The sequence below is a fragment of the Streptomyces sp. AB3(2024) genome (assembly GCF_041862025.1).
Taxonomy (GTDB): Bacteria; Actinomycetota; Actinomycetes; order Streptomycetales; family Streptomycetaceae; genus Streptomyces.
Genome location: NZ_JBGWAB010000020.1, coordinates 1 through 88,886 on the forward strand (window position 1 = coordinate 1; position 88,886 = coordinate 88,886).

Here is an 88,886-nt window from a genome sequence, read left to right on the forward strand (position 1 = left end):
GCGGCCGCGCCGGGGGGGGGGGGGGGTGTGGGGGGGGGGGGGGGGCGGGGGGCGGGGGGCGGGGCGCGCCCCCCCCCCCCCCCCCCCCCCCCCCCCCCCCCCTCCTCCCGTTTAAGGTGAAGATCACCCGATACGACCGCGCGGACCCTGTAAAGTAAAGGAAGCGTCAACATTTGACGTTCAAAGAGTCTCAGGGTGCGCCGGGAAGTCTGGTCGGCAACTGCATTTGTCATGCCGTCGCCCACCCGGAGGTTCCCCACCGTGGCCACGCCCCCGCCCAGCACCCGCCGCAAGTTCCTCGGCAGGCTCTCCCTCCCCGAGCGCCGCTTCGTCGCCGACGCACTGCGCACCGAGACCGTCGGCGGGGTCCTGCTCCTGGCGGCCGCCATCGCCGCCCTCATGTGGGCGAACATCCCGGCGATATCCGCGAGCTATGACAGCGTCAGGTCCTTCCACATCGGCCCCGCCGCCCTGGGCCTGGACCTCTCGCTCCAGCACTGGGCGGCCGACGGCCTGCTCGCGATCTTCTTCTTCGTCGCCGGCATCGAACTCAAGCGCGAGCTGGTCGCGGGCGACCTGAGCGACCCCAAGGCCGCCGCCCTCCCCGTGATCGCCGCCCTCTGCGGCATGGCCGTGCCCGCGGTGGTCTACGCCCTGGTCAACACCCTCGGCAACGGATCGCTCGACGGCTGGGCGGTCCCGACCGCCACCGACATCGCCTTCGCCCTCGCCGTCCTCGCGGTCATCGGCACCTCACTGCCGTCCGCGCTGCGCGCCTTCCTGCTGACCCTGGCGGTCGTCGACGACCTCTTCGCCATCCTGATCATCGCGGTGTTCTTCACCAGCGAGATCGACTTCCTCGCCCTCGGCGGGGCCGTCGCGGGGCTGGTCCTCTTCTGGTTCCTGCTGCGCGTCGGCGTCCGCGGCTGGTACGTGTACGTCCCGCTCGCCCTGGTCATCTGGGGCCTGATGTACAACAGCGGCGTCCACGCCACCATCGCCGGCGTCGCGATGGGCCTGATGCTGCGCTGCACCCGCAGGGACGGCGAGGAGCACTCCCCCGGCGAGCACATCGAGCACTTGGTCCGCCCCATCTCGGCCGGCCTGGCCGTACCCCTCTTCGCCCTGCTCTCCGCCGGGGTCTCGCTCTCCGACAAGGCCATCGCACAGGTCTTCACCCGCCCCGAGACCCTCGGCGTGGTGCTCGGACTCGTCGTCGGCAAGACGGTCGGCATCTTCGGCGGCACCTGGCTCGCCGCCCGCTTCACCAAGGCCGAGCTGAACGAGGACCTCGCCTGGCCCGACGTACTGGCCGTGGCCTCCCTCGCCGGCATCGGCTTCACCGTCTCCCTGCTGATCGGCGAGCTGGCGTTCACCACGGACCCCGTCCTGACCGACGAGATCAAGGCGGCCGTCCTGCTCGGCTCCCTGATCGCGGCGGTCATCGCGTGCGTGATGCTCAAGCTGCGCAACCGCCGCTACCGGTCGCTGACCGAGGCCGAGGAGCGCGATGAGGACGCCGACGGGATCCCGGACATCTACGAGCAGGACAACCCGGCGTACCACCTGCGGATGGCAAAGATCTACGAGGAGAAGGCCGCCGAACACCGCCGCAGGGCCGAGGCCGCCGCCCCGGCCGGGCACGGTCCCGCGGGTGGATCCACCCGGGAAGCGCCGGGCGGGTCCAGCAGCGGCGCCGACCGTCCGGCATGATCTGACTGACGACGGAGGACAGCCGCCGACAGCAGACGACAGAGGGAGTCAGAGATGAGCGCAGTGGACCAAGGGGCTCCGGGAGTCGAACGCACGCTCGGCCAGCTGGTCGCCTCGGCCACCGCCGAGATGTCGGCCCTGGTGCACGACGAGATCGCACTCGCCAAGGTCGAGCTCAAGCAGGACGTCAGGCGCGCGGGCATCGGCAGCGGTGCCGCGATCGTGGCGGGCGTGCTGCTGCTCTTCTCCCTCCCCGTACTGAGTTTCGCCGCGGCCTACGGCATCCACAACCTCGGGCTCGGCCTGGCCTGGTCCTTCCTCATCGTCGGCGTCGCGTTCTGGCTGCTCGCGGGCCTGACCGGGCTGCTGGCCAGGATGAAGTTCAATCAGCTCAAGCCGCCGGTGAAGACGATCGAGTCCGTCAAGGAGACCGCCGCGCTCGTCGGAACCGTCAAGCCGCATCCGCGGCCGGTGAGTGACCAGGCCGTGGGTGTGGCACGCTCGTCTTCATGACAGCCCCCTCACCCGACTCCAGCCCCGCGCCCACCGCCGCTTCGGCGGTCCGGATCGACGTGCCGGGCGGGAGAAAGGTGACCCACCGGGACGTCGCCGCCAACGGCGCGCGCTTCCACGTCGCGGAGTGCGGCGACGGCCCGCTCGTCCTCCTGCTGCACGGATTCCCGCAGTTCTGGTGGACCTGGCGGCACCAGCTGACCGCGCTCGCGGACGCCGGGTACCGCGCGGTGGCGATGGACCTGCGCGGGGTGGGCGGCAGCGACCGCACCCCGCGGGGCTACGACCCGGCCAACCTCGCCCTGGACATCACCGGAGTGGTGCGGTCCCTCGGCGAGCCGGACGCCGCGCTCGTCGGGCACGACCTGGGCGGCTACCTCGCCTGGACGGCGGCCGTGATGCGGCCCAAGCTGGTGCGCCGGCTGGTCGTCTCCTCGATGCCGCACCCGCGCCGCTGGCGCTCGGCGATGCTGGCGGACTTCGGTCAGACCCGGGCCAGCTCCCACGTGTGGGGCTTCCAGAGGCCGTTCGTCCCCGAGCGGCAGCTGGTCGCCGACGACGGGGCCCTCGTGGGGGAGATGATCCGGGAGTGGTCCGGGCCGCGGCTGCAGGCGGACGGCGCCGACGAGGAGGCCCTCGCCGTGTACCGGCGGGCCATGTGCATCCCGTCCACGGCGCACTGCTCCATCGAGCCGTACCGCTGGATGATGCGCTCGATGGCCCGGCCGGACGGGCTCCAGTTCTACCGGCGGATGAAGCGGCCCGTACGGGTGCCGACGCTGCACCTGCACGGCTCGCTGGACCCGGTGATGCGCACCCGCAGCGCCGCCGGTTCCGGGGAGTACGTCGAAGCCCCTTACCGCTGGCGGCTCTTCGACGGACTGGGGCACTTCCCCCACGAGGAGGACCCGGTGGCCTTCTCCACCGAGCTGGTGAACTGGCTGAAGGACCCGGAACCCGACCGCTGACGGGCCGCCGGCGGGCCATCCCCGGGACCCTGGAGGGCAGCTGACGGAGCGGCAGCCACTTCGTACGACTGTCTTACGGTCGTTCAATTGCCCGGCGCATAGGCCAATTGGCCGCCCCCCGGGGGGTTACGGACCCTGGGCCCCGGGCACAGCTCGTTGTATGGGCTGGACGCACGACCACGGTGACACCGCACGCGAACGCCGCTCGGCCACAGCGCCGGGCACGCACGACAGGGCCGGCCGGGACGGTCACGACCCCCGGCTGGGGATCCCACGCATCCTGCGCCGCCGCGCCCGCTGGGTCTCGGCGCGGCTGCGCCATCCACGCATGTAGGACACCGCCCCGGGCCCCGGCAGGGGCCCGGAGAGGGTGTCAGAGGGCGCAGCCCTGGGTGTCGACCCGGCGGCTGGAGGTCTTGCCGAGGCGGATGTCGTCCCGGATCTCGTCCGCCGTCAGGGCGTAACCGGTGTTCGGGTCGTCGAGCGACTTGGCGAAGACGACCCCGTACACCCGGCCCTCGGGAGTCAGCAGCGGGCCGCCGGAGTTGCCCTGGCGGACGGTCGCATAGAGCGAGTAGACGTCGCGGCGGACGGTGCCCCGGTGGTAGATGTCCGGGCCGTTGGCGTTGATCCGGCCGCGGACCCGGGCCGCTCGGACGTCGTAGGCGCCGTTCTCCGGGAAGCCGGCGACGATCGCGTCACTGCTGCTCGTGGCGTCCTTCTCGGTGAACTCCAGGGCCGGGGCGCGCAGCTTGGGCACGTCCAGGACGGCGATGTCGCGCTCCCAGTCGTAGAGCACGACCTTGCCGTCGTAGAGCTTGCCCTCACCGCCGACCTGCACGGTGGGCTCCAGGACGCCGCCGACGACGTGGGCGTTGGTCATCACCTTGCCCGGCGCGAAGACGAAGCCGGTGCCCTCCAGGACCTTGCTGCAACTGGGCGCCGTACCGACGACCTTCACGATGGAGAGCTTCGCCTGTTCGGCCACGCCGCTGCGGGCGAGGGCCGGGTCGGGCGCCTTCACCTCGGTGATCGGCTCGTTGGAGAACGGGCTGAAGACCTGGGGGAAGCCGTTGCGGGCGAGGGTGGAACTGAAGTCCGAGAACCAGGTGTTGGCCTGCGCGGGGAGCACGCGCGACACGCCGAGGAGCACCTTGGAGTTGCGGACCTCCTTGCCGAGCGTGGGCAGCGAGGTCCCGGCGAGTGCGGAGCCGATCAGCCATGCCACCAGCAGCATCGCGACGACGTTCACCAGGGCCCCGCCGGTCGCGTCGAGCGCGCGGGCGGGCGACCAGGTGATGTGGCGTCGCAGGCGGCTGCCCAGATGGGTGGTCAGGGCCTGGCCGATCGAGGCGCAGATGATGATCACGACGACGGCGATCACGACGACGGTGGTGGTCACCTGGGTGCCGTTGTCGGTCACCCGGTCCCAGATCAGGGGCAGCAGGGACACGGCGACGAGACCACCGCCGAGGAAGCCGATCACCGACAGGATGCCGACGACGAACCCCTGGCGGTAGCCCACGATCGCGAACCACACGGCGGCGACCAGCAACAGGATGTCCAGCACGTTCACGAGGGTCACCGTCTCATGCGTGCCAGTCGAGTGGGACCTGACGTGAGCGGTCCCACGGGCGCTCCCAGCCCGCGAAGTGCAGGATGCGGTCGATCACCCCTGCCGTGAACCCCCAGACCAGGGCCGATTCGACGGTGAAGGCGGGCCCCTGGTGGCCTCTGGGGTGGACCACGGTCACCCGGTGGGCGGGGTCCGTGAGATCCACCACGGGCACCGTGAAGACCCGGGCCGTCTCCGCGGGGTCCACCGGGCCGACCGGGGAGGGTTCGCGCCACCAGCCGAGCACCGGGGTCACGACGAACTCGCTGACCGGGATGTAGAGCCGGGGCAGCACCCCGAAGAGCTGGACGCCGGCCGGGTCGAGACCGGTCTCCTCCTCGGCCTCGCGCAGTGCGGCGCGCAGCGGGCCGCTGGTGTGCGGATCGCCGTCCTCCGGGTCGAGGGCGCCGCCGGGGAAGGAGGGCTGGCCGGCGTGCGAGCGCAGGGTGCCGGCGCGCTCCTGGAGCAGCAGCTCCGGGCCGCGCGGGCCCTCGCCGAAGAGGATCAGCACGGCGGACTGGCGGCCCCCGCCGTCCTCGGGGGGCAGGAAGCGGCTGAGCTGGCGCGGCCGGACGGTGCGGGCCGCCGCCACGACCGGATCGAGCCAGGCGGGCAGCCCCTCGGTGCTGAGGACCAGGCCGTCGCCCTCGCGGGTGGTGGCCGTGGTCTCGTCCTGTGTACCGCGCGTCATAGGCACCCCTGTCCGTGTTCTTCCGTGAACACCCTCTCCCACACCGCTGAACGCGGTCCGGGTACCGATTCGTTCCGGCGGGGGGGGGGGGGGGGGGGGGGGGGGGGGGCGCCCCCGCCGCGGGGCCGCGGCGCCGGCGCCGCGCCCCCCCCCCCCCCCCCCCCCCCCCCCCCCCCCCCCCCCCCCCCCCCCCCCCGCCGGTGGGCCCGGCCCGTCCGGCCGTACGCCCCCGGTCGCGCTCAGGGCTCCGTACGGGCTCCCGACGGGGAGGCGGGGAGGCCCGGGTAGTCCGGGGGCGGGGACAGGCGCTGGCCCGGGTAGCCGCCCTTCTCGTACTTCAGCAGCTTCTTCGCCTTCTCCGGATCCGTCTCGCCCTCCCCGTAGGCAGGGCAGAGCGGGGCGATGGGGCAGGCGCCGCAGGCGGGGTTGCGGGCGTGGCAGATGCGGCGGCCGTGGAAGACGACGCGGTGCGAGAGCATCGTCCACTCGCTCTTGGGGAAGATCGCGCAGATCTCCGCCTCGACCTTCTCGGGGTCCTCCTGCTCGGTCCACTTGAACCGGCGGGCGAGGCGCCCGAAGTGGGTGTCGACGGTGATCCCGGGGACCCCGAAGACGTTGCCGAGGACCACGTTCGCCGTTTTGCGGCCCACGCCGGGCAGGGTGACCAGGTCTTCGAGCCGGCCGGGGACCTCGCCGCCGAAGCGGTCGCGCAGGGCCTGCGAAAGCCCGAGGAGGGACTTGGCCTTCATCCGGAAGAACCCGGTCGGCCGGATCAGCTCCTCCAGTTCCTCCGGTACGGCCTCGGCCATGTCCTCGGGCGTCGGGTAGGCGGCGAAGAGGGCGGGGGTCGTCTGGTTCACGCGGAGGTCGGTGGTCTGCGCGGACAGGACGGTGGCGACCAGGAGCTCGAAGGGATCGCGGAAATCCAGCTCCGGATGGGCGTACGGGTACACGTCGGCCAGTTCCCGGTTGATGCGGCGGGCCCGCCGGACCATCGCCAGGCGGGATTCGGCCTTGCCCATCCCGGTGCTCCGAGCGGGGGCGGGCACCCGGGAGGCCGCCGGGGTCCCGTTCACGGCCGTCGACGCGGTCCTCGGCGCGGCCCCCGGCGCCGTCTTGTCCGCGGTCGCGCGCGCCGCCGCGCCCGGCGATTTCTTGGCCGAAGCTTTGCCCTGAGGGGCGGGCCGGGACCCGCCGGACGCCTCCCCGGGGGCTTGTTCGCCCACGGCTGAATTTTGGGCCGCCGTCACTCCTGCGGACCCCTTGGCCTGTGCTCTCACCGGCTTATTGGACACCCGGCCAGCCTAAGGCCGGGCGCCGACACCCGCCCGGACCTCAGGTAACACCACCCCGATCGGCCGCTCACCACACAGCACGGGCGTCCGTCCGGCATCCTTGGTAGTGATTGATCGCACTGTTTGAGCCGTCCGGCAAAATGGGAGACCGGTCCCCTGAGCTGGTCGACATAGGAGAGAGACTCGTGGACGACGTTCTGCGGCGCGCCCCGCTGTTCGCGGCGCTCGATGACGAGCAGGCCGCGGAGCTCCGCGCCTCCATGGGCGAGGTGACGCTCGCACGCGGTGACGCCCTGTTCCACGAGGGCGACCCCGGCGACCGGCTCTACGTCGTGACCGAGGGCAAGGTGAAGCTCCACCGCACCTCCCCCGACGGTCGCGAGAACATGCTGGCCGTCCTCGGCCCCGGCGAGCTGATCGGCGAGCTGTCGCTCTTCGACCCGGGTCCGCGCACCGCCACCGCCACCGCGCTGACCGAGGTCAAGCTCCTCGGCCTCGGCCACGGTGACCTGCAGCCGTGGCTGAACGCCCGGCCCGAGGTCGCGACCGCGCTGCTGCGCGCCGTCGCCCGGCGCCTGCGCAAGACCAACGACCAGATGTCCGACCTGGTCTTCTCCGACGTTCCGGGCCGTGTGGCCCGGGCGCTCCTCGACCTGTCGCGCCGCTTCGGCGTGCAGTCGGAGGAGGGCATCCACGTCGTCCACGACCTGACGCAGGAGGAGCTCGCCCAGCTCGTCGGCGCCTCCCGCGAGACCGTGAACAAGGCCCTGGCCGACTTCGCGGGCCGCGGCTGGCTGCGCCTGGAGGCGCGCGCCGTGATCCTGCTGGACGTGGAGCGGCTCGCCAAGCGCTCGCGCTGACGCCACCGGCGTCGGCCGCCGCGCTCCGGCGCGGTCGTGGAGGGGTCCTGTCCGGAAGCCGGGCGGGGCCCCTCCGCGCGTCCGGCCCGCCCCGGAAAACGGCTCCGCGGCGACCCCCGGGAAGGGGCACAGTAGGGATCATGGAAAACCGGGGTCTGGACGCGTACGGGTACTTCGAGCGGGAGGGGTCCCTGGGGCGGATCCAGCCCGCGTTCACGGGCCTCGTCGCCGCCGCGCGCGGCCGGATCGCCGAGGCCTACGGGAGCCGGCTCCACAGCGCCTACCTCTACGGGTCCGTGCCGCGCGGCACGGCCCGCCCCGGCCGCTCCGACCTCGACCTGCTGATCGCCCTGCACGACGAGCCCGCCCACGACGACCGCGACATCGCGGAGGTGCTGGGCCAGGGACTCGACCAGGACTTCCCGGAGATCGACGGGGTCGGCGTCCTGCTGTACGGCAAGGACCGGCTGCTGAGTGAGCGGGAACGTCACGACCTGGGCTGGTTCCTGGCCTGCCTGTGCACGCCGCTGCTCGGGGACGACCTGGCCGAGCACCTGCCCCGGTACCGGCCGGACAGCGTCCTGGCCCGGGAGACCAACGGCGACCTGGCCCGCGTACTGCCCCGCTGGCGCGAACGCTTCGAGGCCGCCTCGGAACCGGCCGACTACCGCCGGCTGAGCCGGGCCTTCGCCCGGCACCTCGTGCGCACGGGGTTCACCCTGGTCATGCCCCGCTGGGGCGGCTGGACCAGCGACCTCACCGAGTCCGCGGAGGTCTTCGCCCGGTACTACCCGCAGCGGGCCGACCAGATGCGGGCGGCGGCCGTCGTGGCGCTGGCCCCGGTCGAGGACCCTGCCGTGGTGCGCCGGTACGTCGAGGACCTCGGGCCGTGGCTCGCCGACGAGTACACCGCCCGGCACGGTACGAAGGCGCTGCGCCGGCAGGCCGCGGCGGAGCCCGTTACGCGCTCCGCGCCGGGGCCAGGGCGTCGACGGCCCGCTTCGCCTCCGCCAGACCGGCGCCGGTGATCTCGCGGTACCGCTTGATCGCCGAGACGTCGCGGCCGTCGCGCGCCAGCGCGCGCACCTCGTCCATCCCGGCCGGCTCCGGCTCCTCGATGCCCAGGTGGTCCAGCACCAGGCCCAGGCGGCGCTCCAGCCGGTCCGCCCTGTCCGCAAGGGCGCGCATGCGCAGGGTCACCGTCGAAGTGATCCAGCCGGCCGCGGCGAGCAGCGCGAGCAGTACGTACAGGGTGTTCATTCAGGTCCCCCCGGGATCAGTCCGTGATCACGAAGGTACTCCAGCTGTGCCTGTACGGACCACGTGGCCGCGGGCCAGAGCGAGCGGTCCACGTCGGCGTAGACCTGCGCGACGACCGCCTCGGGGGTGACGAAGCCGTTCTCCACGGCCGTCTCGACCTGTGCGAGCCGGTGGGCGCGGTGCGCCAGGTAGTACTCGACGGCGCCCTGGGCGTCCTCCAGGACCGGCCCGTGCCCCGGGAGCACCGTGGTCACCCCGTCGTCGACGGTGAGGGAGCGCAGGCGGCGCAGGGAGTCCAGGTAGTCCCCCAGGCGGCCGTCGGGGTGCGCGACCACGGTCGTCCCGCGGCCCAGGATGGTGTCACCGGTGATGACGGCCCGGTCGGCGGGCAGGTGGAAGCAGAGCGAGTCGGCGGTGTGGCCGGGCGTCGCCACGACTCGCAGCTCCAGGCCACCGGTGCGGATCACGTTCCCGGCGGCCAGGCCCTCGTCGCCGAGCCTCAGCGCGGGGTCGAGGGCGCGGACCTTCGTCCCGGTCAGCTCCGCGAAGCGGCCGGCCCCCTCGGCGTGGTCGGGGTGGCCGTGGGTCAGGAGGGTCAGCGCGACGCGCTTGCCGGCCTGTTCGGCGGTGGCGATGACGGCCCGCAGGTGGACCTCGTCCAGCGGGCCGGGGTCGATGACGACGGCCAGCTCGGAGTCCGGCTCGGAGACCAGCCAGGTGTTGGTGCCGTCCAGGGTCATCGCGGAGGCATTGGGCGCCAGGACGTTGACGGCACGGACGGTCGCCGGCCCGGAGGAGACCATTCCGCGGGGCTGGCCGGGGAGTACGGCGGCGTCGGTCATGCGGTGCCTCCCGGGCGGACGCGCTTGGTGAACTCGTCGTGCCCCGGCCAACTGAGCACCAGCTCACCGTCCACGAGGGCGGCCTGCGCCAGTACGGGCGTCAGGTCCTGCGCGGCGGCCGCCGTCAGCGCGGCGGCGGCGCTGGCGTGGGGCTCCAGGGAGCGCAGGGTGGAGATGGTGGGCGGCATCATCAGCAGCTCGCCCCCGTCGTAGCGGGCGGCCGCCTCGGCAGGGCGGATCCAGACGGTCCGGTCGGCCTCGGTGGAGGCGTTGCGGGTGCGCTGGCCCTCCGGGAGGGCCGCGACGAAGAACCACGTGTCGTAGCGGCGGGGCTCGAACTCCGGGGTGATCCACCGGGCCCACGCCCCGAGCAGGTCGGAGCGCAGCAGCAGGCCGCGCCGGTCCAGGAACTCGGCGAAGGACAGCTCGCGCGCCACGAGGGCCTCGCGGTCTGCCTCCCAGTCGTCACCGGTGGTGTCGCCGACGACGGTGGCGGGCGTCTCCCCGGCGAGCAGTACGCCGGCCTCCTCGAAGGTCTCGCGGACGGCCCCGCAGACGATGGCCTGGGCGGTGGCGGCGTCGGTGCCGAGGCGGTCCGCCCAGGCGTCCAGGCCGGGGCCGGCCCAGCCGATGCGGCGGTCCTCGTCACGCGGGTCGACCCCGCCGCCGGGGTAGGCGTAGGCGCCTCCGGCGAAGGCCATGGAGGCACGGCGGCGCAGCATGTGCACGGCCGGGCCGGCGGGGGTGTCGCGGAGCAGCATCACGGTGGCGGCGCGTTTGGGCGGGACCGGGGTGAGCGCGCCGTCCGCGAGCGCGCGGATGCGGTCGGGCCACTCCGGGGGGTACCACTGGCCTCCGGCGGGCTGGCTGGACGACGGACCGTGCTGACCATTCGGCATGGCCGGATGCTACGGCCATCCGGCCCGATGTTCGAGGCCCACCCGGCCGCACCGCCGCACGGACCGGGTACGGGGTCACTGCGCGGACCCGGCACAGGGTCACCGCACGCGCACGGACCCGGCACGGGCTCGCCGCGCGGGCCCGCCGCCCCCTCGCCCCTCCGCCGGCCCCCACCGCGGCCGGACACGCCACCGGCCCCGCACCGGCCCCGCCGGACGGAGTCCGGTGGGGCGGCGCGGGGCCGGGGAGGCCCCTCGGGGCCGAGCGGTCGGTGCGAGCGGCGCTTCCCGCAGGGAGCGGCGCGTCAGGCCGAAGCGGTCAGCTCGACCTGGATCTCGACCTCGACCGGGGCGTCCAGCGGGAGGACGGCGACGCCGACCGCGCTGCGCGCGTGGACGCCCTTCTCGCCGAGAATCTCGCCCAGCAGCTCGCTCGCGCCGTTCAGCACGCCCGGCTGGGCCGTGAAGTCGGGGGCCGAGGCGACGAAGCCGACGACCTTGACGACACGGGCGATCTTGTCCAGGTCACCGACCACGGACTTGACGGCGGCCAGCGCGTTCAGCGCGCAGGTCGCGGCCAGCTCCTTGGCCTGCTCCGCGGAGACCTCCGCGCCGACCTTGCCGGTCAGTGGCAGCTTGCCCTGCACCATCGGGAGCTGGCCGGCGGTGTACACGTAGGCACCCGACCGCACGGCCGGCTGGTACGTGGCCAGCGGCGGAACGACCTCGGGGAGGGTCAGGCCGAGCTCGGCGATCCTCGCTTCGACGACGCCGCTCATGCCTTCTCCCGCTTGAGGTAGGCCACGAGCTGCTCGGGGTTGTTCGGGCCGGGCACGACCTGGACGAGCTCCCAGCCGTCCTCGCCCCAGGTGTCGAGGATCTGCTTGGTGGCGTGCACCAGCAGGGGCACCGTCGCGTATTCGAACTTCTTGGTCATGGGCCCGAGCGTAATGCCTGGGCGGGAGTGGTTAGGCTCGGACGCTGTGAGCAGGCTCCAGGTGGTCAGCGGCAAGGGCGGCACCGGCAAGACCACGGTCGCCGCGGCACTCGCGCTTGCCCTCGCACGCGAGGGCAAGCGGACTCTTCTCGTGGAGGTCGAGGGCAGGCAGGGGATCGCACAGCTTTTCGGCACGGAGGCGCTCCCCTACGAGGAGCGGAAGATCGCCGTCGCGCCCGGCGGGGGCGGGGGTGAGGTGTACGCGCTCGCCATCGACGCGGAACGGGCGCTGCTGGACTACCTCCAGATGTTCTACAAGCTCGGCTCCGCCGGCCGGGCGCTCAAGAAGCTCGGGGCGATCGATTTCGCCACGACCATCGCGCCCGGTCTGCGGGACGTCCTGCTGACCGGCAAGGCGTGCGAGGCGGTCCGGCGCAAGGACAAGGCGGGGCGGTTCGTCTACGACCACGTGATCATGGACGCGCCTCCGACCGGGCGGATCACCCGCTTCCTGAACGTCAACGACGAGGTGGCGGGGCTGGCCCGGTTCGGGCCCATCCACAACCAGGCGCAGGCCGTGATGAAGGTGCTCAAGTCACCCGACACGGCGGTGCACCTGGTGACCCTGCTGGAGGAGATGCCCGTCCAGGAGACCGCGGACGGCATCGCGGAACTGCTGGAGGCAGGGCTTCCGGTGGGCCGGGTCTTCGTCAACATGGTGCGCCCGCACCATGTTGACGAGGGCACCCTGCGCGAGGCCGCCGAGGGTCACCGGGCCGACATCGCCCGGGCCCTGTCCCGGGTCGGGCTCGGGGGCGCGCGGCGCGGCGGGCTGGCCGAGCGGCTGGTGGAGCCGCTGCTGGCGCAGGCCGCGGAGCACGCGAGCCGGGTGGAGCTGGAGCGGGAGCAACGCCAGGTGCTGGCGGGGCTGGACGTGCCGACGTACGAACTCCCCCTGCTCGGCTCGGGGATGGAGCTGGCCGGGCTGTACGAGCTGGCGACCGAGCTCCGCAAGCAGGCGGACGCCGATGAGTGAGGGTGGGAACACAGTGGGCCTGGACACTCCCGCGCGACTGGCGGTCGACGCGCTGCTGGACGATCCGAAGACCCGGATCATCGTGTGCTGCGGGGCGGGCGGGGTCGGCAAGACCACGACGGCCGCGGCGCTCGGCGTCCGGGCGGCCGAACGCGGGCGGAAGGTGGTCGTGCTGACCATCGACCCGGCGCGTCGGCTGGCCCAGTCGATGGGCATCGATTCGCTGGACAACACCCCGCGCAAGGTCGCGGGCGTGTCCGGCGGGGGCGGCGAACTGCACGCCATGATGCTGGACATGAAGCGGACCTTCGACGAGATCGTCGAATCGCACGCGGACGCCGAGCGGGCGCGGGCCATCCTCGCGAACCCCTTCTACCAGTCCCTGTCGGCCGGTTTCGCGGGCACGCAGGAGTACATGGCGATGGAGAAGCTGGGGCAGCTGCGGTCCAAGGACGACTGGGACCTGATCGTGGTGGACACCCCGCCGAGCCGGTCCGCGCTGGACTTCCTCGACGCGCCGAAGCGGCTCGGGTCCTTCCTGGACGGGAAGTTCATCCGGGTGCTGATGGCTCCGGCGAAGGTCGGCGGGCGGGCCGGCATGAAGTTCCTGAACGTCGGCATGTCGATGATGACCGGCACGCTGAGCAAGCTGATGGGCGCCTCGCTGCTGAAGGACGTGCAGACCTTCGTGGCCGCGATGGACACGATGTTCGGCGGGTTCCGCACCCGCGCGGACGCGACCTTCCGGCTGCTCCAGGCTCCCGGTACGGCCTTCCTCGTGGTCGCCGCCCCCGAGCCGGACGCGCTGCGCGAGGCCGCGTACTTCGTCGAACGGCTGGCCGCGGAGCGGATGCCGCTGGCCGGCCTGGTGCTGAACCGGGTGCACGGGAGCGATGCCGCACGGCTGTCCGCCGAGCGGGCCCTGGCCGCCGCAGAGAATCTTGAAGAAGGCGGCATTGTCGATCAGGAGTCCGGGAAAGCTGGACTTCGTGACGCCGCCGACGACGGCTCCCCCGGCGTGGACGACGCACCGAAGACCTCCGGAGAACCGGAAGCACCTGACGCACACAACACGGACGACGCGTGCGCCGTCACCGAGGTGGACGAGATCACGGCAGGGTTGTTGCGCCTGCACGCCGAACGCATGCAGGTGATCGGGCGCGAACAGCGCACCCGCGACCGTTTCACTTCACTGCACCCCGAAGTGGCGGTGGCCCAAGTGGCCGCCCTGCCCGGCGATGTACACGACCTCGCCGGGCTGCGGGCCATCGGAGAGCGACTCGCGGCCGGTGTTCCGGCCGGAGCATAGGCGTTCGTACGACGTGGCGCCCGGGTGGTTACCCGGCTGCCGCGTACGTCTCGTACGCCACGTCGATCTCCGCGTCGACATCCACGGTCAGGATGCCCGTACTGCGCTCGTACTCCGTGCGGGCGGTTTCGAGCAACCGTCGCCACGAGGTGACGGTGGGACGCCTGCGCAACAAGGCGCGTCGTTCCCGCTCGGTCATTCCGCCCCACACTCCGAACTCGACACGATTGTCGAGCGCGTCGGCCAGGCATTCGGTCCGCACCGGACATCCGGTGCACACCGCCTTGGCCCTGTTCTGTGCCGCTCCTTGAACGAACAGTTCATCCGGATCGGTAGTGCGGCAGGCTGCCTGCGCACTCCAGTCGGTAACCCAGCCCATCCCGGCGCCGTCCTCTCCCGAATCGAGGCTCCCCCACGGCGGTAGCGGCATATTCACCGCTGCCAGTTGAGGACGTTACGGAAGGCGGGCACAGTGCAACACCCCCGACGGGCCCAATCTTGAATGGTCCGAACGGACTATGGGTAAGCGGCAGATCACCCGACGGAGTGATCCGGCGACATGCCCGACCATTCCGGCGATTCGGGTGAAATCGGGAAAGGGCCGGTGCGGGTCCGTCAGCGGGAAGGGCGGGATTCGGACATGCGTCCACCCCATTCGGGAAGGGTGAAAATCAAGCCGGGGGGTTGATGTGGCACCGCGCTCCTGTGACAGTTGGGGTCAGCTTAGGCCAAGGCATTCGCGTGTGTCCGGCGAATGAGAACGTAGGCTGCCCTCCATGGGAAAGAAGCGCTCGGGCGGCGGGCTCACGGGGCCACAGCAGGCCGCCAAGTTCCTCGGGGTGTCCGTTCTCTCAGGAGTCGTACTCGCCGGCATCGCGATCCCGGGCGCAGGCGCGCTGGGACTCGCGGCCAAGGGGACCGTCGAGGGTTTCGACGAGATCCCGGCCAATCTGAAGACCCCTCCGTTGAGCCAGCGCACCACGATTCTGGACGCGGAAGGTGGCCTGATCGCCACCGTCTATTCACGGGACCGGCAAGTGGTCCCGCTCACGGCCATCTCGCCGTACATGCAGAAGGCGATCGTCGCGATCGAGGACTCGCGTTTCTACGAACACGGCGCGGTCGACCTCAAGGGCATCCTGCGCGCGGTGAACCGCAACGCGCAGGAGGGCGGCGCCGCGCAGGGCGCCTCCACGCTCACGCAGCAGTACGTCAAGAACGTCTTCGTCGAGGAGGCGGGTGACGACGAGTCGAAGGTCCGCGAGGCCCAGGAGAAGAGCCTCGGACGCAAGATCCGCGAGCTGAAGTACTCGATCCAGGTCGAGGAAGAGCTCGGGAAGAAGAAGATCCTCGAGAACTACCTCAACATCACGTACTTCGGCCAGCAGGCGTACGGGATCGAGTCCGCGGCGCAGCGCTACTTCAGCAAGCCCGCCAAGGACCTGACCCTGGAGGAGTCGGCGCTGCTCGCGGGCGTCGTCCAGTCGCCGAGCCGGTTCGACCCGGTGAACGACGCGCAGGAGGCGATGAAGCGCCGCAACACCGTCCTCCAGCGGATGGCCGACATGAAGGACATCTCGCAGGCGGAGGCGGACGAGGCGAAGAAGAAGCCGGTGACCCTGAAGGTGACCCGGCCGAAGAACGGCTGCATCACCGCGGTCAAGGGCGCGGGCTTCTTCTGCGACTACGTGCGCGCCACCTTCCTGTCGGATCCGGTCTTCGGCAAGACCCGGGAGGAGCGCGCGAAGATCTGGAACCAGGGCGGTCTGACGGTCCGTACGACGCTGGACCCGCAGTCGCAGGACGCCGCCAACGCATCGATCAAGGACCACGTCCACGAGGACGACTCGATCGCGACGGCCGTGACCATGGTCCAGCCGGGCACCGGACGGGTGCTGGCGATGGGCCAGTCGAAGCCGTACGGCTTCGGGAAGAACGAGACGCAGATCAACTACTCCGTGGACAAGCGGATGGGCGGCTCCAACTTCGGCTTCCAGGTCGGCTCCACGTTCAAGCCGTTCATCGCCGCCGCCGCCATAGAGCGGGGCATGGAGCCGACGAAGGTGTACTCGGCGCCGAACAAGATGGAGTACCCGAGCCCGGTGTCCCGGTGCGACGGGTCGAACTGGCAGAATCTGCCGCTCGCCAACGGCAAGCTGCAGACGGCGGAGAACGAGACCCCGGAGGAGCAGGGTCCGTACGCGCTGAAGACGGCGATGGAGAAGTCCATCAACACGTACTTCGTGCAGATGATCTCGGAGATCGGGCTGTGCCCGGTCACGGAGATGACGCAGAAGCTGGGCGTGGTCCCGGCCAGCGGCGTGAAGCTGCCCGAGGAGCCGTCCATCGCGCTCGGCGCCGCCGAGATGTCCCCGCTGACGATGGCCAACGCCTACGCCACCTTCGCCAACCGGGGCATCTACTGCACCCCGATCGCGCTGGAGTCGATCACCGACGCCCACGGCAAGGCCCTCGCGGTGCCGAAGACCAAGTGCGACCGGGCGATGTCCCAGGACACCGCCGACACGATCAACACGCTGCTGCGCGGAGTGGTCGACTCCGGTACGGGTGAGCGGGCCGGTCTGACCGACCGCGACAACGCCGGCAAGACCGGTACCACGGACAACCGCTACAACGCCTGGTTCGTCGGCTACACGCCGAACCTGTCCGGCGCCGTGTGGGTCGGTTCGGGTGGCGCGAAGAAGATCACGATGGAGGACATCACCATCGGCGGTCAGTACTACCCGAAGGTCTTCGGCGGTGGCCTGCCCGGCCCGATCTGGAAGGACGCGGTCTCCGGCTCGCTGTCCGGCCGCGAGGCCCCCGGATTCGTCACGGTCAACATCCCGGAGCCCTCGGTTCCGGGCGGTGGCGGCGGCAATGGCGGCAACAACGGCACCGGTGGCAACAACGGCGGCCGGAACAACCCGACCCAGCCGACCACCCCGCGCAAGCCCGGGAAGCCGGGCAAGCCCGGCGGCGACAACAAGCCGGGGGACAACCGCCCCGGCGGCGCGACGGCGGCCGGACCCACCGGAGGCCTCTTCGGCGGCGCCACGGGAGGCGGCGCGACCGACCCCGTCACCGGCGGCACCGCGGCGGGCGCGGCCGGCCTGATCGGCGGCCCGGAGCCGCAGTAGCGGGAGAAGCGAAGAAGAAGGGGAGGGCCCCGGCGGGCGGTTCCGCCGGGGCCCTCCCCTTCTTCCTGTACTCCCGGTCGGGTCCGCCGCTACGAGAGCTGCTGCTTGACGACGGCGGCGACGCGGCCGCCCTCGGCCAGACCGGCCACCTTCGGGTTCACGATCTTCATGACGGCGCCCATGGCCCGCGGCCCCTCGGCACCCGCCGCCTTGGCCTCCTCCACCGCCTGCGCGACGATCGCCACGAGCTCGTCGTCGCTGAGCTGCTTGGGCAGGTAGCCGTCCAGGAACTCGCCCTCGGCGGTCTCCCGCGCGGCCTGCTCGTCGCGGCCACCCTGGGCGAAGGCCTCCGAGGCCTCGCGGCGCTTCTTCGCCTCCTTGGCGATCACCTTGAGGACTTCGTCGTCGGAGAGCACGCGCGCTTCCTTGCCCGCGACCTCCTCCTTGGTGATGGCGGAGAGGGTCAGGCGCAGGGTGGACGAAGCGAGTTCGTCGCGCGCCTTGATCGCGGTGGTGAGGTCTTCCTGGAGCTTGGCCTTGAGCGTGGTCATGCACTGAGTCTGCCAGGTGCGGGGACGGTGGCGCCCGCGGGTTTTCGCGGTCTGCGACGATGGGGGCATGCGCGCGCGTTACGAAGTCCCCCTGAAGGTCACGGCCGGACTCGCGGCGGTGGGGGCCGCCGGAGTGGCCTATGCCGCCGGATTCGAGGCCCGGTCGTTCCGCTTGCGGCGGGTCACGGTGCCGGTGCTTCCGGCGGGGATGCGGCCGTTGCGCGTACTGCAGGTGTCGGACATCCACATGGTCGGCGGGCAGCGCAAGAAACGCGCCTGGCTCCAGTCCCTGGCGGGGCTGCGCCCCGACTTCGTCGTCAACACCGGCGACAACCTCTCCGACACGGAGGGCGTGCCGGAGGTGCTGGACGCGCTGGGTCCGCTGATGGAGTTCCCCGGCGCGTACGTCTTCGGGTCGAACGACTACTACGGGCCGCGGCTGCGCAACCCAGGGCGTTACCTGATCGAGAAGGCGCAGGGCCGGCACGGGCTGAACGGCAACAAGCCGGTCGTCGGCGCCGTCCACAACCCGTGGGAGGACATGCGGGACGCCTTCGACGCCGCCGGCTGGCTGAACCTGACCAACACCCGGGCCCGCATGAAGCTGAACGGTCTGGAGCTGGCCTTCACCGGGCTGGACGACCCCCACATCAAGCGGGACCGCTACGAGCGGGTCGCGGGCGGCCCCGAGGCGGACGCGGACTTCTCGCTGGCCGTGGTGCACGCCCCCTACCTCCGGGTCCTGGAGGCCTTCGCCGCCGACCGCTACCCGCTGATCCTCGCCGGGCACACCCACGGCGGGCAGCTGTGCATCCCCTTCTACGGGGCGCTGGTCACCAACTGCGACCTCGACACCAAGCGGGTGAAGGGCCTGTCGACGTACGAGGCCGGGGGGCACCGCTCCTACCTGCACGTCTCGGCCGGCTGCGGCACGAACCGCTTCACCCCGGTCCGCTTCGCCTGCCCGCCGGAGGCCACGCTCCTGACCCTCACGCCCAAGGCGTAGGGCGCCGCTCCGCCTTCCCGCCGGGGCCCCGCGAAAACCGGATTTCGTCTCCGGGCGAGGGTCCGCTAAAGTAATCGATGTCGCCAGGCAGCAAGCCTGCAAGGTGGACATCGGGGTGTAGCGCAGCTTGGCAGCGCGCTTCGTTCGGGACGAAGAGGTCGTGGGTTCAAATCCCGCCACCCCGACTTCGTAAGACAGGAAGGGCCTGATCCGCAATGCGGATCAGGCCCTTCCTGCGTTTCTGGTCACGGCCGGTCAGTTGTGCCTCGTGGGGCCGGGGCCACCGGGCTCCGACGTGTCCTCGACCCGCTCTCCACCAAGGCGCGCGTCCGGGGTGCGCATGCTGCAGCTCCGTCGACGGTTCACCCCTCGGCCGGGTCACCGGCCGGAAAGGACACCTCATGCTGCACCTGCCCCGCCGCGAAGGCGCGGCCCCGCGCGTCTTCGGACCGGCTCCGCACGGTCAGGGCTCCCAGATCTCCCCGATCATGATCCAGGAGGAGCTGTGGGAGCGGATGCGCGCGCTCCCGTACGTCTACATGGCCCCTACGCTCGTCTCGGTCCCGCACGCCCGTGCGCTGTTCCTGCCCGAGGGCATCGGCACGGGCCCCGCCGCGGCCTTCCAGCGGGGCCGGGAGTGGGGCCACATCCACCCCCACCACGACGGCTCGCTCCACGTCACGCTCCCGCCGGAGGCCGAGGCCGAGGTCCTCGCCGCGGGCTGGGGCGTACACCACCCGGTCCAGGACGTGACGCTCGTCTACGGGCCCAGGAACGCGGCGGAGCTGGAGACCGTCTGGCAGATCGTCCAGACGTCGTACCGGTACGCGATCGGCGCGAAGTGATACCGCCTGGAGCGTAAGGCCTGGTCAAGGGCTTGATCCGGATCGCGGGTCAGGCCCTGTCACGAGCGGGAGGCCCCCGGCCCCGGCCACGTCGTGGACGGGTCGGGGCCTTCGTCATCGGACGGGCTGGCGGGGCGGCGGCCGAGGTGCGGCGGGGGGCGGGCGGTGTTGCAATGCCTGGAGGGCCACGCCGGAGGGGCAGGCCGCCGGGGCACGGGAGGAGCGCCATGAGCGGCGACGGCTCGGGCCGACGGCGGCACGTACACCTCCTGGGCCACCTGGCGTGCATCCTCGGGGCGCCGGCCGTGCTGACCACGCTCTACTACGTGGCGCCGCTCGACCACGGCTTCAACGTCCTCTCCTTCGGAGCGCTGCTGGCCGGGCTGGTGCTGTTCGGGGCCCTGGTGGGCTGGCAGGCCTCCGCCATCAGCCGGTCGGAGTATCCGCGGCTGCGGGCGCTCGAGGCGCTGGCCACCGCCGTGCCCCTGTTCCTGCTGCTGTTCTCGGCGTCGTACGTCCTGCTCTCGGACGGGAATCCGCAGTCGTTCTCGGAACCCCTGAACCGGACCAGCGCCCTGTACTTCACGGTGACGGTGTTCGCGACCGTGGGCTTCGGCGACATCGTGCCGACGACGCCCACCGGCCGGGTGCTGACGACCCTGCAGATGGTGGCCGACCTCGTCGTGGTGGGCATCGTCGCCAAGGTGCTCTTCGGCGCGGTGCGGATCGGGCTCACCCGCCGCCCGGGCGGGTATGAGCCCTGAGCACGGGGCAGCCCGCCGAGGCGGTCCGGCCGGCGGACGTGCTGAAGGCCCCCGGACACCTGAAGCCCCTGGTGGTGGCCGCTGCCGCTGCTGCTCGTCGCCGGCGGCCCGGTCGGGCTGATCACCCTGGGCCCTGGTGTTCACCGGCTTCGGTCAGTGGACCGGTCTGCAGGTCGGCGAGCTGAACGCGAAGCTGCCCGAGCCGTTCACCCGGCTGGACGCCCCCGACGTGGTCTGGGGGCTGCCGATCGCGGTGGTCTTGGCCGTCCTGCAGCACTCGGCGATGGCCGCGGGCCGGGATCCGCAGGACGTGGCCTCCTCGGGGGAGAGCACCCTGGCCACGCTGACCGCCGATCCGCAGGCCTGGGCCATGGGCGCGCTGATCGCCGTACTGCTGTGCAGGGCGGTCGGGTACGCGCTGTGCCTCGGCAGCCTGCGGGGCAGCCCGGTCTTCCCGGCGCTGTTCCTGGGCGCGGCGAGGGGGCTGCTGCTGTCGCCGCTGCCGGGGCTGGGCGTCGTCCCCGGGTGGCGGCGGGTCTCGCGGAGGCCGCGGCCGTCGTGCTGCGGATGCCGGTCAGCAGTGCGGCGCCGGTGACCGTGCCGCTGGGCCACGCCGCCGTGACCCCGCTGGTGATCATGACCGTCGTGGCCGCCGTGATCGTCACCGGGCTGCTTCCCGGCGGCCGCTACGCGTCCAGCGGGTTCGCCGCGATGCGTCCGGCGCCGCCGCCCGCCACGTACGCGGCCGCCGCGCAGGTGGGCTTGCGTACGGCCTGGTCCTCGACCAGGGCCAGGAAGGCCGGTCCGAAGCCGAGGCGCGGGTAGTGCTCCAGCAGGCCGGCCCGGAAGGCGGGGTCGAAGTCGGCGACGCGCAGCCCCGACACGTCCGCGCTCGTGCCCACCTGGAGGAGGTGGCTCTCCACGTCCTCGGCGGCGGTGACGTCGTCGCGCATGTGCAGCACGATCACCTCCTGCGCCCGCGCCCGCCGCTGCGGCGCCCAGCCCAGCCCCGCGGTGAAGATCCGGGCCACGTGCCCGCCGGCCTCCTCGAAGGGGAGGGTGTGGCTGTCGAAGGGCGGGGTCAGACCCAGGTCGTGCAGCAGGGCGCTGACGTAGAGGAGTTCCGCGTCGTAGGCGAGCCCGTGCCGGCGCGCGTACTCGGCGCCGAAGGCGTACGAACGGACGGAGTGGTTGAGGAGGGCCTGATCGGCGTACTCCGAGGCGACCTCGAAGGCCGAACGGGCCGTGTCGGAGTCGAGGTTGTGAAGGGTCCACGTCATGGGGGCACCTTAGGCGGACGGGATGAAGTCCACTTCGGACGGCCCCTCCCCCGGCCAGGACAGCCGTGTCGGCGCGGGCCGGGTCTCGGCGAGGACGCTGCCGCGCGACACGACGTAACGCGGCCGGACCTGACGGCGGATCGCCTCCTCGGGCGTGGGCACGGGCAGGAGCACGAAGGAGGCGGGGGCGCCCTCCGTGATCCCGTACTCCGAGGCGTCGAGGCCGAGCACACGGGCCGCACGGTCCGTCACCATCGCGAAGGCGGCCGGGATCTCGCCGGCTCCGGTGAGCTGGGCGGCGTAGAGGCCGACGAGGGCGGTCTGGAGCGGGTTCGCGGTGCCGAGCGCGTTCCAGGGGTCCATCACGTCGTCGTGGCCGAAGGCCACGTTGACCCCGGCGGCCAGCATCTCCTTGACCTGGGTGAGGCCGCGACGGCGCGGATAGCCGTCGAAGCGGCCCTGGAGGTTGAGGTTGGCGAAGGGGTTGGAGACCAGGTTGATTCCGGAACGGACCAGGAGCCGCTGGAGCTTGTAGCTGTACGCGCCGTTGTAGGAGCCCATCGCCGTCGTGTGCGAGGCGGTCGCGCGCCCGCCGAGGCCCGAGCGCAGCGCGAGGGTCGCCAGCACCTCCACGAAGCGGGACTGCTCGTCGTCGATCTCGTCGCAGTGGGCGTCGACCCGCAGTCCGTGCTCCTCGGCCAGCGCGAACGCGATCCGCAGCGAGGCGACCCCGTCCTCGCGGGTGTCCTCGAAGTGCGGGATCGCCCCGACGACGTCCGCCCCGCGCGCGACGGCCTCGCGCAGCAGCGCCTCGCCGTCGGGGAAGGAGACGATGCCCTCCTGGGGGAAGGCCACGATCTGGAGCGTCATCACGTCCCGCACCCGGTCGCGGACCTCCAGCAGCGCGTCGAGCGCGGTGAGGGAGGGGTCGGTGACGTCGCAGTGGGTGCGGACGTGCAGGACGCCGTGGGATGCCTGCCAGCGCAGCACCTGTGTGGCCCGCGCGATCACGTCCTCGCGGGTGAGGGTCCCTTTGCGCTCGCTCCAGCAGGCGATTCCCTCCCAGAGGGTGCCGGAGGCGTTGGGGCGCGGCTGACCGGCGGTCAGGGCGGTGTCGAGGTGGATGTGGGGTTCGACGAAGGGGGGGGAGAGCAGCCCTCCGTGGGCCTCGATGAGCACGCCCGTCGCGGGCGGCTCCTTCTGGTCGTCGTGCGGGATGACCCGCGCGATGCGGCCGTCCTCGCCGACCTCGACATCGGACAGGCCGTCGGTGTGGAGGAGCCGGGCACCGCGCACGATCATCCGCATGCGGTCAGCGTACGCACGCGGCGCTCTGTTTCACGTGAAACATCGGGCCCGCGCGGCGTTCAGCCGCGCTTCGACTGGGCCTTCTGCTGCATGCCCCTCGTCTTGGCTGCGACCGACTGGACATCCCGGACGGCGGCCTTGGCACGCGCCTCGGCCGCGGTGTTCTTCGCCAGCGCGCGCTCGGAGTCCTGGTGCTCGTGGTGACCGGTGCGAGCCTTCTTGGCCATGATCAACACCTCTCGGCTGCCGTGGGCGTACCCCCACCACGATGCCCCCCTTCGCCGGCGTCGGCATCCCGGCACCGCACCGGCGCACCGCTCCGGCCGGTGCGGCAAGAATGGAGGGCATGACCAGCGACAGCGATCTGACCCCCGGCGCAGCCGCCGAGACGCCCGAGATGCCCGACTGGGAGAAGCGCTTCCGGGCGCCGCGGGTCGGGCTCCCCGACTGGGCGGAGGACGCCCCGGACCGCTCGCTCTTCGTCTCGAACGCCACCGGGACGTACGAGCTCTACGCCTGGGACCGTGCCACCGGCACGCAGCGCCAGGCCACCGACCGCCCCAACGGCACCACCGACGGCACCCTCTCCCCCGACGGCGAGTGGATCTGGTGGTTCTCCGACACCGACGGCGACGAGTTCGGCACCTGGGTCCGCCAGCCCTTCGCGGGCGGACCCGACGAGCCCGCCACCCCCGGCCTGGAGGCCTCCTACCCGGCCGGTCTCGCCATCGGCCGCGACGGCACCGCGGTCGTCGGCCGGTCCACGGACGAGGACGGCTCCACCATCCACGTGGTGCGCCCCGACGGCAGCGCCCCCGCCGTCATCTACCGCCACCGCGAGTCGGCCGGCGTCGGCGACCTGTCCCACGACGGGACCCTGCTCGCCATCGAGCACACCGAGCACGGCGACGCGATGCACTCGGCGCTGCGCGTGGTCACCCTCGACGGGGCGACCGTGGCGGAGCTCGACGACTCGCGCGGCGCCACCGTGGAGCTCGGCCTGGAGGTGCTCGGCTTCGCCCCGGTCGCCGGGGACACCCGGCTGCTCGTCGGCCACCAGCGGCGCGGCCGCTGGGAGCCGATGGTGTGGGACGTCGCCACCGGCTCCCAGGAGGACCTCGCCGTCGAGCTGCCGGGCGACGTCAGCGCCGAGTGGTACCCGGACGGGTCCGCCCTGCTCGTCGCGCACAGCTTCGAGGCGCGCAGCGAGCTGTGGCGCTACGACCTGGCCGCGCGGGAACTCGTACGGGTGGACACGCCCCCGGGGTCGGTCAGCGGCGCGACCGCCCGCCCCGACGGGACCGTGGAGTACCAGTGGTCCTCGGCGGCCGAGCCGGCCTCCGTGCGGTCCACCGCGGGCGGCGTCGTGCTCGACCCGCCCGGCTTCCGGCCGCCGGGCTCGCTGCCCGTCGAGGACGTGTGGGTGGAGGGCCCCGGCGGACGGATCCACGCGCTCGCCCAGCGCCCGGTGGGCCACGGCGAGGGCCCCTTCCCCACGATCTTCGAGATCCACGGCGGCCCGACCTGGCACGACAGCGACTCCTTCCTCGCCACGCCGGCGGCCTGGCTCGACCACGGCTTCGCCGTGGTCCGGGTCAACTACCGGGGTTCGACCGGCTACGGGCGCGAGTGGACCGACGCCCTCAAGCACCGGGTCGGCCTGATCGAGCTGGAGGACGTCTCCGCCGTCCGGGAATGGGCCGTCGCCTCCGGCCTCGCGGACCCGGCGCGCCTCGTCCTGTCGGGCGGCTCCTGGGGCGGGTACCTGACCCTGCTCGGCATCGGCACCCGGCCCGACGACTGGGCGGTCGGGCTGGCCGCCGTACCGGTGGCGGACTACGTGACGGCGTACCACGACGAGATGGAGGCGCTGAAGGCCCTGGACCGCACCCTCTTCGGCGGCACTCCGGAGGAGGTCCCGGAGCGGTTCGAGGCCTCCTCACCGCTGACGTACGTGGACGCGGTCAAGGCGCCCGTCCACATCGCGGCGGGCGTCAACGACCCGCGCTGTCCGATCCGGCAGATCGACAACTACGTGGAGCGGCTCGCGGCGCGCGGCGCCGTCCACGAGGTCTACCGCTACGACGCGGGACACGGCTCGCTGGTCGTGGAGGAGCGGATCAAGCAGGTCCGGATGGACCTGGAGTTCGCGCTGAAGCACCTGCCGAGGTGATGCCGCGGGGCTCGGCCGGCCTCCGGTGCGCCCGTGGTGCGCCCGGAGCCCGCCGAGCCCCGGAGACGGGCTCCGGGCACGGCCCCCGTACGGTGGTGGGGTGCACCGGTTTCTCCTGACCCCGCGCTGGTGGGGGATCAACGTCTTCGTCGCGCTCGCCATCCCCTTCTGCCTGTTCATGGGGACCTGGCAGCTCGGCCGGTTCGAGGACCGCGTCGGCAGCCACCGGGAGGCGAACGCGGAGCGGCCCGCCGACCAGGCGGCCGCACCGCTGGACTCTCTGCTCCCGGTCGACACGAAGACCTCCGGACGGCTCGCTTCGGCGGCCGGTGAGTACGGGCGGCAGCTGCTGGTCCCGGACCGGGTGCTCGACGGGAAGACGGGCTTCTACGTCCTGACCCTGCTGCGGACCGACGGTGGCAAGACCGTCCCCGTGGTCCGCGGCTGGCTGCCCGGGACGCCGGACCCGGCGAAGGCTCCGGCACCGCCGGCCGGGCGGACCGAGGTGACGGGTGCCCTGCAGTCCTCGGAGAACTCGGGGACCAAGGGCGTGCACGCACAGGGCGGGCTGCCGGCCGGGCAGGTCGGGGTGATCGGGTCGGCCACGCTGGTCAACCTGGTGCAGGACCCGCTCTACGACGCCTGGCTGACGGTGCAGACCCCGGCCGACGGAATGCTTCCGGTGCCGGCGAAGGCGCCGGTCAACACCGGTCTCGACATGAAGGCCTTCCAGAACCTCGGCTACACCGGCGAGTGGTTCGTCTTCGCCGGATTCGTGCTCTTCATGTGGTTCCGGCTCTACCGGCGCGAGGTCGAGACCCTGCGCGACGCCGAGGCGGGACTGCTCCCGGCGCCGGACGCCGCTCCCACGAGCACGCGGGCCGAAGCCCGGGCCTGAGCCCGGACCCCGCACCGGGGTCCGGTCCGCGAAACGGACCTGGCCCCGCCGGTCCGGCGCGTCCGGGCCGGACCGGACGCCGGCTCCGCGCTACGGCGTCGCCTGCGGGATGATCCCCGTCCGGTAGACCGTCCCGCCGCAGGCCTCGGGAATGGTGGTCCGGGTGACCGGATCGCCCGTGGCCGGGGTGTGCGAGACCGCCACTCCGCCCGGCTGGGCGTCCGTACCGCCGGTCTGCGGGTCCGGGCCCGGAGCGGCGGCGGCCGCGGCAGCGGTCCCGTCACCGCCCGGCGCGGCGGCGGGCGCTCCCGTGGCCGTCCCCGCACCGGCCGGCTGCGCGGCGTCGCCCTGCTGGGGCTTGGCCGACGGGCCGGGTGGTGCCGGGCAGGAGGCTCCCGAGGGCACCCAGGCGAAGCGCACCTCGTACGCCGTGTTCGGCTCCAGGAACAGCACCGGGGTCTCCGCCGACGGGTCGGGCAGCAGCCCGCTCACCGGGTCTCCCGCCGTGTGGCCGGTGACCGTCACCCCGGCGGACTGGGCGGGCGGCGGCCCGGCGGGGACCGCCGCGGCGGTCACGGTGTCCGGGCCGGTGACCGTACAGCCCTTGGCGGAGACGTTGGTGACCTTGAAACTGCCGAGCACCTTGCCGTCGGGCCCGGGGGCACGGGCGCTGCCGGCCACCCCGAGCTGTCCGGCGGTGCAGCCGGGGACGCCGGGGGCCGCGCCCACCGGGGGCGGGCCGTGGCCGGCTCCGTTCGCGGTGCCCGCGACGGTTCCCGCGTCGGACGGGCCGCCCGTGACCGTGCCGCCGGAGGGTGAGCCGCCGGCCTGCGGGGACGGCGTGCCGCCGGCACCGCCCGCCTCCTGGTCCGCGCCGGCGGGCTTCACGGTCTTCGGGCCGGTCCCGGTCCCGTCGCCGGAGCCGTTCTGGTGCGGGTCGGAGGGGCCTCCGGTCTTGCCGCCCTGCGCCTCGCCGTGACCGGCCATCGCCGAGTGTCCGGCTGCCGCGCCCTGGTCGGTGCCCAGGTGCAGCGCGGCCGGGATCGCGGTGCCGGCCAGCAGGGCCGCCGCGGCCGCCCCGACGAGTGCCTGCCGCTTGCGGGCCCGGCGGGCGGGCACCGCGTGGCGCAGCCGCTCCAGGGCCCCTTCGGAGGGCTCCAGGCCCTGCACGGCTCCGGCCAGCAGACTCCGCAGGACCTGCTCGTCACCGGTGCCCGGTGCGGCCGGACCCCGCGGGTTGTTCTCGTGGTCGTCCCTCATGACTGCGCTGCCTCCATCGCCACCCTCAGCGCGGCAATGCCCCGCGAACCGTACGCCTTGACCGAGCCGAGCGATATCCCGAGCGTCTCGGCGACCTGGACCTCCGTCATGTCCGCGAAGTAGCGCAGCACCAGCACCTCGCGCTGGCGGCGCTGGAGCCCGCGCATCGCCTTGATCAGGTCGTCCCGCTCCAGCTGGTCGTAGGCCCCTTCCTCCGCGCTGGCCATGTCCGGCATCGGCTTGGACAGCAGCTTGAGACCGAGGATGCGGCGGCGCAGCGCGGAACGCGAGAGGTTCACGACGGTCTGGCGGAGATAGGCCAGTGTCTTGTCGCGGTCGCGCACCCGGTTGCGGGCCGAGTGGACGCGGATGAAGGCCTCCTGGACCACGTCCTCGCAGGAGGCCGTGTCGTCGAGGAGCAGTGCGGCCAGGCCCAGGAGGGACCGGTAGTGGGCCCGGTAGGTCTCGGTGAGGTGGTCGACGGTGGTCCCGGCCACGACCGGCGCGCCGTCGGCCGCCGTCTCTGGCAGCGTCCCGGCGGGCACGGCGGCGGGCGCCGTGGTGTCCGGTGCGTCGGACGATCCGCCGGCCGGTCCGGCGGACCGTTCCGTGGCCGTGCTGTCGCGGGGTGCGGGCACGCGCCCGCCGAGGGGCGGCAGGACGGGCGGAACGGCGGCCGGAACGCTTGCCGGCGGGACGGGAACGATCACGGGGAAGCCGCCGGAGCCGCCTGCCGCGAGCGAGCGGCGGCGCGGGGGAACGATCCCCGGGCGCGCCGGTACGACGGCGTATTCCAACAGTGCCTCTGCCACGCCGGTTGGACACGCGTCCCCCCGTGAGGGTTGTACGCGTGCGGCAGAGTAACCAGCAATTTCCCCATTGCCTTCATGCGTACCCGCTCTTCCCGATTGCCCCATTTATCCAGACGGCAGTCGGGCCATCACCTTGATCAAGGGATCGAGACCGATCCTACAAAGCGAATTACGCGAATTCACCCGCAATCAGTTCCGAGATCTGCGTGGCATTCAGCGCCGCGCCCTTGCGCAGATTGTCCGCGCACACGAAGAACTCCAGGGAGCGGGGGTCGTCGAGCGAGGCCCGTACCCGTCCCACCCACGCCGGATCCGTACCCGCCGCGTCGGCGGGCGTGGGGAACTCCCCCGCCTCCGGATCGTCGACGAGCACCACCCCGGGCGCCGCCTCCAGGATCTCCCGGGCGTGGCCGGCGTCCACCTCCCGCTCGAAGCGGGCCCGAACCGTCAGGGAATGGCCGGTCACCACGGGAACCTGTACGCAGGTCACCGCGATCGGCAGCGTCTCCAGCCCCAGGATCCGCCGGGTCTCCGCCCGTACGGCCAGCTCGTGCGAGGACCAGCCGCCCTCGCGCAGCTCCCCGGACCAGGGCACCACGTTCAGCGCGAGCGGAGCCGCGAAGGGGCCGGTGTCCTCCCCCACGGCCCGGCGCACGTCCCCGGTCTGCTCCCCCAGGGAGCTCCCGGCGACCAGCGACAGCTGGCGGCGCAGCGCCTCGGAACCGGCCCGGCCGGCCGCGCTGGCGGCCTGGTACGAGGAGACGGCCAGGTCGGCCAGTGCGTACTCGGCGTGCAGCGCGCCCAGGGCGGCGATCATGGCGGCCGTCACGCAGTCCGGGCCCGCGACGATCCCGCGCGGCCGCATCCGTACGGCGTGGCCGTTCACCTCGGGCACCACCAGGGGCACCTCGGGGTCTTCCCGGAAGGCGGCGGACTGGTCCACCACGACGGCACCGCGCGCGGTCACCACGGGGGCCCAGCGCGCCGACACCTCGGCCGGGGTCAGGAAGAGCACGACATCGCCCACGCCGAAGCCGTCGAAGGCGTCCTCGGTGAGGGCGAGCACCTCGGTCTCCTCCCCACGGACGGCCAGCACGCGGCCGGCCGAGCGCGGGGAGGCGATCAGGCGGATGTCGCCCCAGACGTCCGCCCGCTGGGACAGGATCTGGAGCAGGACCGAACCGACGGCTCCGGTCGCCCCGACCACGGCGAGCGCCGGGCCGGAGGACCGGGGCGCCGTCATCGTCCGGTGCCTCCGTAGACGACGGCCTCGTCGCTGTCGGAGTCCAGGCCGAAGGCCGTGTGCACCGCGCGGACGGCGTCGTTGACGTCGTCCTGGCGGGTGACGACCGAGATGCGGATCTCGGAGGTGGAGATCAGCTCGATGTTCACGCCCGCGTCGGACAGCGCCTGGAAGAAGGAGGCGGTGACGCCCGGGTTCGTCTTCATGCCCGCGCCGACCAGGGAGATCTTGCCGATCTGATCGTCGTAGCGCAGCGAGTCGAAGCCGATCTGGCCCTTCGCCTTCTCCAGGGCGTCGATGGCCTTGTGGCCCTCGGCCTTGGGGAGGGTGAAGGAGATGTCGGTCAGGCCGGTGGAGGCCGCCGACACGTTCTGGACGATCATGTCGATGTTGATCTCGGCGTCCGCGATGGCCCGGAAGATCGCCGCGGCCTCGCCCGGCTTGTCCGGGACGCCGACGACCGTGATCTTGGCTTCGGAGACGTCGTGAGCGACTCCGGAGATGATGGCGTGCTCCACCTGCGCGTCCCCTTGCGGATTCTCGTTGCTGACCCAGGTGCCCGGCAGTCCCGAGAAGGACGAGCGGACGTGGATCGGGATGTTGTAGCGGCGGGCGTACTCGACGCAGCGGTGCAGCAGCACCTTGGAGCCGGAGGCCGCGAGCTCCAGCATGTCCTCGGAGGAGATCCAGTCGATCTTCCGGGCCTTCTTCACGACGCGGGGGTCCGCGGTGAAGACGCCGTCGACATCGGTGTAGATCTCACAGACCTCGGCGTCCAGCGCGGCGGCGAGCGCCACGGCCGTGGTGTCCGAGCCGCCCCGGCCGAGGGTGGTGATGTCCTTGGAGTCCGCGGACACACCCTGGAAGCCGGCGACGATGGCGATGTTGCCCTCGTCCAGCGCGGTGCGGATCCGGCCCGGCGTCACATCGATGATGCGCGCTTTGTTGTGGACCGAGTCGGTGATCACGCCTGCCTGGCTACCGGTGAACGACTGGGCCTCGTGGCCCAGGTTTTTGATCGCCATGGCCAGCAGGGCCATGGAGATGCGCTCTCCGGCGGTCAGCAGCATGTCGAATTCGCGCCCCGCAGGCATCGGAGATACCTGCTCGGCGAGATCGATCAACTCATCCGTAGTGTCGCCCATCGCGGAAACCACGACGACCACCTGGTGGCCGTTCTTCTTGGCGTCCACGATCCGCTTGGCGACGCGCTTGATGCCCTCGGCATCGGCTACGGAGGAGCCTCCGTACTTCTGCACGACAAGGCCCACGTGCGCTCCTCGCTCGGTCCGTCTCATTGCTGGTGCAGTCTAACGAGCGGTCGGGATCCGACCGCCCCGTGCCACATCATGAGACGAAAGGATCAGCGCCCCGGTTGCCGTCACTTGCGGCCGAGCCGCCCCAGCTCCTCGGCCATGACCAGTCCGGCCTGCTCCGCGAGCTCCTCCTCGGGCAGGTCCTCGTCCGTGTCGAGGCCGTCGAGGGCGGCCAGCGGCTGGTCCAGGCGGACGTGCGCGATCAGCGACTGGAGGGCGCGCAGGGTGGCCGAGGCCGTCGGACCCCAGTTGGTGAAGTACGAGAACTGCCACCACCACAGCGCCTCGGTGATCCGGCCGGCCTGGTGGTGGATGAGGCCGTGGCGCAGGTCGGCGACCACGTCGGCCAGGTCGTCGGAGATCCGGTGCGCGACCGGGGCCTTGCGCGGCTCGTACGGGTCGAAGACCTCGGAGTAGACGTCGACCGGCTCCAGCATGACGGCGAAGCGCTCGCGCAGGTCGTCCACGTCCGGCTCCGGGCCCAGGTCGGGCTCGTAGCGCTCCTCGGGGAGGACGTCCTGGTACGCGCCCAGCCGGCCGCCCGCCAGCAGCAGCTGGGACACCTCCAGGAGGAGGAAGGGAACGGCGCTGTCCGGGTCCTCGCCCTTGGCCACCTCGGTGACCGCGACGATGAAGGATTCGATCTGGTCCGCGATCGAGGCCGCGAAGTCGTCCGGATCCTGTCCGAGGGCGTGCAGCGTTGCGTCAGACATCGAGAAGTCGCCTTCCTTCAAAGGCCCGCCCGAGCGTGACCTCGTCCGCGTACTCCAGATCTCCCCCGACGGGGAGCCCGCTGGCCAGGCGGGTGACCTTGAGGCCCATGGGCTTGATCATGCGGGCGAGGTAGGTGGCGGTCGCCTCGCCCTCCAGGTTCGGGTCGGTCGCCAGGATCAGCTCGGTGACCGTCCCGTCCGCGAGGCGCGCGAGCAGCTCGCGGATGCGCAGGTCGTCCGGGCCGACGCCCTCGATCGGGCTGATCGCGCCGCCGAGGACGTGGTACTTGCCCCGGAATTCGCGGGTCCGCTCGATCGCGACGACATCCTTCGGCTCCTCGACCACACAGATGACCGTCGTGTCGCGGCGCGGGTCACGGCAGATCCCGCACCGCTCCTCCTGCGCCACGTTCCCGCACACCGCGCAGAACCGGACCTTGGCCTTGACCTCCAGCAGTGCGTGCGCGAGGCGGCGGACGTCGGTCGGTTCGGCCTGCAGGATGTGGAAGGCGATCCGCTGCGCGCTCTTGGGCCCGACGCCGGGCAGCCTGCCCAGTTCGTCGATCAGGTCCTGGACCACGCCTTCGTACAACGGACTGCCTTCTTTCTCTGGTCTTCTCTGTTGGTCTTCGGGACGTCTCCGGTGCCCGTGCCACCGGGAGCCGGGCCCCGCTCGGGCACGGGTCCCGGAACCGGGTCAGAACGGGAGGCCGGGGATCCCGCTGCCGCCGCCCAGGCCCTGGGCCAGCGGTCCCAGCTTCTGCTGCTGGAGCGCCTGCGCGTTCTCGTTGGCCGCCTGGACCGCCGCGACCACCAGGTCGGCGAGGGTCTCGGTGTCCTCCGGGTCCACGGCCTTCGGGTCGATCACCAGCGTCCGCAGTTCACCGGAGCCGGTGACGGTGGCCTTGACCAGACCGCCTCCGGCCTGGCCCTCGACCTCGGCCAGAGCCAGCTCCTCCTGCGCGGCGGCGAGGTCCTGCTGCATCTTCTGGGCCTGCTGGAGCAGCTGCTGCATGTTGGGCTGGCCACCACCGGGAATCACAGGTGCTCACTCCATACGTCGTCGCTACGACCTTCGGGAACGCTCGGTCAATCCGAGCCTACGTGCTCCCCGCGCGCCGCGCCCTACGCCGGGAGGACCAACTCTTTCGAGTGAGAGTCGGGGCGTGCGCGTACCTGATGGCGCCCTCCGTGTGGGCGGAAAACCCGGGATTCGTTGTCCATCGCGCGTCATTCGAAGGTAGGAAGAGCATGCGCATCATTGCGCACACGCGCACCACAGAGACGTCAGCGCAGGCAGAGGGAGTGCCGGGTGAGTCAGCCGGAGATGCAGCCCGAGGGGCCACCCCGGGATCCCGCGGAGGACGGCGACGGCGACCTGACCGGCCGGCCGTTCCCGCTCGGGGACTGGGGCGAACCCGCGGAGCGGCTCGACGAGCTCTACCGCCGGGTGGAGGCCGACGCTCTGCGCACCGCCGAGTGGTACCTCTCCGACCGGGCCTGGAAGCGCCGGGGCGCGCGGACGCTGCGGGCCGGCGCGGCCCTGGGCGCCGTCGCGGGGGCCGCGATGCCCCTGCTGGAGCTGACGGGCTCTGCGCCGGGCGTGGTTTCGTACGGGTACCTGTCGCTGCTGCTCGCCGCCGCGTGCCTGGCCTGCGACCGGTTCTTCGGGCTGACCTCGGGCTGGATGCGGGACGTCGCGACCGCCCAGGCGGTGCAGCGCCGCCTGCAGACCCTCCAGTTCGACTGGGCCTCGGAGAACGTGCGGGAGGTGCTGGGCCCGACGGAGGGCACCGCCGGCGAGGCCGCGGAGCGGTGCCTGACGGTGCTGCGCCGGTTCTCGGAGGACGTCACGGAGCTGGTGCGTTCCGAGACCGCGGACTGGATGGTGGAGTTCCGCGCGGGTCCGGCGCCGCTGGTGATGCAGTCCCTGGCCGGGGCCCCTGTCCGCCCGGACGCGTACGTGCCCCCGGCCCGGTTCCCGCTCCCGCCGGGCACCCGCCCGAACATGCCCCGCCAGCGGCCGCCGGAGCAGCCCCGCTGAGGCACGGGCACGGGGCGCCGCCCGGTGCCCCGTGCCCCGCAGCCGCGGCCGGGCGGCCACTCAGCTGAAGATGATCATCGATCCCTGTCCGAGGCTTCGCGTCGCCGCCGCGTGCAGCCCCAGCCACACGTGCCGCTCCCGCGCAAAGGGGCTCGCGTCGTACGGAATCGGCCCGGCCGGCTCCTCCAGCGATGTCGGCCCGCCGGGCGGCGCCGGCGCGGCCGGCGGGTTCCCCGGGTCTATCCCGATCGCGGGGGCCACGAAGGCCAGCTCCCGCAGCAGCCCCTGCGCCGATCCCAGCGGGCCGCCCCCCGCCAGCAGCTCCTCGTTGGCCAGCGGAGCCGGGAAGTCCACCGGGACGTACGCCCCGGCGTGGTCGTAGTGCCACACCAGGTGGGACTGCTGCGCCGTCGGCTCGAACATCTCCAGCAGCTGCTCGTAGTCCCCGCCGAGCTCGTCCACCGGGGTCACCGGCAGCCCGCAGATCTGGAGCAGGTACGCCCGCCGCAGGAAGTGCAGGGCGTCGTAGTCGAAACCGGCCACCGGGGCCACGTCCCCGCTCAGGCCCGGCATGTAGGCGAACACGGGCACCGATGGCAGACCCGCCTCGCCCAGCGCCTTGTCGTACGAGGCGATCTCTTCCGCGAAGGGGTTGTCGGGGCTGTGGCACAGCACGTCGACAAGGGGGACCAGCCACAGGTCACAGGCCATGCGGACTCCGATCAGTCGTTGCCGCCGATCCGGTCAGAGTAGTGCTCCGGACACCCTCCGCGAAGGGGTGCGCAGAACCCGGGAGAACCCGGGACGGCGGGCGGGCGGAACCGGGGGCGGCCACGGCGGCCCCTCAGAGCCCGGCGGCCCAGTCCAGACCGTGCTGGTTGTAGGCGCGCACGAGGCGCCGTACCTCGTCGGCGTCGGCCAGTGTCACGGCGTCGACCAGCTCGTTGTGCCCGTCCCACAGCGTGGTCCGCAGCTCCGGCGACCCCTGGAGGTGCGGTACGGAGAAGACCCAGCACTGGATCCGGATCCGGTGCAGGAACTCGGAGATGTACGGGTTGCCGACCAGCCCGCTGAGCTCCCGCCAGAACCGCAGGTCGTAGCCGATGAGCACTTCGAGCGAGCCGCTCTGGGCGGCCCTGCGCGCCTCCTCCCCGCGACGGCGCACCGACACCAGCATCTCGGCCGCTCCGGACGCGACGCCGCGTTCGACGAGGCAGCGGAAGATGCCGTCGAGGATCAGCGTGCGGGCCTCGATCATGCCCCGGAAGTCGTCGACGGTGTAGGTCCGCACCCGGAACCCGCGGTGCTGCACCGACTCCAGCAGCCCCTGGGCCGAGAGGTCGACCAGCGCTTCGCGCACCGGGGTCGCGGAGACCTCGTACTGCTCGGCGATCTGCTTGACCGTGAACTCGGTCCCCGGCGGCAGACGGCCCGCGAGCACCTCGTCGCGCAGCGCGTCCGCGATCTGCTGCCGAAGTGTGTTGCGGGTGACGGCTCCGCTTCCGCTGCCTGGCATAGGGGTCCGTCTCCTCCGTAGATCTTCGGACACCTTAGGCCAGGCAGCGCGGCTGAAACCGATCGGTTACACGGCCGATATACGGATGTACCGCCCGTTATCCGGACGATCCGGCGTCCGGCCCCGTCGGACTACGCGCCCGCGGTGTGCCGGTCGGCGACCGCCAGGGCCTCGTCGAGGAGTGCCAGACCCTCCTTGGCCTCGGTTTCCGTGACCGTGCAGGGCGGGACGACGTGCGTCCGGTTCATGTTCACGAACGGCCACAGACCGGAGGCCTTGCAGGCCGCCGCGAATTCGGCCATCGGCGCGTTCGCGACACCGGCCGCGTTGTACGGGACGAGCGGCTCGCGCGTCTCCTTGTCCCGTACGAGTTCCAGCGCCCAGAAGGTGCCGAGCCCGCGCACCTCGCCGACGGACGGGTGCCGCTCGGCGATCGCGGCCAGGCCCGGGGCGATCACCTCGGCGCCGATGCGGGCGGCGTTCCCGACGATGTCCTCCTCCTCCATCGCGTTGATCGTCGCGACGGCGGCGGCGCAGGCCAGCGGGTGCCCGGAGTAGGTCAGTCCGCCCGGGTAGGGGCGGGTGGCGAAGGTCTCGGCGATGGCGGCGGAGATGGCCACGCCGCCCAGCGGCACGTATCCGCTGTTCACGCCCTTGGCGAAGGTGATCAGGTCCGGGGTGACGTCCCAGTGCTCGGCGGCGAACCACTTGCCGGTGCGGCCGAAGCCCGACATGACCTCGTCGAGGATGAAGACGATGCCGTTGCGGTCACAGAGCTCGCGCACCCCGGCCAGGTACCCGGCCGGCGGGGTCATGATCCCGGCGGTGCCCGGCACCGACTCCAGGATGATCGCGGCGATGGTCGCCGGGCCCTCGAAGGCGATGGTGTCGGCGAGGTGGGCGAGGGCGCGCTCGCACTCCTCGGCCTCGGTCGTCGCGTGGAAGGGCGAGCGGTAGAGGAACGGGCCCCAGAAGTGCACGACCCCGGCGGCGGCCGTGTCGGAGGGCCAGCGGCGCGGGTCACCGGTCAGGTTGATCGCGGCGGCGGTGGCGCCGTGGTACGAGCGGTAGGTGGACAGCACCTTCTGGCGGCCGGTGTGCAGCCGGGCCATCCGGACGGCGTTCTCCACGGCCTCGGCGCCGCCGTTGGTGAAGAAGATCTTGTCCAGGTCACCGGGGGTGCGCTCGGCGATGAGGCGTGCGGCCTCGGAGCGGACGTCCACGGCGAAACCGGGCGCGAGGGTGCAGAGCCGGGCGGCCTGCTCCTGCACGGCGGCGACCACCTTGGGGTGCTGGTGGCCGATGTTGGTGTTGACCAGCTGGGAGGAGAAGTCGAGGAAACGGTTCCCGTCGTAGTCCCAGAAGTACGAGCCCTCGGCCCCGGCGACGGCCAGCGGGTCGATCAGGGCCTGGGCGGACCACGAGTGGAAGACGTGAGCGCGGTCGGCGGCCTTGACGGCCGCACCGGTGACATGAGGGGTCATGCCGTCACGCTAGAAGTGCGCAGGTCGGAAGGGATATCGGCGGACTGTATGGGGGTGGGCGCCCGCCCTCGGCAGTCTGTCTGCCGAAACCGCACATTGACAGCACACTCCCAAAATGACAGCCTCTTGTCATACAGCTCTCGTCAGAGACCCCTTGCGATCCGGAGGCGAGCACCATGAGCGGAACCCCGAGCGGGCCCCGGCCCGAGTCCAAGCCCGTCCACCTCGCGGTCTACGACACGTACGCGGACTGGGAGACCGGCCACACCACGGCGCACCTCGCCCAGCGCGGCCACACGGTCCGTACGGTCGGCCCCGCCGCCGGGGTGCCGGTCACCACGATGGGCGGGATCCGGATCCAGCCCGACCTGGCCCTCGCGGACCTGCGCCCCGAGGACTCCTCGCTGCTGATCCTGACCGGCGCCTCGCTCTGGGAGACGGGTGACGAGCTGGCCCCGTTCGCCGCGAAGGCGCGCGCGTTCCTGGCGGCCGGGGTCCCGGTCGCGGCGATCTGCGGGGCCACGGCGGGCCTCGCCCGCGAGGGCCTCCTGGACGGGCGCGCCCACACCGGCGCGGCCTCCTTCCACCTGGCGCAGCAGCCGGGGTACGGGGGCGCCGCGCACTACGTGGAGGCCGACGCCGTCACCGACGGCGACCTGATCACGGCGGGTCCGACCGAGCCGGTGGCCTTCGCCCGCGAGGTCTTCGCGCGGCTCGGCGTCTACCGGCCGGACGTACTGGACGCCTGGTACCGGCTGTTCCACGACTCCGACGCGAGCGCCTACCCGGTGCTGATGGCCGCGGCGGAGGCCGGAGATGCCTGAGCCACTGCCTCCGCTCTCGCTGCGGGAGCGGCAGGACCTGCTGAGCGGCACGGCGCTCGGCGTCTTCCGCCTCAACGGGCAGTTCCTCGCGCTGTCGGAGGAGCTGGCCCGCCCGGCCGGGCTGACAGCGGCCCGGTGGCAGGTCCTGGGGGCCGTGCTGCGCGAGCCGTTGCCGGTCGCGGGCATCGCGCGGGCCATGGGGATCACCCGGCAGAGCGTGCAGCGGGTGGCGGACCTGCTGGTGGCCGACGGCCTCGCCGCGTACGCCCCGAACCCGGCCCACCGCCGCGCGAAGCTGCTGCGCCCGACGCAGGAGGGGCGCGCCGCGATCGCCCGCATCGACCCGGGCCACGCCGACCTGGCCACCCGCCTGGCGGCGGAGCTGGGCGACGAGGCCTTCGCCGAGACGACCCGCGTCCTGGACCACCTCTCGGCGGCCTTGACCACCATCACCGAACATGAATCCGGCCCCGATTCCGGCCCCGCCGAACCGGAGTCCAGCCCCGCCGGCGATTGAGGCGCGGGGGTCCGGGGGCGGAGCCCCTGGGGCTTTGAGCCGCACCGCAACACCCCCGGCGCCGCGCGGCGGTCGGACCCGCGCGGACCGGACCGGCGCGATACTCCCCCTCCCCCGCGGAGCGAACTACGCTCGGCCCGTCGGCCCGCCCCCGGGGGAAGGACCAACCGCCGATGGAACCGCTGCACCCCACCGACCCCCAACACGTCGGCCCGTACCGCGTCCTGTCCCGCCTCGGCGCCGGCGGCATGGGCCAGGTCTATCTGGCCAGGTCCGACCGCGGCCGCACCGTCGCGGTGAAGCTCGTCCATCCCGGACTCGCCCTCCGCGAAGAGTTCCGCGCCCGGTTCCGCCAGGAGGTCGCGGCCGCCCGCCGGGTCGGCGGCGCGTGGACCGCTCCCGTCCTCGACGCCGACACCGAGGCCGAAGTCCCCTGGTTCGCCACCGGGTACATCGCCGGGCCGAGCCTGCGCCGGGCCGTGGCGCACGACTTCGGCCCCCTTCCCACCCGTACCGTGCTGATCCTGGCCGCCGGACTCGCGCACGCCCTGCAGGACATCCACCGCGCGGGCCTCATCCACCGCGACCTGAAACCGTCCAACGTCCTGCTCACCCTCGACGGACCCCGCGTCATCGACTTCGGCATCGCCCGCCCGCTCGACACCCGCGACGCGGGTCTGACGCGGCCGGGGGAACTGGTCGGCTCGCCCGGGTTCATGGCTCCCGAGCAGGTCCGCGGCGAGGCGGTCACTCCGGCCTGCGACGTCTTCTGCCTCGGCGCCGTGCTGGCCTACGCGGCCACCGGGCGGCTGCCCTTCGGCGACGCGGAACACCCCGGCGGGGCCGCGGGGCTGCTGTTGCGCATCGTGGAAGCGGAACCCGAGCTGGACGGCGTACCGGCCGAACTGCGGGAACTGGTCGCGGACTGCCTGCGCAAGGACCCCGCGGCGCGGCCCGATCCGGCGGCGGTCCTGGACCGGGTCGGGGCGGGCGGCACGGTGGCGGACGGGCGCGCCCTGGAACCGTGGCTTCCGGCGCCGCTCGTGGACCGGCTCGGACGGCACGCCGTACAGCTCCTCGACCGCGAGGACTCCGGTCCGCGGCATGTCGTCCTCCCGACCCCCACCGCGGTGGCGCCCCCGCCCCCGGCCCTGCCCCCGTCGTACTCCTACGGGCCGCCCGCCGAACCGGCGCCCCGGCCCCACGCGGCGTCGACCGCCTTCCTGGTGGCCGTCGCCGTCGTGGTCGCGGCGGCGGCGGGCGGCACGGTGTACGCGGTGATGAGCACCACCCCGGCCCCCCTTCCTGCGGGCCCGGCGGTCACCGCCTCCGCCTCGTCCGCGCCCACCGGGGCGGGCCCCGCGGACCCCAAGGACCCCGGAACCGGCACCTCCACGGGCAGCGGCCCGGCCGCCCGCCTCCCCCAGCCCTACGCCGGCACCTGGCGGGCCGCCTCCGGCAGCGCGACCTGGCGCCTGGACCTCACCCCCGGCGCGGTCGGCGAACCCGTGATGACCCTGCGCGTGGACGACCCCGGCTACTCCTGCTCCTGGCGAGCCACCCTGCGCGGCGCCCCCGACCCGGTGGAGCTCGACGCCTCCACCCTCGTCTCCGGAACCCCTCCCACCTGCACTCCCGGCGGCCGGAGCCGGCTGCGGCTGCTGCCCGACGGCACCCTGCGGCGCGAGCTGGAGGGGGGATCGAACCCCCCTCTCACGTATCACCGGGAGTAGTCGGCAGCCGATTGTGTCGAAGTCAATAAGACTGCAAGCAAAGCTTGTTGCGTACGAGGAGGCCATCGCACACTGCGGCACATGGAGCCGTTGAAGGTAGTGGCACAACTGTGGGAGCGGATCGAGGCACGCGACTGGGACGGCGTGGCCGCGCTCATTGCCGAGGACGCGGTCATCGAGTGGCCGGTCAGCGGCGAGCGCATCGTCGGCAGGGCCAACTTCGTCGCCGTGCTCCGCGACGAGGGGGAGGACTCCGCGGACGACGAAAGGTCCCTCGGCGCGGTCGAGGTGCTGCGCATCCTCGCGGACGGGGACCTCGTCGTCACCGAGGTGGAGATACCCGAGGAGCACGTCGTCTACCGGGCCGTCTCCTTGTGGACCGTGTGCGACGGGGAGATCGTCGGCGCGAGGGAGTACTGGACCAGCCCTGGACAAGACCCTGCGCCCCGCTGGAGAGCCGTTTACGTCGAACCGCTGGTGGCAGACTGAGCCGTGTGCTCACGCAACTCGCCGCGGCTACCGGCGTCTTGGCCCTGCTCACTCTCGTCCCCGGCCCCGACATGGCCATCGTCACCCGGCGGGCCGTCTCACGGGGACGGGCCGACGGGCTGCGCACCGTCGGCGGGATCGCCGCCGGGCTGCTGCTCTGGGGCGCCCTGACCGTGGCCGGTCTCGCCGCACTGCTCGCCGCCTCGGCCGAGGTCTACCTGGTGGTCAAGCTCGCGGGCGCGGCGTACCTGTGCTTTCTCGGCATCCAGTCCCTGCGCCGACCGGGGGGTGGCTCGGAAGGCGGCCCCGACGGGGCCGCGAGCGGTGCCCGCGGCGGGAGCGGGAGCGCCTGGCGGACCGGCCTGGTCAGCAACGCCCTCAATCCGAAGATCGCCGTGTTCTACACCGGGCTGCTGCCCACCCTCGCGCCGCACGGCCTGCGCCCGGCGGCGGGGATGGCGCTCCTCGTCCTGGTCCACGTGCTGCTGACCCTGCTCTGGCTGAGCACGTACGTCTACGTCCTGTCGCACGCCCGGCGGTTCTTCACGCGCCCGCGCGTCCGCCGGACGATGGACCGGGTGACGGGGGTCGTGCTGATCGGCTTCGGGGTGCGCGTGGCGACCTCGGCGGCGTAGCTCCGGGGAGGGAGGGCGGGAGAGGGCGGAGGGCCGGCGGGGCGGAGGGGCTGCTACCCGAGGAGGGTCTCCAGCTCCCCGGCGATGGCGGCGCGCAGCCCGTCGTGCCGGGGCGCGAGGGCGTGGCGCTCGCCGCGCCAGCACTCCTCGTCCTCGTAGAGCCAGACCGGCATCCCGACGAGGTCGTCGGGCTCCCAGTCGTAGCGGGGCCAGATGTGGGCGTGGAGGTAGGGGTCGGTGTTTCCCAGGATCTCGATGTTCACGCGGCGGAAGGCCGGGTCGAGGCGGGCGCAGGCGCGTTCGACGGCCTCGGCGAGGCGCTCCAGGTCGGTGAGGTAGGCGATGCGGCGGGACCGGGGCAGCTCGGAGAGGCGGGTCACGGCCGGGTCGTCGGTCAGCAGGACCGAGTAGCCGGGCAGGAACTGCCGGTCCCCGATGGCTGCGAACCCCGAATCGAGGCGGCGCAGGACGGTGGGGTTCTCGCCCCGGTGCGCGCTGCCGATGCGGTCGCGCCTCCAGTCATTCGTGTTCATGCCACGGACCCTAACGCAGCGCCGGCGAGCGGCCCTTGGGGTCGGGTTCCGGGTCGGCTCCCGGTCGGGTCCCGGGTCGGATCCCTGTGGGCTCGCGGTGGGCTCACGGTGGGTGGCCGAGGTCGTCCGGCTGGCTCTGAGGTAGTGCCTGTCATACCTGAGAGCTACGGAGAAAGGCCGCTCCGGAGCGTGACGCCGACCAGGGGGGCTGATTCCTAACTTCGTTGGGAGAGCGGGTGATTGCCCGCTCTCCCAACGAAGTCAGGGAAGAAGGGCACGCCATGACCATGGGCAGCCGCATCCGCCGCACTCTGCTGGCCGGCCTCGTCGCCGCGGCCGTCGTGGTCCCCGTGTCCGCGGCGGCCTCACCGAAGGTTCCCGCGCCCGTCCCGGCGTCCTTCGCCCCGTCCGCGACGGTGCAGAGCCGCTACACGGCGAACCTCGCCGCGATCGGCGAGGCCTCGCGCATGGCTCGGGACGCGGGGCGGACCGGCCGCGCCGAGAAGCTGCGGACGATGGCGGCCGCCGCGCCGGGGCAGCAGGGCGGGGCGCAGTTCCTGACCTTCGACGGCCGGGGGCAGGGGCGTGCCATAGAGGTGCTGGGCGATCTGGGCACCGCCGACCGGATCGCCGTCCTGGTGCCCGGCTCGGACACGACGCTGGACACCTACCAGCGCTTCCGCGACGGTGCGCGCTCCCTCCAGCAGCGGCTCCAGCGGGAGCATCCCCGCTCCGCGGTGGTCGCATGGCTCGGGTACGACACCCCGGGGACGGTCAGCACCACGGTCCTGACGGCCGCCCGCGCCGAGGAGGCAGCCGTCGAACTGGGGCCGTTCCTGAACCGGTTGGGGGAGATGACCGGCGCCGACGCCCGGATCTCCCTGCTGTGCCACTCGTACGGCTCGGTGGTCTGCGCCCGGACCGGGACCGGCCCCCGTGTGGGCGACGTCGTGCTCTACGGGAGTCCCGGCACGGGTCTCCCGTCCGCCGACCGGATGCCGACCGGGGCGCGGGTGTGGGCCGGCCGGGGCAGCGGGGACTGGATCAGCGAGGTTCCCCATGCCCGCTTCGCCGGTCTCGGTTTCGGTACCGACCCGGTGGATCCCGCCTTCGGTGCCCGGCTCTTCGCGGCGGGCTCCGCCGGACACAGCGACTACCTCAAGCCCGGCATGGAGTCCCTGGACAGCCTGGCCCGCATCGTCATCGGCCCGGCCGCCGGCTCCGCTGGTTTCACCGGCCCCGTCGCCTCCCCCACCCGCCAGGAGGCCTCCCATGCGTGAGCTCCGCACCCGCTGGTCCGCCCTCGCGGACCGCGTCGACAGCGCGACTCCGGCTCACCGGGACCGGTCCGTGGACGCCCTGCGGGCCTTCGCGATCCTCGGGGTGGTACTGGGCCACTGGCTGGTCACCGCCCTGACCGTCACCGACGGCAGCCTGCACGGCGCGAGCCCGCTGGCCGCCATGCCCTGGCTGGCCCCGGTGTCCTGGGTGTTCCAGACCCTGTCCGTGTTCTTCCTGGTCGGCGGTCATGTCGCCGCGCAGGGCCACGCCTCGGCGAAGGCGCGTGGAGTCTCGTACGGCGCCTGGGTCCGACAGCGCCTCGGGCGGCTGTTCCGGCCGGTGGCCGCGGTGCTGACGCTGTGGGCGATCGTGGCGGGCGGGCTGCTGCTGGGCGGCGCCGAGCCGGAGACCGTGCGGACGCTGCTCAAGCTGGTGTGGTCGCCCCTGTGGTTCCTGCTGGTGTTCGCCGCGCTCACCGCGGCGACCCCGCTGGTCGCCCGGATCAGTCCGCTGTGGCCACTGGCCGTGGTGGCCGGGGCGGACGCGTGGCGGTTCGGCTTCGGCGGGCCGGAGTGGATCGGCTGGGTCAATGTCGCCGCCGGCTGGCTCGTCCCCTACACCCTGGGCGCGGCCTGGTCCCGGGGGGCCTTCTCCCGGCGCCGGCAGTCCCTGTTCCTGCTGGTCGGCGGCGGGGTCGCCACCGCCGCGCTGATTCTCTGGGGCGGGTACCCGGCCTCCATGGTGGGGGTGCCGGGGGCTGCCGTGTCCAACCTGAACCCGCCGACGCTGGCCGCCGTCGCCTTCGGCCTGGCCCAGTGCGGGCTGGCCCTGCTGGTGCGCGGACCGCTGGCCCGGGTCATGAGGCGGCCCCGCACCTGGGCGAAGGTGGCCCTGCTGAACCTGTCCGCGATGACCGTCTTCCTGTGGCACCAGACCGCTTTGATGACCGTGACCGCCGTCGGGCTGCTGTTCTCCACCGATCTGCCCGGACTCCACACCACGCCCGGCTCGGTCGGCTGGATCTTCGCGCGACTGCTGTGGCTGCCGGCGTTCGCGGCCGCCCTGACCGTCTGCTGGTCCGCCTTCCGGGTACACGAGCAGCCTCGGGCCGCCCGCACCACGCGCACGGCCGTGATCTCCGCGGCACCGCGGGTGCCGGTGCCGCGGTCGGCCCGGTTCGAGGAGGCCGGCCGTGTTTAGGGTGATCCGCGTGACCGAACAACGCGCATCCCGGGCGGACACCGCCCTCCTCGCCAAGGGCCGTGTGATCGGCGAGCTGTTGACCCTGCGGCGGGATCCGCTCCCCCGGATGTCCAGGCCCCGGTGGCTGGCCCGGCTGCCACACGCGGTGGTGCTCTACCTGGCCGTGCTCTTCTGCTTCCTCACCAACGAGCAGCTGTCGCACTACCGGGTCACCGGCGGGCCCTCGCTGGTGCTGGCCCTCATGTCCGGGGTGCCCATCGCGGTGGCGCTGTCGCGCCCGATCGCCGCCTGGTGGCTGGGCCTGATCGCGGCCGGCCTGATCGCCTGGACGATCCACTACGACGTGGGGCAGGGCCAGTCCTGGCCGTGGATGCCCGCCGGGTTCTTCGCCCTGGCACCGCTGATCCTGCTGGCCGCCCTGCGTGTGCCGCCGCGGGCCACCGTCGCGGTCGTCGCCGTCCCCGTCGGCCTCTCGGCGGTGGCCGAGCTGCTCTTCAAACCGGATCACAGCACCACCAGCTTCTTCACGTCCAGCCTGGTCTTCGGCATCGTGGGGCTCCTGGGGTACTCGCTGCGCGCGGTGCGGCTGGCCCGGGGGCAGCTCGTCGTCCAGGAGACCCTGACGGAGGAGGAACGGGCCCGGCGGACCCTGCTGGAGGAGCGCAGCCGGATCGCCCGTGAGCTGCACGACGTGGTGGCCCATCACATGTCGGTGATCTCCATCCAGGCCCAGGTCGCCCCGCACCTGGTGGAGAATCCGTCCGAGGAACTGAAGGAGAACCTCGCCGGGATCCGGGAGAACGCCCTGGAGGCCCTGACGGAACTGCGCCGGGTCCTGGGGGTGCTGCGGTCCGAGCAGCCCGGTGATCCCGCGGCGCCGCAGCATCCGCAGCCCACCCTCGCGGAGCTGGACGGCCTCGTGGACAACGTGCGGGGGGCCGGGCTGGACGTCATCACCGAGGTGGCGGGGATAAGGCGGCCGCTGGCGCCGGGGGTCGAGCTGACCGCGTACCGGATCGTCCAGGAGGCGCTGAGCAACTGTCTGCGGCACGCGCCCGGTTCGCGGGTCGAGGTCGGGATCGCCTACGGGCCGCGTGAACTGCACCTGTGCGTCGCGAACTCGGCGCCCTCCCGTGCAGCCCCGCCGTCGGTCGGTGCCGGGCACGGGCTGCTCGGCATGCGGGAGCGGGCGGGCATGCTGGGGGGCGAGCTGGCCGCCGGGCCTCGTCCCGGTGGCGGGTACGAGGTGAGCGCGGTCCTGCCCATGGACCCGCCGGGCGGCTCCTCCGAGACGAAGAAGGACGCATGAGCACTCCGATCAAGGTGATGATCGCCGACGACCAGATGATGGTCCGGCAGGGCTTCACCGTCCTCCTGAACGCGCAGCCCGACATAGAGGTGGTCGGGCAGGCCGTGGACGGCGCCGACGCGGTGGCGAAGGTCGCCGAACTGGGGCCGGACGTGGTGCTGATGGACATCCGCATGCCCGGCATGGGCGGTATCGAGGCCACCTCGATCATCACCGGTGTGCCGGAGTCGAGGGTGAAGGTGCTGGTGCTGACCACCTTCGACCTCGACGAGTACGTGTACGAGGCGCTGCGCGCGGGAGCCTCCGGCTTCCTGCTGAAGGACGCCTCGGCGGACCAGCTCGCCGAGGCGGTGCGGGTGGTGGCCGCCGGCGAGGCCCTCCTGTCGCCGAACATCACGAAGCGGCTGATCACCGAGTTCTCCCGGTTGGGGGCCCCGCGGGCGCCGTCCCGGGCTCGGATCGACGAGCTGACGGAACGGGAGACGGAGGTGCTGTCGCTGATCGCCCAGGGGCTGTCCAACGCGGAGATCGCCGGGCATCTGACCGTGGCCGAGCAGACGGTGAAGACCCATGTGAGCCGGATCCTCGTGAAGCTGGGTCTGCGTGACCGGACGCAGGCCGCGGTGTTCGCGTACGAGACGGGTCTGGTCCGTCCGGCGGGCTACTGAGGAAGGCCGCGTAGTACTTGCGGGGGACCCCCGGAAATCCCCTTCGGCGCCGACGCGGACCACGGGGGACGCGGCCTACGGTTTGAGCATGACCCAGACGACCACGGGGGCCACTCCCCGACCGCCCGAACTGAGGCTGGCCTCGGGCTTGATGCAGAGCCTGCGTGACGACATGCTCACAGATGCCTTCGCCTACCGTCCGCTCGCCCCGATGCGAACGGACGGGCCGATCGTCCGTCGCCTGCCGGAGCGGATACGGTACCGAGCCGCCTATCTGCCGCACGCGGCGGTGGTGGTGACGGCGTTCTTCGTGGTCCTGCTGGCGAGCACCAGCGGGATGCACGGCATGGCGCCGGCCCCGCTCACCCTGGCGGGGCTGGTGGCCGCGGCGCCGGTGCTGATGACCCTGGTGCGGCCCATGGGGGCCTTCTGGGCGGCGCTGGCGGCCACGGTCGTGCTCTCGGTGCTGCAGGACCGGATCTTCACCTGGCCCTGGTCCCCGGGCACCTTCGTCGGCTACCTCGCCGTGATGGTCTTCGTCGGACTGCGGACCAGGCCTCGGGTGGCCGGCTGGATGTGGGTCATCACCGTGCTGTTCGGGACGACCCTGCAGATCCTGTTCGGCGCGGACCGTGCGGGCAGCATCGGGCCGATGGCCTTCGCCTCGGCGGTGGCGCTGCTGCTGGTGACGGTGCGCAACACCCGCCGGGAGGCCCGGCAGGAGGTCACGGCGGTGCTGGAGGTGACGGCCTTCGAGCGGGACCGGCGGACGTTGCTGGAGGAGCGGACGACCATCGCGCGGGAGCTGCACGACGTGGTCGCGCACCACATGTCGGTGGTGGCGATCCAGGCGGAGGCGGCTCCGTACCGGGTGAAGAATCCGCCGCCGGAGCTGGAGGCGGCGTTCGTCACCATCCGGGAGAACGCGGTGGCGGCCCTGACGGAACTGCGCCGGGTTCTGGGGGTGGTGCGGTCCGCGGACTACGAGGCGCCCGACGCCCCGCAGCCGACGCTGGCCGCGCTGGACGGGCTGCTCACCAATGTGCGGGAGGCCGGGCTGAGCGTGGAGAAGACCGTCACGGGTGCGGTGCGCGAGCTGCCGCAGGGCGTGGAGCTGTCGGCGTACCGGATCATCCAGGAGGCCCTGAGCAACAGCCTGCGGCACGCGCCGGGAGCGCTGGCGGAGGTCGAGGTGTCGTACGTGCTGGGTGGTCTGGGGATACGGGTCGTCAACGGCCCGGCCGTCGGACACGTGCCGCCTTCGCCGGGGGCCGGGCACGGGATCACCGGGATGCGGGAGCGGGTGGCCATGCTGGAAGGGGAGATCACGGCCGGGGAGAGCCCTTCGGGCGGGTACGAGGTGGCGGTGTTCATACCGGTGCGCAGCCGACCGCAGTCGGAGGAGGACCCGGTATGACGATCAGAGTGCTGATCGTCGACGACCAGATGATGGTCCGCGAGGGCTTCTCCGTCCTGCTGAACGCGATGGAGGGCATCGAGGTCGTCGGCGAGGCCGTCGACGGCCGGCAGGCCATCGCGCAGGTGGCGGCCTTGCGGCCTGACGTGGTGTTGATGGACATCCGGATGCCGGAGATGAACGGCCTGGAGGCGACCCGGAAGATCGTGGCGGCCGACGCGGACGCGAAGGTGCTGGTCCTGACGACCTTCGACCTCGACGAGTACGTGTACCAGGCACTGCGGGCGGGGGCTTCGGGGTTCTTGTTGAAGGACGCGTCGGCCCGTCAGCTGGCGGAAGGGGTGCGGGTGGTGGCGGCCGGGGAGGCGCTGCTGGCCCCTTCGGTGACGAAGCGGCTGATCGTGGAGTTCTCGAAGCTGGCGCAGGCCCCGCGGGCCGCCGATCCGGCGGGGGTGCCGGAGCTGACGGATCGGGAGACGGAGGTACTGGTGCTGATCGCACAGGGCCTGTCCAACGGGGAGATAGCGGACCGGCTGCTGGTCGCGGAGTCCACGATCAAGACGCATGTGAGCCGGATCCTGGTGAAGCTGGGCCTGCGCGACCGGACGCAGGCGGCGGTGTTCGCTTACGAGACACGACTGGTGACGCCGACTTAGGCCCCGTCCGGGCCGGGTACGGGCCGCCTTACGGGCCGCCTTACGGGCCGCCTTACGGGCCGCCTTACGGGCCGCCTTACGGGCCGCGTCCGGGCCGGGCCCCTTGGGGGACTGTCGGGGGCTTGTCGGGAGGGGCCGGGGTTCCGGGCCGGGTCCAGGGGTTCCCGGCGGGGCGGGGCTAGTCTGCGGGAATGGGCTTTGATCCGTGGGATGCCGAGTTCGTCGCCGACCCGTACCCCGCCTACCGGGAGCTGCGGGAGCAGGGGCGGGCCGTGTGGTCGCAGGCGACCGGGCAGTGGCTGGTCCCGCACTACGCCGATGTGAGCGCCCTGTTGCGGGACCGGCGGCTGGGGCGGACCTACCTGCACCGCTTCAGCCACGAGGAGTTCGGCCGGGAGGCGCCGCCGCCCGAGCACGAGCCCTTTCACGTGCTCAACGGGAACGGCCTGTTGGACCTGGAGGATCCCGCGCACGCGCGCGTGCGGCGCCTGGTGGCGAAGGCCTTCACCCCGCGCACCGTGGAGCGGCTCGCGCCCGCGGTGGAGCGGCTGGCCCGGGAGTTGGCGGACGGGCTGCGCCGGGCGGGGGGCGGGGACCTGCTGACCGCCGTCGCCGAGCCGCTGCCGGTGGCGGTGATCGCGGAGCTGCTGGGTGTCCCGGAGACGGACCGGGGGCTGTTGCGGCCCTGGTCGGCGGACATCTGCGGGATGTTCGAGCTCCGGCCGGCCCCGGAGACGGCCCGGCGCGCGGTGACCGCGAGCGTGGAGTTCAGCGCGTACCTGCGGGAGTTGATCGGCGAGCGGCGCAAGCGGCCCGGCGCGGATTTGATCTCCGGCCTGATCGCCGCCCACGATGAGGAGGGCCGGCTCAGCGAGCAGGAGATGATCTCCACCTGCGTCCTCCTGCTGAACGCCGGGCACGAGGCGACCGTCAACACGACGGTCAACGGCTGGTGGGCCCTGTTCCGCAATCCCGAGCAGCTCGCACGGCTGCGCGCGGACCCCGGAGCGGCGGATCCCGAAAAGTTGTCCACAGCTGTGGATGAACTCATGCGCTTCGACACGCCTCTCCAGATGTTCGAGCGCTGGGTGCTCGACGACATCCTGATCGGGGACACCCCGATCCCCCGCGGCTCCGAAGTCGCACTGTTGTTCGGTTCTGCGAACCGGGATCCGGCGCGCTTCGAGAACCCCGACGTGCTGGACCTCTGGCGTGCCGACAACCCGCACCTGACCTTCGGGGCCGGGATCCACTACTGCCTGGGGGCGCCCCTGGCCCGGCTGGAGCTCGCGGCCTCCTTCGGCTCCCTGCTCGACCCGGCGCTCCCCCCGCTGCGCCTGGTCAGGGAGCCGCAGTGGGGGGACGGCTACGTCATCCGGGGCCTGCGCGAACTGCTCGTGGAGTGCTGATGACGGGGGCCCGGGTCCGGCCGGACGGCCGGGGCCCGGGCCCCTCGTGGTCTTTGCCCGCGGCTACGCCGTCAGGTCCCGGCGCCGCAGCGCGCCCAGTCCTGCCGCGACCAGAGCCCCCGCGAGGACGGTCAGGGTCAGCAGCGGAGCCCAGTCGAGGGCCTCCGACCCGGGGAGCTTGGGCAGGTGGGTGAAGGGCGAGACGTTCATGACCGACTGGGGGAGGTCGAGCGCCGGGCCGATCCAGCCGAGGGCCAGCGCGATTCCGGCGACCGCCCAGCCCGCGACCGCGTACTTCGGGAGCGCGCCGTGCAGCAGCGCCGCCAGCGCGCCGAGCAGCCACACCGCAGGGAGCTGCGCGAGGCAGGCACCCACGGCCGTACCGATGTCCCGGCCGTGCCCGATGCCCAGTCCGAGCCCGGCCAGCAGCAGGATCACGGCCGAGCCGCCGAACGCGACGGCGAGGTGACCGCCGGCCCAGCGCAGGCGCCCGACGGCGTTCGAGAGCAGCGGTTCGGCGCGCTGCGCGCTCTCCTCGCCGTTCAGCCGCAGCACGGAGGAGACCGCGTAGAGCGCGGCGATCATGCCGAGCAGTCCGGCCATCGCGGCGAGGAAGGCGTCGGTGAGCCCGCTCTGCCCGCCCATCCGCTCGATGATCTGACGGGACTTCTCGTTGCCGCCGACCACGTCGGCGGCGCCGTCCGCCATGCCGCCGAAGACGAGCCCGGCGACGAGGAAGGCCGCGCCCCAGCCGATGAGGCTGCCGCGCTGGAGCCGCCAGGCCAGGGCCCCGGCCGTGCCGAGCCGGCCCTCGGCCGGTCCGGGCCGGGCGGGCAGGAAGCTCATGCCCAGGTCGCGGCGGCCGGAGAGCAGGTACGCGGCCCCGGTCGTGAGCGCCGCTCCGGCGACGGGCAGGAGGAGCACCCACCAGCGTTCGGCGGCGAAGGCGCGGGCGTTCTCCACCCAGCCGAGCGGGGAGATCCAGGTCAGGGCGGAGGCGCCGTCCGGGGTACCGGCGTCGCCGGCGGCCTTCAGCACGAAAGCGGCGCCGAGGACGGCGGAGGTGAGCCCCTTGGCGGCGCGGGCGCTCTCGGTGAGCTGGGCGGCGATGGCCGCGATCCCCGCGAACAGCAGACCGGCGCCGCCGATGACCAGGCCGAGCGCGAGGGCGCCGGGCCCGCCCTGCCCGGCGAGTCCGCCCGCGATGAGCAGGACGACGCACGCGTTGGCGACGAGGGCGGCGAGCAGCGCCGCGGTCAGCGGGGCCCGGCGGCCCACCATGGCGGCGGACAGCATTTCCTGGCGGCCCGTCTCCTCCTCCTCGCGGGTGTGGCGGATGACGATGATCAGGCTCATCACGGCGGCGAGGACGGCGCCGTAGACGCCCATGCGCCAGGAGGTCAGCGCGCCGAGGGAGTCGCCGAAGACCGGCCCGTACAGGGCGCGCATGGAGCCGTTGGCGTTCATCGAGGAGGCGAGCTCGGCGCGTTCGGCGGCGGTGCCGTACACCTTTCCGAGTGAACCGGGCATGCTCACCACCAGCAGGCCGGTGACGAGGACCCACACCGGCATCATCACGCGATCGCGGCGCAGGGCCAGCCGGAGCAGCGCGCCGGTGCCCGCCAGTTGTCGGTTCATCGTGCGTTCGCCTCGTCAGCGGTCGTGTAGTGGCGGAGGAAGAGCTCTTCGAGGGTGGGCGGGGTCGAGGTCAGCGACCGCACGCCCGAGGCGGTGAGCGAGCGCAGCACGGCGTCCAGCTTGTCGGTGTCGGCCTGGAGGCTGACCTTCAGGCCGCGCACGTCGACGTTGTACACGCCGGGCAGGTGCGCGATGCCGTTCGGCGGTCCGGCGAGTTCGGCGGTGATCGACGTACGGGTGAGGTGGCGCATTTCGGCGAGGGTGGCGGTCTCCACGGTGCGGCCGGTGCGGATGATGCTGACGCGGTCGCAGAGGGTCTCGACCTCGCTGAGGATGTGGCTGCTGAGGAGGATGGTGCGGCCGGCGGCACGGGCCTCGGCGACGCAGCTCTGGAAGACCTCCTCCATCAGCGGGTCGAGGCCGGAGGTGGGCTCGTCCAGGATCAGCAGCTCGACGTCCGACGCGAAGGCGGCGACCAGGGCGACCTTCTGACGGTTGCCCTTGGAGTACGTACGGCCCTTCTTGGTCGGGTCGAGTTCGAACCGTTCCAGCAGCTCGGTGCGGCGCGCCCGGTCGAGGCCGCCGCGGAGCCGGCCGTAGAGGTCGATGACCTCTCCTCCGGAGAGGTTGCGCCACAGGGTGACGTCACCGGGGACGTAGGCGATGCGGCGGTGGAGCGCCACCGCGTCGGCCCACGGGTCGCCGCCGAGGAGGCTGACGGTCCCGGCGTCGGCACGCAGCAGGCCGAGCAGGACCCGGATGGTGGTGGACTTCCCGGCGCCGTTGGGGCCGAGGAACCCGTGGACCTCGCCCGCGGTGACGTCGAGGTCGAGTCCGTCCAGTGCGTGGGTACGGCCGAACGCCTTGTGGAGCCCGGCGACGCTGATTGCCTTCGTCATGTTTCTGAACGTACGCTACTTTCACAAAATTGTGAAGCTCAGGAATCGCGTAAAGTTTGAAAGGTGGCGGATGCGATGGATGTACGGGACGAGGAAGCGGTATCCCGCTTCGTGGAGCGGTTCGCCGCGCAGCTCACGGAGGCGGGCATGCAGCGCATGGCCTCCCGGGTCTTCGCGCGGCTGCTCGCGAGCGACGGGGGATCGATGACCTCCGCGGAACTGGGCGAGGCGCTCCAGATCAGTCCGGCGGCGGTATCGGGCGCCGTCGCCTACCTGACGCAGGTCGACATGGTCAGCCGGGAGCGCGAACCGGGCTCCCGCCGCGACCGGTACGTCCTGCACAACGAGCTCTGGTACGAGACCTTCACCCGCCGGGACCAGGTCCTGACCCTGTGGGAGAAGACCCTGCGCGAGGGCGCGGCCGGCCTCGGAGAGGGCTCCCCGGCGGGCGCGCGGATCGCGGAGACGGCGGCGTTCTTCGAGTTCCTGCAGGGCGAGATGCTCGGCATGATGGACCGCTGGCGCGCCCACCGCGCGACGCTCGACCTGCCGTAGCAACGGTGGCGGGGGCCCGGGGGTCTGCCTGGCGTGGGCGGGGCAACGGACCCCCGAACCCTGCCGGAAGGCCAGCCATCCATGTCCGACAAGCCCGCCATCGTCCTGGTCCACGGATTCTGGGGCGGCGCCGCCCACTGGTCCAAGGTCATCACCGAACTCCACCGCCGCGGATACGAAGACCTCCACGCGGTGGAGAACCCGCTGACCTCCCTGGCCGACGACGCGGAACGGACCCGCAAGATGGTCCGCCAGATCAGCGGGCCGGTGGTGCTGGTCGGCCACTCCTACGGCGGGGCCGTCATCACCGAGGCCGGGACCCTGCCGAACGTGGCCGGGCTGGTCTACGTCGCGGCGTTCGCACCCGACGCGGGCGAGAGCCCCGGCGGGATCAGCCAGGAACTGCCTCTGGCGGCCTTCGAGAACATCGCCCCCGACTCCGACGGGTACCTGTGGGTGCGGCCGGAGAAGTTCCGCGAGAGCTTCGCGCAGGACCTGACCGAGGACGAGGCCCGGGTCATGGCCGTGACCCGGAAGGCCCCCCTGGCGTCCACGTTCGGGGACGCCGTCAGCGACCCGGCGTGGCGGACGAAGCCCTGCTGGTACCAGGTGTCCACCCAGGACCACATGATCCACCCGGACAACGAACGCCGGATGGCCGCACGGATGGACCCCCGCAAGGCGGTCGAACTCGACGCCTCGCACGCTTCCCTGGCCTCCCAGCCGGGCCCGGTGACGGACCTGATCGAAGCCGCCGCGAACGACGTGGCAGGCCGGTAACGGCCACCGGGCGGCACCCGGCCCCGGGTGCCGCCCCGGGTACCGCCCCGAACGCCCGGCCCCGAACGCCCGCCGCCCCGTGAGCAGGCCTCAGCGCGGCAGCGTGAGGGCCCAGGCCGCCGGGTGGCGGGTCCAGGTGCGGCGGCGGACCGGGCCGGTCAGGACGTGGTCGGCCCGGTAGCGGAAGTCCGCCCCGGACACCGTCACCGCCTCGGCCCGCCCCGTCAGCGGTGCGGCCCCCGCCAGCCGGACGACGACCTCGGCCGGCCCGCCCCGCTCGCCCGTGCGCACCGCCACGTCCTCCACGGGCTGGTCCACGTCCGCGAGCACCACCCCGTCCACCTGCACCTCCACCCTCAGCCGGTGCGGCGCCGCCGCCGGGCCGGTCAGCAGGGTCCGCAGCAGCGAGCGGTACGCGCCGCCGCGCCGCGCCGCCGGCGGACCGGCGATCCGCAGCCCGCCCAGCACCACCCCGTCGCTGTCGTCGACCAGCAGGTCCCGCGGCCGCGGCACCCCGTCCAGCGCCGCCCGCGCCCCGAGCACCGCCGACAGCGGCACGCCGAGCGAGCGGGCCAGCCCCAGCGACCCCGCGGGCCCCACCGGAACCAGCGAGAGCACCCGGTCCACCGGCCCCCGCTCCCGGTGCAGCAGCGCCACGGCCCGTACCAGCGCCCGGTCGTCGCCCACGATCACCGGCCGCCGATGACCCCGGCGGGCGAGGGCCCGCGCAAATTCCTCCTGCGAATCGGGGAGACAGATTTTCGCCGCCGCCCCCGCTGACAACACATCCTTCGCGATTCGCACGGACTCGCCGTCAAGACGGCGGGCGACCGGGTCGACGAGCACGAGCAGGCCGCCGACCGGCGCGCCCGCATGGCTCATGGTGGGCTCTGGAGCCGACACCTCGGTCCTTCCTCGGGTAGCATCTTTGTGCAAGAGGCCCTTGCGCTATTGCGCCAGGGCCTTCGTCTATTCCGGGGTACCGGTCCGACGGCTCAGCCTGCGGTGTACATCGTCGTACGCCCCCTGACCTTGGACATGCCCCATCCGGAAGAGGTGTACGCCTGTGCCCGCTCTTGTGCTGCTCGGAGCTCAGTGGGGTGACGAGGGCAAGGGAAAGGCCACCGACCTGCTCGGTGGATCCGTTGACTATGTAGTGCGCTACCAGGGTGGCAACAACGCCGGCCACACGGTCGTCGTGGGCGACCAGAAGTACGCGCTGCACCTTCTCCCTTCCGGCATCCTCTCCCCCGGATGCACCCCGGTCATCGGCAACGGTGTCGTCGTCGACCCCGCCGTCCTGCTCTCCGAGCTGCGCGGCCTGAACGAGCGCGGCATCGACACCTCGAAGCTGCTGATCAGCGGTAACGCGCACCTGATCACGCCGTACAACGTCACCCTCGACAAGGTCGGCGAGCGCTTCCTCGGCAAGCGCAAGATCGGTACGACCGGCCGCGGCATCGGCCCGACCTACGCGGACAAGATCAACCGCGTCGGCATCCGCGTCCAGGACCTCTACGACGAGTCGATCCTCGCCCAGAAGGTCGAAGCGGCGCTGGAGGGCAAGAACCAGCTCCTCGCGAAGCTCTACAACCGCCGTGCCATCGAGGCCGGCGCGATCGTGGAGGAGATGCTCCAGTACGCGGACCAGATCAAGGGCTACGTCGCCGACACCACCCTGATCCTCAACAACGCGCTGGACGAGGACAAGGTCGTGCTCTTCGAGGGCGGCCAGGGCACCCTGCTCGACGTCGACCACGGCACGTACCCCTTCGTCACCTCCTCGAACCCGACCGCCGGCGGCGCCTGCACCGGCACCGGCGTGGGCCCGACGAAGATCAGCCGCGTCATCGGCATCCTCAAGGCCTACACGACCCGCGTCGGCGCCGGCCCGTTCCCGACGGAGCTGTTCGACGAGGACGGCGAGGCCCTGCGCCGCATCGGTGGCGAGCGCGGTGTGACCACCGGCCGTGACCGCCGCTGCGGCTGGTTCGACGCCCCGATCGCCCGCTACGCGACCCGCGTCAACGGCCTGACGGACTTCTTCCTCACCAAGCTCGACGTGCTGACCGGCTGGGAGGAGATCCCGGTCTGCGTCGCGTACGAGATCGACGGCAAGCGCGTCGAGGAGCTCCCGTACTCGCAGACCGACTTCCACCACGCGAAGCCGATCTACGAAACCCTCCCGGGCTGGTCCGAGGACATCACCAAGGCCAAGACCTTCTCCGACCTCCCGAAGAACGCCCAGGCGTACGTGAAGGCCCTGGAGGAGATGTCGGGCGCCCCGATCTCCGCGATCGGCGTCGGCCCCGGCCGCACCGAGACGATCGAGATCAACTCGTTCCTCTAGGAACCCGCAGCACCCGCACCACCCCCGAGCGGGGCAGCCGGCACGACCGCCGGCTGCCCCGCTCGGTCGTACGGGGCCTTTCCGCGCGCGGGTCCCGGTCAGCAGAAGGCCTCCTTCGCCACGGCGGCGCCCTTGTTCCAGCCCTGGCTGAACTGCTGGTTGGCCGAGGGCGGAGCCGTCGCCTTGCAGTCGGCCTTGACCGCGTCCCAGCCAGCCACGACGCCGGCCTTGAAGGTGGTACCCATCGGCGCCGTCGTGCCGCCGCCACCGCCGCTGCACTTGGTGACCGTCGAGCCCTGCCGGACCGAGTACTGGCCGTCCTTCGCCTTGGCGATGTTGAACGTGCCGTCCGGGTTCATGCTGAAGCCCGCGCCGACGCCCGTGGACGACTCCAGGAAGGCGGGCCCCGGCTGGAACCCGCCCCCGGAGATGCTCACCGTGCCGTCCGGCAGGACGCCCGACAGGGAACACGTGGCGGCGGGCACGGCCCGGGGGGCCGAGGCCATGGAGAGGGCGGCGGGGCCGAGGGCGAGGGAGCCCGCCATCACGGAGGTGAGCAGGATCAGGCGCGTACGTCGGTTCATGGTGCTGCCTCCCACGAGGGAGAAGGGGGAAGGGCGCGGGGCGCGCCGAGATCCGGGACGGCATCGCGGTGCGCGGCGTGCTCAAGGGCCGGCCCTCGCAGGGCGGCCCGGCACCGGTCCGGCGGGGGCCGGATCGTCGGACCGCCGGACGTGTCCGTCGTTTCCGTCCCCCCATCGTCCCCCGGGCGGCGGCACGTGTCGCCCCGAAAAGTTTTTTCCCCGGACCTGTCACACTCCCGCCGTCCCATCGGTCAGTGGGGTGAAGCCGACGCAGCGCGCATCGGCCCCAGCCGCGGGAGAAACACCATGACAAACGCGAACTCGAACACCAACGCCGCCGCCCCCCTCTCCCGGATGGCCGACCCGAGCAGGCTCGTCCCCGAGATGAACGACGTCAGCGCCGCCCTCTTCCGGGCCACCGGCAACCGCTCGGTGCCGCGCACCACGATCGGCCTGGTCCACCTGCGGGCCGCGCAGATCGTCCACAACACGTACCTGACCGTCCTGAACACCGGGTTCCTGCGCAAGGCCGGCGAGACCGAGGAGCGGATCACGGCCGTCTCCTCGTGGCAGGACGCCCCCTACTTCACCCCGGCCGAGCGGGCCGCCCTCGCCCTGGTGGAGGCGGTCCTCCAGCCCGCCCCGCAGGGCAAGGAGCGCGTCTCCGACGAGCTGTACGCGCAGGCGGCGGAGCACTACGACGAGAAGGCCCTGGCCACCCTCACCATCGCGATCGGCCAGATCAACTTCTTCATCGCCCTGGCGCTGATCGGCAAGCCGGCCCCGGTCGCGTCCCTCGCCGACCGGCAGTGGGACTGAGGGGCCACGGGCGGCCGGGCGACCCGGCGCACGGCCGGCGGGGGCGGTCAGGGCAGATCGTCCCTGCCGAGCCAGGCGGGACGGTCGGGTACGCCGGCGTCCCAGTCCTCCGGCGGTGGCGGCGCCGCCGGACGCCTGCGGGCCGGTACCGGTAGCGGTTCGGGCCGCGGCGCGGGCTCGGGATCCGGCGGGGGCGGGGCGCTGTCGGAGACGACCTCGACCGCCTTGAACCGGTAGTGGTGGGGAAACCCGAAGCGGACCTCCACGACCACGAGGAACCCGTCCGCCTCCCGGTAGACGACCCTGCGCCTCACCTTGCGGAACAGCCCGGGATCGAAAGCCTCGACCCGCTCCCGGAGCGCGGCCAGGGCTTCTTCCCGGGTCCCCTCGACGTGCCCCATCACACCGACGGACCAGGTCAGCCCCCGGTGCTCGCCGATGTTCCGCTCCAGGAGCAGGCCCCAGGTCGGCACCCCGACGTCCTCCTTCAACCATGTGACAAGACAGGGGAGTTCACCCGGCCGGGCCCTGCGGGCAGATCCTCGCACACCGCATGACCGGGGGCCGGCCGGCCGGCTGAGGCGGGACCCGTGCCGGTCGGTGTCTTCGGGCCGCGGGGCCCTACCAGGCCAGTTGTGAGAGCTCCTCGCAGACCACCGCGCAGGCGTCGGCCGCCGGGTCGATCAGGGGGAAGTGGCCGACGCCGTCCAGCAGGGTCAGGCCGACCAGCTCGCCCGCCTCCCCCGCGGCGGCGACGTACGACTCCGCCACCGCGTGCGGGACCACGATGTCCTGGCGCCCGTGCACCACCGCGGTGGCGATGCCGGTCGGGAGCAGGGCCGCCGGGTCGGCGGACGGGAGGCGGGCGTCCCAGTGCTCCGGGCCGCCCAGCAGCTGCGCGGACGCGCCCCCGCACACCCCCAGTTCCTCCGCCACCGCGAAGTCCGCGATGGGGGCCAGCGCCACCACACCGCGCAGCGCCGGCGCGGAGGGCAGCCGCCACGGGGACCCGGCCGGCAGGACGTGCCGGGCCGCCGCCCACAGCGCGAGGTGACCGCCCGCCGAGTGGCCCGTCACCACCACCCGGTGCAGGTCCGCGACGGGCAGCGCCCGTGCCGCCAGCCCCGGCAGCGCGTCCATGGCGGCGGCGACGTCGTCGAAGGTCTCCGGCCAGCGCCCCGCCACCGGCCCGCCGGAGCCCTGGTGCGGCAGGGAACTCCCGCGCCGGTACTCGACGTTGGCGACGGCGAAACCCATACGGGCCAGGAACCCGGCGAAGGGGGTGATGTGTTGCCGGTCGTACGGAGCCCGCCAGGCGCCGCCGTGCAGGACCACGACCAGCGGGGCGGGACCCCCGGCGCCCCCGCGGGGGGCGTAGAAGTCGATGACCTGGTCGGGGTGTTCCCCGTACGCGGCGCTCGCGTCGGGCTCGACCGGCGGATGGGAGAAGGCCGAGGCGGCCTCGGCGGCATCCCGTTCGACTGCGGGGTCCGTCATCGGCTCAACCTCTCGGTAAACGCGTGGGACAGCGGGGACAGATGTTCCGGTGTTTCGCCAGAGCGGGACCGTATCAGGCCGGAACGGGCCGTCCTGTGGCCGCACCGGGCACAAGCGGAGCGGGCGGGGCCGCAGCCCCGCCCGCTCGTTCGCCACACCCGTCGAAGTGACGTTTCGCTAGGGCGTCACCCGAAAACGTGACCCAGCGTGCGCGCGGCGCGCTCCGCATCGGCGAAACCGACGTAGAGCGGGGTGAACCCGAAGCGCAGGACATCGGGCGCCCGGAAGTCCCCGACGACCCCGCGGGAGATGAGCTCGGCCATCACCTCGCGGGCCCCCTCGGCCCGCAGTGAGACCTGGCTGCCGCGCTCGGCGTGCCCGGCCGGGGTGACCACCTCGATCTTCCCCTCCGGGACGTACCGGGCCACGCACTCCAGGAAGAAGTCCGTCAGCGCGAGGGACTTGGCGCGGACGTCCTCGACCGCCACGCCCTCCCACACCCCGAGGGCCGACTCCAGCGCCAGCATGGACAGGATGTCCGGCGTCCCGACGCGCGCCCGGGCCGCGCCCTCGGCCGGCTCGTAGCCCGGGGTCATCGCGAACGGCTCGGCGTGGCTGTTCCAGCCGGGGAGCGGGGAGTCGAAGGCGCCCTGGTGGCGGGCGGCCACGTACACGTACGCCGGGGAGCCGGGCCCGCCGTTGAGGTACTTGTACGTGCAGCCCACCGCGAGGTCGACGCCGTGCGCGTCGAGGCCGACCGGCAGGGCGCCCGCGCTGTGGCACAGGTCCCAGACGATCAGGGCGCCCGCGGCGTGCGCGGCCGCGGTGAGGCCGGGCAGGTCGTGGAGCCGGCCGCTGCGGTAGTCGACGTGGTTGAGCAGCACCACGGCGGTGTCGCCGTCGATCGCGCGCGGCGCGTCGGCGGGGTCGACGGGGACGAGTTCCAGGCCGGTCAGCCGGGCGGCGGAGGCGGCGATGTAGCCGTCCGTCGGGAACGTGGTCGCGTCGACCAGCAGCTTCGTCCGGCCGGGTACGGCCATACGGGCGGCGCCGACCAGGGCCTTGAAGAGGTTGACGCTGGTGGAGTCGCCGACCGTCACCTGACCGGGGGCCGCGCCGACGAGCGGGGCGATGAGGTCGCCGATCCGCTCGGGGGCGGTCCACCAGCCGCTCTCGTCCCAGGACCGGATGAGGAGCTCGCCCCACTGGCGGCGGACGACGTCTGCCAGCGCGTCGGGGACGGCGGCCGGAAGCGCGCCGAGGGAGTTCCCGTCGAGGTAGACGACCCCGTCGGGGAGGGTGAAGCGCTCACGGAGCTTGGCGAGGCCGTCCAGGGCGTCGAGCCGCGCCGCGCGCTCCGCCAGGTCGGTCGTGGCGTCGGTGTCAGACATGGCTGCGGGCCGTCCAGAGCTCGGGGAAGACGTTCTTCGTGGCGCGCTTCTCCAGCCAGGTCACCCCGGCGGAGCCGCCCGTGCCCGTCTTCGCCCCCATCGCGCGGCGGGTCGCCACCAGGTGGTCGTTGCGCCAGCGCCAGACGAGTTCCGCGACGTCCGTGAGGACCTCGCCCAGCCGGTGCAGGTCGGCGTGGCCGCCGTCGGGCTCGGCGTACAGGGCCGTCCAGACCGCCTCGACCTCCGCCGACGGCTCGTAGCGCAGCGCGAGGTCGCGCGTCAGGACCGACTGGGGGACGGGCAGGCCGCGGCGGGCCAGCAGGCGCAGGGTCTCGTCGTAGAGGCTGGGCTCCTGGAGGGCCTTCTCCAGCTCCCCGTGGACGCGCGGCGCGCCCCGGTGCGGGACCAGCATGGACGCCGACTTCTCGCCCAGCAGGAACTCCATCCGGCGGTACATCGCCGACTGGAAACCGGAACCCTCGCCCAGCGCCGAGCGGTAGGCGTTGAACTGCGAGGGGGTGAGCTGCGCGAGGGGCCGCCAGGAGGCGTTCAGAGCCTCCAGCTCGCGGAGGGATCGTTTCAGCGCGTCCATCGCGACCGGGATGCGGTCCTCGCGCAGGGCGCGGGCCGCCGTCTCCCACTCGTGGACGATGACCGTGAACCACAGCTCCATGACCTGGGTCGTGACCAGGAAGACCATCTCGCCGGGGTCGTCCGAGCGGAGGTGCTGGAGGTGGGTGAGGACGTCTGCCTGGACGTAGTCCTCGTACGGGGTGGTGCCGGCGAAGTCGAGGTTCGGGGTGTCCGAACCGGCTCCGGAGGCATCAAGGGCGTGCGACATTTCTGTCTCCTCGACACGTGCTTCCGGGTAGCGGTCCGCTCCTTCCGTGAGGTAAGTGGAGCCCCGGTCCCCTGCCTCGCATCATAAGCAGGGGATCCGGAAGCCCTCTAGGGCGAACGCCGGCAGTTATACGAGCGTGTCCGCGGCCGTGGCCGAGGAGTCGCGCAGGAAGGTGGAGCAGCGCTCGTACTCCTCCTTCTCGCCGATGGCCCCGGCGGCGCGGGCCAGGGCGTGCAGGGCGCGCAGGAAACCGCGGTTCGGCTCGTGCTCCCACGGCACCGGCCCGTGGCCCTTCCAGCCGGCCCGGCGCAGCGCGTCCAGGCCCCGGTGGTAGCCGGTGCGGGCGTACGCGTACGACTCGACCGTGTGGCCGGCCTCGAAGGCGCGGTCCGCGAGGGTGGCCCAGGCGAGGGAGGAGGTCGGGTGCGCGGCGGCGACCTCGGCCGGGTCGGTCCCGGCGGCGAGGGCCTCGCGGGGCGCGGGCTCGTCGGGCAGGTGGGTGGGGGCGGGGCCCCCGAGCAGGTTCTGGTGAATCGACATGGCCTCAGTGTGTCCGATGGGCCGCGCGCCCGGGGGCCGGGTGCTCACCGCAGGGCGCCCGCCCGGGGCCGTGCCGCCGGGTGCCGGGGCCCCGGCGGGGCGGCCGCCGCGCGGCCCACGGCCAGCTCGCGGCGCAGCACCGGGACGATCCGCTCCCCCAGCAGGTCGACCTGTTCCAGGGCGGTCTTCAGCGGCAACCCCCCGTGGTCCACGGCGAAGAGCTGGCGCTGGTAGTCCCCGTAGGCCTCCCGGAAGCCGAGGATCTTCTCGACGGCCTCGTCGGGGCTGCCCACGACCAGCGGGGTCCGGGCCGCGCACTCCTCCAGGGAGTACCGGCCCCCGTACGCCGGGGAGCGGTCGAAGTACGGGCGGAACTCGCGCACCGCGTCCTGCGAGCGGGGGCGCACGAAGACCTGCCCCCCGATCCCGACGACGGCCTGCTCGGCCGTGCCGTGGCCGTGCTCGGCGTACCGGGTCCGGTACAGGTCCACGAGGCGGGCGTGGTGCTCGACGGGTCCGTGGAGGTTGTCGGCGAAGAAGCCGTCGCCGTAGTACGCGGCCCGCTCGGCGGTCTCCGGCGAGCGCAGCGCCGCGTGCCACACGAAGGGCGGTACGCCGTCCAGCGGGCGGGGCGTGGAGGTGAAGCCGTCGAGGCGGGCGCGGGAGCGGCCCCGCCAGTCGACCTGCTCCTCGCGCCAGAGCCGGTGCAGCAGGGCGTAGTTCTCCCGGGCCAGCTCGTGGCCGTGGCGCAGGTCCTGGCCGAACCAGGGGTAGACGTCCGGGGTGTCGCCGCGGCCGGTCATCAGGTCCACGCGGCCGTCGGCGAGGTGCTGGAGCAGCGCGAACTCCTCCGCGACGCGCACGGGGTCGTTCGTGGTGACGAGGGTGGTGGCGGTGGACAGGACGAGCCGGCGGGTACGGGCGGCGACGTGGGCGAGCAGGGTCGGTGGCGCGGAGCAGACGTAGGGCGGGTTGTGGTGCTCGCCGACGGCGAACACGTCGAGGCCGGCCTCCTCCGCCCGGACGGCGAGGGTGGTCATGGCCTTGATCCGCTCGTACTCGGTCGGTGTCCGGCCGCCCAGGGGATCGGGGGCCACCTCACCGATCGAGAAGATCCCGAACTGCACCCTGCCGCCCCGCCTCTCGTGCCGATGTCGTACGCCCGGCGGTGCGGTGCCGGGGGGCAGGCCCCGGCACCGCGGTCCGTGGGGGGCCACCGGGGCCCGGAACAGGACCGTGCCGGATCCCCGGGCGACGGGCCAGGGCCGTTCCGGCAGTCCGTCAAGTCGGGGGCCGAGGCGGGGGGTGGTGGGGTCCCCACCACGTTCGGGCCAAGTGCGGTGCCCGGCGCACCTCCCCGGAAGAGGGGTACTCGAAGGACGGTGGGGGTGTAGTCGATGCGCGTCTAGGGGGACACGTCGTGGCAACGATCATGAGCAGCAGCACCGTCACGGGTACGGGGACGATCACAGCGGACCGCGGCGGAACGCCCGGCGGGGCCGGCGGAGGGACCGGGGAACCGGCCACGGCCGCCGCGCACGAGGCCGCCGACGACCTCTGCGCCGCCGTCTTCGGCTCGTTGCGCCGCAGGGACCAGCGCGAGAAGGGCCGACGGTACGTACGGGGGCTGCTGGCCCTCCCGGGCCGCAAGTCGATGCGCGGGATCGCCGGGCAGGTGGGCGGAGGGGCCGCCGAGCAGAGCATGCACCACTTCATCTCCAGCTCCACCTGGGACTGGGAACCGATCCGCGGCGCCCTCTCCGGCTACCTGGAGGCCACCGCCACGCCGACCGCCTGGGTGGCGCAGCCGATGGCGATCCCCAAGGGCGGCGAGCACTCGGTGGGCGTGGCGCACCGCTTCGACCCGCACCAGGGACAGATGTTCCGCGGTCAGCAGGCCTTCGGAACCTGGTTCGCGTCCGCCGGGCTGGTGACGCCGGTCGGCTGGCGGATGTTCCTCCCGGAGACGCAGGCGCCCGCGGGCCCGGACACCTCCGCGCCCGGCGCCCTCGCCGCACGGGCAGCGTACGAGGAGGCCGCGTACGAGGAGTCCGCCACCGCCGCCGTCATCGCGACCGTGCGCCGCACCACGGGCGCGCCCCGCCCCGTGGTGCTGGACGTCCGGCACATCGGCACCCGTTCGACGATGAACCGCTTCGCGGAGGCCGGGCTGCCGGTGATCGCCCGCGTCGACCCCGCGACCCCGCTGCTCGTCACCGACCCGGCGCTGCCCGGCCACGGCGCGGGCCCGCGCGGCGCCCGCGAGGTCCTGCGGTCGGTGCGCGGCCTGTGCACCCCGGTGGAGTGGACCGACCCGGACCCCGCGCACCCGCGGGGCCGCCACCGCAGCACCCTCGCGGTGGCCGTGCGCGTGATGATGCCCGACCCGTCCCCGGCCCGCCGACGACACCTGCTGCTGGTCGGCGAGTGGACGGACCCGCGCCGCGAACCTGCGCAGATGTGGGTGACGGACCTGGTGCGCCTTCCCGTGGGCCCGCTGCTGCGGCTCGCCAAGCAGGCGCTGCGCGTGGACTGCGCCGCCGAACACAGCGGCCGCGAGGCGGGGCTGCGCGATTTCACGGGCCGCGCCCTGCCCGGCTGGCACCGTCACGTCACGCTGGCCTCGATCGCCCACGCCGCCCGCGCCCTGACGGCGTAGGCGGACACGGACCACCCGGCCGCCTGCCCACCTGCCTGCCCACCCGGCCGGCCGCCCGCCCGCACCGTTCGGGCTCCCCGCCCTAACCTGCCTGTTCGGCCTGGTGCGCGGCGGTCCGGCGGTCGTGGAGGACGGTACGGGCCTTGCGCAGCCGCAGCGCCAGCTGGATTTCGAGGGCCTGCGCGGGTTTCTGCCAGTGCGGGCCCAGCAGTTCGGCGATGCGCTCCAGGCGGCGGGAGACCGTGTTGGTGTGTACGTGCAGGGCCTCGGCGGCGTGGGTGGGGCTGGCCCCGGAGGCGAAGTAGGCCTCCAGGGTGCGGGTCAGGTGCGTCAGCCGGTCGGTGTCGTACTCCAGGACGGGGCCGATGGTCGCGGCGATGAAGGACTCCACGTCGTGGTCGGCGGACAACAGCAGCCCGAGGAAGCCCAGTTCGCGCAGGGAGGCCGTACCGCCGACCCCGTCCAGGGCGGTCAGCGCGTCCAGGCAGCGCACGGCCTCGGCGTACGCGCGGGCCACCTCCCCCGCGGCGGCGGTGGGTCCCGCGGCGCCCGTGGAGACGGCGTGGCCGAGGAGCGGCGAGAGTTCGCCGGAGACCCGGTGCGCGGCGGCGGAGGCGTCGGTGCCGGGCAGCACCAGGACGATGCAGCCGCGGCGGACGCCCTTGAGGCCGCCCGCCCGGTACGCGTACGAGGACGCCCAGGCGACGGCCTTGCCCAGTTCGCCGCCCTCGGGCCGGGCGACGACCACCACGTGCGGGCGGTCGAGGTCGATGCCGAGCCGGCGGGTGCGCTCCAGCAGGTGCAGGTCGACGGAGTGCGGCCGCTCCAGCAGGTCGGCGAGGAGTTCGTCGTGCACGGGCCCTTCGGCGGCGGCGGTGCCGCGCTGGATCAGCATGAGGGAGGCCACGGACTGCGCGGCGAGCTGGAGCAGCCGGACGTCCTCATCGGCCAGGGGCGCCGACGCGCTCAGCAGCAGCACCCCGAGGTCCTCGGCGCCGGCGAGTACGGGGGCCAGCCACAGGTCGCCGGGCAGCCGGACCGGCCGCCGGTCGGTCAGCGCCTGGAGGGCCGCCTTGGCCACCGCCTCCTCGTCCAGACCGGGCAGTTCACCGGTGGCGGTCAGCGGCCGGCCGCCCGGGTCCCGTACCTGGAGCACGCCGTCCAGCGCGTCGGCGGTGGCACGGGCGAGGGTGGGCAGCCCGGCCCCGTCGAGGACCAGGCCGGCCAGCCGGGCGTGGCACTCCCACAGGTAACGGACCCGGGTGAGGGCGGTGTTGGTGCGCGAGCCGAAGGCCTCCAGCTCGGTGACCTCGTCCCGGGTCTGCTCCAGCAGGCGGGCCTTCTCGATGGCGACGGCGGCCAGGTCGGCGAGGGAGAGCATGATGCCGATCTCGTCCGGGGTGAAATGCCGTACCGCGCGGTCGGAGCCGTAGAGGGCGCCGAGGCTGGAATCCCCGCGCCGCAGCGGGACGGCGATGATCGCGTGCAGGCCCTCCGCCTCGACGACGGCGTCGATGCCGGGGGCGTGCGCGATGGCCGGGTCGGCGAGGTAGTCGGCGGTCCACACCGGGGAGCGGCGGGCCTGGGCGATGCTGCCGAGGCCCCGACCGGTGCCCAGTTCGAGGCCGACGTTGAGGGCGGTGGTCTCGCCCTCGGAGGTGCGTACGTACGCGGACCCGTCCGGGCGGCTGAGCGAGAGCCAGGCCATGTCGAAGCCCAGGAGGCGCCGGGCGCGGCGGGTGATCAGACGGAGCAGGCCGTCGATGTCGTAGGGGGAGGTGAGGTCGTGCGCGGTGTCCACTAGGGCGGTGAGGGCGGCTTCGCGCTGCTCGCGGCGGACGGTGCCGGCCCGGACCGAGCGGGCCAGTTCCACGGCGCGGGCGAGTTCCGCGAGGGCCTCCTCGTCGGTGCCCGTGACGTGGGCTTCGGCGAGCAGGGCGTCGTACCGGTCCGGTGGGGCGTCCGCCGCGAGTAGTTCCAGTACGGACAGTGCGCCCGATTCGTCCCCCGGCATTCCGCCATCCCCCGTCCGACCAGCTGCTTTCCGCCCGGCTCCCGAACCTAGGTTCCGTGCGGCGAGGGGTCAAGCAAGGCGCGCGGGGGCACCGGACCGGCCGTCCGCCGGACCCGGAGACCGGGCGGAACGAAGGCCGGGCCGGGCGTCGGGGGCGGAGGTCGGGCGTCGGGCGTCGGGGGCCGGGGGTCGGGGGTCGGGGGCCGGGGGCCGGGGGCCGGGCGTCAGGGGCCGGGCGTCAGGGCCGGGAGGCGCAGGCCAGGGCCGGGAGCGGGGCCAGGGTCAGGCCCGTCGGCGCGGGGCGCGGGGCCAGGGCGCGCTCTTCGGCCCGGCGCAGGGCGGCCAGGTAGGCATCGCCGGGGCGTCCCGCTCCGGCACCGCGCAGACCGGCCAGGGCCAGGCGCAGTTCGCGGTGGCGGCCGAGCGCGAGTTCCGCTTCGACCCACTGGCCGAGTACGGAGAGCCGGTCGGCGTCGAGCACGGCGATGCGCCCGCGGAGCCAGGGGCCGGCCGCGATCCCGTCCAGGGCGGGGCCGGTCCACAGGTCCAGGGCCCGCCGGAGCCGGGCGGCGGCCCGGGCGGAATCCCCGCGTCCCATGGCCCGGTAGCCGGCCCCGGCCTCGCGCTCGAACTCCCGCACGTCGCAGCGTCCGCCGCCGGTGTCGAGAAGATACCCGCCGGGACGTGTGGAGAGCACCGTTTCGGGAGTCCGTACCGAAGAAGGGCCCAGCGCCTCGGCGATCCGCTCGCGGAGGCGGCGTACGGCGGTGTGCAGGACGGCCCGGGCGTGCTCGGGCGGGACGCGGGAGGCGAGTTCGTCGGCGAGCACGGAGACCGGCACGACCCGGTCGGGACAGGCCGCGAGGACCGCGAGGACGTGCCGGGACTCCGGCGTGGGAGCCGTGATGGGCACACCGTTCTCGGTGACCCGAGGGGGGCCGAGCACTTCAATGTCCACGTGGTCCTCCCTGGGCAGGCAGCAAAAAAATAATACCCGGAAGGATCTTCTCGGGAAGGGGAGGCCCGCCCGAACGCCGTTTCAGCCGGAGGCCTCCCCGCACAGGTCCGCCTCGCCCGGGTCCGCCTCGCCCGGGTCCACCTCACCCGGGTCCACCCCGCCCGCGCAACCCACCCGGCACGCGTGGACGCCCTCCGGACCGAACAGGGCCCGCGCACCCCGCCCCGGCCGGGTGTCGAGCCGGATCGCCACGGCCGGCACCACCACGTTCGGCATCACGTGGGTGTACAGCTCCGACACCTGCGCGTCCAGGTCCAGGCGCAGCATCTGGGACATGGTGTTGAGCCCCGCGTACGCGCCCACGATCAGCCGCGACGGCACCACCGTGTCCACGTTGGGCAGCAGCTCGCCCCGCTCCTTCGCCTCTTCCAGCAGGGCCGCGTGCTGGTCGATCCAGGCCTGGTACGGGGCCGCCCGGTCGAGCTGGGCGCCGACGTGCTCCAGCGAGAGCCGGGCGCTCGCCCGGATCAGCGTCTCGTGCCGCAGCCGGTGCGAGAAGACCATGCCGATGTCCACGAACTCCTGCGCCTTGTAGGGCTGCGGGACCGTCGGCGGCTGCGTCTCGTTCTGGGCGTCGATGACCGCCTGGGCCAGGGCTTCCTTGGAGTCGAAGTGGAAGTAGAGGGCGCCCTTGGTGACCTTCGCGATGTTGACGATGTCCGAGAGCTTGGCCGGGTCGTAGCCGCGCTCCTCGAAGACCTCGGCCGCCGCCTCCAGGATCGCCCGACGCGTGCGCACCGCCCGGTCCTGCTTCACCTGGGGTCGCTTTGTCCTCATGTCTGGCGTCGCCTTCTCCTGGCCCGCCGGCTTTACATCCTCACGGGTACGTTTTTGTGTCTAGATTCCACACCATCGCGTGGCCACAAGTCCACCGACCCGGTCCCGCTCGATCAGATTGCCGGGCATCCGCCGCCACACCCTGCCCGAAAGGGCAGCAGAACGGGTCGGAGGTGGGGATTCCGGTCCATGACAAAGGGGGTCCGCCGGTCCGTTGCGGACCGGCGGACCCCCTTCGGGTCCTCGGTGCTGACTGCCTACTTCAGCTTGGTACCGGCGGAGCGCAGGTTGGCACAGGCCTCCGCGACGCGCTTGGCCATGCCGGCCTCGGCCAGCTTGCCCCAGGTGCGCGGGTCGTAGGTGGACTTCGTGCCGACCTCGCCGTCGACCTTCAGGACACCGTCGTAGTTGCGGAACATGTGGTCCGCGACCGGGCGGGTGAAGGCGTACTGGGTGTCGGTGTCGAGGTTCATCTTCACGACGCCGTTCTCCAGCGCGGTGGCGATCTCCTCGGCCGTGGAGCCCGAGCCGCCGTGGAAGACGAAGTCGAACGGCGAGGCCTTGCCGTACTTCTCACCGACGCCGGCCTGGAGGTCCTTGAGGAGCTCGGGGCGCAGGACGACGTTGCCCGGCTTGTAGACGCCGTGCACGTTGCCGAAGGAGGCGGCCAGCAGGTAGCGGCCCTTCTCGCCCAGGCCCAGGGCCTCGGCGGTGCGCAGCGCGTCCTCGACGGTGGTGTACAGCTCGTCGTTGATCTCGTGGCTGACGCCGTCCTCCTCGCCACCGGTCGGGGTGATCTCGACCTCAAGGATGATCTTCGCAGCGGCGGCCAGGGCGAGCAGCTCCTGGGCGATCGCCAGGTTGTCGGCCAGGGTCTCGGCGGAACCGTCCCACATGTGCGACTGGAAGAGCGGGTTCAGACCACGGGCCACGCGCTCGCGGGAGACCTCCAGGAGCGGACGTACGTAGCCGTCCAGCTTGTCCTTGGGGCAGTGGTCGGTGTGCAGCGCGACCGTGACGTCGTACTTGGCGGCGACGACGTGCGCGAACTCGGCCAGGGCGACAGCGCCGGTGACCATGTCCTTGTTGTACTGGCCACCCAGGAACTCGGCACCGCCGGTGGAGATCTGGATGATGCCGTCGCTCTCGGCCTCCGCGAAGCCGCGCAGCGCGGCGTGCAGGGTCTGGGTCGAGGTCACGTTGATGGCCGGGTAGGCGAACTTGCCTGCCTTCGCCCGGTCGAGCATCTCGTTGTAGATCTCGGGGGTTGCGATGGGCATCTGTCCGCTCCTTGGTTGTGCGGGGAAGGGTGCTGATTGCGGGCCCTGACCTGGGGGCGACGTCATCGTCGCGCCTATCTTTCCAGACTCGGCGCGCCACTCCACCCCCCTCACCACCCGACGGAGTGCGAAGCGGGCGGAGTGTTTCACGTGAAACACTCCGCCCGATCCGAAAAGGGCAGGTCAGAACCGGCTCAGCGGCGTCTCGGGACCTTCGTCACGAGTCGTCGCGCAGCATCCCCACGAGCGGGACCCGAGCCGGACCGGGGGTCAGGAGAGGCCCAGGTCGCCCAGCCGGTAGCCGGTCAGGTACGGCAGCCCGGCCGCGGCGATGGCGTCGGCCGCGCCCCGGTCCACGATGGTCGCGACGGCGACGACCTCGCCGCCGGCCTCGCGGACCGCCTCGACGGCGGTCAGCGGGGAGCCGCCGGTGGTCGAGGTGTCCTCGACGACCAGGCAGCGCTTGCCCTTGACGTCGGTGCCCTCGATGCGGCGCTGCATGCCGTGGGCCTTCTGCGCCTTGCGGACGACGAAGGCGTCGAGGCGCGCGCCGCGGGCGGCGGAGGCGTGGAGCATCGAGGTGGCCACCGGGTCGGCGCCCAGGGTCAGGCCGCCGACGCAGTCGAAGTCGAGGTCGGCGGTGAGGTCGAGCATGACCTGCCCGACCATCGGGGCCGCCTCGCCGTCGAGGGTGATCCGGCGGAGGTCGATGTAGTAGTCGGCCTCCTTGCCGGAGGAGAGGGTCACCTTGCCGTGCACGACGGCCTTGTCCTTGATCTGCTGCAGAAGCGCATCGCGTACGTCAGTCATGCCCCGAGCTTAATTGCGCCCTACGGGAGCCGCCGCCAGGTCCAGGTGCTGGAGATCTCCAGCGGGTCGACGGGGGTGACCAGCTGCGGGAGGGTGTTCAGGCCGTTCGGCGGCCCGGACTGTGGCTCGACGCAGACGGCCTCGGGCTGCTCGTCGTAGACCACCACCCATTCGGCCCGGCTGGTGACCTTCAGTTCCAGCTGACCGGGCCAGGTGAGGGTGACGTCGACCCCCTCGGGCATGCCGAAGCAGTCGTCCCAGGGGCCCGGCTTCGGGGCGGTGCGGCGGCCGGTCGGGATGTGGTCCTCGCCGCGCTCCTCCTGCCAGGCCGGATCGAAGGCGATCTGCGCCTCGGGCCCGCCGGGCGTCAGGACGCGCTGGAACCAGGGGTGCCAGCCCGCCTGCGCCGGGAAGGAGTCCTCGTACGTCTCCACGCCCATGGTGAGCGTCAGCGCGTCCTCGGTGAGCTCGAAGACCTGGGTCACCCGGCCCGCGTACGGCCACGGGTCGGCGAGGTCGTAGACGAAGGCGGCCCGGGTCGCGCTCACCCCGGCGGGCTTCCAGGAGGCGTCGCGGCCGAAGCCGTGGATGGCGTGCGGGGGGTGGTTCAGGGGCAGCCGGTGGACGGTCGCCCCGTCGTGGAACCGCCCGTTCGCCGTCCGGCCGCACCAGGGGACCATGGGGAAGGACCCGAAGTGCGGGCCCTGGCGCAGCAGCTCGGTGCCGTCGACGCGCAGACTGCTGATCCGGCAGCCGTTCTCCCGGTCGATGGTGATGTCGGCGCCGCCGGCGCTCAGTCGCGTACTCATACGCCGACCCTACGGCCCGTCAGCGGCGGCGGCGCAACACCCTTCCGACGACGACGGCCGAGGCCAGGGCCAGGGCCGCCGCCGGGGCGATCCAGCGCATGCCGACTCCCGCGCCGACGGTGGAGGGGGCCGGTACGGGGGCGTAACGGCCGCGCGGGGGCGCGTGGTCGACCTCCTCGGCACTGCGGCCGATCATCGTGCGGCGGGCGTGGGCGGCCTCGGCCGGGGGGCGGGCGGAGCCGCCCGAAGCACCCGGGGCGGCGCCGGTGTCGGCGGGCTCGGGCGCCCCGTCGGCTCCGGGCGCCTCGATGAAGCCGGCTTCCGCGAAGGGGTCCGGGGAAGGGGGCGGCACCTCGGTCTCGAACACGGACGCGCTGGCCCCGGGCCCGGCCTCCCCCTCCTCACCGTTCCCCGCGCTGTCGTCCGCCCCGTTCGCCTGCGCCGCCTTTTCTGCCTCTTCCGCCTCTTCCGCCTCTTCCGCCTCCGCCACCGGGTCCTGCGGCCGCGGCCGGGCGTCGCGTTCGGGGCCGGGTCCGGCGGCCGCGGCGAGGTTCCCGGCGAGCCGGTCGAGGAGCCTGCGGGCGGCGGTGGCTGTGGCCTCGGGTTCGAAGGCGGCGGCGCGTCCGTCGACGGTGGCCTCCGCCGTGAACTCCAGCCGGGAACCGCCCTCGTGCGGGATCAGCCGCAGGCCGAGGGCGAGCTTGACGGTGCCGCTCCCGCGCACCTCGGCGCCCTCGCCCCCGGCGGCGAAGCGGCCGGGCTCCGGCTCGGTGAGGGACAGCGCCCCCCGGTAGGTCACCGTGCTCCCGCCGACCCGCACCCTGAGCCGCCCGGCGAGCGGCCCGGCCGCCGTGTCGGCGTCCTGCTGGAGCCCGGGGACGCAGCGGGCCACCCGGGCGGGATCGCGCAGCAGGGCGCGGAGATCGTCTGCCGGTACCGGAACGAACACCTGATGCTCCATGTGGTCGAGCCTACCGACGTGACCCGTCCGTGCACACGGACACGACAGTCCCGGGCCCCGGCGGGCCGGGATCAGGAGTAGCGCGGGTGCGGGAGCGTCGAGGGCGGGAGCCCGGTCAGCCGCGTCCGGGCCGCGTCCCGGGCGGAGTCCCGCAGGGCCCGGGTGGACACGGCGCGCAGGGCGGGCGTGTCCCGGTCGACCCGCAGCTCCGGGACGCGCTCGCGGGCGGCGAGTACGAAGCCCCAGTCCTGCGGGGGCGAGCCCGTGACCCCGGCGGTGCGGTCGGGGCCGGCGGCGAAGCCGGTGAGGCGGCCGCCCGCGCTGTAGGGGGTGGTGAGCAGCCCGGCCGCCCGGAGGGTGGAGTCGACGGTCCAGTAGGTGCGCGGCCGGGTGGTCAGGGGCCCGGCGTGGACGGCGAGCCGCCCGCCGGGGTTCAGGGCGCGCGCGGCCAGCCCGTAGAACTCCTGCGAGTACAGCTTCGTGCTCGGGGTGATGCCCGGGTCGGGGAGGTCGGAGACGATGACGTCGAAGCGGTCCCGGGCTGCCGGGCCCCGCAGCCAGCGGAAGGCGTCCTGCGTGACGACGCCGAGCCGGGGGTCCTCGTAGGCCTTGGCGTTGAGCGCGGAGAGCATGGGGTCGGTGCGGGCGAGTCGGACCACGCCGGGGTCGAGCTCGACGACGGTGACGGAGACGACGTCGCGGTAGCGCAGCACCTCGCGGGCGGCGAGTCCGTCACCCCCGCCGAGGACCAGCACGCGGGCGTGCGGGCCGGTCATGGCGGGGTGGACGAGGGCTTCGTGGTAGCGGTACTCGTCGTAGCCGGAGACCCGGAGCCGGCCGTCGAGGTAGAGGTCGAGGGAGCGCGGGGAGCCGGTGGCCGGGCCGGTCAGCACCAGTTCCTGCACTCCGGTCTGCACGGCGACGCGGACCTCCCCGCCGTAGACGGCGGTGCGGGCGACCCGTTCGAAGTCGTCGGCGAGCAGGGTCGCGGAGGCGAGGACGGCGAGGACGGTGGCGTTGGTGACGATCAGCAGCCAGCGGCAGCGGCGGCTGAGGTCGCGGCGGAACAGCCACAGGACGAGCCCGCCGCCGGCGACCGCGTTGACGGTGCCGGTGAGCAGGGCGCCGGTGAGCTGCCCGACCATCGGGAGCAGCAGGAAGGGGAAGGCGAGCCCGCCGACGAGGGCGCCCACGTAGTCGGCGGCGAAGAGGTCGGCGACGGCCCCGCCGGCGTCCTGTCGGCGGACGCGCTGGATGAGGACCATCAGCAGCGGGATCTCCGCGCCGATGAGCACCCCGATGGCGAAGGAGAAGGCGACGAGGGCCGGCCGCGGCTCCCCCAGCCAGGCGAAACTCGCGTACAGCGCCATCGCGGAGAAGCCGCCGAGCAGGGCGAGCGCGGCCTCGATGGCTCCGAAGCCGAAGGCGGGCCGGCCGCGGAGCCGTTTGGCGAGCAGCGAGCCGACGCCCATGGCGAAGACCATGACGGACAGCACCACCGACGCCTGGGTGACGGAATCCCCGATGAGGTACGAGCCGAGGGCGAGCAGCTCCAGTTCGTACACGAGCCCGCAGGCGGCGCAGACGAACACGGTGGCCAGGACGAGGAGTCGGCCGGTCCGGGGGCGTACGGGCAGGGCGGCCGGGACGGGCTGCACGCCCCGCGGCTCCGGCGCCGGGAGCACCCCGCGCGGGGCGGAACGGTCGATCATGCAGCGAACCGTACGTCACCGCCCACCCACACCCTGTCACCCACATGGGTGCAACTGGCGCACCGATCAGGCCAGTTGGCGTAATCGGCGGGCAACCGGCACGCAACGCCCGCGCCCTAGACGGTCACTCCCGTGCGCACGCCGACCCGGGTCCGGGTGGCCACCAGCTGGCCCTCCTGCGGGTACGCGTGCCAGGTCCGCCAGCGCACCTGACCCTCGTAGCGCTGGGCCAGCAGGGCGGTGAACGCGTGCGGATCGCCCGGGAAGGTGCCCGCTAGGCCGTTCGGGTGGTCCGCGACCAGCGCGAGCAGCTCCTGGGCCCGCCCCGCGAAGGAGCCGCGCGAGAGGGTCTCCACGCGCGCGGCGAACTCGTACTCCCAGTCGCCCACCCGCTTGGCCACGCCGAGCGGCAGCGGCGTACTGCTGCCGGGCATGCAGGCGACCGTCTCCGAACAGAGCACCTCGCCCTCCTCCAGGAGTACCTGATGGGAGGCCCCGAGCAGGCGCAACTCCACCTTCGCGTCCGCGAGCTGGAGGTTCAGCACGGCCAGGGCGGGCAGCCGCTCCCGTCCCAGGGCCCAGGCGAGATCGGCGGCACGCGTGTCGGTATAGGTGGTCTGGAGGGTCGTGAGCATGAGTCGGCTCCGCAAACGCGCGAGGGAGATGGGCCGGGGCCCGCCAGCGGTAGTCAACGGGTGGGGGGACACCGGCACGGGTCCACAGGAAGTCCAGGGAGGTCCGAGGACTGGTCTACTCAACCGAGGGAATCATGAAAGGCACGGCACTCACAGCGTTTTTACCCAACTTGACGGGGTTTACATCCCCCCGGGGGCTACTCGGTTCACGTGTTCAACAACATGCCGCCCGTACGCCGTAGCACCGGCCCGAACAAGAAGACGTACCAGGGAAGTTGTCCCCGCCGGAGCGCCCGTTCACGCGGCCCCGACAGGCCTCTCTCCGGTGTCAGCTCCCGGTGTCAGCTCCCAGTGTCAGCTGGACCCGCACCCTCCGCCACCGCAGGACGATCCGCACGAGGACGACGAACCGCAGGAGGACGAGGAGCCGCACGACGAGGAGGAACCACAGGAGGAGCCCCCTCCACCGCCCGCCCACCAGCCGCCGGAGCTGCTGCCGCCGCCGGAACCGCCTCCCCCGAAGAGCTTCTTGATCAGGACGATGCCGCCCACCACGGCCGCGACGACCAGCACGGAAAGGATCATGTCCTCGCCCCCTCTCTGACACCCGGTCCCCCGGGGCCCGGGATCCCCTCGTCCCGGTGTGCAGGGGGGATGCCCGCAGGCCAACACGGCCAAAGCGCACTTGAGCAACTCCAGAGGTTCCCCGCAGGATGACGGCCATGAGCGCACCCGCGAGCAGCAGCAACCGCCCGTTCCTCAACCGCCGGCTGGCCGCCTTCGGCACGACGATCTTCGCGGAGATGTCGGCGCTGGCCGCCTCCACGGGATCGATCAACCTGGGCCAGGGGTTCCCCGACACCGACGGCCCCGCCGAGATCGCCGAGGCCGCCGTCCGCGCGATCCGCGACGGCCGCGGCAACCAGTACCCGCCGGGTCCGGGCGTCCCCGAACTCCGCGCGGCGATCACCGCCCACCAGCAGCGCTTCTACGGACTCGCCTACGACCCGGACACCGAGGTGCTCGTCACCGCCGGAGCCACCGAGGCCATCGCCGCCGCCCTCCTCGCCCTCCTGGAACCCGGCGACGAGGTCATCGCCCTCGAACCGTTCTACGACTCCTACGCCGCCTGCATCGCCATGGCCGGAGCCGTCCGCGTCCCGCTCACCCTGCGCGCCCCGGACTTCCGCCCCGACCTGGACGCCCTGCGCGACGCCGTCACCCCGCGCACCCGGCTGCTCCTGCTGAACACCCCGCACAACCCGACGGGCACCGTCCTCACCCCCGCCGAACTGGCCGCGATCGCCGAACTCGCCGTAGAGCGGGACCTCCTCGTCGTCACGGACGAGGTCTACGAGCACCTGGTCTTCGAGGGCGGCCACACCCCGCTGGCCTCGCTCCCCGGCATGCGCGAACGCACCGTCACCATCTCCTCGGCAGGCAAGACCTTCTCCTTCACGGGCTGGAAGGTCGGCTGGATCACCGCCCCGCCCGCCCTCGTCTCGGCCGTCCGCTCCGCGAAGCAGTTCCTGACGTACGTCTCCTCGGGGCCCTTCCAGTACGCCGTAGCCGAGGCCCTCGCCCTCCCCGACTCCTACTACGAGGACTTCCGCGCCGACCTCGCCGCCAAGCGCGACCTCCTCGCCGGCGGCCTCGCCGACGCCGGGTTCGAGGTCTTCCGCCCGCAGGGCACGTACTTCATCACCACCGACGTCTCACCGCTCGGCGAGAAGGACGGGCTCGCCTTCTGCCGCGCCCTCCCCGCCCGCTGCGGCGTGGTCGCCATCCCGAACCAGGTCTTCTACGACGACAAGTCCGCCGGCGCCACCCAGGTCCGCTGGGCGTTCTGCAAGCGGACCGACGTCCTCCAGGAGGCCGTCAACCGCCTGCGGCAGCTCTAGCCGCGCCCCCGCACCCCCGCGCCTAGGCGCCCGGCAGTCCCGGGAGCCGGTACTCGAACCAGACGCGGTGGGTGCCGTCCTCCTCGACGAGCAGGCCGCCCGAACCGGTGATGCCGGCGAGGGCGGCCGTACCGCTGCCCGGGACGATCAGGAAGTGCTCGGTGCCCCGGTGCGGGCCACCGTCCGTGGTCGCCGAGTGGACGAAGTTGAAGGCGCCCTCCCGGCCTTCGAGGGAGCCTTCGAAGGACTCCATCGCGACGTACGTGCCGATCCCCGAAGCCTGGTCGAAGGCCGCGGTGAAGAGCGTGGCCGAACGGCCTTCGAGGCCCTCGCCCTCGTAGTGTTTCTCCAGCGTGGCGACGCCGACCGGAAGCGCGGTCTCCACCGCCGGTTCCGGTACGAGCGACGCCGGAGTGAAACTGACGACCTTGAAAGTGCCCGCAGTTCGCATCATCGGACGAGCGTACTGCCGTGGGCACGGGAAAGCCGGGCGGAACATGACGCTGGTGGCCCTGCGGCCGCGGGTACGGGAGCGCACGGCCCCGACGGCCCTCGTCGCGCTCGGGGTGTTCGCCGCCGTACGCGGAGCCGGGGTGCTGGTGGTGGCCGTCGGGTCCTGGTGGGCCGGCCGGGACCCGGTACGGGTGCTCGGCGCCTCCTGGGACTCCGTCTGGTACCTCGGGATCGCCGCCCACGGCTACGGCCGGACCCAGATGTGGGCCTCCGGCTCCATCCAGAGCGACTACGCCTTCTTCCCGCTCTACCCCGCCCTGGTGCGCCTCGCCGGCGGCACCGCGCTCGCCGGGCTCGCCGTGTCCTGGACGGCCGCCGCCGCAGCCGCCGTGGGCGTCCACCGGGTCGGGGAGCGGCTCCTGCGGGCCCCCAGGGGCGGGCTGCTGCTCGTCGGCCTGTGGGCGGTGCTGCCGCATTCCGTGGTGCTGACCCTCGGCTACACCGAGGCGCTGCTGGCCGCCCTCGCCGCCTGGGCCCTGGACTGCGTGCTGCGCGGGCGCTGGGCGTGGGCGGCGGCCCTGGCGGTGCTGGCCGGACTGACCCGGCCCACCGGGATCGCCGTGGCCGCCGCCGTGACGGCGGCGGCCGTACGGGAGCTGGCGCTGCGGGACCGGCGCGCGCCGGCGGTGTGGGCGGCCGGCCTGCTGGCGCCGGCGGGCTGGGCCGCGTACGTCCTGGCCGTCGGGGCGCGCCGGCACGACCCGCTCGGCTACTTCGCCGTCCAGCGGCAATGGGGCTCGCGCTTCGACTTCGGCGCGGGGGCGCTGGGCTCGGTGGAGAAGGTGCTGACCGGCGGGCACACCGCGCTCGCCACCACGGTGACGGTGGCCGTCCTGGCCGCGGCTGGCCTGCTCGCAGCGGCCCTCGTGCTGGAGCGGGCTCCGCTGCCGCTGCTCGCGTACACCGGGACCCTGCTGCTGATCACCTTCGGCGGGGCAGGGTTCTTCGAGTCGAAGCCGCGGTTCCTGCTGCCCGCGTTCCCGCTGCTGCTGCCGCTGGCCGCCGTCATGGCGAGAGCCCGGCCGCGCACGGCGGTCGGGGTGACCGTCTGCCTGGCCGGGCTCTCGTACGGCTACGGGGTGTACCTGCTCCTGGTGGCGCGGATACCTCCGTGAGGGCCGTCGGCGACTAGTTGTCCTCGTCGCCGTCGGTCTTGTCGTCGCCCTCCGCGGAGTCGACCTCCTTTTCGAGGCCGAGCTGCTCGATGAGCCACTTGTCGAACTCGATCGACGCGCGGACCCAGCTGACCGTGGAGGACACGAAGTGCTCCAGGTTGACGCCGGTGCCGATCAGCATCTGCGCCTCACCGATCAGACGGACCGAGCCGTCGTCGTGCGTGTGGCTGTAGACCTTGGGCCACAGGGTGCGACGGTTCCAGTCGTCGATCGATTCGAGCAGCTGCGGCTTGTCGTCGATCGCGTGCGGGCGGTCGTAGAAGGTCCGGACGGAGAAGACCTGCTGCTCGCCTTCGCCGCGGAACATGAAGTACGTCCGGAAGTCCTCCCACGGCGCCGCGAGGTCACCCTCGTCGTCGACGACGTACTTGAGCTCCATCTGCTCCAGGAGCTGCTTGACCAGATCCTGGTCGGGGACGACGGGGCCCGCCGGTCCTGTGGCCTGCGGTTCGGGCTGACCCCCGAAGTTCGGAATCGAGGCCGGGTCGATGCTCACCGTGTACTTCCCTTCGTGCGGATACAGCCATCCTCCCCCATCGGTCCCACCCCGTGTCCACCCCCGCACGCCCGATCCGCTCCGGGCGGACACCGGAGCGGGAACAGGGGCGCGGAGCAGGGCGGAAACCGGGGCGGAAACCGGGCGTGCCGGACGGGCTACAGGACCTTGCCGACCAGCAGGCCGTCGCCCGCCACGTCGACGCGGACGGTGTCGCCGTCCCTGACCTCGCCGGAGAGGATCTCCTTGGCGAGGCGGTCGCCGACCGCCGTCTGGATCAGGCGGCGCAGGGGGCGGGCGCCGTACGCCGGATCGTTGCCCTCGTCCGCCAGCCAGGCCAGAGCCGCGGGCGTGACGTCCAGGGTGAGCCGGCGCGCCGCGAGCCGCTGGGCGAGGCGTCCGATCTGGAGCTCGGCGATGTGGGCCAGCTCGTCGCGGGTGAGGGCGGAAAAGACCACCAGGTCGTCGAGCCGGTTGAGGAACTCGGGCTTGAAGCTCGCCCGCACCACGTCCAGGACCCGGGCCTTCTTGTCCTCGGCGGAGGTCGCCGGGTCCACCAGGAACTGGCTGCCGAGGTTGGAGGTCAGGATCAGGATGGTGTTGCGGAAGTCCACCGTGCGGCCCTGGCCGTCGGTGAGGCGGCCGTCGTCGAGTACCTGGAGCAGGATGTCGAAGACCTCCGGGTGGGCCTTCTCCACCTCGTCGAGCAGGACCACGCTGTAGGGGCGGCGGCGGACGGCCTCGGTGAGCTGGCCGCCCTCCTCGTAGCCGACGTAGCCGGGCGGGGCGCCGACGAGGCGGGCCACGCTGTGCTTCTCGGAGTACTCGGACATGTCGATGCGGACCATGGCCCGCTCGTCGTCGAAGAGGAAGTCCGCGAGGGCCTTGGCCAGCTCGGTCTTGCCCACGCCCGTGGGGCCCAGGAAGAGGAACGAGCCGGTGGGGCGGTCCGGGTCGGCGATGCCGGCGCGGGTGCGGCGCACCGCGTCCGAGACGGCGCGCACGGCCTCGCCCTGGCCGATCAGGCGGCGGCCCAGCTCCTCCTCCATGCGGAGCAGCTTCTGGGTCTCGCCCTCCAGCAGGCGGCCGGCCGGGATGCCGGTCCAGGCGCCGACCACGTCGGCGATGTCGTCGGGGCCGACCTCGTCCTTGACCATCGAGTCCTTGGAGTGGCCGGTCTTGGAGGCCTCCGCCTCGGCCTCGGTGGCCTCGGCCAGCTCGCGCTCCAGCGTCGGGATCTCTCCGTAGAGCAGCTTGGAGGCGGTGTCGAAGTCTCCGTCGCGCTGGGCGCGCTCGGCCTGGCCGCGCAGGTCGTCCAGGCGCTCCTTGAGCTCGCCGACGCGGTTGAGGGACTGCTTCTCCTTCTCCCAGCGGGCGGTCAGGCCGCGCAGCTCCTCCTCCTTGTCCGCGAGGTCCTTGCGGATCTTCTCCAGGCGCTCGATGGAGGCCGGGTCGGACTCGTTCTTCAGCGCCAGCTCCTCCATCCGCAGCCGGTCGACGGAGCGCTGCAGCTCGTCGATCTCCAGCGGCGAGGAGTCGATCTCCATGCGCAGCCGGGACGCGGCCTCGTCGACGAGGTCGATGGCCTTGTCGGGCAGGAACCGGGAGGTGATGTAGCGGTCGGAGAGGGTGGCGGCGGCCACGAGGGCGCTGTCGTTGATGACCACCTTGTGGTGGGCCTCGTAGCGGCCCTTGAGACCGCGCAGGATCGCGATCGTGTCCTCGACGGACGGCTCGGCGACCAGCACCTGCTGGAAGCGCCGTTCCAGCGCCGGGTCCTTCTCGATGCGCTCGCGGTACTCGTCCAGGGTGGTCGCTCCGACCATCCGCAGCTCGCCGCGGGCCAGCATGGGCTTGAGCATGTTGCCCGCGTCCATGGCGGAGTCCCCGCCGGCGCCCGCGCCGACGACGGTGTGCAGCTCGTCGATGAAGGTGATGATCTGGCCGTCGCTCGACTTGATCTCCGCCAGGACGGTCTTGAGGCGCTCCTCGAACTCGCCGCGGTACTTCGCGCCCGCGACCATCGCGCCGAGGTCGAGGGAGACCAGCCGCTTGTTCTTCAGCGACTCGGGGACGTCGCCCTTGACGATCCGCTGGGCGAGGCCCTCGACGACGGCGGTCTTGCCGACGCCGGGCTCGCCGATCAGCACCGGGTTGTTCTTGGTTCGGCGCGAAAGGACCTGGACAACGCGGCGGATCTCGTGATCGCGGCCGATGACGGGGTCGAGCTTGCCCTCGCGGGCGGCCGCCGTGAAGTCCGTGCCGAACTTCTCCAGGGCCTTGTACTGGCCTTCGGGATCGGGGGTGGTCACCCGCCGCCCTCCTCGTGCGTTCTCGAAGGCGGCCAGCAGCTTCTTCGCCGTCGCGCCCTGTGCGGAAAGGACCTCACCGGCGGCCCCGCCCTTGGCGGCGATCGCGATGAGGAGGTGTTCGGTGGAGAGGTAGTCGTCGCCGAGCTTGCCCGCCTCGGCGTCGGCCTCGGCGAGTACACCGAGCAGCTCGCGGGTGGGCTGCGGGGGCGCGACGGTGGAGCCCGTGACGCTGGGCAGGGCGGCGAGCAGCCGCTCCGCGCCGGAGCGGACGGCGGCCTGGTCGGCCTCGGTCGCGGCGAGCAGGTCGGTGACGTTCTCGTTGTCCTCGCCCGCGAGGAGCGCCAGCAGCAGGTGTGCGGGGGTCAGGTCGGCGTGGCCGTCCTTGACGGCCCTGCTGGTGGCCGCGTTCAGGGCGTCGCGGCTCTTGTTCGTCAGCTCGGCTTCCACTCTGTGGCTCTCCTCTCCGGCGGGGGTGCCGTGCACCGTGCACCGCACTGCGTAACTCTGACACGTTCAGCGTCTGCAAAGTTGAGTCTATTCCACTCAAGGCGAGTTACGTACGCTTCGGCGCATGTCCCATGACGTATTCGATCCGACGCCCGAATACCTCGCCTTCTGGCGGGAGCGGCACGTCTGCACCCTGACCACCCCGCGGCCCGACGGCACGCCGCACGTGGTGCCGGTGGGCGTGACGTACGACCCCGGGGCGGGGCTGGCCCGGGTGATCAGCAACAGGCACAGCAAGAAGGTGCGCAACGTCCTGACCGCCCCGGATGGTGCGGCGCGGGTGGCGGTGTGCCAGATGGAGGGCCGCCGCTGGGCCACCCTGGAGGGGCGCGCGGTGGTCCGTACGGACGAGGCGTCGGTCGCCGACGCGGTCGCGCGCTACGCGGAGCGGTACGGGCGGACGCCCTCGCCCAACCCCGACCGCGTGGTCCTGGAGATCACGCTGGACCGGGCGATGGGCCGGGCCTGACACGGCGGTCCGGGTCCACCGGGGCCACCGGGGCCACCGGGGCCGCCGGGGCCGCCGGGCGTTCTCAGCGGATCCTCATGTGATTGTCCGGTTCAACCACTGGACGCGGACATCACAACGGCGCCATCGTGGTCAGGTCCACGATGGCGCCGTTGTGTGGGGGTAGCACCTGGGGCGATCTGCAACGACGGGGGAATCGCCTCAGGCACTGCGGGGGGTGGCGGTGGTGATATCGGGTTCGAAGAGCTGGTGGTCCCGCTGATCGAGATTGACGAAGACCATGCCGTACCGGACCTCGCAGCGGACGGGCTGCGGTGCGCCCCGGGGGCGGCGCAGACAGCGGTAGGCGCGGACGTCCTCGTCCTCCTCGCGCACGACGACGATGGGCTGGCCGAAGAGGGTGACCATCAGCGAGTCGCCCGCGTAGGGGATCGCGGTCGCGAGGTCTATGAACTGCCAGCCGGACCGGTAGGCGGAAGCCATCTCACGTCGGAAGTCGCGGTCGTCGGGGGTCATCAGACGTCCATCGCAGGAAGAGCGGTCCAGCCGGTGTCGAACTTGCCGTTGTCCTCGGCGTCCGCCGGGGTCGCGGTCCAGCCGGTGTCGACGCTGGCGGGGGTCGCGGTCCAGCCGGTGTCGACGCTGGCGGGGGTCGCGGTCCAGCCGGTGTCGATGTCGGCGGGGTTGGCGGTCCAGCCCGTGTCGAAGCCGGCGGGGGTGGCGGTCCACCCCGTGTCCGACTTGGATATCGCGCCGCTGGCGGTCCAGCCCGTGTCGCCGGCCGGAGCGCTCCCCACGCCGCTACCGACAGCACTGACTGTCCCAAACACCGCAACAGCGGAGAAACCAACGGCAAGCGCCGAGCGAAGCATTCTCTTATACATGGTCGGCTTCGTCCTCACTTGATGGAATCCTCTCCCCCGCCTGACAGACGATGGCTCATTCAGGCACGTCAATGCCACAGGGACGATGCATCATGTTCTTGCATGTTCAGGACCCTGGGGGGTGGAGATTTGCCCAATAGTGCGACAAACCCGACACATCCCCACTCCGTCACGGCCCTGTGCCCTGAGGGAACGCGGCTGTACGCGGCGGCGCTCAGCACCGGCCGGATCGCGCGGAGCGAGGTCAAACAGGCTCCCTGCCTGCTTGAATTCGCCCTCCTGCAGCCCGACCCCGATGACGCCAACCAGCTCCGTCCGGTTCCCCCATCCGTTGCACTGGCGCAACGGCTGCATCCGATTGAACGCGAGATCCAGGACCGCCGTCGCACCGCTGTAGATCTCACCGATGCTTTCGAGCCGTTCCTCGCCATCAGCGCGCAGAGCCCCGCGGACACGCACGCCATCACCGTGCTGGAAGGATTCGAACGGATCAACGCGGCGCTGGACCTGGCGACGGCCGAATGTCATACGGAGGTGCTCACCGTCCAGCCGGGCGGCGCCCGGCCCTCCCTGGCCCTCACCCAGGCCCTGGAACGGGACGCTCCGCTGATCGACCGCGGCATCAGCATAAGAACGCTGTACCAGCACACCGCGCGGCACAGCCAGGGCACGCTCGCCTACGTGGACCGGATCTCCGCGGGCAAGGTGGAGATCCGCACCCTGGAGGAGCTGATCGAACGGCTGATCATCTTCGACCGGACCGTGGCCTTCATCCCGGTCAGCGACGACCGCAGGGTGGCACTGGAGCTGCGCCACCCCGGGCTCGTCGAGTACCTGATCAAGGTCTTCGAGCAGCTGTGGCGGCGCGCCGTCCCGCTCAACGACGAGATCACCTACACGCACACGCCCGACGGGATCTCGGGCGTCCAGCGGTCCATCGCCCAGCTGCTGGTCGAGGGGCACGTGGACGAGGCCATCGCGCGCCGGCTCGGAATGAACGTACGGACCTGCCGGGCGCACATCGCCCGGCTGGCCACCGCCCTGGGCAGCGGCAGCAGGGCCCAGCTCGGCTTCCTGATCGCCCAGTCGGGCATCCTGCACACCGAAGGCCCCCCGGACCTTCCGGAGGCCTGAGAGGGCCGCACAGGGCCACACACGGCCGCACGGGTTCCGCGGGGGCCCGCACGGCCGCCGGTACGCGAAGGCCCCGCCCGGGAATCTTGGGTTCTAGTGGTCGTTGCAACACCCCAGCTCAGGGGATGCAATGGACTTCGAGATCCGCGGGAGCCGCAAGGAACAGGGGCCCCGGAAGCTGCACCGGGAACGGGAGGAACACTTCCGGCTCGTGCAGCTGGGATTTGGCAACGTAGATGCGAGTCGACGCGTCGGCGTCAACCCTCGGACCGGCCGTGAATGGCGTAACGGTCGGCCCGAGGGCCGCAAGAAGCGGCCGAGGCCGCCCGCGTATCTGGTGCGGGCGGCCTCCGCGCCGTCCCGGTACCTCTCGGAGGCGGACCGGATCCACATCGCCGGCCGGTTGCGGGAGAAGGCCACGGTCCGGGCGATCGCGGCCGAGCTGGGCCGTAGTCCGTCCACGGTCAGCCGGGAGATCCTCCGCAACCGCCACCCCGTTGGCGGCCAGTACCGGCCCCACGCGGCCCAGGCCCGGGCGGATGCCCGCCGGCCCCGGCCCAAGCCCGGGAAGATCGGCCGGAACACCGCACTGCGGGACTTCATCCAGGACGGCCTGGACCTGAAGTGGAGCCCGGAGCAGATCTGCGAGAGTCTGCGCCGGACGTTCCCCGACAGGCCGGAGATGCACGTGGTCCACGAAACGATCTACCAGGCCCCCTACGTCCAGGGCCGCGGCGAGCTACGCCGCGAGCCGGCCCGGGCCCTGCGGTCGGGTCGTGCCCGGCGCATGCCGCGCCGCCAGGCCCAGCAGCGACAGCCCCGCTTCTCCACGCCGATGGTCATGATCAGCGACCGCCCTGCCGAGGTGGAAGACCGGGCCGTGCCTGGTCACTGGGAGGGCGACCTGATCATCGGCAAGGACAACGGCTCGGCGATCGGCACGCTGGTCGAACGCGCGACCCGCTACGTGATGCTCCTGCACCTCCCGGACGGCCGCAGCGCCGAACACGTCCGCGACGCCCTTGTGGCAACCGTCAAGACGCTGCCCGCACACCCGGTTCGCTCGCTGACCTGGGACCAGGGCTCCGAGATGGCCGCCCACGGCGCCTTCACCGTCGCCACCGACATCCCGGTCTACTTCTGCGACCCCGCCAGCCCCTGGCAACGGGGATCGAACGAGAACACCAACGGCCTGCTGCGGCAGTACCTCCCCAAGGGCACCGACCTGTCCGCCCACAGCCGCGAACACCTCGACGCCGTCGCCGCCCAGCTCAACGGCCGCCCACGCAAAACGCTCGACTGGGAAGCCCCAGCCGAGCGCCTGCATAAACTCATCGCGGCCTGAACAACCGACCACGTGTTGCAACGACCCCTAGAAACCGCCAATCCCCGGGCGGGGCCTTCGTACGCGTACGGCGGGCGGTCAGTCCATCGGGCGCTTGGGACGCCAGACGACCAGGGCGCTGCCGGGCTGCGGCGGCTGGTACGGGACCAGGTCGCGCCGGTACGAGGCGTGCACCTGGGCCTCGCGGGCCTGGAGGGCGGCGGCCGCCCCGTCCACGGCGCTGGACAGCTCGGCGACGCGCTGCTGGAGCGCGGCCACCTGGTTCTCCAGTTCGATGATGCGCTTGATGCCGGCCAGGTTGATGCCCTCGTCCTGGGACAGCTGCTGCACCGTGCGGAGCAGCTCGATGTCCCGGGCGGAGTAGCGCCGACCGCGGCCGGCCGTCCGGTCCGGGGAGACCAGACCGAGCCGGTCGTACTGCCGCAGGGTCTGCGGATGCAGGCCCGAGAGCTGGGCGGCCACCGAGATCACGTAGACCGGGGTCTCATCGGTGAGCTGGTACGCACCGTTGCCGAAACGGGGCTGTCGTCGGTGGCCGTCCATGTCATGCTCCCTTCGCGGACTCGAACAGCAGGGCGCGCGGGTCCTCGGAACCCGTCGCGTCGCGGAACATCTCCAGGGCCTCGCGGGCCTTGTCGGACAGCTCCGTCGGAACCGCCACCTCCACCGTGACGAGCAGGTCGCCGCGGGTGCCGTCCTTGCGGACCGCACCCTTGCCGCGGGCCCGCATCGTACGTCCGCCGGGGGTGCCCGGGGGGAGTTTCAGCGTGACCGCCGGGCCGTTCAGCGTGGGCACCTTGATGTCGGCGCCCAGGGCGGCCTCCGTGAAGGTCACCGGGACCGTCACCGTGAGGTTGTCGCCCTTGCGGCCGAACACCGGGTGGCCGTCCACGTGCACCACCACGTAGAGGTCGCCCGCGGGGCCGCCGCGCTCGCCCGGAGCGCCCTTGCCGCGCAGCCGGATCCGCTGGCCGTCGGAGACGCCCGCCGGGATCCGGACCTGCATGGTCCGCGAGCTGCGGGCACGCCCGCTGCCCTTGCAGACCTCGCAGGGGGTCTCCGCGATCAGGCCGCGGCCCTTGCAGTCCGCGCAGGGATCGGTCAGCGAGAAGCCGCCGCCGCTGCCCCGCGACACCTGGCCGGTACCGACGCAGGTCGGGCACACCCGGGGGGTGCCGTTCTTGTCACCGGTGCCGGAACAGGCCCTGCAGGGGGCCTGGGAGGACATCCGCAGCGGGACGGTCGCGCCGTCCACCGCCTCCGTGAAGGAGAGCGTCACCTCGGACTCGATGTCCTGGCCGCGGCGCGGCTGGGCGCGGGTCCCCGCACCCGGGCCGGCGCCGCGGTTGAACAGGCCGCCGAAGACGTCGCCGAGGCCGCCGCCGAAGCCGCCGGCCCCTCCCGCTCCGCCGCCCTGGGCGCCCCCGAAGAGGTCGCCCAGGTCGAAGTTGAAGGAGCCGGCGCCGCCGCCCGGACCGGGGCGGAAGCCACCGTTTCCGAACAGCGCGCGGGCCTCGTCGTACTCCTTGCGCTTCTTGGCGTCGCCGAGGATGTCGTTCGCCTCGGAGATCTCCTTGAAGCGCTCCTCGGCCGAGGCGTCGCCCTTGTTGGCGTCCGGGTGGAACTCGCGGGCGAGCTTCCGGTACGCCTTCTTGATCTCTGCCTCGGTGGCGTCCTTCGGGACACCGAGGACCTTGTAGTAGTCCTTCTCGACGAAGTCCTTCGTGCTCATCCCCGGTGGCCCTCCTCTCGGATCCCTACATGTGGTGCGTCAGCCCTTTTCGGGGGCATCCGTGTCCTTGTCGGACGGCTCGTCGCCCTCCGCGGACTCGGACTTGGCGGCGGGTGCCGCGCCCGGCTGGGGCTCGGCCACCGCGACCCGCGCGGGACGGATCGTACGCTCGCCGATCCGGTACCCCGGCTGGAGGATCGCCACGCAGGTGTCCTCCGTGACGTCCGGCGCGTACGAGTGCATCAGGGCCTCGTGGATCGTCGGGTCGAAGGGCTCGCCCTCCTTGCCGAACTGCTGCAGGCCCATCTTGGCCGCCGCGGTCTCCAGCGACTCGGCCACCGACTTGAAGCCGCCGACCAGTTCGCCGTGCTCGCGCGCCCGGCCGATGTCGTCGAGCGTCGGCAGGAGCTCCGTCAGCAGGGACGCGACCGCGATCTCCTTGACGGCGATCCGGTCCCGCTCCACGCGGCGGCGGTAGTTCTGGTACTCCGCCTGGAGCCGCTGGAGGTCCGCGGTGCGCTCACCCAGAGCGGTACGGGCCTGGTCCAGCTGCGCCAGCAGAGCCACGTCTGCTGCTGCGGAGTCCCCGGCCGGGGCCGCGGCCTCCTCCTTGCCGGAGGAAGCGGCGGCCTTCGGCTCGGCGGCGTCGTCGGACGTGCCGTCGGCGGGGACTTCGGGCTTCTCGTCGAAGCCCGGGGTCTCCTCCGACATCAGGCAGCGCCACCCTTCGGCTTCTCGTCGTCGACGATCTCGGCGTCGACGACGTCGTCGTCGGCCTTGGCCTGGCCCGCGTCACCGGCGGGGGCGCCGGCGGCCTGGGCGGCCTGGGCGTCGGCGTAGATGGCCTGGCCCAGCTTCTGGCTGATCGCGGCGAGCTTCTCGGTCGACGTGCGGATCTCGGCCGCGTCGTCGCCCTTCAGCTTCTCCTTCAGCTCGGTGATGGCCGTCTCGACCTCGGTCTTGACGTCACCGGGGACCTTGTCCGCGTTCTCCGAGAGGAACTTCTCCGTCTGGTAGACGAGCTGCTCACCCTGGTTGCGGGACTCGGCGGCCTCCTTGCGGCGCAGGTCCTCGTCCGCGTACTGCTCCGCCTCCTGGCGCATGCGGTCGACCTCGTCCTTGCCGAGCGAAGAGCCGCCGGTGACGGTCATCTTCTGCTCCTTGCCCGTGCCGAGGTCCTTGGCCGTGACGTGCATGATGCCGTTCGCGTCGATGTCGAAGGAGACCTCGATCTGCGGGACGCCACGCGGGGCCGGCGGCAGGCCGGTCAGCTCGAACATGCCGAGCTTCTTGTTGTACGCCGCGATCTCGCGCTCGCCCTGGTAGACCTGGATCTGCACCGACGGCTGGTTGTCCTCGGCCGTCGTGAAGATCTCGGACCGCTTGGTCGGGATCGTGGTGTTGCGCTCGATGAGCTTGGTCATGATGCCGCCCTTGGTCTCGATGCCGAGGGACAGCGGGGTCACGTCGAGGAGCAGGACGTCCTTGACCTCACCCTTGAGCACACCGGCCTGGAGGGTGGCGCCGATGGCGACGACCTCGTCCGGGTTGACGCCCTTGTTGGCGTCCTGACCGCCGGTGAGCTCCTTGACGAGCTCGGCGACGGCCGGCATGCGGGTGGAGCCGCCGACCAGGACCACGTGGTCGATCTCGGACAGGTTGATGCCCGCGTCCTTGATGACGTTGTGGAACGGGGTCTTGCAGCGGTCGAGCAGGTCCGCGGTGAGCTGCTGGAACTGCGAGCGCGTGAGCTTCTCGTCCAGGTGCAGCGGGCCCTCGGCGGAGGCCGTGATGTACGGCAGGTTGATCGTGGTCTCCGTGGAGGAGGACAGCTCGATCTTCGCCTTCTCGGCGGCCTCGCGCAGACGCTGGAGCGCCATCTTGTCCTTGGACAGGTCGACGCCGTGGCCGTTGGCGAACTGCTTCACCAGGTAGTCGACGACGCGCTGGTCCCAGTCGTCACCACCGAGGTGGTTGTCACCGTTGGTGGCCTTGACCTCGACGACGCCGTCGCCGATCTCCAGGAGCGACACGTCGAAGGTGCCGCCACCGAGGTCGAAGACGAGAATGGTCTGGTCGTCCTTGTCGAGGCCGTAGGCCAGGGCGGCGGCCGTCGGCTCGTTGACGATGCGCAGGACGTTCAGGCCCGCGATCTCGCCGGCCTCCTTCGTCGCCTGACGCTCGGAGTCGTTGAAGTACGCCGGGACGGTGATGACCGCGTCCGTGACCTTCTCACCCAGGTACGCCTCGGCGTCGCGCTTCAGCTTCTGCAGGATGAAGGCGCTCATCTGCTGCGGGTTGAAGTCCTTGCCATCCAGGTTGATCTTCCAGTCAGTGCCCATGTGGCGCTTGACGGAGCGGATGGTCCGGTCCACGTTCGTGACCGCCTGGCGCTTTGCCACCTCGCCGACGAGGACCTCGCCGTTCTTGGCGAAGGCGACGACGGACGGCGTGGTCCTGGCGCCCTCGGCGTTGGTGATGACGGTGGGCTCGCCGCCTTCGAGAACGCTGACGACGGAGTTAGTGGTGCCCAGGTCGATGCCGACCGCACGTGCCATTTCAATTCCTCCAGCTGACTTGAGTGCAACGGACTCAAGAATGCCGCATCGCGGCGCGGGCGTCAACAGAGGTGAGTCGATGGGGCTCAACCTTTAGGTGCCGCTTACGCTCAAGTGATCCCCCCTGGCCCGCGCGCGGGCCCGCCCGAGCCGCCGCCGACCGGGACAACTCCGGTCACCCCCGGGCAAATCCGGCCTCACCCGGGCTTGAGGCGGGGTCCAGGCCGGAGCTGCCGCGGCGGAGCCCGGGGGGGGGGGGGGGGGGGGGGGGGGGGGGGGGGGGGGGGGGGGGGGGGGGGGGGGGGGGGGGGGGGGGGGGGGGGGGG

90 protein-coding genes and 1 tRNA gene are annotated in these 88,886 nt (G+C 72.6%); 38 read left to right on the forward strand and 53 right to left on the reverse strand.

Translation table 11 applies throughout. The features are described from left to right. Positions 1-261 precede the first annotated feature (261 nt). The 3 genes from nhaA to ACEPPI_RS11345 are packed head-to-tail and all read left to right on the forward strand — an operon-like array spanning position 262 to position 3,194. Positions 262-1,713 carry a Na+/H+ antiporter NhaA gene (gene nhaA / locus ACEPPI_RS11335; RefSeq protein WP_373915100.1) on the forward strand — a complete coding sequence of 484 codons (1,452 nt, stop codon included), beginning with the start codon at positions 262-264 and terminating at the stop codon, positions 1,711-1,713. A gap of 54 nt (positions 1,714-1,767) precedes the next feature. Continuing rightward, positions 1,768-2,226 (forward strand): phage holin family protein, encoded by a 459-nt coding sequence (locus ACEPPI_RS11340; RefSeq protein ID WP_373915101.1) that lies wholly within the window; start codon positions 1,768-1,770, stop codon positions 2,224-2,226. Beyond that, positions 2,223-3,194, forward strand: coding sequence for an alpha/beta fold hydrolase (locus ACEPPI_RS11345; protein WP_373915102.1), 972 nt, complete (start codon positions 2,223-2,225; stop codon positions 3,192-3,194). Before ACEPPI_RS11340 ends, ACEPPI_RS11345 begins: the two co-directional genes overlap by 4 nt. 373 nt (positions 3,195-3,567) lie before the next feature. On the opposite strand, the gene ACEPPI_RS11350 is transcribed toward ACEPPI_RS11345, so the two are convergent. The 3 genes from ACEPPI_RS11350 to nth all read right to left on the reverse strand — a co-directional run bounded on the left by ACEPPI_RS11350 (position 3,568) and on the right by nth (position 6,780). Beyond that, complete coding sequence (locus ACEPPI_RS11350; RefSeq protein ID WP_373915176.1) at positions 3,568-4,770, reverse strand: MarP family serine protease; 1,203 nt, start codon at positions 4,768-4,770, stop codon at positions 3,568-3,570. A gap of 13 nt (positions 4,771-4,783) precedes the next feature. Next, the gene (locus ACEPPI_RS11355) at positions 4,784-5,500 is read right to left on the reverse strand and encodes a CoA pyrophosphatase (RefSeq protein WP_373915103.1); all 717 of its coding nucleotides are present in this window, start codon (positions 5,498-5,500) and stop codon (positions 4,784-4,786) included. 239 nt (positions 5,501-5,739) lie between these two features. Beyond that, positions 5,740-6,780, reverse strand: coding sequence for an endonuclease III (nth, locus tag ACEPPI_RS11360; protein ID WP_373915177.1), 1,041 nt, complete (start codon positions 6,778-6,780; stop codon positions 5,740-5,742). Between the two features lie 200 nt (positions 6,781-6,980). Here nth and ACEPPI_RS11365 point away from each other — a divergent pair, with 200 nt between their 5' ends. Both ACEPPI_RS11365 and ACEPPI_RS11370 read left to right on the forward strand, forming a co-directional pair. Then, the gene (locus ACEPPI_RS11365; protein ID WP_003981529.1) at positions 6,981-7,655 is read left to right on the forward strand and encodes a Crp/Fnr family transcriptional regulator; all 675 of its coding nucleotides are present in this window, start codon (positions 6,981-6,983) and stop codon (positions 7,653-7,655) included. 140 nt (positions 7,656-7,795) lie between these two features. Further along, entirely contained in the window at positions 7,796-8,683 is an 888-nt protein-coding gene (locus tag ACEPPI_RS11370; RefSeq protein ID WP_373915104.1) for a nucleotidyltransferase domain-containing protein, read from the forward strand. Here ACEPPI_RS11370 and ACEPPI_RS11375 read toward each other — a convergent pair. The 5 genes from ACEPPI_RS11375 to ACEPPI_RS11395 all read right to left on the reverse strand — a co-directional run bounded on the left by ACEPPI_RS11375 (position 8,616) and on the right by ACEPPI_RS11395 (position 11,593). Then, the gene (locus ACEPPI_RS11375) at positions 8,616-8,915 is read right to left on the reverse strand and encodes a hypothetical protein (RefSeq protein ID WP_373915105.1); all 300 of its coding nucleotides are present in this window, start codon (positions 8,913-8,915) and stop codon (positions 8,616-8,618) included. The genes ACEPPI_RS11370 and ACEPPI_RS11375 overlap by 68 nt on opposite strands. Continuing rightward, a complete protein-coding gene (locus ACEPPI_RS11380) occupies positions 8,912-9,757 on the reverse strand; it encodes an MBL fold metallo-hydrolase (RefSeq protein ID WP_373915106.1) in 846 nt (281 codons plus the stop codon). The genes ACEPPI_RS11375 and ACEPPI_RS11380 overlap by 4 nt, the downstream gene beginning before the upstream one ends. Further along, positions 9,754-10,656 carry an NUDIX hydrolase gene (locus tag ACEPPI_RS11385; protein ID WP_373915107.1) on the reverse strand — a complete coding sequence of 301 codons (903 nt, stop codon included), beginning with the start codon at positions 10,654-10,656 and terminating at the stop codon, positions 9,754-9,756. The genes ACEPPI_RS11380 and ACEPPI_RS11385 overlap by 4 nt, the downstream gene beginning before the upstream one ends. Before the next feature lie 305 nt (positions 10,657-10,961). Further along, on the reverse strand, positions 10,962-11,435 hold the full coding sequence (locus tag ACEPPI_RS11390) for a RidA family protein (protein WP_351815613.1): 474 nt from the start codon (positions 11,433-11,435) through the stop codon (positions 10,962-10,964). Beyond that, on the reverse strand, positions 11,432-11,593 hold the full coding sequence (locus ACEPPI_RS11395; protein ID WP_007264966.1) for a DUF4177 domain-containing protein: 162 nt from the start codon (positions 11,591-11,593) through the stop codon (positions 11,432-11,434). The genes ACEPPI_RS11390 and ACEPPI_RS11395 overlap by 4 nt, the downstream gene beginning before the upstream one ends. Before the next feature lie 46 nt (positions 11,594-11,639). Here ACEPPI_RS11395 and ACEPPI_RS11400 point away from each other — a divergent pair, with 46 nt between their 5' ends. Both ACEPPI_RS11400 and ACEPPI_RS11405 read left to right on the forward strand, forming a co-directional pair. Then, the gene (locus tag ACEPPI_RS11400) at positions 11,640-12,629 is read left to right on the forward strand and encodes an ArsA family ATPase (protein ID WP_373915108.1); all 990 of its coding nucleotides are present in this window, start codon (positions 11,640-11,642) and stop codon (positions 12,627-12,629) included. Continuing rightward, a complete protein-coding gene (locus ACEPPI_RS11405) occupies positions 12,622-13,938 on the forward strand; it encodes an ArsA family ATPase (protein WP_373915109.1) in 1,317 nt (438 codons plus the stop codon). Before ACEPPI_RS11400 ends, ACEPPI_RS11405 begins: the two co-directional genes overlap by 8 nt. Before the next feature lie 28 nt (positions 13,939-13,966). On the opposite strand, the gene ACEPPI_RS11410 is transcribed toward ACEPPI_RS11405, so the two are convergent. Further along, positions 13,967-14,317 (reverse strand): WhiB family transcriptional regulator, encoded by a 351-nt coding sequence (locus ACEPPI_RS11410; RefSeq protein WP_373915110.1) that lies wholly within the window; start codon positions 14,315-14,317, stop codon positions 13,967-13,969. A gap of 397 nt (positions 14,318-14,714) precedes the next feature. On the opposite strand from ACEPPI_RS11410, the gene ACEPPI_RS11415 reads away from it, so the two are divergent. Next, positions 14,715-17,078, forward strand: a complete 2,364-nt coding sequence (locus ACEPPI_RS11415; protein ID WP_373915111.1) for a transglycosylase domain-containing protein — start codon at positions 14,715-14,717, stop codon at positions 17,076-17,078. 89 nt (positions 17,079-17,167) lie between these two features. Here ACEPPI_RS11415 and ACEPPI_RS11420 read toward each other — a convergent pair whose 3' ends face one another. Next, positions 17,168-17,629: a GatB/YqeY domain-containing protein gene (locus tag ACEPPI_RS11420; RefSeq protein WP_373915112.1), complete on the reverse strand. Its 462-nt coding sequence runs from the start codon at positions 17,627-17,629 to the stop codon at positions 17,168-17,170. A 67-nt stretch (positions 17,630-17,696) separates the two neighbouring features. Between ACEPPI_RS11420 and ACEPPI_RS11425 the strand changes: the two genes are divergently transcribed. From ACEPPI_RS11425 to ACEPPI_RS11445, 5 genes are all read left to right on the forward strand, one after another. After that, the gene (locus ACEPPI_RS11425) at positions 17,697-18,635 is read left to right on the forward strand and encodes a metallophosphoesterase (protein WP_373915113.1); all 939 of its coding nucleotides are present in this window, start codon (positions 17,697-17,699) and stop codon (positions 18,633-18,635) included. A gap of 111 nt (positions 18,636-18,746) precedes the next feature. Further along, positions 18,747-18,820: transfer RNA gene (locus ACEPPI_RS11430), tRNA-Pro, on the forward strand. 216 nt (positions 18,821-19,036) lie between these two features. Continuing rightward, positions 19,037-19,480 (forward strand): luciferase family protein, encoded by a 444-nt coding sequence (locus tag ACEPPI_RS11435; RefSeq protein ID WP_373915114.1) that lies wholly within the window; start codon positions 19,037-19,039, stop codon positions 19,478-19,480. Between the two features lie 227 nt (positions 19,481-19,707). Then, complete coding sequence (locus ACEPPI_RS11440) at positions 19,708-20,244, forward strand: potassium channel family protein (protein WP_373915115.1); 537 nt, start codon at positions 19,708-19,710, stop codon at positions 20,242-20,244. A 136-nt stretch (positions 20,245-20,380) separates the two neighbouring features. Beyond that, positions 20,381-20,839 (forward strand): hypothetical protein, encoded by a 459-nt coding sequence (locus ACEPPI_RS11445; protein ID WP_373915116.1) that lies wholly within the window; start codon positions 20,381-20,383, stop codon positions 20,837-20,839. A 91-nt stretch (positions 20,840-20,930) separates the two neighbouring features. Here the strand turns inward: ACEPPI_RS11445 and ACEPPI_RS11450 are convergent, their stop codons facing one another. From ACEPPI_RS11450 to ACEPPI_RS11460, 3 genes are read right to left on the reverse strand one after another with little or no spacing between them, the layout of a single operon-like run. Further along, the gene (locus tag ACEPPI_RS11450; RefSeq protein WP_373915117.1) at positions 20,931-21,524 is read right to left on the reverse strand and encodes an HD domain-containing protein; all 594 of its coding nucleotides are present in this window, start codon (positions 21,522-21,524) and stop codon (positions 20,931-20,933) included. A gap of 9 nt (positions 21,525-21,533) precedes the next feature. Next, on the reverse strand, positions 21,534-22,832 hold the full coding sequence (gene codA / locus ACEPPI_RS11455) for a cytosine deaminase (protein WP_373915118.1): 1,299 nt from the start codon (positions 22,830-22,832) through the stop codon (positions 21,534-21,536). Positions 22,833-22,891: 59 nt separating this feature from the next. Further along, positions 22,892-23,059, reverse strand: a complete 168-nt coding sequence (locus ACEPPI_RS11460; protein ID WP_373915119.1) for a hypothetical protein — start codon at positions 23,057-23,059, stop codon at positions 22,892-22,894. 119 nt (positions 23,060-23,178) lie between these two features. Here ACEPPI_RS11460 and ACEPPI_RS11465 point away from each other — a divergent pair, with 119 nt between their 5' ends. Continuing rightward, a complete protein-coding gene (locus tag ACEPPI_RS11465) occupies positions 23,179-25,005 on the forward strand; it encodes a prolyl oligopeptidase family serine peptidase (protein ID WP_373915120.1) in 1,827 nt (608 codons plus the stop codon). Positions 25,006-25,105: 100 nt separating this feature from the next. Beyond that, positions 25,106-25,903 (forward strand): SURF1 family protein, encoded by a 798-nt coding sequence (locus ACEPPI_RS11470; protein WP_373915121.1) that lies wholly within the window; start codon positions 25,106-25,108, stop codon positions 25,901-25,903. Positions 25,904-25,993: 90 nt separating this feature from the next. On the opposite strand, the gene ACEPPI_RS11475 is transcribed toward ACEPPI_RS11470, so the two are convergent. The 7 genes from ACEPPI_RS11475 to ACEPPI_RS11505 all read right to left on the reverse strand — a co-directional run bounded on the left by ACEPPI_RS11475 (position 25,994) and on the right by ACEPPI_RS11505 (position 32,289). Continuing rightward, entirely contained in the window at positions 25,994-27,163 is a 1,170-nt protein-coding gene (locus tag ACEPPI_RS11475; protein WP_373915122.1) for a hypothetical protein, read from the reverse strand. After that, positions 27,160-27,975 carry a SigE family RNA polymerase sigma factor gene (locus tag ACEPPI_RS11480; RefSeq protein WP_373915123.1) on the reverse strand — a complete coding sequence of 272 codons (816 nt, stop codon included), beginning with the start codon at positions 27,973-27,975 and terminating at the stop codon, positions 27,160-27,162. Before ACEPPI_RS11480 ends, ACEPPI_RS11475 begins: the two co-directional genes overlap by 4 nt. Before the next feature lie 169 nt (positions 27,976-28,144). Next, a complete protein-coding gene (locus ACEPPI_RS11485) occupies positions 28,145-29,218 on the reverse strand; it encodes an aspartate-semialdehyde dehydrogenase (protein ID WP_373915124.1) in 1,074 nt (357 codons plus the stop codon). After that, on the reverse strand, positions 29,215-30,489 hold the full coding sequence (locus ACEPPI_RS11490; RefSeq protein WP_266840016.1) for an aspartate kinase: 1,275 nt from the start codon (positions 30,487-30,489) through the stop codon (positions 29,215-29,217). The genes ACEPPI_RS11485 and ACEPPI_RS11490 overlap by 4 nt, the downstream gene beginning before the upstream one ends. Positions 30,490-30,599: 110 nt before the next feature. Further along, the gene (locus ACEPPI_RS11495; protein WP_373915125.1) at positions 30,600-31,247 is read right to left on the reverse strand and encodes a DUF5063 domain-containing protein; all 648 of its coding nucleotides are present in this window, start codon (positions 31,245-31,247) and stop codon (positions 30,600-30,602) included. Further along, entirely contained in the window at positions 31,240-31,839 is a 600-nt protein-coding gene (gene recR / locus ACEPPI_RS11500; RefSeq protein WP_030228593.1) for a recombination mediator RecR, read from the reverse strand. Before recR ends, ACEPPI_RS11495 begins: the two co-directional genes overlap by 8 nt. A 105-nt stretch (positions 31,840-31,944) precedes the next feature. Then, on the reverse strand, positions 31,945-32,289 hold the full coding sequence (locus ACEPPI_RS11505; protein ID WP_373915126.1) for a YbaB/EbfC family nucleoid-associated protein: 345 nt from the start codon (positions 32,287-32,289) through the stop codon (positions 31,945-31,947). 270 nt (positions 32,290-32,559) lie between these two features. Between ACEPPI_RS11505 and ACEPPI_RS11510 the strand changes: the two genes are divergently transcribed. After that, positions 32,560-33,291, forward strand: coding sequence for an SLATT domain-containing protein (locus ACEPPI_RS11510; RefSeq protein WP_373915127.1), 732 nt, complete (start codon positions 32,560-32,562; stop codon positions 33,289-33,291). Positions 33,292-33,351: 60 nt separating this feature from the next. Here ACEPPI_RS11510 and ACEPPI_RS11515 read toward each other — a convergent pair whose 3' ends face one another. From ACEPPI_RS11515 to ACEPPI_RS11525, 3 genes are all read right to left on the reverse strand, one after another. After that, a complete protein-coding gene (locus ACEPPI_RS11515; protein ID WP_266840022.1) occupies positions 33,352-34,002 on the reverse strand; it encodes a hypothetical protein in 651 nt (216 codons plus the stop codon). Positions 34,003-34,135: 133 nt separating this feature from the next. Then, positions 34,136-34,807 carry a GntR family transcriptional regulator gene (locus ACEPPI_RS11520; protein WP_373915128.1) on the reverse strand — a complete coding sequence of 224 codons (672 nt, stop codon included), beginning with the start codon at positions 34,805-34,807 and terminating at the stop codon, positions 34,136-34,138. Between the two features lie 131 nt (positions 34,808-34,938). After that, positions 34,939-36,291 (reverse strand): aspartate aminotransferase family protein, encoded by a 1,353-nt coding sequence (locus ACEPPI_RS11525; protein WP_373915129.1) that lies wholly within the window; start codon positions 36,289-36,291, stop codon positions 34,939-34,941. 176 nt (positions 36,292-36,467) lie between these two features. Here ACEPPI_RS11525 and ACEPPI_RS11530 point away from each other — a divergent pair, with 176 nt between their 5' ends. From ACEPPI_RS11530 to ACEPPI_RS11550, 5 genes are all read left to right on the forward strand, one after another. Continuing rightward, positions 36,468-37,115 carry a DJ-1/PfpI family protein gene (locus ACEPPI_RS11530; protein ID WP_373915130.1) on the forward strand — a complete coding sequence of 216 codons (648 nt, stop codon included), beginning with the start codon at positions 36,468-36,470 and terminating at the stop codon, positions 37,113-37,115. After that, complete coding sequence (locus ACEPPI_RS11535) at positions 37,108-37,632, forward strand: MarR family winged helix-turn-helix transcriptional regulator (protein WP_373915131.1); 525 nt, start codon at positions 37,108-37,110, stop codon at positions 37,630-37,632. Before ACEPPI_RS11530 ends, ACEPPI_RS11535 begins: the two co-directional genes overlap by 8 nt. Before the next feature lie 173 nt (positions 37,633-37,805). Beyond that, complete coding sequence (locus ACEPPI_RS11540; protein ID WP_373915132.1) at positions 37,806-39,365, forward strand: protein kinase; 1,560 nt, start codon at positions 37,806-37,808, stop codon at positions 39,363-39,365. Between the two features lie 81 nt (positions 39,366-39,446). Next, positions 39,447-39,854 carry a nuclear transport factor 2 family protein gene (locus ACEPPI_RS11545; protein ID WP_373915133.1) on the forward strand — a complete coding sequence of 136 codons (408 nt, stop codon included), beginning with the start codon at positions 39,447-39,449 and terminating at the stop codon, positions 39,852-39,854. A gap of 5 nt (positions 39,855-39,859) precedes the next feature. Continuing rightward, complete coding sequence (locus tag ACEPPI_RS11550) at positions 39,860-40,489, forward strand: LysE family translocator (protein WP_373915134.1); 630 nt, start codon at positions 39,860-39,862, stop codon at positions 40,487-40,489. 53 nt (positions 40,490-40,542) lie between these two features. Here the strand turns inward: ACEPPI_RS11550 and ACEPPI_RS11555 are convergent, their stop codons facing one another. Further along, positions 40,543-41,022, reverse strand: a complete 480-nt coding sequence (locus tag ACEPPI_RS11555; protein ID WP_373915135.1) for an HIT family protein — start codon at positions 41,020-41,022, stop codon at positions 40,543-40,545. A 281-nt stretch (positions 41,023-41,303) separates the two neighbouring features. Here ACEPPI_RS11555 and ACEPPI_RS11560 point away from each other — a divergent pair, with 281 nt between their 5' ends. From ACEPPI_RS11560 to ACEPPI_RS11590, 7 genes are all read left to right on the forward strand, one after another. After that, on the forward strand, positions 41,304-42,302 hold the full coding sequence (locus ACEPPI_RS11560; protein WP_373915136.1) for an alpha/beta hydrolase: 999 nt from the start codon (positions 41,304-41,306) through the stop codon (positions 42,300-42,302). Then, the gene (locus tag ACEPPI_RS11565) at positions 42,295-43,503 is read left to right on the forward strand and encodes an acyltransferase (protein ID WP_373915137.1); all 1,209 of its coding nucleotides are present in this window, start codon (positions 42,295-42,297) and stop codon (positions 43,501-43,503) included. The genes ACEPPI_RS11560 and ACEPPI_RS11565 overlap by 8 nt, the downstream gene beginning before the upstream one ends. A gap of 10 nt (positions 43,504-43,513) precedes the next feature. Next, complete coding sequence (locus tag ACEPPI_RS11570; RefSeq protein WP_373915138.1) at positions 43,514-44,815, forward strand: sensor histidine kinase; 1,302 nt, start codon at positions 43,514-43,516, stop codon at positions 44,813-44,815. Next, positions 44,812-45,483 carry a response regulator gene (locus ACEPPI_RS11575; protein WP_373915139.1) on the forward strand — a complete coding sequence of 224 codons (672 nt, stop codon included), beginning with the start codon at positions 44,812-44,814 and terminating at the stop codon, positions 45,481-45,483. The genes ACEPPI_RS11570 and ACEPPI_RS11575 overlap by 4 nt, the downstream gene beginning before the upstream one ends. A gap of 88 nt (positions 45,484-45,571) precedes the next feature. Further along, positions 45,572-46,900 (forward strand): sensor histidine kinase, encoded by a 1,329-nt coding sequence (locus ACEPPI_RS11580; protein WP_373915140.1) that lies wholly within the window; start codon positions 45,572-45,574, stop codon positions 46,898-46,900. Further along, positions 46,897-47,556, forward strand: a complete 660-nt coding sequence (locus ACEPPI_RS11585) for a response regulator (RefSeq protein WP_373915141.1) — start codon at positions 46,897-46,899, stop codon at positions 47,554-47,556. Before ACEPPI_RS11580 ends, ACEPPI_RS11585 begins: the two co-directional genes overlap by 4 nt. A 191-nt stretch (positions 47,557-47,747) precedes the next feature. After that, complete coding sequence (locus ACEPPI_RS11590; RefSeq protein ID WP_373915142.1) at positions 47,748-48,965, forward strand: cytochrome P450; 1,218 nt, start codon at positions 47,748-47,750, stop codon at positions 48,963-48,965. A gap of 63 nt (positions 48,966-49,028) precedes the next feature. On the opposite strand, the gene ACEPPI_RS11595 is transcribed toward ACEPPI_RS11590, so the two are convergent. Then, positions 49,029-50,603: an ABC transporter permease gene (locus ACEPPI_RS11595; RefSeq protein WP_373915143.1), complete on the reverse strand. Its 1,575-nt coding sequence runs from the start codon at positions 50,601-50,603 to the stop codon at positions 49,029-49,031. After that, positions 50,600-51,502, reverse strand: coding sequence for an ATP-binding cassette domain-containing protein (locus tag ACEPPI_RS11600; RefSeq protein WP_373915144.1), 903 nt, complete (start codon positions 51,500-51,502; stop codon positions 50,600-50,602). Before ACEPPI_RS11600 ends, ACEPPI_RS11595 begins: the two co-directional genes overlap by 4 nt. Positions 51,503-51,577: 75 nt before the next feature. Between ACEPPI_RS11600 and ACEPPI_RS11605 the strand changes: the two genes are divergently transcribed. Beyond that, positions 51,578-52,057, forward strand: coding sequence for a GbsR/MarR family transcriptional regulator (locus ACEPPI_RS11605; protein WP_373915178.1), 480 nt, complete (start codon positions 51,578-51,580; stop codon positions 52,055-52,057). Positions 52,058-52,138: 81 nt separating this feature from the next. Continuing rightward, positions 52,139-52,837 (forward strand): alpha/beta hydrolase, encoded by a 699-nt coding sequence (locus ACEPPI_RS11610; RefSeq protein WP_373915145.1) that lies wholly within the window; start codon positions 52,139-52,141, stop codon positions 52,835-52,837. A gap of 90 nt (positions 52,838-52,927) precedes the next feature. Here the strand turns inward: ACEPPI_RS11610 and ACEPPI_RS11615 are convergent, their stop codons facing one another. Continuing rightward, on the reverse strand, positions 52,928-53,719 hold the full coding sequence (locus ACEPPI_RS11615) for a diacylglycerol kinase (protein ID WP_373915146.1): 792 nt from the start codon (positions 53,717-53,719) through the stop codon (positions 52,928-52,930). A 184-nt stretch (positions 53,720-53,903) separates the two neighbouring features. Here ACEPPI_RS11615 and ACEPPI_RS11620 point away from each other — a divergent pair, with 184 nt between their 5' ends. Next, complete coding sequence (locus tag ACEPPI_RS11620) at positions 53,904-55,187, forward strand: adenylosuccinate synthase (RefSeq protein ID WP_373915147.1); 1,284 nt, start codon at positions 53,904-53,906, stop codon at positions 55,185-55,187. A gap of 98 nt (positions 55,188-55,285) precedes the next feature. On the opposite strand, the gene ACEPPI_RS11625 is transcribed toward ACEPPI_RS11620, so the two are convergent. Beyond that, a complete protein-coding gene (locus ACEPPI_RS11625; protein ID WP_373915148.1) occupies positions 55,286-55,771 on the reverse strand; it encodes a hypothetical protein in 486 nt (161 codons plus the stop codon). 306 nt (positions 55,772-56,077) lie between these two features. Here ACEPPI_RS11625 and ACEPPI_RS11630 point away from each other — a divergent pair, with 306 nt between their 5' ends. Then, positions 56,078-56,590, forward strand: a complete 513-nt coding sequence (locus tag ACEPPI_RS11630) for a carboxymuconolactone decarboxylase family protein (protein ID WP_373915149.1) — start codon at positions 56,078-56,080, stop codon at positions 56,588-56,590. A 47-nt stretch (positions 56,591-56,637) separates the two neighbouring features. On the opposite strand, the gene ACEPPI_RS11635 is transcribed toward ACEPPI_RS11630, so the two are convergent. The 6 genes from ACEPPI_RS11635 to ACEPPI_RS11660 all read right to left on the reverse strand — a co-directional run bounded on the left by ACEPPI_RS11635 (position 56,638) and on the right by ACEPPI_RS11660 (position 61,986). Then, the gene (locus ACEPPI_RS11635; RefSeq protein WP_373915150.1) at positions 56,638-57,063 is read right to left on the reverse strand and encodes a hypothetical protein; all 426 of its coding nucleotides are present in this window, start codon (positions 57,061-57,063) and stop codon (positions 56,638-56,640) included. Positions 57,064-57,211: 148 nt separating this feature from the next. Continuing rightward, on the reverse strand, positions 57,212-58,087 hold the full coding sequence (locus ACEPPI_RS11640) for an alpha/beta hydrolase family protein (protein ID WP_373915151.1): 876 nt from the start codon (positions 58,085-58,087) through the stop codon (positions 57,212-57,214). 185 nt (positions 58,088-58,272) lie between these two features. Next, positions 58,273-59,478, reverse strand: coding sequence for a kynureninase (kynU, locus tag ACEPPI_RS11645; protein WP_373915152.1), 1,206 nt, complete (start codon positions 59,476-59,478; stop codon positions 58,273-58,275). Further along, a complete protein-coding gene (locus ACEPPI_RS11650) occupies positions 59,471-60,319 on the reverse strand; it encodes a tryptophan 2,3-dioxygenase family protein (RefSeq protein WP_266840049.1) in 849 nt (282 codons plus the stop codon). The genes kynU and ACEPPI_RS11650 overlap by 8 nt, the downstream gene beginning before the upstream one ends. 126 nt (positions 60,320-60,445) lie before the next feature. Beyond that, positions 60,446-60,859 carry a DUF3151 domain-containing protein gene (locus tag ACEPPI_RS11655; RefSeq protein WP_373915153.1) on the reverse strand — a complete coding sequence of 138 codons (414 nt, stop codon included), beginning with the start codon at positions 60,857-60,859 and terminating at the stop codon, positions 60,446-60,448. A 44-nt stretch (positions 60,860-60,903) separates the two neighbouring features. Then, positions 60,904-61,986 carry a CE1758 family FMN-dependent luciferase-like monooxygenase gene (locus tag ACEPPI_RS11660; protein WP_373915154.1) on the reverse strand — a complete coding sequence of 361 codons (1,083 nt, stop codon included), beginning with the start codon at positions 61,984-61,986 and terminating at the stop codon, positions 60,904-60,906. 305 nt (positions 61,987-62,291) lie between these two features. On the opposite strand from ACEPPI_RS11660, the gene ACEPPI_RS11665 reads away from it, so the two are divergent. Further along, positions 62,292-63,518 (forward strand): IS701 family transposase, encoded by a 1,227-nt coding sequence (locus ACEPPI_RS11665; protein ID WP_373915155.1) that lies wholly within the window; start codon positions 62,292-62,294, stop codon positions 63,516-63,518. An 82-nt stretch (positions 63,519-63,600) separates the two neighbouring features. On the opposite strand, the gene ACEPPI_RS11670 is transcribed toward ACEPPI_RS11665, so the two are convergent. The 10 genes from ACEPPI_RS11670 to ACEPPI_RS11715 form a co-directional block, all read right to left on the reverse strand. Further along, a complete protein-coding gene (locus tag ACEPPI_RS11670; RefSeq protein ID WP_373915156.1) occupies positions 63,601-65,532 on the reverse strand; it encodes a helix-turn-helix domain-containing protein in 1,932 nt (643 codons plus the stop codon). 238 nt (positions 65,533-65,770) lie between these two features. After that, positions 65,771-66,490, reverse strand: coding sequence for a BTAD domain-containing putative transcriptional regulator (locus ACEPPI_RS11675; RefSeq protein WP_373915157.1), 720 nt, complete (start codon positions 66,488-66,490; stop codon positions 65,771-65,773). An 81-nt stretch (positions 66,491-66,571) separates the two neighbouring features. Further along, positions 66,572-67,327, reverse strand: coding sequence for a ScbR family autoregulator-binding transcription factor (locus ACEPPI_RS11680; protein ID WP_373915158.1), 756 nt, complete (start codon positions 67,325-67,327; stop codon positions 66,572-66,574). Between the two features lie 257 nt (positions 67,328-67,584). Continuing rightward, entirely contained in the window at positions 67,585-68,607 is a 1,023-nt protein-coding gene (gene fbaA, locus ACEPPI_RS11685) for a class II fructose-bisphosphate aldolase (RefSeq protein WP_373915159.1), read from the reverse strand. A 270-nt stretch (positions 68,608-68,877) separates the two neighbouring features. Further along, positions 68,878-69,417, reverse strand: coding sequence for an orotate phosphoribosyltransferase (pyrE, locus tag ACEPPI_RS11690; protein WP_100660922.1), 540 nt, complete (start codon positions 69,415-69,417; stop codon positions 68,878-68,880). A gap of 20 nt (positions 69,418-69,437) precedes the next feature. Next, complete coding sequence (locus tag ACEPPI_RS11695) at positions 69,438-70,226, reverse strand: aldose 1-epimerase (RefSeq protein ID WP_373915161.1); 789 nt, start codon at positions 70,224-70,226, stop codon at positions 69,438-69,440. Positions 70,227-70,245: 19 nt separating this feature from the next. Then, positions 70,246-71,187: an SRPBCC family protein gene (locus ACEPPI_RS11700; protein WP_373915162.1), complete on the reverse strand. Its 942-nt coding sequence runs from the start codon at positions 71,185-71,187 to the stop codon at positions 70,246-70,248. Positions 71,188-71,258: 71 nt separating this feature from the next. Further along, the gene (locus ACEPPI_RS11705) at positions 71,259-72,899 is read right to left on the reverse strand and encodes a polyamine aminopropyltransferase (protein WP_373915163.1); all 1,641 of its coding nucleotides are present in this window, start codon (positions 72,897-72,899) and stop codon (positions 71,259-71,261) included. Between the two features lie 116 nt (positions 72,900-73,015). Further along, the gene (locus ACEPPI_RS11710) at positions 73,016-73,534 is read right to left on the reverse strand and encodes a DUF2617 family protein (protein WP_373915164.1); all 519 of its coding nucleotides are present in this window, start codon (positions 73,532-73,534) and stop codon (positions 73,016-73,018) included. A gap of 354 nt (positions 73,535-73,888) precedes the next feature. Beyond that, the gene (locus ACEPPI_RS11715; RefSeq protein WP_373915165.1) at positions 73,889-74,119 is read right to left on the reverse strand and encodes a hypothetical protein; all 231 of its coding nucleotides are present in this window, start codon (positions 74,117-74,119) and stop codon (positions 73,889-73,891) included. A 128-nt stretch (positions 74,120-74,247) separates the two neighbouring features. Between ACEPPI_RS11715 and ACEPPI_RS11720 the strand changes: the two genes are divergently transcribed. Continuing rightward, complete coding sequence (locus tag ACEPPI_RS11720) at positions 74,248-75,435, forward strand: pyridoxal phosphate-dependent aminotransferase (RefSeq protein WP_373915166.1); 1,188 nt, start codon at positions 74,248-74,250, stop codon at positions 75,433-75,435. 22 nt (positions 75,436-75,457) lie between these two features. Here the strand turns inward: ACEPPI_RS11720 and ACEPPI_RS11725 are convergent, their stop codons facing one another. Continuing rightward, positions 75,458-75,886: a DUF3224 domain-containing protein gene (locus ACEPPI_RS11725; RefSeq protein ID WP_373915179.1), complete on the reverse strand. Its 429-nt coding sequence runs from the start codon at positions 75,884-75,886 to the stop codon at positions 75,458-75,460. Between the two features lie 55 nt (positions 75,887-75,941). On the opposite strand from ACEPPI_RS11725, the gene ACEPPI_RS11730 reads away from it, so the two are divergent. After that, a complete protein-coding gene (locus tag ACEPPI_RS11730) occupies positions 75,942-77,063 on the forward strand; it encodes a hypothetical protein (RefSeq protein WP_373915167.1) in 1,122 nt (373 codons plus the stop codon). A 13-nt stretch (positions 77,064-77,076) separates the two neighbouring features. Here the strand turns inward: ACEPPI_RS11730 and ACEPPI_RS11735 are convergent, their stop codons facing one another. Both ACEPPI_RS11735 and clpB read right to left on the reverse strand, forming a co-directional pair. Further along, complete coding sequence (locus tag ACEPPI_RS11735; protein ID WP_285542727.1) at positions 77,077-77,619, reverse strand: YbjN domain-containing protein; 543 nt, start codon at positions 77,617-77,619, stop codon at positions 77,077-77,079. 158 nt (positions 77,620-77,777) lie between these two features. Then, entirely contained in the window at positions 77,778-80,378 is a 2,601-nt protein-coding gene (clpB, locus tag ACEPPI_RS11740; protein WP_373915168.1) for an ATP-dependent chaperone ClpB, read from the reverse strand. A gap of 124 nt (positions 80,379-80,502) precedes the next feature. Here clpB and ACEPPI_RS11745 point away from each other — a divergent pair, with 124 nt between their 5' ends. Next, positions 80,503-80,907 (forward strand): pyridoxamine 5'-phosphate oxidase family protein, encoded by a 405-nt coding sequence (locus tag ACEPPI_RS11745; RefSeq protein ID WP_373915169.1) that lies wholly within the window; start codon positions 80,503-80,505, stop codon positions 80,905-80,907. Positions 80,908-81,108: 201 nt separating this feature from the next. Here ACEPPI_RS11745 and ACEPPI_RS11750 read toward each other — a convergent pair whose 3' ends face one another. Together ACEPPI_RS11750 and ACEPPI_RS11755 are read right to left on the reverse strand one after the other, a co-directional pair. Next, positions 81,109-81,423, reverse strand: coding sequence for a hypothetical protein (locus ACEPPI_RS11750; RefSeq protein ID WP_030228709.1), 315 nt, complete (start codon positions 81,421-81,423; stop codon positions 81,109-81,111). Continuing rightward, positions 81,423-81,704 carry a hypothetical protein gene (locus ACEPPI_RS11755; RefSeq protein WP_373915170.1) on the reverse strand — a complete coding sequence of 94 codons (282 nt, stop codon included), beginning with the start codon at positions 81,702-81,704 and terminating at the stop codon, positions 81,423-81,425. The genes ACEPPI_RS11750 and ACEPPI_RS11755 overlap by 1 nt, the downstream gene beginning before the upstream one ends. A gap of 189 nt (positions 81,705-81,893) precedes the next feature. Between ACEPPI_RS11755 and ACEPPI_RS11760 the strand changes: the two genes are divergently transcribed. Together ACEPPI_RS11760 and ACEPPI_RS11765 are read left to right on the forward strand one after the other, a co-directional pair. After that, on the forward strand, positions 81,894-82,925 hold the full coding sequence (locus ACEPPI_RS11760; RefSeq protein ID WP_030228713.1) for a hypothetical protein: 1,032 nt from the start codon (positions 81,894-81,896) through the stop codon (positions 82,923-82,925). Between the two features lie 130 nt (positions 82,926-83,055). Beyond that, positions 83,056-84,270, forward strand: coding sequence for an IS30 family transposase (locus ACEPPI_RS11765; protein ID WP_373915172.1), 1,215 nt, complete (start codon positions 83,056-83,058; stop codon positions 84,268-84,270). A 78-nt stretch (positions 84,271-84,348) separates the two neighbouring features. Here the strand turns inward: ACEPPI_RS11765 and ACEPPI_RS11770 are convergent, their stop codons facing one another. Genes ACEPPI_RS11770 through dnaK form a run of 4 tightly spaced genes read right to left on the reverse strand, consistent with a single transcriptional unit; the run spans position 84,349 to position 88,560 of the window. After that, complete coding sequence (locus tag ACEPPI_RS11770) at positions 84,349-84,813, reverse strand: heat shock protein transcriptional repressor HspR (protein WP_356210997.1); 465 nt, start codon at positions 84,811-84,813, stop codon at positions 84,349-84,351. A gap of 1 nt (position 84,814) precedes the next feature. Beyond that, the gene (dnaJ, locus tag ACEPPI_RS11775) at positions 84,815-86,002 is read right to left on the reverse strand and encodes a molecular chaperone DnaJ (protein WP_373915173.1); all 1,188 of its coding nucleotides are present in this window, start codon (positions 86,000-86,002) and stop codon (positions 84,815-84,817) included. Between the two features lie 39 nt (positions 86,003-86,041). Beyond that, a complete protein-coding gene (gene grpE, locus ACEPPI_RS11780) occupies positions 86,042-86,713 on the reverse strand; it encodes a nucleotide exchange factor GrpE (protein WP_373915174.1) in 672 nt (223 codons plus the stop codon). Further along, a complete protein-coding gene (dnaK, locus tag ACEPPI_RS11785; RefSeq protein ID WP_356210989.1) occupies positions 86,713-88,560 on the reverse strand; it encodes a molecular chaperone DnaK in 1,848 nt (615 codons plus the stop codon). The genes grpE and dnaK overlap by 1 nt, the downstream gene beginning before the upstream one ends. Positions 88,561-88,886 lie beyond the last annotated feature (326 nt).

What these genes read in the sequence shown, in the direction of transcription:
- dnaK (WP_356210989.1), bottom strand. Translation starts at nt 88,560, where the DNA reads ATGGCACGTGCGGTCGGCATCGACCTGGGCACCACTAACTCCGTCGTC.
- ACEPPI_RS11560 (WP_373915136.1), top strand. Translation starts at nt 41,304, where the DNA reads ATGACCATGGGCAGCCGCATCCGCCGCACTCTGCTGGCCGGCCTCGTC.
- ACEPPI_RS11450 (WP_373915117.1), bottom strand. Translation starts at nt 21,524, where the DNA reads ATGACGTGGACCCTTCACAACCTCGACTCCGACACGGCCCGTTCGGCC.
- ACEPPI_RS11615 (WP_373915146.1), bottom strand. Translation starts at nt 53,719, where the DNA reads ATGAGCCATGCGGGCGCGCCGGTCGGCGGCCTGCTCGTGCTCGTCGAC.
- ACEPPI_RS11605 (WP_373915178.1), top strand. Translation starts at nt 51,578, where the DNA reads ATGGATGTACGGGACGAGGAAGCGGTATCCCGCTTCGTGGAGCGGTTC.
- ACEPPI_RS11465 (WP_373915120.1), top strand. Translation starts at nt 23,179, where the DNA reads ATGACCAGCGACAGCGATCTGACCCCCGGCGCAGCCGCCGAGACGCCC.
- ACEPPI_RS11695 (WP_373915161.1), bottom strand. Translation starts at nt 70,226, where the DNA reads ATGAGTACGCGACTGAGCGCCGGCGGCGCCGACATCACCATCGACCGG.
- ACEPPI_RS11340 (WP_373915101.1), top strand. Translation starts at nt 1,768, where the DNA reads ATGAGCGCAGTGGACCAAGGGGCTCCGGGAGTCGAACGCACGCTCGGC.
- ACEPPI_RS11390 (WP_351815613.1), bottom strand. Translation starts at nt 11,435, where the DNA reads ATGAGCGGCGTCGTCGAAGCGAGGATCGCCGAGCTCGGCCTGACCCTC.
- grpE (WP_373915174.1), bottom strand. Translation starts at nt 86,713, where the DNA reads ATGTCGGAGGAGACCCCGGGCTTCGACGAGAAGCCCGAAGTCCCCGCC.
- ACEPPI_RS11370 (WP_373915104.1), top strand. Translation starts at nt 7,796, where the DNA reads ATGGAAAACCGGGGTCTGGACGCGTACGGGTACTTCGAGCGGGAGGGG.
- ACEPPI_RS11565 (WP_373915137.1), top strand. Translation starts at nt 42,295, where the DNA reads ATGCGTGAGCTCCGCACCCGCTGGTCCGCCCTCGCGGACCGCGTCGAC.
- ACEPPI_RS11670 (WP_373915156.1), bottom strand. Translation starts at nt 65,532, where the DNA reads ATGCCGGGGGACGAATCGGGCGCACTGTCCGTACTGGAACTACTCGCG.
- ACEPPI_RS11765 (WP_373915172.1), top strand. Translation starts at nt 83,056, where the DNA reads ATGGACTTCGAGATCCGCGGGAGCCGCAAGGAACAGGGGCCCCGGAAG.
- fbaA (WP_373915159.1), bottom strand. Translation starts at nt 68,607, where the DNA reads ATGCCCATCGCAACCCCCGAGATCTACAACGAGATGCTCGACCGGGCG.
- ACEPPI_RS11545 (WP_373915133.1), top strand. Translation starts at nt 39,447, where the DNA reads ATGGAGCCGTTGAAGGTAGTGGCACAACTGTGGGAGCGGATCGAGGCA.
- ACEPPI_RS11745 (WP_373915169.1), top strand. Translation starts at nt 80,503, where the DNA reads ATGTCCCATGACGTATTCGATCCGACGCCCGAATACCTCGCCTTCTGG.
- ACEPPI_RS11460 (WP_373915119.1), bottom strand. Translation starts at nt 23,059, where the DNA reads ATGGCCAAGAAGGCTCGCACCGGTCACCACGAGCACCAGGACTCCGAG.
- ACEPPI_RS11705 (WP_373915163.1), bottom strand. Translation starts at nt 72,899, where the DNA reads ATGATCGACCGTTCCGCCCCGCGCGGGGTGCTCCCGGCGCCGGAGCCG.
- ACEPPI_RS11495 (WP_373915125.1), bottom strand. Translation starts at nt 31,247, where the DNA reads ATGTCTGACGCAACGCTGCACGCCCTCGGACAGGATCCGGACGACTTC.
- ACEPPI_RS11380 (WP_373915106.1), bottom strand. Translation starts at nt 9,757, where the DNA reads ATGACCGACGCCGCCGTACTCCCCGGCCAGCCCCGCGGAATGGTCTCC.
- ACEPPI_RS11770 (WP_356210997.1), bottom strand. Translation starts at nt 84,813, where the DNA reads ATGGACGGCCACCGACGACAGCCCCGTTTCGGCAACGGTGCGTACCAG.
- ACEPPI_RS11555 (WP_373915135.1), bottom strand. Translation starts at nt 41,022, where the DNA reads ATGAACACGAATGACTGGAGGCGCGACCGCATCGGCAGCGCGCACCGG.
- ACEPPI_RS11655 (WP_373915153.1), bottom strand. Translation starts at nt 60,859, where the DNA reads ATGTCGATTCACCAGAACCTGCTCGGGGGCCCCGCCCCCACCCACCTG.
- ACEPPI_RS11525 (WP_373915129.1), bottom strand. Translation starts at nt 36,291, where the DNA reads ATGACCCCTCATGTCACCGGTGCGGCCGTCAAGGCCGCCGACCGCGCT.
- ACEPPI_RS11485 (WP_373915124.1), bottom strand. Translation starts at nt 29,218, where the DNA reads ATGACGGCGCCCCGGTCCTCCGGCCCGGCGCTCGCCGTGGTCGGGGCG.
- ACEPPI_RS11520 (WP_373915128.1), bottom strand. Translation starts at nt 34,807, where the DNA reads ATGCCAGGCAGCGGAAGCGGAGCCGTCACCCGCAACACACTTCGGCAG.
- ACEPPI_RS11425 (WP_373915113.1), top strand. Translation starts at nt 17,697, where the DNA reads ATGCGCGCGCGTTACGAAGTCCCCCTGAAGGTCACGGCCGGACTCGCG.
- pyrE (WP_100660922.1), bottom strand. Translation starts at nt 69,417, where the DNA reads ATGACTGACGTACGCGATGCGCTTCTGCAGCAGATCAAGGACAAGGCC.
- ACEPPI_RS11725 (WP_373915179.1), bottom strand. Translation starts at nt 75,886, where the DNA reads ATGCGAACTGCGGGCACTTTCAAGGTCGTCAGTTTCACTCCGGCGTCG.
- ACEPPI_RS11750 (WP_030228709.1), bottom strand. Translation starts at nt 81,423, where the DNA reads ATGACCCCCGACGACCGCGACTTCCGACGTGAGATGGCTTCCGCCTAC.
- ACEPPI_RS11375 (WP_373915105.1), bottom strand. Translation starts at nt 8,915, where the DNA reads ATGAACACCCTGTACGTACTGCTCGCGCTGCTCGCCGCGGCCGGCTGG.
- ACEPPI_RS11385 (WP_373915107.1), bottom strand. Translation starts at nt 10,656, where the DNA reads ATGCCGAATGGTCAGCACGGTCCGTCGTCCAGCCAGCCCGCCGGAGGC.
- ACEPPI_RS11345 (WP_373915102.1), top strand. Translation starts at nt 2,223, where the DNA reads ATGACAGCCCCCTCACCCGACTCCAGCCCCGCGCCCACCGCCGCTTCG.
- ACEPPI_RS11475 (WP_373915122.1), bottom strand. Translation starts at nt 27,163, where the DNA reads ATGAGGGACGACCACGAGAACAACCCGCGGGGTCCGGCCGCACCGGGC.
- ACEPPI_RS11665 (WP_373915155.1), top strand. Translation starts at nt 62,292, where the DNA reads ATGAGCAGCAGCACCGTCACGGGTACGGGGACGATCACAGCGGACCGC.
- ACEPPI_RS11515 (WP_266840022.1), bottom strand. Translation starts at nt 34,002, where the DNA reads ATGGCCTGTGACCTGTGGCTGGTCCCCCTTGTCGACGTGCTGTGCCAC.
- ACEPPI_RS11535 (WP_373915131.1), top strand. Translation starts at nt 37,108, where the DNA reads ATGCCTGAGCCACTGCCTCCGCTCTCGCTGCGGGAGCGGCAGGACCTG.
- ACEPPI_RS11715 (WP_373915165.1), bottom strand. Translation starts at nt 74,119, where the DNA reads ATGATCCTTTCCGTGCTGGTCGTCGCGGCCGTGGTGGGCGGCATCGTC.
- ACEPPI_RS11580 (WP_373915140.1), top strand. Translation starts at nt 45,572, where the DNA reads ATGACCCAGACGACCACGGGGGCCACTCCCCGACCGCCCGAACTGAGG.
- ACEPPI_RS11585 (WP_373915141.1), top strand. Translation starts at nt 46,897, where the DNA reads ATGACGATCAGAGTGCTGATCGTCGACGACCAGATGATGGTCCGCGAG.
- ACEPPI_RS11440 (WP_373915115.1), top strand. Translation starts at nt 19,708, where the DNA reads ATGAGCGGCGACGGCTCGGGCCGACGGCGGCACGTACACCTCCTGGGC.
- ACEPPI_RS11590 (WP_373915142.1), top strand. Translation starts at nt 47,748, where the DNA reads ATGGGCTTTGATCCGTGGGATGCCGAGTTCGTCGCCGACCCGTACCCC.
- ACEPPI_RS11650 (WP_266840049.1), bottom strand. Translation starts at nt 60,319, where the DNA reads ATGTCGCACGCCCTTGATGCCTCCGGAGCCGGTTCGGACACCCCGAAC.
- ACEPPI_RS11680 (WP_373915158.1), bottom strand. Translation starts at nt 67,327, where the DNA reads ATGAGGACAAAGCGACCCCAGGTGAAGCAGGACCGGGCGGTGCGCACG.
- kynU (WP_373915152.1), bottom strand. Translation starts at nt 59,478, where the DNA reads ATGTCTGACACCGACGCCACGACCGACCTGGCGGAGCGCGCGGCGCGG.
- ACEPPI_RS11395 (WP_007264966.1), bottom strand. Translation starts at nt 11,593, where the DNA reads ATGACCAAGAAGTTCGAATACGCGACGGTGCCCCTGCTGGTGCACGCC.
- ACEPPI_RS11600 (WP_373915144.1), bottom strand. Translation starts at nt 51,502, where the DNA reads ATGACGAAGGCAATCAGCGTCGCCGGGCTCCACAAGGCGTTCGGCCGT.
- ACEPPI_RS11610 (WP_373915145.1), top strand. Translation starts at nt 52,139, where the DNA reads ATGTCCGACAAGCCCGCCATCGTCCTGGTCCACGGATTCTGGGGCGGC.
- ACEPPI_RS11575 (WP_373915139.1), top strand. Translation starts at nt 44,812, where the DNA reads ATGAGCACTCCGATCAAGGTGATGATCGCCGACGACCAGATGATGGTC.
- ACEPPI_RS11625 (WP_373915148.1), bottom strand. Translation starts at nt 55,771, where the DNA reads ATGAACCGACGTACGCGCCTGATCCTGCTCACCTCCGTGATGGCGGGC.
- ACEPPI_RS11700 (WP_373915162.1), bottom strand. Translation starts at nt 71,187, where the DNA reads ATGGAGCATCAGGTGTTCGTTCCGGTACCGGCAGACGATCTCCGCGCC.
- ACEPPI_RS11355 (WP_373915103.1), bottom strand. Translation starts at nt 5,500, where the DNA reads ATGACGCGCGGTACACAGGACGAGACCACGGCCACCACCCGCGAGGGC.
- ACEPPI_RS11420 (WP_373915112.1), bottom strand. Translation starts at nt 17,629, where the DNA reads ATGACCACGCTCAAGGCCAAGCTCCAGGAAGACCTCACCACCGCGATC.
- ACEPPI_RS11710 (WP_373915164.1), bottom strand. Translation starts at nt 73,534, where the DNA reads ATGCTCACGACCCTCCAGACCACCTATACCGACACGCGTGCCGCCGAT.
- ACEPPI_RS11720 (WP_373915166.1), top strand. Translation starts at nt 74,248, where the DNA reads ATGACGGCCATGAGCGCACCCGCGAGCAGCAGCAACCGCCCGTTCCTC.
- ACEPPI_RS11540 (WP_373915132.1), top strand. Translation starts at nt 37,806, where the DNA reads ATGGAACCGCTGCACCCCACCGACCCCCAACACGTCGGCCCGTACCGC.
- ACEPPI_RS11435 (WP_373915114.1), top strand. Translation starts at nt 19,037, where the DNA reads ATGCTGCACCTGCCCCGCCGCGAAGGCGCGGCCCCGCGCGTCTTCGGA.
- ACEPPI_RS11630 (WP_373915149.1), top strand. Translation starts at nt 56,078, where the DNA reads ATGACAAACGCGAACTCGAACACCAACGCCGCCGCCCCCCTCTCCCGG.
- codA (WP_373915118.1), bottom strand. Translation starts at nt 22,832, where the DNA reads ATGCGGATGATCGTGCGCGGTGCCCGGCTCCTCCACACCGACGGCCTG.
- ACEPPI_RS11530 (WP_373915130.1), top strand. Translation starts at nt 36,468, where the DNA reads ATGAGCGGAACCCCGAGCGGGCCCCGGCCCGAGTCCAAGCCCGTCCAC.
- ACEPPI_RS11595 (WP_373915143.1), bottom strand. Translation starts at nt 50,603, where the DNA reads ATGAACCGACAACTGGCGGGCACCGGCGCGCTGCTCCGGCTGGCCCTG.
- ACEPPI_RS11760 (WP_030228713.1), top strand. Translation starts at nt 81,894, where the DNA reads ATGTTCAGGACCCTGGGGGGTGGAGATTTGCCCAATAGTGCGACAAAC.
- ACEPPI_RS11405 (WP_373915109.1), top strand. Translation starts at nt 12,622, where the DNA reads ATGAGTGAGGGTGGGAACACAGTGGGCCTGGACACTCCCGCGCGACTG.
- ACEPPI_RS11415 (WP_373915111.1), top strand. Translation starts at nt 14,715, where the DNA reads ATGGGAAAGAAGCGCTCGGGCGGCGGGCTCACGGGGCCACAGCAGGCC.
- ACEPPI_RS11410 (WP_373915110.1), bottom strand. Translation starts at nt 14,317, where the DNA reads ATGGGCTGGGTTACCGACTGGAGTGCGCAGGCAGCCTGCCGCACTACC.
- ACEPPI_RS11640 (WP_373915151.1), bottom strand. Translation starts at nt 58,087, where the DNA reads ATGACGGACCCCGCAGTCGAACGGGATGCCGCCGAGGCCGCCTCGGCC.
- dnaJ (WP_373915173.1), bottom strand. Translation starts at nt 86,002, where the DNA reads ATGAGCACGAAGGACTTCGTCGAGAAGGACTACTACAAGGTCCTCGGT.